This is a genomic window from Cupriavidus sp. 05L310, assembly GCF_056398185.1.
Window position 1 is genome coordinate 1 of the sequence record NZ_JBFTOX010000019.1, and the last position, 112,835, is coordinate 112,835.

The following is a 112,835-nucleotide window of genomic DNA, read 5'->3' on the forward strand; positions in this document are numbered from 1 at the left end:
GCGATGTGAGTTTGGCCCCCGGCCGCTCTTTTTGCCTGCCGACGAGGAGGGGGTCGCCCCATCCGGCGCGCCTTCTTTGCCTACTTTCTTGGCAAGACAAGAAAGTAGGTCGCCCCCCGCAGGGGGGTGAAACCGCCTTTGACTTTAAGGTTTTAAGCCTTTGAAGTTAAGCAGTTGCAATTGCAACCCCATCAAACAAAAAAAACAAAACACCCAAATCCCAAAAGGACCAAAAGGAGACACCCCATGCCCCAAATCGACATCCACAAACTAGCCGACGAAGCCCGCTTCAACCGCTTCCACGCCCAAATCCTCCTCTGGTGCGCCCTCATCATCATCTTCGACGGCTACGACCTCGCCGTCGTCGGCATCGCACTCCCCTCCATCATGAAAAGCATGGGCGTCGACGCCACCAGCGCCGGCTTCATGGTCAGCTCCGCGCTATTCGGCATGATGTTCGGCGCGATCTTCATGGGCACCATCGCCGACCGCATCGGACGGCGCCGCGCCATCGCCATCTGCATCCTGCTGTTCAGCGTCTTCACCGCCGCCGCGGGCTTCACCAGCGATCCCGTGACGTTCAGCGTCACGCGCTTCCTGGCGGGCCTGGGCATCGGCGGCGTCATGCCGAACGTGGTGGCGCAGATGACCGAATACTCGCCGCGCAAGATCCGCGGCACCATGGTCACGCTGATGTTCAGCGGCTACTCCGTAGGGGGCATGCTGGCCGCCCTGCTGGGCAAGGGCCTGATCGAGAGCTACGGCTGGCAGTCGGTGTTTATCGCCGCAGGCCTGCCGGCGCTGCTGATCCCGTTCATCCTGAAATCCCTGCCGGAATCGATGCCCTTCCTGGTCAGGAAGGGCCAGATCGACACGCTCAAGGCCATCGTTTCCCGGCTGGAACCAGGCTACCGGCCGCACGCCGGCGACCAGTTCGCCCTGCCCGCCGGCGACAAGGCCGGCGATGCGCCCATCGGCAAGCTGTTCCAGGACGGACGAGGCTTCAGCACCGTGATGTTCTGGGTGGCATTCTTCATGTGTCTCTTCATGGTCTACGCACTCAGCTCATGGCTGGCCAAGATGATGGCCAGCGCCGGCTACAGCCTGGGCTCGGCGCTGACCTTCGTGCTGGTGCTTAACTTCGGCGCCATGGTCGGCGCCATCGGCGGCGGCTGGCTGGCCGACCGTTTCAATATCAAGTACGTGCTGGTCGGCATGTACGCGCTGGCCGCCGTATCGATCACGCTGCTGGGCTACCCGGTACCCACCCCGCTGCTGTTCGTGCTGGTGGCGCTGGCCGGGGCCTCGACCATCGGCACGCAGATCGTGACCTATGCCTATGCCGGGCAGTTCTATCCGATGGCGGCGCGCGCCACCGGTATTGGCTGGGCATCGGGCATCGGCCGCAGCGGGGCGATCCTGGCGCCGATCGTGATCGGTGCGCTGGTGGGCATGTCGCTGCCGCTGCAACAGAATTTCATGGCAATCGCCATTCCGGGGGTGATCGCCATGATTGCGGTCCTGCTGATCGATCATCGCCGCTCGGCCTCGGCGCAACACGCATCCGCCCTGGCAGAGCAGGCACAAGCGCCCGGCCAGGCTGGCGGGCAGCGCATGGGTCCCGGAGTACAGCACTCCGGCTGAAGGCCGCGCATCCAATGTGCGGCGGCAGACATTCGGCGCCCGATTCCAGGTGCAGATTTAGCCCTGTACGTGAGTGGCCCCCAAGCGGCGCCGTACCTTCGCCTCGCCATGCTCTTTCCCGAGCTGGCGAGGCGCCTTTCGCCGGATGCGGCAAGCGGTGCTTGTCATGCCGACATGTCATTTCGCCAGCCGCGCCCCCGGCCATGCCCGCACGAGCAACGCCCCGATGGCCGCCGCCGTCGACAACGCCGTGACGGCCATCCATCCCCACCGCGCCAGCATCAGGCTGCCCAGCGCGGCACCGGCCGCCATGCCCACGAACATGCCGACGAACAGCACCGCATTCAACCGGCTGCGCGCGCCGGGCTCGATGCCATAGACGATGGTCTGGTGCGCGACCAGCGCGACCTGCACGCCGAGGTCGAAGCCCAGCGCGCTGGCCGCGATCAGCCACAGCCGTGCGTGCGGCGCCAGCAACGGCGAGAACAGCATCCCCGCGAACGAAACCGCGGCCAGCGCGGCGCCCAGGCGCGTGACCAGCTCGGGGCCCTTGCGGTCGGCCAGGCGGCCGGCCAGCGGTGCGGCGAGCGCGCCGGCTGCGCCGGCCAGGCCGAACGCGCCAGCAGCCGCGCTGCCCAGATGAAACGGCGCGCCATGCAGCATGACGGCCAGCGTCGACCAGAACGCGCTGAAACCGATTGACAGCAGCCCCTGCGCCAGGGTCGCCCGGCGCAGCGCGCCATGCTTGCGCCACAGGCTGGCCAGCGAGCCCAGCAGCGCGCTGTACGCGAGATGCGTGGTGGGCTTGAAGCGCGGCAGTGCGCGCCATGCCACCGCGCCGATCAGCGCGATGCTGGCCGCCGCGATCACGAACATGATCCGCCAGCCGAAGTGCTCCGCCACGAAACCACTGAGCACGCGCGAGAGCAGGATGCCGAGCAGCAGCCCCGTCATCACCGTGCCGACGACCTTGCCCCGGTGCGACTCCGGCGCCAGCGTGGCGGCCGCCGGCACGATGTCCTGCGCCATCGTGGCGGCCAGCCCGATCGCCAGGCTGGTGGCCAGCAGCAGTCCGATGCCTGTGGCGGCGCCGCTGGCCAGCAGCGCGGCGCTGAGCACGGCGGCCTTGGCCAGGACGATGCGCCGGCGGTCATAGCGGTCGCCCAGCGGCGCCAGCAGCAGGATGCCCAGGGCATAGCCCAGTTGCGTGAGCGTGGGGACCAGCCCCACCGCCCAGTCGGACGCACCGATATCCGGACCCAGCACGCCCAGCATGGGCTGGCTGTAATAGAGCGATGCCACGGCCAGGCCGGCGCCGGCGGCAAGCAGCAGGACCAACCGGGCGGGCAAGCCGGTGGCGGCACCCGTCTCGGCCGCCAGGACCGCCGGAGCCCTGGCCGGGTGTGTGGCGACATTTGCATCTGTAACGCGAATGGATGACATAGCGGAAACCCTCGGATCGAAAACGAGACTGGAGTTTGCCGGCCCCTGGTTCAGCGCGGTAGTACTACACTCTGCACAATTGCTATGCGTCCGACGTATGACCAACTTGAAACCGCCCTCGCCCGCCACGCCAGCGCCCGCCTCGACCGACCGCATCGAACTGATGCAGACCTTTGTGCGGATCGTCGAAGCCGGCAGCCTGTCGGCGGCCGCCGCGCAGATGGGCACCACCCAGCCCACGGTGAGCCGCCGCCTGCAGAACCTGGAGCGCTCGCTGGGCCTGCGCCTGCTGCAACGCTCCACGCATGCGATGAAACTCACCGAGGACGGCGAACGCTGCTTCGGGCGCGCCAAGGAACTGGTGGCGGGCTGGGAAGCGTTCGAGGCGGACTTGCGGGGCGCCGGCGACGAACCGGCGGGCACGCTGCGGGTGGTGGTGCCACACGCGTTCGGCCAGCAGCAGCTGGTGGGGCCGCTGGCGGCATTCCTGCGCCGCCACCCGCGGGTGACGGTCGAATGGCTGCTGCACGACCGGACACCGGACTTCATCGCCGAAGGCATCGATTGCGCCATCCACGTGGGCGAGGTCAGCGACCCGTCAGTAGTGGCGATCCGGCTTTCCGAAGTGCCCCGCATCGTCGTGGCGGCGCCATCGGTACTGGAAGCCAGGGTGATGCCCTCGCATCCGAATGAGCTTGCCGGCTTGCCCTGGCTGTCGCTGCGCACCTTCTACCGCAACGAGGTGTCGCTCACCCATGCGGCCACGGGCGAGACCCAGCGGTTGGCCTTCCACCCGCGCGTCGGCACCGACAGCCTGTATGCGCTGCGCAGCGCCGCGGTCATGGGGCTGGGGGTTTGCGTGGCGTCGGCGTGGCTGATGGCGGACGACATCGCGCAGGGACGCCTGCTCCACCTGGTACCGCAGTGGCAAGCTTCCTCGCTGCCCATGCAACTGGTCTATCCCTACGCGAGCTTCTATCCCGCCAAGCTGCGCCGCTTCGTGGAAACGATGCGGCAGACCGTACCGGCGACGATGGCGAGCAGCGCGGTGCTGGCGCCCTGAGCGGAGCCGCCGCGCCCCGGAACAAGCCCTCCCCGCGCGCGGTCGAACTGATCAAGCCGTGAGGAAAGCGGGAGGTCGCAATGTCCAGGTCCCTTTGTTTCGCCGCCGCCGCTTTGGCCGCATTGTCCGGCGCCGGCGCCCTGGCGACGCCTCCGGGCGGCAGTCTCTCTGTCAGCTTCATTGATCCGCAGAGCTACACCGACGCCGCCTACTCCCACCCGTATGCAAGCGAGAAGGATCTCGCCGCGGTGGAAAGCGATATCACGCGGCATCTGACCCGGCTGGCCGAGCGCAAGCTCGCCCCGGGCGACTCGCTCAAGATCGAAGTGCTGGACATCGACCTGGCCGGGCGCTTCGAACCGTTTCGCTTCAACGGGCAGGAAATCCGCGTGGTGCGGGATATCACCTGGCCGCGGATGACGCTGCGCTACACCCTGAGCCATGACGACCGCATACTGGCAAGCGGCGAGGAACGGCTGGCCGACATGAACTTCATGATGTCGGTAAATACGTACTCGAGCAGCGACCCGCTGCGCTATGAGAAGCCCATGCTGGATGACTGGTTCGACAGGCGGATCGTCAGGCACTAGCCCCCTCTCGCGCGGCGCCTGGCGCACATGCCTGCGTGCAGGCGCCCTATGCAGTTGATCAAGCGATGGCGAGCACGATGCCAGCGGCACCGCGCCCGGCTTCAGTGATTACTTGCGCACGCAATCGGCACCAGAACCATCCCTGGTTGTCGAATAATAGTTGATCGCCACCCCGGGATCCTTTCGGCAGTTCATGAACTCGATCGTCATGAATCTCGCCCAGCGCCGGCTCTTGTCATTAGCATCGGGATGTACAGGGTTGTTGAAACGGCAGTACTGAATATTACCGTCCCTTGGGTAGAGCTGAGAAATATTGGAAATCTTCCCCGAGATAATATCCTCGCACGCAGGGAAACCTGACGAATCCCAGCCGGAAGGCCCCCAAACCGACGGCGCAACGGAGTACGGCGTGAGAGGACACATAATATCGATAGCGTAGCTGCTGTAACCCAGCACCAGCGACTTCTCCGCACGGCGATCGCCGACCTGATCCATCGGGAAATGGCAATAGCGCGACCAATCGCCACCGGGCAACGCAGGAGGGAGATCAACATCATTGAAAAAATCGAGCGTATATTCTTCCACCTTTTTCTTGATCAACCCGTTGCGATAGGAGTAAATCATATTCAAATCGCAAAGCGGCTCGTGCATTGTTTTTCCTTCGGGGTCGACGGGCTGCTCGACGGGCTTTCCGTCAAAGCCTATGCAAGTGCCAATCTTACCCCTCTGTTCGCCGTAGGTCGGATTCAAGGAGTTGCCCAACATCTCGGACAACGGATAATTCATGTCCTTGCGCCGCTCGTTCGGCCACTTGGGCAGACTATTCAGGTAGGCCGCCGACGTTTCCACCAGATAAGCCTTGTCCAGCGAATCCCATATCCCAGCGGAGTATTTCGCCACCAGGGAATTATAGATATTATATTGCTGCCCCATGACGGGCTGATTGAAACTCGGATCAGGAGAACCATTATAAAGATTGCGCGGATCCGGATATTTCAAAGTCGCCTGCCGCATCGAACTATAGAAAATACTCAGCCGATCATTTGGCAGCCCCTTGATCGCCACATCATCACCTGAGATCTCGACAGAATTGGTAAATATGCCATCGAGATTTGCCAGCGCCTTGTTCAAACCTGTCTTGGTGCAATCAGACGGAAATGAAGCCCCAAATCGCCTCACATATTCAATTATGAAGTATTGACTGGGGAACGGCTTATTTCCATGTGCGCAGTCGAAAGACGTCACATAGACAAGCGAGTTATAGGACGAATTGATTTTTGAACTATTATCGAATATCTGACTGGCACTTTGCTGTGCGATATTCTTGAGGTAGATCGCCTCGAACTTCTTTATGTAGGAAGTCAGATCCTGCAACGTCGCGGAGATATTATCCAGCTTGCTATTGATCTGATCCAGCCGCGAGATGATTTCCGGACCCAGCTGCGCAATCGGGTCTTCAGGCTTGTTGAACAGATCGAACGCCTCGAAGAGGCTGGTCATGCCAGCGACTGCCGCCTTGGCGTATTTTCCCTCCGCCAGGCTAAGAGCTATCTCGCCCCCGTTCTTGACCCCAAACGCGGCAATTGACGGCCACGTGGTGGAATCCGTCTCGGCCGATGCCAGTGCGCGCTGGTTGCCTGTGGAGACACTGGCAGCCGGGGATTTCATGTAAGGAGAATTTCCGGAATCGATTGCCTGCAGCAATTCAGAAAAGACTCCTTCATGTTTCCGAACATCGGAAATGGCCGATCCCTTGCCTACGAAATACTGGCCGAGGCCAAGGTAGAAATCATAGATACTGCCCTCGGACTTGGTCAGCGCAGTTAGCTTGCCGCGGATCTCTTCTTCGTCAAGCGGGCTGAGCTGGTTCAGTTTTCGCCCCACGTAGAACCCGGTGGTTTCCGTGCTGATGATCGGGTTCGTGCTGATCGCACAGTGACTGTCGGGCTCGATCCTGAATGCAGTGGCCCCCAGGAACCTACCGCTTTCGTCACTCGCAATCAGCGTGTAGTAACCGCGAGAGACCTGGCTTACCGGGATATCCCCGGCGCAGAACCCGTCTTCTTGCACACATGCAAGAAGACCCGCTCCGGAAAAGACATCTGTAGTGTCCGATTCCTGTAGCACATCCACTTTCACCGTAGATGTCAGCGGCACGGCCGAAGACGAGAACTTCAAGCGGGTGGCCATGTTTCCGGTGCAGGCTTGCGAAGCGGTCAGTCCCGGACTTGCCTCGCCGGGGGCGTCACCACCACCACCACCACCACAGCCGGCCAGCATCGAAATGCCAAAGATGAGTGCAACTCGTTTCAACACAAACCCTCCCGTCAATGTCAAGAAAATGAATTAATTTCAGTGATAAGCACTCAGGAAACCGCCCAATGAAGCAATCAAGTTAATCACTGGATTGGGCGTGGACGACTTCTGGAGCCATGGCTTCCGTGACAGACAGGCGCCGTCTATCTCATCGGCGCCAACGTGGCCTTGATCCCGTTGACGGTCTTGTCGGAAGGCATGCCCGGGCCACTGGAATTGCAGGCCATCGGGGTTGCTATCGCGGTGGAGGCAATGAGCTGGCTGACGCAGGCGGATAGGAACCGAGTGCCTATATCAGCACCGATCCTATCCAAATGAATCACCGAAAAACTGACAAATGCTGACATGACCCTGCCATGTCAGGCTCGTCGGGCGCTGCTTGCGCACGGCATGTGACATTGGTTAAAGGGGTGGAACAGCCCCTTCAGGCAGGAACAGGACGGGATTGCGCCGATGTAAGCGACTGGATGCCTGCGAGACCTGACTCGCGACATTGCCGATAGGACGCCTGGGACTCAGAACCGAGTTTTTCAGGCCGTGCTCAGGGCGAGGCGAGTTTGGGTCCCCGCCGCTCTTTCTGGATCGGTGACGAGGCGTCTTTCGCCCCGTCCCGATCGCCTTCCCTGGCTACTTTCGCAGCTGCGAGAGAAGAATGGGGCGCACCGCCCACAAGGGTGGTGAAACCGCCTTTGGCTTTAGGATTTTGATTTTGAAGTTCAAGCCGTTGCGGTTACCTCCTGCCTCAAACCCCATCCGGAATCCTCTCAAGGTCCTTCATCCACACAACAGACTCCGAATCACTAGGCGCCCGCCAGTCCCCCCGCGGCGACAGCGACCCACCCGACCCCACCTTCGGCCCATTCGGCACGCAAGACCGCTTGAACTGGCTCGTCCGGAAAAACCGGTCAAGAAAGATCCCGAGGTTCCGCTTGATATCCGCCACCTTGTACTCATTACGCGCCACATGCAGCCCCTCGGGCCAGCTTCCCTTATCGCGATCGCCCCAGGCGCTCATGGCAAGAAACGCAATCTTGGTCGGCGTAAATCCAAACCGCAACGTGTAGTACAGATTGAAATCCTGCAGCTCATACGGACCGATGAAATTCTCGGTCTTCTGCTGTGGCGCATCGGCCGAGTCGCCCGGCACCAGTTCGGGACTGATCTCCGTCCCAAGCACATCGAGCAATACGTCAGACCCCGCGTCGCCAATCTGTCCCGTCTCCGCTACCCAGCGGACCAGATGCGAGATCAGCGTCTTCGGCACGCTGCCGTTCACGTTGTAATGCGACATATGGTCGCCAACGCCATAAGTACACCAGCCAAGCGCAAGCTCGCTGAGGTCGCCCGTGCCGATCACGATAGCGTGGCTGGAATTGGCAAAGCGGAACAGGTGGTTAGTACGCTCGCCCGCCTGCACGTTCTCGAACGTCACGTCGTACACGGGCTTGCCGGACGCATACGGGTGCCCGAGATCCTTGAGCATTTCGGTGCAGCTCGGCCGGATATCGATCTCCTTCGACACGCAGCCCACCACCTCCATCAGCTTGCGCGCCTGGAGCAGCGTGCGGTCGCTGGTGGCGAAGCCGGGCATGGTGATGCCGAGGATATTGGTGCGAGGCAGCTTCAACCGGTCCATGGCCTTCGCGCACACGAGCAGCGCATGCGTTGAGTCCAGCCCGCCGGAGACACCGATCACCACCTTGGAGATGCCGCTGGCCGACAAGCGCTGGACCAGCGCCTGCACCTGGATGTTGTAGACCTCGCTGCATCGCTCGTCCCGGCGCCGGGCGTCGGATGGCACGTAGGGGAACCGCTCCACCGTCCGGCGCAGCGGCAAGGCCTTGTCCAGCACCGTATCGACGGCAAACGGAATCACCCTGAACTTCGCGACCTCCGCGCCATGGCGCCGCACCGAGTGGCCGAAGGTGGTCTGGTGCATCCGCTCGCGCGACAGGCGCTCCAGGTCGACGTCGGCAAAGGTCAGGTGCGAGCTGTCCGCGAAGCGTTCGGACTCGGCCAGCAGTTCGCCGTTCTCGTAGATCAGCGCCTGCCCGTCCCACGCCAGGTCGGTGGACGACTCGCCCTTGCCGGCCGAACTGTAGACATAGGCCGCGAGACAACGCGCCGATTGCTGGCTGACCAGTTGATGCCGGTAGCCGGACTTGCCGACCACGATATTGGATGCCGACAGGTTCACCAGCACGGTGGCGCCCGCCAGCGCCGCGAACGACGACGGGGGAATCGGCACCCAGACGTCTTCGCAGATCTCCACGTGGAAGCGGAAAAACGGAATGTCCCGCGCTTCGAACAGCAGGCCGGCGCCAAACGGCACCTTGTTTCCGTCCAGCAGCACTTCGCTCACCGCCGCGCTGTCCGCCGCGCTGAATTGCCGTGCCTCGTAGAACTCCCAGTAATTCGGCAGGTAGGACTTCGGGACGACACCGAGCACCTGCCCGCCGGCGACCACCGCCGCGCAGTTGAACAACTGATGCTCGACCCGCAGGGGCAGCCCGACCACCAGCGTGGTGGCAATGGTCCTGGAGGCAGCCACGATCTCTGCCAGGGCAGCCTCGCACGCATCGAGCAAGGCCCGCTGGTGAAACAGGTCGTCGCAGGTATAGGCGGACAAGCCGAGCTCCGGGAAGGCCACCAGCGCCGCGCCCTGGCTGGCGGCTTCCCTGGCCAGCGCAATCGTCCCGGCTGCATTGAAGGCGGGATCGGCCACGCGGCAGACAGGCACGCCCACCGCCACGCGGGCGAAACCGTGGGAATAGATATTCAGGAACTTGTTCGTCATGTCACTCATGTCAGTCATCCTTGCGCTGCGCGTCGCAGCGTCCCGGCGCCTGCCAGGCGCCGGAGCGGGTTGTGCGGTACATGACGCAATTCTACGATGCGCGTCCTGCCGGCGCTGAAGTCTGCCGGCGCGCAACGGCACAGGCACGGCCGGGACGGGCTGCGCCCGGCGCCGGACTTCGCGGCGTTTTCAACGAGCGGGAAGGAACGACCGGTGCCGGCAGGCAAGCGCTACTCGCCGCGGGCGATCTGCCGCCCCACCGTTGCCAGCAGCATCTCCAGGTGGCTCATCTCGATCGGCTTCACCATATGGGCGTGGAAGCCGGCGACATGCGTATCCTCATGGTCGGCCGGTTGCCCGAACCCGGTCATCGCGACGAAGACCGTGCCGCGCAGTTCCGGCTGGGCCCGCAGCATCTTCAGCAATTCGAAGCCGTCCATGACGGGCATGGCGATGTCGATCAGCGCGAGGTGCGGCGAAAAACCGGTAGCGATCGCGTGGGCCATTTCCCCCTCGTAGGCGACCGACACTTCATGGCCCAGCATCTGCAGCAACATGGCGAGACTGTCGGCCGAATCCCGGTTGTCATCCACCACCAACACGCGCAATGCGCCGGTCCGCGGGGACGTATCGGCAGTGGTGTCCGCGGGCTGATGCTTGATACAGGGCATCTGGATGGTAAATGTGCTGCCCTTGCCCAGCCCCGCGCTGGAGGCCCGGATGGTTCCGCCATGCAATTCCACCAGCGAGCGGCACAGCGACAGGCCAATGCCAAGCCCGGCATTCTGGACTTCGCTGATGGGGCTGTGTTGCACGAACAGGCTGAAGATATCTTCCAGCGCGTCCTGCTGGATGCCGCAACCCTGGTCGGATACCCGCAGTTCAAGCAGGCGGCCGGTCACCTCGCCGCTGATGGCGATGCGGCTGCCCGCCGGCGAGAACTTCGCGGCGTTGTGCAGCAGGTTCTGCAGGACCTGCACAAGCCGGGTGAGATCGGCCCGGAACGCCACGGGCTCATCAGGCAGGCTGACGTCGACGTGCTGCCCGCGCAAGTCCAGCACGGGCCGGGCGGATTCGATGCCACGCGCCACCACGTCGCGCAGGTCGACATTGCTCAGCCGCAGTCCCACTTTGCCCGAGGCAATGCGTCCCACATCCAGCAAGTCGTCGACGAGCCGCGTCAGATGGCTGATCTGCCGGTCGATCATGTCCCGGCAGCGCGCGGCATGGGGACTGAGGCTGGTGTCCAGCCGCATCAGGTTGATGGCATTGCGTACCGGTGCCAGCGGGTTGCGCAGTTCATGCGACAGCGTCGCGAGGAACTCAATCATGCGGCGGCTCGACGCTTCGATTTCTTCCAGCCGCCGTCTTTCGCTCATGTCCCGGACCACCTTGGCAAAGCCGCTGACGGCCTGGCTCTCATCGTAGATCGGTGTGATCGTCACGTTGGCCCAGAACAGCGTGCCGTCCTTGCGCACCCGCCAGCCCTCGTCTTCGAAGCGCCCTTCCGCCCGGGCGCACCGCAACTCGTAGTCCGGCCAGCCGCTGGCAACGGCCTGGGGCGTGTAGAACACCGAGAAATGCTTGCCAATGACTTCCGCCGCCGCATAACCCTTCATCCGCTGCGCGCCCGGGCTCCAGCTCGAAATATGGCCGGTCCCGGTCAGGGTGAAGATGGCGTAGTCCTGGATGGCGTCCACCAGCGCGCGGTAGCTCGTCTCGCTCGACTCCTCGACTTGCGGGGTGGGCGAAGCTGACGAGGAGGGAGCATTCAGGCTGCTGGGCTCTGTCATGGCGGATTCGTGAAGCTTTGCAGGGCGGATGCCCTGGCGGCGCAAGCTTGCCGGTGCCGCCCTGCTGCAATGAGCGGCGGCGTGGCCGGGATGCGCGGGATGCAAAATTGTGACACGGTTTGGGCAGCGCAGCCAGATTAGGCGAGATGCCGGCCGGCCCCACCCCGGTACTGTATATTCATACAGTTCGCCGCAGCAGCATGTTCATCCCGTGATTTCCCCTACCAAGTGCGTCATCCCCTACACCGGGAGTTGCCTCCTTTCCGAGCCCGCCCGCCGCGCCTCCGACACAGGAGCGAGGCCGATGACGTACACCGTCGCCGTGCGTGCCTTGTGTGAATTCACCGCCAAGCAAGGCGATCTCGACGTGCGCTTCACGCCTTCGCCTACCGCCGCCGACGGCATGGCCGCCCATGCCCTGGTGCAGTCGCGGCGCGGCGCCGCGTACCAGTCCGAGATCAGCCTGCAGGGCGAGTTCAGGAACCTGCGGGTGCGCGGGCGCGCCGATGGCTACGATCCCGACCGGAACCTGCTGGAAGAAATCAAGACGGTGCGCGGCGATTGGACCGCGCTGCCCGAGAACCATCGGCAATTGCACCTGGCCCAGGCGAAGATCTATGCCTGGCTGCTATGCGAAAAGCTCGGACTCGCCGGCATGCAGGTGGGCGTGGTCTATTTCGACGTGGCGAGCCGGCAGGAGTCGGGCTTCAGCGAGCACTTCGGGGCCGGGCAACTCCTGGCTTTCTTCGAAGAGAAGTGCGAGCGCTTCGTCAACTGGGCCTTGCAGGAGAGCGCGCATCGCGCGGCGCGCGACCAGGCGCTGCAAGGCATGGCCTTTCCCCATGCCTCGTTCCGGCGCGGGCAGCGTGACCTGGCCGAAGCCGTCTATCGCGCCGCACGCTCGGGCCGCTGCCTGCTGGCGCAGGCCCCTACCGGCACCGGCAAGACAGCAGGCACCTTGTTCTCCATGCTCAAGGCGGTACCCCAGGGCCAGATCGACAAGGTGTTCTACCTGACCGCCAAGACCACCGGCCGCCAGATGGCGCTGGACGCCGCGCGGGGACTGCGCGACGGTAACGCCGGCCTGCGCCTGCGGGTGCTGGAGCTGACCGCGCGCGACAAGGCCTGCGAGCAGCCGGACCGCGCCTGCCACGGCGAATCGTGCCCGCTCGCGCGCGGGTTCTACGACCGCCTGCCGGCAGCACGGCAGGACGCCGCCGGGCAGGCCCTGCTCGATCGCGCAGCCTTGCGGCAGATCGCGCTCAGCCACGATATCTGCCCGTACTACCTGGGCCAGGAAATGGCGCGCTGGGCGGATCTCGTGATCGGCGACTACAACTACTACTTCGACCGCGCCGCCATGCTGCATGGCATGACCACCGCCAACGACTGGCGCGTCGGCGTGCTGGTCGACGAGGCGCACAACCTGCTGGAGCGGGCGCGCAAGATGTACTCGGCGGAGCTGGATCCCGCGGTGCTGCCCGAACTGCGGCGCGGCGCGCCAAGGCCGCTCGCCAGCGCGCTGCGCCGGCTCTCCGGCCAGTGGAACCTGCTGGCGAAGGCGCAGGAGAGCGCCTATGCCGCGCACCCGGAAATTCCCGGCCCGTTTATCGCGGCGCTGGAGCGCACGGCATCGGCCATCCTGGACCAGCTCACCGAAGCGCCGGAAAGCGTGGGCCCGGCGCTGCAGCGCTTCTATTTCGATGCCCTGCACTTCTGCCGCCTGGCCGAGTCGCTCGACGCGCATTCGGTCTTCGATATCAGCAAGGAGGCTGGCGCCGCCGAATCCGCGACGCGCCCCGCCCGGAGCAAGACAGGCAAGGGCCGCCTTGCCGTGCGCAACCTCATCCCCGCGGCCTTCCTGGCGCCCCGGTTCGCGGCGGCCCATGCCACCACGCTGTTCTCCGCCACGCTGACCCCCGCGCGCTTTGTCAGCGACACGCTGGGCCTGCCACGCAACACGGTCTGGCTGGAAGTGCAGTCGCCCTTCCGCGCCGACCAGCTGGCGGTGCGTATCGCCGGCAATATTTCCACGCGCTACCGCGACCGCGAGCGCTCCGTGCGCCCCATCGTGGACCTGCTGGGCGCGCAGTACAGGGCGCGTCCGGGCAACTACCTCGCATTCTTCAGCAGCCACGATTACCTGCGGCAAGTGGCGGACGCCTTTGAGCAGCGCTGCCCGGATATTGCCGTGCGCCGGCAGTCGCGCGCCATGACCGAGGCCGAGCAGGCCGAGTTCCTGGCGGCCTTTGCGCCCGGAACCTGCGCCATCGGTTTCGCGGTGCTTGGCGGCTCCTTCGCGGAGGGCATCGACCTGCCGGGGGACCGGCTCATCGGCGCCTTTATCGCCACGCTCGGCTTGCCGCAGGTCAACCCGGTCAATGAACTGACCATGCGCAGGATGCAGTCGGCATTCGGCTGCGGCTACGAGTACGGCTACCTCTATCCCGGCTTGCAAAAAGTCGTGCAGGCGGCCGGGCGCGTGATCCGCACCGAGGCGGACCGCGGCGTGGTGCACCTGATCGACGACCGCTTCGCGCGGCCGGAGGTGCGCGCCCTGTTGCCGGCCTGGTGGGAAGTCGCCATCGAAACCGGCGCAACGCCGGGGAGTGCCTAGCCTTGCGTAAGCCGGCACGCAGCCGTTACGGCGGCGAAACCAGGTGCCGCACCCGCGGCGGCGCCGGGCCGCGATGCAAGGCATGGACGCGGGCCTGGATCGCCTTGTCGTTGGCGCTGAAGCGCTCGTGCTGGCGCAGGTGCTCCAGCCACGACTCGATCACAAACGTTTCCACGTAGCGGCCGGGCGCTTCCATGTCCTCGAACAGGCCCCACGACAGCGCCCCGCCGCGCCGGCGCACGCGCCGCATTTCGCGGGCAGCGGCGCGAAACGCGGCGGCATCCGCCGGGTCGGTGCGGTACTCGACGGTGATCATCACCGGCCCGCAATCGTCGGCGGTCTCTTCGGAAAGCGGCACGCTGGCATCGTGCGGCGACGGCGTGAGATCCAGGTCCGGCGAATCGGCCAGACGCCAGCGCAAGGCCGCCACGGCGGCCAGCAGCATGCCCGAGCCGGCCACCTGCAGCGCCAGGTCCGTCCCCTTGAGCGAGGCTACCTGCCCCCACACCGCGCTGCCGGCCGCCATGGCGCCGAAGAACACCACCAGGTAGACCGCCAGCGCCCGTGCCTTCACCCAGCCCGCCGAACCGCGCTGCGCGCCGCCATTGAGCACGGACAGCACGACGATCCAGGCCAGGCCCGCGAACAGCAGCACGGCGGCGATCAAGGCGAAGCTCCTGAAGACCGACATGGCGAACAAGACCAGCGCGAAAATCACGCTGGCGCCAAGCACCAGCCGATCGGGCGAGAGCAGTTGGCGCAGGCGCGGCAGCACCAGGGCGCCGCCGATCGCCCCCGCCCCCACGCAAGCCAGCAGCAGCCCGTAGCCGCCCGGCCCCACCGCCAGCCCTTTGCGCGCCACCAGCGGCAACAGCGCCCAGCCGGCACTGCCGAACACAAAGAAGGCCACCGCGCGGACCAGCACCACCTGCAGCACCGGCGCCGCCTGCACGTAGCGCAGGCCCGCCCGCACGGCCGGGAGGAAATGCTCGGGCGGCAAGCGCCGCGTGAGCGGCGCCGGTTGCCACCGGTAGATCACCCACAGCACCCCCAGCACCGACACCGCGTTGATCAGGAATACCGCCGGCGGCCCGAACAGCGTCAGCACGACGCCGCCCAGCGCGGGCCCGATCGCCCTGCTGATGTTCACCCCCAGCGAGTTGAGCGCCACCGCCGACTGCAGCGCCGGCTTGGGCACCAGGTCCGGCACAATGGCCTGGAACGGCGGCGCGCTCATCGCCGCGCCAATGCCCAACAGGAAAGTGGCGGCCAGCAACACTGCGGGCGTTACCAGCCCAGCCAGCGCCAGCAGGCCGAGCGCCGCCGCCACCACCAGCATCCAGGCTTGCGCGAACAGCAGGTATTTGCGCCGGTCCACGATATCGGCCAGCACGCCGGACGGCAGGGCGAACAGGAACATCGGCAGCGTCGTGGCGGCCTGCACGAGCGCCACCATCAGTGGCGACGGGCTGACCGACGTCATCATCCAGCCGGCGCCGACATCATGCATCCAGGTACCGATATTGGACGCCAGCGTGGCCAGCCAGATGGCCCGGAACACCTTGTTGCGCAAGGGACTCCACGGCCCGGCGGCAGGCGCGGCTACCGCGGAGCCCGCATGGGAAAGCTCCTGATTCATCTCAGCTCCAGGTCCACGAAAGCGACACCCATGGATTGTAGGATGCGGTATGCGTGGCATGGGTCCCCGCGGGCATGCCGCTTTTCGAGCGCCGGAAATCACTGCCCGCGCGATGGCGCCTGAGCATCGGCTGACAGGCGTTGTCAGCCAGGCGGGCCCAGGTGCGCCGCGGGCTGCGGCCACGGGCGAACATCCGCTGCCTGGCGCGCCTCGCTCGCCGGAGCGAAGTCGGCCGGATCGAGCATGGCGGCAAGCACTTTGCCAAAAGCACTGAGGAGCACGTCGGAGGTCAGGCCGGAGGGGCCGGCCAGTGCCGGGCAGATAATCCAGGTGCTGTCGTCGCGCGTGAACACGCGCAGGGATTTCACCAGGTCGGCGGGCTGCAACTGCCGCTCTTGCACCGCCGCGCCGTCCAGCGCGAATGCACTGACAAAATCCTCGGTGTGCCGATGGCCCAGGCACACCACCACCTTTGGCCGCCAGCGCGCGCACATCTCGGCCAGGAAGCGGAAGCGTCCGCCGTACCGGCACAGGTCCAGGTAACGCTCCTTGGGCACCAGTTCGGGCTGGCCGCGGAACACCCTGGACCAGGGGGTCAGTCCATCGAGCTGCACGGGCAAGGGAAACAGGTTGAGCTTGAACTCGGCGCCGCAGGACGAATGCAGGCAGTGCTCGTAATACCGCTTCCAGTCGGCATCGGCATCGCGAAGGCCCAGCACCTCTGCGCGGGCGGCGGCCATGATGCGGGCAATGCGCTGGTGACTAAGCCATTTGCCCATGCTGCCCCGATGCGCTTCACGAAACGCGCGGTCCCACGACAACGGCGCCATGCGGGGCTCGAGCGGCGCTTTCAGGTGCTCGGACCAGGGATTCGGACTCCTGTCGCAGAACCAGACCGAACCCCGCGGATTCCCGCCCTCCATGCCGACATACGAAGCAAAATAAGTGTCCAGTTCCTGCCTTGCGAACACCGCGGTGTTTTCCATGCTGCCCCCCTGATTGCCTGGTGGGCCCCCCTTCCGCACTTGCCGCAACGTGCCGCTCAGCCAGGTAATGGCCGCGCGTGCCGTCGCGATCGTCATCCGGACGCCAGGCGCCGGCCAGGGCCGGCGCTATGTCATTCCGGTCGTCTCATCTGCTTTGCGCCTCGTCGAAATCGTCCTGAATAGCCTCTCGCCGCGGCCTGCTCCCTATTCGTCAGCCGTGTCGGCCCGGCCGCCGTTGCCGGACCTGAGCAACTCGGCGATCGTGGTCGCCGCGGCCGGTGCGAACTGCGTTACGCATGCGCGCGTCAGCGCCAGTGTGTAGGAAAACGCCATGGCGCGGTCCTCGAATGTGCGGTTGAGCATGAAGTGCGCGGCGGGCACCAGGCCGTCGGCCAGCTTTGACAGGCGGACGAGCGATCCCCAGCTTCCGTCCTCCACTTGCAGGATATCCACTTCAATGGCGTATCCCGCCTCGATATAGGTTCTGGCCGGTCCTGCCAGCCGGCGTTCCGGTTTGTCGGGCACCATCTCTCGCTCCTCCACGATACAGATCATTCCAACACCATCACGCGCACGCCGTGCGCGTCACCACCAGCCCCTGGCGGCGGGCTCCCCCCCGGCCGCCACGGGCTGCAATGCACGGGTCAGCCTCGCCTTCGGGTCGGCGCGCCGGCCACGCGGTTGACGGCAGGCGGCGGCGCGGTGGACTGGCGCACCACCAGGCCGCTGGGGAAACACAGGCGAATCGGCGCCAGGCCGGGTTGCGCCAGCCGCAGCATGACCCGGCGCACCATGGCCTCCGCCATGTCGCCAAAAGGCATGGCCACCGATGTGAGCGCGGGATTGGTGTACGAGCACATGCCGATATCGTCCATGCCAATCACTGAAACGTCGGCCGGCACCGACAAACCGGCCTGGTGCAAGCCCGACATCAGCCCGATCGCCATCATGTCGTTGACCGCGATCAGCCCGGTCGGGCGCGCCGTGGTGCGCGCCAGCCGCGCGGCCAGGACCTGGCCCAGTTCGGCCAGTTCGGCATCGCCATAGTGCGCGGCGGGCGGGCACTCTATCACCTCTGCCGTTTCCGCGATCCCGGCCTCTGTTGCCGCGGCCTCGAAGCCGGCAATCTTGCTCGCGCGGCTGACGGTGCGCCCGGCGGGCATGACGAATGCGATGTGCCGGTGGCCAAGGGCGATCAGGTGCGAGGCGGCCAGGTGGCCTGCCTGGAAGTTGTCGGGCGCGATATGGTCGATGCGCGCAGGCATGTTGGGATCGGCGCCGCCGTCGTAGCTCACCATCGCCAGCCCCTGGCGGGTCGCCGGCTCGAAATGCTGCTCGTCGGTCAGCGACGAGACGATGATCACGCCGTGCACGCCAAACGAGAGCAGGTCGTCGAGCATGCGCGACTCCTGCTCCCGGTCGCGGTTGGTGTTGCCCAGCAGCACGCGATAGCCGGTCTGGCGCTGCGCTTCGGCCTCGATCTTCAGCGCGAGCTGGCCGTACATCGGATTGGCGGTGGAAGGCACCAGCAGGCCCAGCATGGGCGTCTGCCCGGTCTTGAGCTGGCGCGCAACCTGGCTGGGGCGGAAGCCGAGCGTGCGGATCGCCTCCTGCACCCGCTCGAAGGTGGCGGGATTGAGCCGTTCGGTGCGTCCGTTGAGCACGTTGGAAACGGAGCTCACGGACACGTTTGCCAGTCTGGCGACGTCTTGTATGGTTGCCATTATCGGGTTCTCATGCCAGCTTCATCAGGCGGGGTAGCCATAGCGTGAGCGATGGCATCAGGACCAACAGCAGCAAAATCAGCAACAGCAGCGCCAGGTACTTCAGCATCGGCCCGGCGACCTGCTCCATGCGCGTGCCGGTCATCGCGCAGGTGGCGAACAGCCCCAGGCCCAGTGGCGGCATGAACAGGCCGAACCCCATGGCGATCACCATCACAGTGCCGAAGTGTAGCGGATGCACGCCGGCCTGCCCGGCAATGGGCGCCAGCAGCGGACCAAAAAGGATGAGCGCCGGCGCGCCCTCCAGGATGGTGCCAAACACGATCGTCAGCAGCACCGACACCAGCAGGAAGGCGGTACTGCCGTATTGCACCGCCAGCCCGGTCATGGCGTGCTGGAGCAGGCCGGGAAGTTGCTGGATCGACAGCGCGAATGCCAGGCTCGATGCCGTCGCGATCACGAACAGGATGCTGCCGGTCATGGCCGCGGCCCGCGCGAACAGGCGCACCACGGCGCGCACATCGAGCTCGCGGAACACCAGCACCCCCACCAGCAACGCGTAGACCACCGCAAAGGCGGACACCTCGGTCGAAGTAGCCATGCCCGATGTCACGCCCTTGCCGATCATCGCGATCATCAGCAGGGTGGCCAGCGCGCCGCCGGCCAGCTTGCGCCTGGACTTGCGCACCGGAAAGGCCAGGGCGGGATCGATGCGGCTGCCGCGGGCCACGGCGAGGACGATCAGGCCGAGCGTCATCACCGCGGCCGGGACCACGCCGGCCAGGAACAGGCCACCAATGGAGATGTTTGCGACAAAACCCATCAGGATCAGGTTGATGCACGGGGCGATGGTCTCCGCCATCACGGCGGAACTGGCGAGCACCGCCGCGGTTTCGTTGGCATCCTGCCGCGTGCGGCGCACCGCCGGCACCACAATGCCGCCCACCGCGGCAATGTCCGCCAGCTTGGAGCCGGACACCCCGGAGAAGACCGCCGTCGCCACGATGGCGATCAGGTTCATGGCACCGCGCACGCGGCCGAAGGCCAGCACCAGCAACTCGACCAGCCGCGCCGACATGCCGTTGACCTCCATCAGCAGGCCCGCCAGCACGAAGAAGGGGATCGCCAGCAGCACGAAATGATCCATGCCGGATAGCACCTGCTGCGAATAGACGATCAGCGGCAGCGACGGCTCTGCCAGGAAATACAGCAGCGCGGCCAGCCCCAGCACGAAGGCAATCGGCATGCCCAGCAGCATGCCGCCGGCAAAACCCACGGCCAGCAGCAGCCACGGCGGAACCTGCCAGCCGCTGCCGGCCACCGTGCCGGACAGCGTGTTCCACGCCCACACTGCGGCGCACAGCAACGTCGCCAGCAACAAGGCCAGCCACCTGGCACGCCCCCCCCTCAGTGCATTGGCGAGCGCGATCGCGCTCAGGTACAGGCTGCCCAGGCAAGCCGGCAAGACATGGAGCCACTGCGGCAGGCCCAGCGGCGTGCTGACGTTGCGCGCGTCGAGCAGCAGCAGCACCGATGAAGCGAACAGCATGACCGACACCGCCGCGATCATCCACGCGCACAGCCGCGTGGCAAGAGAATGCCACCTGCCCGGCAGCCGGTTGCGAAAGACCTCGAAGCCGGGATGCCGGCCGCGCGCCAGCACCGTGCCGGCGCCGAAGAACACAAGTACCGCCATCAACAGCCGCGCCGCATCCTCGGCCCACTCCAGCGGCGCGTGCAGCAGGTAGCGGCAGATTACCGATGCGCACACCAGCAATACGTCGGCGGCCAGCGCTGCCGCGCAGAGGTATTCGGCCAGCCTGGACAGGCGGCCCGGCACGCTGCCGGCTCGCCCATCGGGGGCGCGTGCGGCGACGCCCGCGGCATCGTCCAGCGGGTTCGCGCTCATACCGCCGCGCCTTGCGCGCAAAGACAAGATGGCACGCCCATGCTGCTCAGGCGCGCGCGGCTTCGATCGCCGCCAGCAGCGGCCGGGTAGCCGGATAGCTGGCGGTGAATCCCGGCCATAGCTGCGCCTGCATGCGGGAGCGGACCGACTCCCGCTCCGCGGCGCGCATGGGATGAAAGGCCAACCCGAGCTGGCGCAGCGCATCCATGGCCCGCTGGCCACGCTGCGGCGCCACCTCGCGCTGGTAGGCGCTGGCCTGCGCGGCCGCCTGCAACAGCGGCGCCTGCAGCTCGAGCGGCAGCTTTTCCCATGCCCGCTTGCCCAGCACGGCAACGCTGGCACTGAACAGGTGCTCGGTCAGCCAGCAATGCCCGACCACCTCATTGAGCTTGTTGGCCAGCACGCTGGCGGCGTCGTGCTCGAAGCCCGCCACCACGCCGGTCTGTACCGCCGTATAGACCTCGTTGAAGGGAATCGGCGTGGGAATGGCGCCCATCAGGCGAAAGGTGTCGACAAAGATCTGCGTGGGCAGCACGCGCAGCTTCACCTTCTGAAGCGCCGCCAGCGAGGTCACCGGATGGCGGGTATAGACGCTGCGCGCGTTGAAGAAGGCGCCCCATCCGATCACGCGGCAACCGGTACGCTCGCGCAGCATGGCATCGAACCGCGCGGCCACGCCGCCATCCAGCGCGCGCGCCAGGTGCGTCCAGCCGTCGAACAGATAGCCCAGGTCAAGCAGTGCCAGCTCAGGCAATGCGGTGGCCCAGATCGAACTGCCGGTGACCATCATGTCGATCGAGCCCAGGCGCACCTGCTGCACCACATCGGCCTCCTTGCCCAGCTGCCCGTTCGGAAAATAATCGACACGGATGCGCTCGCCCACCGCCGCGCGCAAGCATTCGCGGAAGCGCTCGAACCACAGGTACTGGGCCGAACTCTGGTCCACCGGCATGGCCGAGGAACAGCGCAGCACCACCGGCGCATCGGCGCCCATCGCAACGCGCGGCAGCGCGGAACCCGCGGCAAGCGCCAGCGAGGACTTCATGATCTTGCGGCGAAAAGCATTACACACGTCGTAAGACTCCATCATGAGCAGGGCCGGGCAACTTGGTATTAAGCGTTTCAGTAAAACGGTTTACTAAAACGATTCACGAGATCATAGGCGAGTGGGAGCCAAAAGCAAGCGCGGCGAACTGGCAGGGCAGCGGGCGGCGCACATCCGGGCGCCAGGCGCGGGGAGAGCATGCACGAACAAGAGAATTCAACAGCAAGACACGGAGTGATGCCGCCGGGATCCTCCTCTAAAGTTCGTTGCATCGACACGAACCACGAAAGGCCGCAGCATGAAAGCAAGCCAGGCAACGGCAGCCCGCAGCGCGAATACCATTGAAGAGGCCACCCCGCGCGTAGAGACCCTGGAGACCCTGGACTGGGACGCCATCGCGCAGAACCTGGACCACCACGGCTACGCCGTCATGGCAAACCTGCTCGCCCCCAACGCGTGCGATACGCTCGCGGCCCTTTACCCCCTCGACACGCCCTTCCGCTCCCGCGTGGTAATGAGCCGCCTCGGCTTCGGCCAAGGCGAATACAAGTATTTCAGCTACCCCCTGCCTGCCCTGATCGAAAGCCTGCGCGGCGCGCTATATCCCCACCTCGTCCCGATAGCCAACCGCTGGAACCAAGCCATGGCCATCGACACCCGCTACCCCGCCCGGCACGCCGATTTCCTGAAACGCTGCCACGCAGCCGGCCAGACACGCCCCACCCCGCTGATCCTCCAGTACGGCCCGGACGACTACAACTGCCTGCACCAGGACCTGTACGGCGAACACGTCTTCCCGATCCAGGCAGCCATCCTGCTCTCCGAGCCGGGCCAGGACTTTACCGGCGGCGAATTCGTGCTGACGGAACAGCGCCCGCGCATGCAGTCCCGCGCCGAGGTGGTGCCGCTGCGCAAGGGCGACGCGGTGGTGTTCGCGGTCAACCAGCGCCCGGTGCAAGGCACGCGCGGCAGCTACCGGGTCAAGCTGCGCCACGGCGTCAGCCGCCTGCGCTCGGGCCAGCGGCATACGGTGGGGATCATCTTCCATGATGCCCTGTAGGGGTAACGCGGAATCCACCCGCGGAATTTGACCGCAAGAGCCGGAGTGCGCAGCCCGCTCCACCGGCATACAGTGAACCCATGAAACGCCACCAGACACCCAGCACGAGGACCACCATGGAAATCCCGCTGACCTCCGCCGAACGCGACCCGCGCTGGGCACGCGTGCTCGCCCGCGACCCGGCTGCCGATGGCGATTTCGTCTATGCCGTGAAGACCACCGGCATCTACTGCCGGCCCGGCAGCCCGTCTCGCCTGCCGCGTCCGGAGAACGTGGAATTCTTCGACACGCCCGAGGCCGCCGAAGCGGCCGGCTACCGCCCGAGCCAGCGCGCGGCGGCAGATCAGGCGGCGGTTGCCGCGCAGCACGCCGCCCTCGTCGCCGGGGCCTGCCGGGCCATCGAACGCGCGGACAGTCCGCCCACGCTGGACACGCTCGCCGCGCAGTCCGGCCTGAGCCCCTATCACTTCCACCGTGTCTTCAGGGCGGTCACCGGCCTCACGCCGAAGGCCTACGCCGACGCGCACCGCGCGCGCAAGCTGCGCACGCAGCTCGGCCGCGGCGGCTCCGTCACCGAAGCCATCTACGACGCGGGCTTCAACTCCAACAGCCGCTTCTATGAGGCCTCGGACCAGATGCTTGGCATGACGGCAAGCCGGTACCGCGCGGGTGGCGCCAATACCGACATCCGCTTTGCCGTCGGAGAGTGCTCGCTCGGCTCGATCCTGGTCGCGCGCAGCGAGCGTGGCGTGTGCGCGATCCTGCTGGGCGACGACCCCGACGCGCTGGCGCGCGAGTTGCAGGACCAGTTTCCCAAGGCCAACCTGATTGGCGGCGATGCCGGCTTCGAGCAATGGATCGCGCGGGTGGTCGGCCTGATCGAAGCGCCGTCGCTGGGCCTGGACCTGCCGCTGGATGTCCGCGGCACCGCGTTCCAGGAGCGCGTGTGGCAAGCGCTGCGGGAAATTCCTGCCGGCACGACCGCCAGCTACGCCGAGATCGCCGCGCGCATCGGCGCACCCAAGGCCGTGCGCGCGGTGGCGCAGGCTTGCGGCGCCAACCATCTCGCCGTGGCGATTCCCTGCCATCGCGTGGTGCGCAGCGATGGCAACCTGTCCGGCTACCGCTGGGGCGTGGAGCGCAAGCGCGAGTTGCTCGAGCGGGAAGCGCAAGCGAAATTGTGAATAGCGCAGCCGCCTGCGGCGTACCCGCTAGCGAATCAGCGCGCCATGTCCGGCGGGCAGCCAGCCGTGCCCCCGGTACCAGGAGATGACATCGCGCACGGTTTCCTCGACCGGCCTGAATCCCAGGCCCAGCTCGCGCTCGCTCTTGGCGTGGCTGAAACGGGTCCGGTCCGCTTCACTCACCATCAGCCGCACGGTGGCCAGGCTGAGCAGGACCGGCTTGCCGCTCAGGCGCGCGTAGATCTCTTGTATGCCGGCGAGCGCATACAACAGAGGCAGCGGTAGCGCGCGCGCCGGCGTTGGCACACCGGCGACGCGGCCGATCAGCGGAATCAGCTCGCGCATCGTCATATGCCGGCCCGCCGCGAGATAGCGCTCGCCACGCCGGCCGCGCTGCGCGGCGGCGATCTGCGCCAGCGCGACGTCGCGGGCATCGACCACGGAGAAACTCCCTGGAACCAGTCCCGGCAGCTTGGCCAGCACCGTGTCGAGCGCCACCTGGCCAGCGGAAGTCGGGCCGATATCGCCCGGCCCCCACATCCAGCCGGGCAGCACGAAGGTGGCGTGCATGTCAGGGGTTGCCTTGAGAAAGTCCTGTACCGCGCGGTCCGCCAGGATCTTGCTGCGATAGTAGTCGTCCGCCTCGGCGGGATCGCGATCGTTGGTCTCATCGATCACCGCGCCCGGCGCGCCGTTCAGCACGGCAATGGACGAGGTCTGCACGAAGCGCCGGACACCAGCGGCATAGGCTTGCCCGATCAGGGCGGCCGTGCCATCGACATTGATGCGCCTGAGCGTTTCCCAGTGGCTGCCGCCCTTGTAGTTGTCGCGGAAGAAGGCCGCGGTATGGAACACCACGTCGCAGCCGCGCAGGGCCGGCACGAAAGCGGGAACGTTCTCCATGTCGCCAACCACAAGTTCGACGCCGGCCAGGCCGGCGAATTGCTGCTGTCCTTTTTCCGGCGAACGGACGAGCGCCTTGACGGCCACGCCGCGGCCAAGCAGCGCGCGCACGAGGTTGTTGCCCAGCAAACCGGTGGCCCCGGTAACGAAAGCGGTATTCAAATTCATGGCAGCCCCTGCATTTCGACGTTCATTGCGAATTCAGATATCAATTGATATCCGTTATCATAGCAGTTGAATTCCCAACATCAATGGCTATCGCTATCACCACCCGCCACGCCAATGAACCAACCCACCCCACGAAAGCGGCTAAGCCGCGAGCAAAGCCAGGCGCAAACCCGCGAACGCCTGCTCGATGCAGCACGGCGGCTATTCGTGCAGCGCGGCTTCGGCGGCACGTCGATCCGGGATATCGCGGAGGAAGCTGGCTATTCGCAGGGTGCGTTCTACTCGAACTTTCCTGACAAGGAGGCGCTGCTGCTCGATCTGCTGCGCGGCCATATGGAAGCCGAGGCGCGGCAGCTTGCCATGGTGTTCGATACCGCGGAACGCCCGGGCGGCGAGGTGCTCGCGGGCCTGGATGCCTGGGCCGCGACGCTCAACGCGGAGACGGACTGGGCCATGCTCTCGATCGAGCTGCAAATGCACGCCAATCGCAGCCCGGCGTTCGCCGGCGCATATCGCACCGTCTGGGAAACGCACCGTGCGGAACTCGGCCGCCTGATCGAACGGCTGTTCCGGCACCTTGGCCGCATACCGCCGGCTGCACCGGAAGAGCTGGCCGCCAGCTTCATGGCGCTTGCGCATGGGCTTGCGCTGCAACGGACCACGACGCATCCCGACCCCACGGGCCGCATGCTCATGGTCTTCCTGCGCGGCCTGCTGGCCAGTGCCGGGGCCGCGGGCGACGCGCCCACCGCGCGTCGCCGTTAGTGGGCGCCCCGCGCCTCAGTCGTCGAAATCCCACATCCGGTGCAGGTCCAGCCGCAGCCGGCTGTCCGCTTCCAGCGCGTCGACCATGGCCACCCGTTCGGCCAGCGTGGTGTCGGCCAGCGCGCGCCGGATGATCAGAAGTTCGCTCAAGCCGGTTTCGCCCGCCTTGTAGGCCCGCCCGGTGCGCGCGGCGGCGCTGCGCTGCAGCGCCAGCGCCTCGGACTGGGCCATGGCCGCGGCCCGCTTGCCTTCCAGCCCGCGATACTGCACCTCGAACTCCGCACCGATCCGGCGCTCCACCGACAGGCGGCGGCGGGCCGCTGCCTCCGCGTCGGCGGCGGCCGCCACCGCCGACGCGCGCCGGTGCGCCGAGCCCAGCGGCATGGCGATGCTCACACCGGCAATCCGCTCCGCGCCGCCGCGCTCGACCGTGAAGAACACGCCCACGGTCGGGTCGGGCTTGCGCTCCAGGTCGGTGCGCCGGGCCTGCCGCTGCGCCTGCATCTCCTCGGACTGAGCAAGGCGGAACTCGTGGCTGTCCTCCACATAGCGGATGCGCAGCGCGTCGGCGGAATCGTCCGGCAAGGCCTGCAGGCGCACCTCCGCAGGCAGGCCGCCGGGCACGCCAAGCCCCGGAAAGCGCGCCCGCAGCTCGGCTTGCGCCGCTGCCTCGGCCGCCCGCGCGCTAGCCAGCGCGGCAGCCGTGCGGGAGCGCTCGGCCAGCAAGAGTTCGTGATCCATGCGCGCCGCATCGCCTGCCTGTACGCGCCGCGCGGTCACGCTCGCCAACTCCGCGGCCAGGCTGTCGTTGCCCTGCGCCGCGACCCTTGCCTGCTGCGCGCGCAGCGCCGCGAACCACAGCGACAGGATCTGCCGCGAGACCTCATGGCGCGCATCCATCACGGCGAGCTGGCCGGACTGCACGGTCGCATCGGCCAGCGCGCCATCGGCATCGGCCTTGCCCCATAACCGCAGCGGGCGCTCCAGCGCCAGTTGCCCTTCGGCATACCGCTCGGACGGCTCCCGCACCTGCCGGCCCTGCCCGATGGCGCGCACCACGGCCTCGGCGGTGCCGGCACGGATGCCGTCCGCGCGGGCCAGCACCGCGTCGCGGTGCGCTTCGGCCATCTGCACGTCGGGGGACTGGCCGACCGCCTCGCGCACGGCGGCTTCCGGAGGCAAGATGCCGGCTTCGGCCGGCCGGATCGCCTGCGCCCACGCGGTACTCGTCATGCCGCCGGTTGCGGCCATCAGGGAGACGGCCGTTGCCACGGCGAATGCCGAAGCGGCGGCAATCCCGCGCATTGCGCCCTTCGTTGCGCCCTTCGCGCTCCTGGTTGCGCTCTTCATTGCCCCTCTCCTTGTTCCATGCGGCCCTGGTTTTCCTCACGCGAACGCGCCACGCCGTAGCGCTCGAACAAGAGCGGTAACAGCAGCAAGGTCAGCGCGGTGGCACTCACCAGCCCGCCCGAGACGACGATGGCCAGCGGACGCTGGATCTCCGAGCCCGGCCCGGTCGCCAGCAGCAGCGGGATCATGCCCAGCGCGGTGATGCAGGCGGTCATCAGCACCGGCCGCAAGCGGTCGCGCACGCCAGTGCGCACTGCCTCCGCCACTGGCCGCCCCTCCTCCAGCAAGGTGTTGAAATGCGAGACCAGCACCACACCGTTGAGCACGGCAATGCCAAGCAGCGCGATAAAGCCCACCGAGGCAGGCACCGAGAGGTATTCGCCCGCCACCCGCAGCGCGGCGATGCCGCCCACCAGCGCGAACGGGATATTGGCAATCACCAGCGCCGCCTGCCGGATCGAGCGGAAGGTCAGCATCAGCAGCAGGAAGATGGCGCCCAGCGCGAGCGGCACCACCAGCGCAAGACGCGCGGCGGCGCGCTGCTGGTTCTCGAACTGCCCGCCCCAAACCACGCGCAGCCCCTTGGGCAGCCCGGCCAGGCCAGCCACGGCGGCTTGCGCCTCCTGCACGAAGCCGGTCAGGTCGCGCCCTTCCACGCTGACCTGGATCACCGCGAAGCGTCCGCCGTCTTCATGGTTGATCCGCACCGGCCCTTCCACGCGCCGCACCTGCGCCAACGAGGTGAGCGGCCAGGGCGTGCCATCCGGTGCCGTCACCTGCAGGCTGGTGAACATCTCCGGCGTCTGCCGCAGGCTTTCGCCGCCCCGCAGGATCAGCGGCGTGCGCACGGTGCCCTCCGGCACGATGCCAATGCGCTCGCCTTCCACCTGCGCGCGCAGCAACGCCTGCAGCGCGTCGCCGGAAAGCCCCGCGCGACCGACGGCCGCGCGGTCCAGCGCGAGCGTGAGGTACTGCACGCCCTCGTTGCTGGGCGCGATGACTTCCGCCGCGCCGGCGATCTTGCGCACGCGCGCTGCGATGGCCTGCGCGGCCGTGTCGATGGCGCCGAGATCGTTGCCGAACACCTTGATCGCCACGTCGCCGCGCGTGCCGGTCAGCATTTCCGACACGCGCATCTCGATGGGTTGGGTGAAGCCGTACACCACGCCCGGGAAGCGTTCCATGACGTGGCGGATGGCGGTGGCGATATCTTCCTTGCTGCCGCGCCACTGGTCCTTTGGCTTTAGCACCAGGAAAGTGTCGGTCTCGTTCAGCCCCATCGGGTCCAGGCCAAGGTCGTCCGAGCCGGAGCGCGCCACGATCGAGCGGATCTCCGGCACCTCGGCCAGCAGCGCCTGCTGCACCCGCAGGTCCAGGTCCACCGAAGTGGCCAGCGAGACCGACGGCGCCTTTTGCAACTGCACGATCAGGTCGCCCTCGTCCATGGTGGGCATGAAGGTTTTGCCCACCGACAGGTAGAGCGCCACCGCCAGGGCCAGCGCCGCGCCCGCCGCGGCAAAGACGATGCGGCGATGCTGCGCGCTCCAGTCCTGCAGCCGGGCAAACCCGCTCGCCACCTTGCGCATCAGGTACGGCGCCTCGTCGGCATGCGCGCGCAGCAGCATCGATGCCAGCGCAGGCACCACGGTGAACGCGATCACCACCGACGACGCCAGCGCCAGCACGATGGTCAGCGCCACCGGCCCGAACAGCTTGCCCTCCAGGCCCTGCAGCGACAACAGCGGCAGGAATACGATGGCGATGATCGACACACCGGCCAGCATCGGCGGCGCCACGCTGGCAACGGCATGGCGGATCACCGCGCCACGCAGCGACGGATCGCTCTTGTGGCCGTGCGCCCGCGCCAGGGCGGACTCGATGTTCTCCACCACCACCACCGCCGCGTCCACCAGCATGCCAAGCGCAATCGCCAGGCCGCCGAGGCTCATCAGGTTGGCGCTCAGGCCCACGTAGCGCATCAGCAGGAAGGTTGCCAGCATCGACAGCGGCAGGGTGGCCGCCACCACCAGCGCCGCGCGCAGGCCGCCGAGAAACAGGTACAGCGTCACCACCACCAGCAGGCTGGCTTCAATCAGCGCGCGCACCACGGTATTGGCGGCACGGGTGACCAGTTCGCCGCGGTTGTAGAACACGTGCGTGGACATGCCCTTGGGCAGCTGGGGCGCCAGCTCGTCCAGCCTGGCCTGCACGGCGGTGACCAGCTGGCGGGCATCGGCGCCGCGCAAGCCCAGCACCAGCCCCTCGACCGCTTCGCCACGGCCGTCCTTGCTGACCGCGCCGTTGCGCGTGGCCACGCCGAGCCTGACGGTGGCCACATCGCCCACCGTCACCAGCGGCATGCCATTGCGCGCGCCGGGCGCATCGATGACGATCTGCCGCAAGTCTTCCACGCCACGCACGCCGCCTTCCACGCGCACCACCCAGTTCTCGTCGCCCTGCTCCACCCGGCCCGCGCCATCGTTGCGGTTGTTGGCGTCGAGCGCCTGGCGCAGTTGCTCCAGCGTGACCGCGCGGGCGCGCAGCCGCGCCGGGTCGGGGATGACTTCGTAGCTGCGCACCGCGCCGCCCAGCGCGTTGACGTCGGCCACGCCAGGCACCGTCCGCAAGGCCGGGCGGATCACCCAGTCGAGCACGCGGCGCCGCTCGGCGAGCGAGAAGCCATCGCCTTCCACTGTGAACATGAACATCTCGCCCAGCGGCGTGGTGATCGGCGCCAGCCCGCCGATGGCGTTGGGCGGCAAATCGCGCATCAGTCCGGACAGCCGCTCGGACACCTGCTGGCGGGCCCAGTAACTGTCCACGCCCTCCTCGAAATCGACCGTCACGTCGCTGATGCCGTACTTCGATACCGAGCGGACGATGGTCTTGTGCGGAATGCCAAGCAGTTCCTGCTCGACCGGCGTGGAGACGCGCTGCTCCACTTCCTCCGGCGTCATGCCGGGAATCTTCAGGATGACCTTGACCTGGGTGGGCGAGATGTCCGGGAAGGCATCGATGGGCAACTTCAGGTATGCCCACGCGCCGGCCACCGCCAGCACGCAGGCGGCAATCAGCACCAGCGCCCGCTGGCGCAGGGAGAATTCAATCAGGCCGGCGAGCATCACTGACCTCCCGCCAGCATGCCCTTGAGCGCGCCCACGCCGCCGACCGCAACCCGCGTGCCGGCCGGCAGCGCGGCCCGCACGGTCGCCGCGGCATCGTCCACGGCCTCGACCACCACGGTCTGGTAGCGCACTCCGGCCTTGGTCGCCACGAACACGCCGGGTGTGCCGCGCCAGTACGTCAGCGCGGCAGCCGGTACCCGCGCGCGGCCCGCGCCGGTGGCGTCGGGCGCGCTACGCAAGTGCACGATCACATTCACGCTTTCGCCGGCCTGCAGGCTGCCGCGTTGGTCCAGCGCCGCGCGCACGCGCACGGCGGCGGTGCCGTCGCTCGCCGGCACCACGCCGGCCACCTTGCCGGTGGCGCCGCGCTGGCGCACTTCCACGCGCTCGCCGCCGGTGGGGGCCGGCATGTCGCGGCCGACCAGCAGGTCAAGCTCCAGCGCGGTGGGATCGACGATGCGGAACAACGGCGCCGCGCCATCCACGCGCGTGCCGGGCACCGCATTCACCTCGGCGATCAGCCCGGCGCGGCCGGCCACCAGTTGGGGTTCGCCAGAGCCACTGGCGAACACGATGCCCGCGGCGCCCATCTCGGCCTCGCGGGCGCGCACCATTGCCGCCGCCTCTGCGGCGCGCGCCTGCGTGGCTTGCCAGCGGCTGCCGGGGATGATGCCGTCTTCATGCAAGCCGCGGTCCCGCGCCAGCGCGAGCCGCGCCAGGTTGGCCTGCGAGCGCGCTTCGGCCAGCGCACGCCCCGCCTCGAACAACTGCGGGCTGGCAAAGGTGGCAAGCGCCTGGCCGGCACGCACCGGCTGGCCGATCGCCACCAGCACGCGCGCGACCATGCCGGGATAAGGCGCGGCCACCACGTACTGCGCATCGGGCTTGAGCACCACGCGCCCGCTGGCGCCAATCTCAACCTGCGCGGCACTGGCGACCGGCTCGAACCGCACGCCGAGCGCGCGGGCCTGGGCATCGGACAAGGCCAGCGCCTGCGCGCGCGCCATGCCGACGGGAAACAGCGCTGACGCAAGCAATGCGCCAACGAACAACATGCGACGGGAAAACATGCCTGACTCCAAAGCAGGATGGAAGCGCCCGGCGCGCCTTGACCGGTCCCGGTCAGGCGCGCGAGCGTGCACCGCCGGCGTGGCCGGCGGGGGAATCAGGAGGCGAAGGGAGGAGCGTGCGCCGGAGGCGGCCTGCTATCGCCGCCACGCCATCGGGGCGGCGTGCGTTCGCGCCAGGGCAGGCGCCGGGGTGCCGGCAAGGGCAGCGCCGCAAACAGCAGGAACGCGAAGACCACGCCGACGAGCACATCGGCGGCCTGTACGTGGAGGGTAAAGGCAATGGGGCCGATGGCGGTCTGTACATCGACCTCCAGCGGCTCGACCGCGACCAGCGCGCTGCCATCGTGGGCAGCGGAAGCGTTGGGCGAAGCGGAAGGAGAATAGGAATTAACCGCACCTTGCAGCGCCGTGTGCACATGCAGGCCATGGAGTTTCGGGGTTCCGAGATGGCCGTGCAGAAGCGGGGTCAGGAGCTGCATTGCGAACAGCAACAGCAGCAGGACTCCCCGGAAGAAGGAGGGGCGGTCTGCGCGAAACATGGCGCGATTGTAACCGAGTTCGAGGCGGTGGCTAGTGCTCATGGCATCTGCGCTGGCCGAGGATCAGCGCTCGACACTGCCCGGCTTCTCGAAGCGCAAAGGCTGCGCATCGGGCGCTCGGCACCGCCCACCGCCAAGCCCGTTCACTTCACCGCGCCCACGGTAAAGCCCGCGACAAAGCGGTCGACGAACAGGTTGTAGAGCACCGCCACCGGCACGCTGACGACCAGGCAGGCGCCCATCAGGGAGCCCCAGAAATAGACGTCCCCGCGCACCAGGAAGGTCGGCACGCCAACGCTGACGGTGTACTGCGACGAACTGGTGATAAAGGTGAGGGCATAGACGAATTCCTGCATCACCAGCGTCAGCGTGAATATGACCACCGTCAGGATGCCGGCCGACGACAGCGGCACCACCACCTTCAGGAAGGCGCCGAAGCGGCTCAGCCCGTCCATCATCGCCGCCTCTTCGATATCGCGCGGCACCGCCTTGAAGAAACCCATCATCAGCCAGGTGCAGAACGGCACCGTGAAACTCGGGTACACCAGCACCAGCGACCACAGCGAATCCTGCAGTCCGAGCGCGCCGATGATGCGGGAGAAGGGAATGAACAGAATGGTGGGCGGGATCAGGTAAGTCAGGAAGATGGCGATCGCCAGTTGCCGTCCGCGGCTGCCTGCCAGCCGGGCCAGGCTGTAGCCGGCGGGCACCGCCAGCAGCAGGGTGATGGCCACCACCATCGCGCCCACCAGCAGCGTATTGGCGATCCAGCGCAGGTACTGGGTCTCCAGGAACAGCACGCGCAGGTTGTCCAGGGTGGGCGGCTGGTTGAACAGGAAGGGGTTGTTGGCGGTGTTGATCAGGTCGTGGACATCCTTGAAGGTGGTGATCAGCATCCAGTAGAAGGGAAAAGCACAGAACCCCGCGAAGACGGCAAGGATGGCGACATGGCCGAAGCGTGCGCCCCAGCGCGCGCCACGGTGCTGCCAGCGATTTGCATCGGCACGCATGTCAGGCTACCTCCGCGCGGTTGGCGACGGTCAGCAGCAGGGCCACCACCGCTACCAGCAGCGGGAACAGGAACAGCGAAATCGCCGCGCCCTCGGCCAGGTCGCCGCCCTGGATGCCGGTGAAAAATGCCAGGCTGGCCAGCACCTGCGTGGTGTCGTAAGGCCCGCCACGCGTCAGCACGAAGATGATGATCATGTCGGTGAGCGTAAACACGATGCCGAACAGAAGCGCCACCAGCATGATCGGCATCACCAGCGGGATATTGATGCGGAACAGGTGGCGCCAGAAACCGGCGCCGTCCATGGCGGCGGCGTCGTGGATATCCTGCGGGATGCCATGCAGGCCGGCCAGGATGATGACCGTGGCCAGCGGCAGCAGGCGCCAGACATCCACCAGGATCACCGACGCCATCGCCAGGTCCGGCTGGCCCAGCCAGACCGGCCAGGTATTCGGGCCGAGCAGGCCGAGCGCGCGCAGCGTCCAGTTGATGATGCTGTAGACCGGATCGAAGATCCACAGCCAGCCGATCGAACCCAGCGAGATCGGCGCCACCCACGGCAGCAGGATCAGCAGCCGCACCAGCCATTTGCCGCGAAAGTCGCGCAGCAGTGCCAACGCCAGGATCTTGGCCAGAATCACCACCAGCGCCTGGGACACCAGCGTGAACACAAGCGCATTGCCGAGCGAGCGCCAGAAGGTGGGGGTCTGCACGATGCGCCGGAAATTCTCCAGGCCAACGAAATGCATGGCGCGGCTGCCCACGGTGATGTCGGACAGGCTGTAGTAGATCGACAGCAGGAAGGGAAAGCCGAGCAGCAGCGCGATGTAGATGAGTGCCGGCGCCAGCATCAGGGCGCCGAGCCAGCGCTCGCCCTCCAGCACATGCCAGCCGCCGGCCTGTGGCGCAAGCGCGGCGGAAGACCGGGCGCTCATGCGGGCCTCCCTGACGGCGCCGCGCTCACGCTGGCGCCGGAACGCGGATCAAAGCGCCTCAGGTCGGCATGCCGCACCACGAACGGGTAGCGCGCACCGGTCTCCAGCGGGAAGGTGACCGTGCAGGGAATCCGCGAGATGACCTTGGCGGGCGGCAGCGGTGGCTCCAGCAAGCCGTACACCAGCCGGTCGGAACCGAGGTTTTCGATGCGGGTGACATGGAACGGAAAGGGTTCCAGCATTTCATCGTCGCCGTAGACACCGCGCGGCAGGAAGTGCTCCGGCCGGAAGCCCGTCACCACCGCATCCGTATCGACCAGGTTCATCGGCGGCGAGCCGATGAACGTGGCCACGAACGTATCGGCCGGGTGCTCGTACACTTGCTGCGGCGTGCCGATCTGGTGCACGCGGCCGTGGTCGAGGATGGCGACCCGGTCGCCCAGCGCCAGCGCCTCGATCTGGTCGTGCGTCACGTAGATCGTGGTGGCCGCCAGGCGCCGCTGCAACTGCTGCAATTCCTCGCGCGCGGAAGTCCTGAGCTTGGCGTCCAGATTGGAGAGCGGCTCGTCCAGCAGGAAGGCCACCGGATCGCGCACCACCGCGCGCGCCAGCGCCACCCGCTGGCGCTCGCCGCCGGAGAGCTGGCGCGGCTTGCGCGCCAGCAGGTGGCCGATGCCGAACAGCGCCGCGGCCCAGTTCACCTTGCGCGCGATCGCCTCGCGCGGCATGCGCTGCGCCTGCAGCGGGAAGGCGATGTTGCCGGCCACGCTCAGGTGCGGATAGAGCGCGTAGCTCTGGAACACCATTGCCATGTTGTGCGCGCGCGGCGGCAGCCCGGTGACGACACGGCCGCCCACCAGGATGTCGCCGGAGGTGGGCGCTTCCAACCCGGCGATCAGGCGCAGCAAGGTGGTCTTGCCCGAGCCAGACGGGCCCAGCAGCACCAGGAACTCGGCCTCGCGCACGGCAAGGCTGATGCCGTCGACGGCGTTGCCGCCGTCGAAGCGCTTGGTGAGCGAGCGGGTCTCCACCGTGGCCATGGCTCATCGGCCCACGCCCGTCCCGACACCGCCGGCCCGGCGGGGGCGGCGGCTCATACCAGCCCTTTTTCCCGCCACTTGGCGAAGATCCGCTTGCAGGTCGCATCCGCGGCGCGGATGGCATTCTCCGGCGTTTCGTCGCCAGTGGCGGCCTTGGCGAACATGGTGTTGAGCACCCATGTATTGAAGATCTCGTCGGTGGCCGCGTTGGCATAGCCAGGGAAGCCGACGTTGGTGGCCTGATTCCTCAGGCTGCCCAGTACTTTGTACTTGTCGCGCGGCCTGGCCTTGGGGTCGTCGGCGATCAGCTTCTGCAGGTCCGGCACCGTGCCCGGGAAGCACGGGAAGTTGTAGAACTCGCTACCAAGGAAGCCCTCGCGGAAGTGGTCGATATAGTCCACCAGGAACTTCCTGGCGCCCGCAATGTTCTCGGCGAACTTCCAGATCACGTAGCAATCCATCACATGCTCCAGGCCGATGCGCCGCACCGGCCCTTGCAAGGCCTGCGTGAGCCAGATGTCCGACGTGACCGGCAGGTTCTTGTTCTCGCCTTCGCGGGTGATGGAAATCGCGTTCAGGCAAAGCGAGATCTTGCCTGCGAGCATGGCTCGGTTATTGGACGACGGGTCCCACGCCAAGACCTCCGCCGTCATGGTTTCCTGGTACAGCGCCTTGACGAACTTGACTGCCTCCAGCGTATTCTTCGAGTTCAGCACCACGGTATGGCGCTCATCCTGCACCGAGCCGCCGAATGCATAGAGGATGGCCCGCATCGCCATCGCGGTGTCGAGTTCCGCGGACAAGCCAATGCCGACCGGAATATTGCGTTTCTGCTTGATCTTCCTGCCCGCTGCAAGGACATCCAGCCAGTTATCGGGCGCGGCCATGCCAACGTCGTCCCAAAGGTCCTTGCGATAGTTGATCGGGTCCGGCACGAAGCTGTCGGAAAAGCCGAAGTACTTCTTCGTCTTCGGGTTATACGTACTCTTGATCGCCAGCTCGACCGGCCTGCCATGCTTGCGCTGGCATTCCTCGTAGATCTCGCGGTGATCGATGACCTGCTCCTCGTACACCGGGGGCGGCGACAGGAACATGAACAGGTCGTGCCCTTTTTGCGCGGAAACCTCGGCCGCGGCCCGCGTGGCCAACGCGGGGATTCCCACGTGATCGACGATGACCTCGGTATCGTTGCGCTGGCCCCATTCCTTCACGTAGGTGTTGTCGAACCACTTGTCGTAGCCCGGTACGAAATGGTTCCACTGGAGGATCTTCAAGGTGTGTTTGGCCGCCCGCGCCCGACGTGGCAGCACAAAGGGGCCAAGGCCCGCAGCGAGCGCGGTTGCCCCGGCGGCCTGAATCAGGCGGCGCCGCCGCGCGTTGTGGCCGATAAGGGTGCCGGTGGATCCGTGCCGGCGCGAATAGACGATTCGCTCGATAGGTGCAATCCGCGTGTCTTCGTTCATGGCCGCCTCCGCAAGCAAGCCGTTAGCCGGCATGCGCGCCGATCGCGGTGGCATGCGCAACCTGACTTAAGAATAGGAGTTGGCGAACCCAAGGAAAAGAGACAAAGGCTTGATTTCATTGGGTTTAGTATCCAGATTCAAGGACTGGCCGGGTCTCTGCCGCATAGCAGCATCGGTAGCCCGCGCCGGCCGCCACTTGCGCAGCGCAGCACAAAACACGCGCATCGCAAACCGGTATTCCTCCGGCTTTCGCCATACCATGGAGGCTGGCGCCAGCCACGCCGCCCAACAACCTAGCCAGGGGCTTCCCATGCGCGACCGCTATCTTTCCCACCTCCGCGATACGCTGGACACCATCCGCGCCGACGGCTTTCACAAAGCCGAACGCGTCATTGCCAGTCCGCAGGCAGCCGACATCCGGCTCGCGGGCGGCGAGCATGTGCTGAACTTCTGCGCCAACAACTACCTGGGCCTGGCCGACGATCGCCGCCTGATCGACGCGGCGCGGCGCGGCCTGGAGCAGGATGGCTTCGGCATGGCGTCGGTGCGCTTCATCTGCGGCACGCAGTCGGTCCACAAAACGCTGGAGGCGGTGCTCGCCAAATTCCTTCACACCGGCGACAGCATCCTGTACTCCAGCTGCTTCGATGCCAACGGCGGGCTGTTCGAGACGCTGCTCGATGACCAGGATGCGGTGATCAGCGACGAACTGAACCATGCCAGCATCATCGACGGCGTGCGACTGTGCAAGGCAAAGCGCTACCGCTACCGCAACAACGATATGGGCGACCTGGAGGCGCGGCTGCGCGAGGCCCATGCCGCCGGCGCGCGCTTCAAGCTGATCGCCACCGACGGCGTGTTCTCGATGGACGGGATCATTGCCGATCTCAAATCCATCTGCGACCTGGCGGACCGCTACGGCGCGCTGGTGATGGTGGATGACTCGCACGCAGTAGGCTTTGTCGGCGAGCACGGGCGCGGCACGCCGGAGCTATGCGGCGTGGAGGGCCGCGTGGACATCATCACCGGTACGCTGGGCAAGGCGCTGGGCGGGGCCTCCGGCGGCTACGTGGCCGCGCACCGGGAAATCGTGGAATTGCTGAGGCAGCGCTCGCGCCCGTATCTCTTTTCCAACTCGCTGGCGCCGAGCATCTGCGCCGCCACGCTGAAGGTGCTGGACCTGCTGGCCAGCGAGGAAGGCGCCGCGCTGCGCGCCCGCGTGCGCGAGAACGGCGAGCATTTTCGCCGCGAGATGACGGCGCTGGGCTTTACGCTGGTGCCTGGCGAGCATCCCATCATCCCGGTGATGCTGGGCGATGCCGCGCTGGCCTCCGGCATGGCGGACGCGTTGCTGGCGGAGCATGTGTATGTGGTCGGGTTCTCCTTCCCGGTGGTGCCCAAGGGCCGGGCGCGGATCCGCACGCAGATGAGTGCCGCGCACACGGCGGAGCAGATCGAGCGGGCCGTTGCCGCGTTTGCAAAGGTCGGCCGCAAGTTCGGCGCCATCGCCTAAGCTTCGTGCAGGAGGCTCCCCATGAAAGCCCTCGCCAAACTTGAACGCGCGCCCGGCCTGACCATGACCGAGGTGCCCGAGCCGGAAGTCGGCCACAACGATGTGATGATCCGCATCCGCCAGACCGCCATCTGCGGCACCGACATCCACATCTGGAAATGGGACGAGTGGGCGCAGAACACCATCCCCGTGCCGATGCAGGTCGGGCATGAGTACGTCGGCGAGATCGTCGCCATCGGGCAGGAGGTACGCGGGCTGGAAATCGGCGACCGCGTGTCCGGCGAAGGGCACATCACCTGCGGCTTTTGCCGCAACTGCCGCGCCGGGCGCCGCCACCTGTGCCGCAATTCGGTGGGCGTGGGCGTGAACCGGCCCGGCGCGTTCGCCGAGTACCTGGTGATTCCGGCCTTTAACGCCTTCCGCATTCCCGACGACATCCCGGACGAGATCGCCGCCATCTTCGATCCTTTCGGCAACGCCACTCATACCGCGCTGTCTTTCAACCTGGTGGGCGAGGACGTGCTGATCACCGGCGCCGGCCCCATCGGCATCATGGCCGCCGCCATCGCGCGCCATGTGGGCGCGCGCAATGTGGTGATCACTGACGTCAACGACTACCGTCTCGCGCTGGCGCGCAGGATGGGCGCCAACCGCGTCGTCAACGTGCAGCACGAGAATCTGAAAGACGTGGCCGCCGAGCTGCATATGACGGAAGGCTTCGATGTGGGCATGGAGATGTCCGGCGTGCCGACCGCCTTCGCCACCATGCTCGAGCACATGAACCACGGCGGCAAGATCGCCATGCTCGGCATTCCGCCGTCGAAGATGGCGATCGACTGGAACCAGGTGATTTTCAAGGGGCTGGAGATCAAGGGGATTTACGGCCGCGAGATGTTCGAGACCTGGTACAAGATGGTCGCCATGCTGCAAAGCGGCCTCGACCTGACGCCCATGATCACCCATCGCTACAGCGTCGGCGACTTCGAAGCCGGTTTTGCCGCCATGCTGTCGGGCAATAGCGGCAAGGTGGTGCTGGACTGGACGGGATCGAGTCAGACGGCCACCGTTCCCGCCTAGAAGAGCGAGAGCGAATGCGCATGCCGGCCCTGTCGGCACCCCCGCTCAAGCGCCGCTAGCGATACACCAGCACTGGGATATTGCTGTGCGTCAGCACCTTGTTGGTCTCGCTGCCGATCAGCACGCCCTGCACGCCGCGGCGCCCGTGCGAGGCCATCACGATCAGGTCGCAGCCCTTGTCCTGGGCAGCCTGGATGATCGCCTGATACGGGTGGTCCTGCATCACGCCAAGGGTCTCGCAAGACACGCCCGCCGCCTCGGCTTCGGCGGCCAGGGTCTTCAAATAGTCCGCCACGTTGCTGGTGGCCTCCCGCTCGAACCGCGCACGGGTATTGGCCAGCATCTCCACCTGGTACGTATAGACATGGAAATCCGGGATCACACGGATCAGAGTGACCCGAGCTCGCGCCTCGCGGGCAAACACCAGCGCCTTCCTGAAAGCGGATTCGGACAGTGGCGAGCCGTCGACGGGTAGCAGCAGATGCTGGAACATGGCTTCCTCCTTGCACGCGAGGGGCGGAGGCCACCGGGTAGATTCCTCCTCGCCCATCGCTCGGGGTTGAGGATTACCTCACTCCAAGTATAGGTGTCGCGGTGCCGCGCACACACCGCCCTCTTCATCCAGCCGCGATTTGCCGGTAAGATCCAGCACCGGTTCCGCGCCAGTGCGCGGCACCAAGCGTTTACCCGAGGCCGGGCAGCCACACAATGGCAGCCCGGCCTTGTCAAGACGGCAGCCGCCCGGCCACCGTCGCCACTGCACCGCCTTGCCACCCAATGCGGCGCACCAGGAAAGCGAAGCTACCCCTTTGCATTCCCAATCTTCATGGAGAAGACGCTTTGACTGAACGCACCACCCCAGAGGCCGCCGGCCGCCTGTTCGGCACCGGCGAAGGCCCGACCCACGAGCGCGTCACGCTCGCCACCGACCCCGAATCCGGCCTGCAGGCCATCATCGCCATCTACAGCACCAGCCTTGGCCCCGCTTTCGGCGGCTGCCGCTACTGGACTTATCCCGCCGAGAGCGATGCCCTGACCGACGCCCTGCGCCTGTCGCAAGGCATGGCCTACAAGAACGCGCTCGCCGACCTGCCCTTCGGCGGCGGCAAGGCCGTCATCCTGCGCACCCCGGCGCAGCATGACCGCGCTCAGCTCTTCCGCGCCTTCGGCCGGCTGGTCGAATCGCTGGACGGCAGCTACATCACTGCCGAGGACGTCGGCACCACGGTGGAAGACATGGTCGCCGCCCGCACGCAGACCCGCTACATCAGCGGCATGCCGCGCGAAGGCACTTTCGGCGGCAACCCCTCGCCCAAGACCGCCTATGGCGTGTTCGTCGGCATCGAAGCCGCCGTGCGCTATGTGCTCGACCGCAACACCCTGCAAGGCGTGACCGTTGCCGTGCAAGGGCTTGGCTCGGTCGGCTGGGACCTGTGCCGCCGGCTGCATGAAGCCGGCGCCAGACTGATCGTGGCCGACATCAACGGCGCCAGGGCGGAGCAAGCGCGCGAGCAGTTTGGCGCGCATGCCGTGCCGACAACCGCCATCACCAGCGTCGCCGCCGATGTTTTCGCGCCCTGCGCGCTCGGTGCCGTGATCACCCCGGCGGTTGCCGAGCAGTGCCAGTTCAAGATCATCGCAGGCGGCGCCAACAACCAGTTGGCCTCGCTGGATGAAGGCGACACCCTGCAGCGCCGCGGCATCTTCTATGCGCCCGATTTCCTGATCAATGCCGGCGGCATCATCAGTTGCGCCCGCGAGTATCTCGGCGGCGCCGATGAAGCCGCGGTGCTGGCCGAGGTGGCCCATATCCGCGAGCGCGTGTTCGAGCTGGCACAGCGCGTGGAGAAGACCGGCCTGGCGCCCGCGCGCGAGGCGGTCAGCTGGGCGCAGGAGAAGCTCGCACGGGGCGTACGCTAGCCTCGCCGTTGCGAGAGTCCGCGCCGGCAGCGGGAGCCGGCGCGGCATCACGGGTCCGGCTCGCGCCGATCGCATGATCAGGCGCGAGGAAAGCTCTCTCTATTTACAAATCGATCGGCTATTCGACCGGCTAATCAATCGTCACCACGATAGCCACCCGCCGATTCTCCGCGCGGCCGGCCGCCGTGCGGTTGTCCGCCACCGGCTTGCTCTTGCCCAGCCCTCGTACCTCGATCTTCTCAGGCAGGAATCCCGCCGTGGCGAACACATTGGCCACCGCCTCCGCACGCCGCACCGACAGTTGCTGGTTATAGTCGGCCGAGCCTGAATCGTCCGTATGGCCATCCAGCCTGACCTGATCGATGCCCGCGCCCGTCAGCGCCAGCCCTATCCGTTGCACGGTCGCTTGCTGGTCGCCGCTGATGACATCCTCGTTCAAGCCGAAGAGAACCTTCTCCGACAAGCCCAGTTCCCAGCCGTTTTCGGTCAGTTTGAAACCCTGCTGCTGCAGCGCGTCGACTTGCGTGGCGGTGAGTGTGGAGACAGGCACGGTCTGGCAGGCGCCCAGGGCAAGCGTCATGGCGATCAGGGCGGCAGCCATGCCCCAGCCTCCGATGCCTCGCAAGTTCGATAACACGATGGATACTCCTGTTTCCGCATCGGCTTCCGCTTCCGCTTCGGTTTTCTTCTTCTATGCCTGTTCGGCTTGCACCGTGACCAGGCGCGGTTCCGCGCTTTGCCAGCGCCCCCCCGATCTGCGCTTGGCCTGATACATGGCTTCGTCCGCGGTCCGCAGCAAGGCGGCGGCCGTTTGCGCGTGCACGGGAAACACGGACAGGCCGATGCTCAGCGACGCGTCGATGCGGGTTCCGCTCGACAGTTGAACCGGATCCCGCATGCGAATCAGGATATGCTCCGCGACCTGGATGATGTCGGCCGGCTTGCGCAGCGCCGTCACCAGCACGGCGAACTCGTCCCCGCCCAGCCGCGCGACCACGTCGCCCTCGCGCACGCAGGAGCGGATGCGCTGCGCAATGTCGAACAGCACTTCGTCCCCCGCGGCGTGGCCGAAGCTGTCATTGATCTCCTTGAACGCGTCGCTATCCAGGTAGAGCACGCCCGCATGCGTCTTCGTGGCGGTGGCAAGGCGCACGGTGCGCTGCAATGCGTCTTCGAATGCCGCCCGGTTGAGCAGGCCGGTCAGGCTATCGTGGCTGGCGCGGTGTGCCAGCGAGCGGTTCTCGTGCTGGAGCTGGTTCTGCCAGGTCTCAAGCTCGTCGAGCAGGCCGTTGAAGTCCTCGCCGAGCGCGTTGAGTTCGGCAATATGGGCCGGGGGCGTACGCCGGTCGAAGGCACGCTCCGAACGCACCGCGTGGGCTACGTGCATCAGGTTGCGCACCGGCTCGATGATGTGGACCAGCATGCGGCTCGACAGATAGTGCGCGCTGACCGCGGTGAGCAGCAGGCAAGCCAGCAAGCCGAGCAGGCCGCTCAGCACGAAGCGCAGCAGGTTGGCGGGATCGCCGGTCAGCCGAACGGTGCCAACCGGCTGCGTTTCATGCAGGATCACCTGTTCCACCGGGCCCAGCGCCATCAGGCGGCTCGCCAGGCGCTGCAGGCCGGAGAACCGCGCGCCTTCCGGGCGCTGCCATTCGGCCAGCAGCCGGTTGTCCCTGTCATAGACGCTGGCCTCGGCCACCTCCGCCGCGGCGATCGCCACCAGTGCCTCGCTAGCGGCCGCCTGGTCGCGGAACACCACCGGCGCCTCCAGCGTATAGGCGACGGAGCGGGCCACCAGGTGCAGGTTGTGGTCGGCATACACGCGCAGCGCCGCCAGTCCGAGCGCGGTCAGCGAGATGCCGGCGGTGCAGACCGCGATCAGCGCCACGCCGAAGTGGATGCGGCGCAGCGTGTTGTACAGCGTCGGGCGCGATACCGCTGCGTCGGGCCGGGATGGCATGGTCATGACGGCGGCCCCCGGCGGCGGCCGAGCTGCAGCACGCCCGGATGGATGTGAATCCCGCTACGGGCAACGGAATCCAGGTTGACGCGGAAGGTAACGCGGCCATCGGCGACGTTGAGGCAGAACATGCTGCCGACCTCGCACTCGAAGTCTTCCTCCGTGATGACGAGGACGGGGCGCCCGCTCAGCTCCGTTGCCACCTTCTTGCGCCTGACATCCGTCATGACGCCCAGATAGACGGAATCGCAGCCCGTGGTCATCCCGGCATCCAGGAGTTCGATGCGCCTGGCTTGCACGGAGCGCCCGGTCGCCAGGATCCCGCCTTCCGAGAGTTTGGCGGCGTAGCGGGCGGATCCGTCTATGCAAAGGCGCAAGACGTCTCGCTCCGAGGGCCAGCGGGCATAGCCGAGCAGGCTGAATACCACCCGTGCCACCGCCTCGGAACGTTGCGGGGCCGTGTCCGCAGCGGTCCCCTGCGACTGCACGCACAGGATGGCGGCAAGCAGGGCCAGCAGGAAACGAGAGGGAGAGAAGCGCCTCCGGCCGGTACAGGGACTGGCCGGGGCGGTAGCCATTTCAAGAGGCAAGAGTTCGGGCCTACCAGGTTGTACTTGTTGGGCACATCGAATCACACTGCAGGCGATACGATCTGACTTGGCCAGCGTCGATACTCAGGGATTCCTGCCCGATGCGGATGCAATCACGGGACAACCTTGCCAGCCCAAACCCTATAACGGCGTTCCCGGATTGATATTTACCTTTATTTTGGCTGTCGAGCGGATGCCGCTCCCTTTGGCCAGGAGCCACGGGAAACGAGACGGGATTGTTTGCGGCACGACAGCAACTGGCAGGCGGAAGCAGGCCCGGGACCAAGCCCCGGCGTTCGATATCCGAATGCCTGTCAATGAAAGCGCTGCCGAGACAACAATTCAGCGTAGCCGTATTCCTGACCTGCACAGGGCCTTGTGAAACATGAACCGGGACAGCCGACCGTTACCATCCATGAACGGGTGAATGAAGACGAATCCGAACGAGGCGATGCTGGCCGCAATGATAGGGTCGACCTGGCACGGGGCATCGTTGACGAAATCCGAGCGTAGCCCAATATTTTATTCAATTGTGCCCAATACACTACCCACGCCGGACTCGGACCCGCTCAGTACGCAAAGTTTTTTTCGGCGCCCCAGGATTTTCTTTAGTCTGCGTTCTGGCGGCACCGCCGTCGAGGCCGCACGTCCTTTGACGCCAGCCAAAAACCACTTTCAAACCAAAGCCGCACCCGCAACCCTCCCCAACATCCCCATCGGCCCAACCCGCTCCACAATTCGCATCTGCGCCCCATCTCGCACAAAAAACGACCCCGCGAACCCCAGCGTATTCACCGAAATTCCCTCCACGCACTCCGCCGACCTGGGCACGAGCAGCATCCCCAACCGCGTGACCAGCAAGTTATACGGCCCCGACGGCTGTAATTCACCGTTGACATCAATCGCCCGCACGCCGACGGCATCGAGCAGCGCCCGGTAACGCGCGAGCGCGATGTCCGCCAGCCCGGGCACGCGCGCGGAGGACAAAGCCAGCGGCGCGAACGCATGCGCAAAAGCCAGCCCAGGCACGATGCCGACCGGGCCATCGATCCGCGCCGAAGCCAGCAAGGGCGCGATTGGCAGCGCCGGGCCATCCGGGCCGAGCGGCAGCGGCACCATCTGCAAGTGCTTGTGGCGCTGGCTTGCGCCGGCAGCCGCTCCCCCGTTGTAGAAACCCACCGCATCGAACTCGGCCATGCATACCAGCAGCGCCTCGAAATCCGCCAGAGCAAGCAGCGCGTCCTGCAATTCGAAACGGCGGGTGACAATGAGCAGGTGATGATCGATGACGTTGAACTTGTTCAGCAGCGCCACGTGGGTGTCCGAGATATCGGCGACGAACAGGTCCGGATCGTAAGGAAGGAACGGGTTGACCGCCGCGCTGGCGTCGCGTTGCCGGGCCTTGTCCTGATCCTTGCGCGCGAGGCTGGAGACCTCCCGCACCAGGAAGCGTACGCCACCATCCTCGATGACCGCCTGGATGGTCTCGATCGGACGCAGCGCCCCGCAACGCAGGGCGTGCGCCGTCTGGCGCAGGATGGCCGGCCACAGCGTGCCGGGCTGGAAAGATCGATCAGGCATGATCTGGACGACAGGATGCAGTGACTATAGTCATAGCCGGCCTCGCCGGCCAATCCCATCCCGCAGCCGCGCAATGCGCCGGAAGTGACGCCCATGGCGCGCGGCGGGCATCTTGCCTCAGCGAAAATCAGGGATGACTGACAATGGCGCGACGCCGGGCGCCAGGCCCGGTGCGCTAGCTTGCCCGCTCCTCGATTGCGTCGACGCGGCCCGGATAGAAAGCCAGGTGATCCCCGATCGCCGCAACGGCGGGATATGGCGCCTCATAGGTCCACACCGCATTGACCGACCGCTCGCCGCCCGAGGGGATACTGTAGTAGGCGCAGTCGCCTTTGTACGGGCAGTAGGTGGCGTGGCCGGTGCGGGCAAGCCGCGACATGTCGACGTCCTTGCGCGGGATGTATTGCACTGCGGGATACGATGCCTCTTGCAGCGTCAGGGCTTCGCGCGTGTCGGCGATCACGACGCCGCCGATGGACACCACGACGCGCGACGGGTTGGCCTCGATCGTGATCGGATGATCGGGTCCAGGGATCTTGATCGGCTTGCTGGTCATGGCCAGGCCTCTTCCGGGGAATCGCCAGACCGCCAATACTACGCCCGAAGCAGCAACGCCGCCGGGCGTCAATGTGCGCCATGCACCGCCCGGCGCAGCGCCGCCCGCGCCAGCAAGCGCGTGGAATCCAGCGTAGGCAGCGGCGAATTGGCGTCATTCACGATCAGCGGGATTTCCGTGCAGCCAAGCACCACGGCGTCGCATCCCTGCCCCTTCATCCGCTCGATGACTTGCTGGAAGTAAGCGAGCGCTTCCGGCGTGGCGATGCCGCCAACCAGTTCATCCATGATGATGCGGTTGATCTCGTCGCGCTCGGCGTGGTCCGGCCGCACGAACCCGAGGCCACGCGCGCCGAGCTTCTCGGGGTACACCTCGCTGTCGACAAGCCAGCGCGTGCCGGTCACGCCAAGGCGGGTGAAGCCGCGCTGCACCGCGCTGTCGGCGACTGCCTCGGCAATATGCAGCCACGGCAGCGGCGAACGCGGCAGCAAGTAAGGCAACGCCTGGTGGATGGTGTTGTCGGGGCAAATCAGGAAATCGGCACCCATGCCGGCAAGCTTTCCGGCGGAGGTAAGCATCAACTCACCTACCGCTTCCCAGTCGCCGCGATCGAGGCACCTGACATACTCGGCGAGCGAAGGCGTGTGCATCGATATCTCGGGATGCGCATGCGCCCCCAGCAGGCGGCTGCCTTCCATGCAGATGGTGCGATAGCAAAGCGCCGCGCCTTCGGCGGAGCAGGCAACGATGCCAATGTGGCCAGGCATTGGGGGATCCCGTCAGGAGAAAGGGGGGAGTTTATCGCGCCCGCTTCCTGCCTTGCCCGGTGGCTATCTCCCCGGGGGCCTCAATACGGCATCGCAGATCGCGACGATATGCCGGTGATCGGTCCCGCAACATCCGCCCAGCACCGACATCTTCGTCAGATGCCGGCACAGCCCCAGATATCGCTCCCCAAGGTCAACCGGATCGCCGGCATCCAGCGTTTGCGCTTCATCGAGTTCCGCGTGACTCTTGGCTGAGGCATTGGCACGCACGCCGCCGATACGCGCGGTCCAGGGCTCTCCGGTGGAGACGGCTGCCTCGAAATGGCTCGGGTGCGCGCAGTTGATCATGTAGTAGAGCGGACCGCCCGCCGTCTCGCGGTCGACCCGTTCGATCGCCGCGCCCAGGGTGTCGCCCGATGGCAGCTTGCCGTCGGTTTCGACGGTAAAGGAAACCGCGACAGGCGCACCGGCGGCGCTTGCGGCACGCACGATGCCGATCGCCTCGTCCGGATAGGTCATGGTCACGGCAGTGACCATGTCAGCGCCCGCCTCGCGCAGCGCCTCGATCTGCGGGGCATGGTAATGGCGGGCCTCGTCCTCGCTCATCCGGATGCCGGGCTGGTAGCCATCCCCGCGCGGGCCAACCACGCCGTTGATGACGATCGTTGTATCCGGCGTGGCAAAGGCCGCGCCGAGGCCCGCCGCCCAGGCGACCGACCGGCGATTCACATCGGCTACGGCCTGCGGCGAAAAACCAAGCTTCCCGCCCCAGTCCGCGTTGGCCCGCCAGGTCGGCGTATCGAGGACGAATCCGACCCCGCGCTCCACGGCGGTGCGCAGATACGGCACGAAGTAGCGCTCCAGCCGCTGCAGCCCCTCGTCGCTGAGCACGAGCGGAAACGCGGCAAAGCATGGCAATTCGATGCCTTCCAGGAAAACCAGCGTGGTCTCGAGCCCGCCATCGGCCAGGAAGACCGGGCCGCCGGGCCTTGGCAGGTTTTGGGGAGCGAGTGGCATGACAACACCTCCGGCAGTGGGACGCCAGGACTCGGCGCGCACGCACCGTCCCGGCCCCGGCACACCGCCGGAGAGCGCCAATACGCACATGCCGCCGGCTTCACCCGCGGCCCAGCAGCAGGACTGGCCAATCCACCGGTGTTGCCGATGCCTCGAAGTATAGAAGCGCCTGGATGCGCCGCCAGCCTGCCGTGGCGCCCTTAGCCCGCCGTGCGTGCCTTGACGCGCCCCGCCGCATCCTTAGCGCGGACGCGGGCGGTTTCCACATCGGCGTCATACGCCAGTGCCACGCCCATGCGGCGCTTGGCAAAGCTCTCCGGCTTGCCGAACAGGCGCAGTTCGGTCTGCGGCACGCGCAGCGCCTCGTCCACGCCGTCGAACACCACGCCTTGCGCATCCACGCCGCCATAGATCACCGCGCTGGCGCCCGGGCTCTTGAGCGCGGTGCTGACCGGCAGGCCGAGAATGGCGCGCGCATGCAGCTCGAACTCGTTCTGCCACTGGGTGATCATGGTCACCATGCCGGTGTCGTGCGGACGCGGGCTGACTTCGCTGAACCAGACCTGCTCGCCCTTGACAAACAGCTCCACGCCGAACAGGCCCTGCCCGCCCAGGTTGGCGGTAACGGCCTGCGCGATCTGCTGCGACTTCCGCAGCGCGGCGGGATGCATGGGATGCGGCTGCCAGCTTTCCACGTAGTCGCCGCTCACCTGCACATGGCCGATCGGTTCGCAGAACTGCGTCTCGACCTGGCCGCCGGTGCCGATCGCGCGCACCGTCAGCAGCGTGATTTCATAGTCGAAATCGATAAAGCCTTCCACGATCACGCGGCCGTGGCTGACCCGGCCGCCGGCCATGGCGTAGTCCCATGCGGCCTTGACATCGGCGGCGCCGTCGATCTTGCTCTGGCCCTTGCCGGAACTGCTCATCACTGGCTTGACCACGCACGGGTAGCCGATGCCGCCGTCGATGGCGGCCTGCAGTTCTTCCAGCGAATCGCAGAACTTGTACGGGCTCGTGGGCACGCCCAGCGTTTCGGCGGCCAGGCGGCGGATGCCTTCGCGGTCCATGGTCAGGCGCGCCGCGCGCGCCGTGGGAATGACGCGCACCACCCCGCTGGCTTCCAGCGTCTCCAGCATCTGCGTGGCGATCGCTTCGATCTCCGGCACCACCAGGTCCGGCTTCTCGGCTTCGATCAGCGCCTTGAGCTGCTCCGGGTCGCTCATGGCGATGGTGCGCGCATGGTGGGCGACCTGCTGTCCGGGTGCGTTTTCATAGCGGTCCACCGCGATCGTTTCAACGCCGAGCCGCTGCAGCGCGATCAGGACTTCCTTGCCAAGCTCGCCGGAGCCCAGCAGCATGACTTTGGTCGCGGAAGGCGAGAGAGGGGTGCCGATAGTGGTCATGTGAGATCAGGGCCTGAAGATCAAGTAAAAACAGGGATTGTACGTGCAGAGAAAGGGCGCGCCCAGGCCGGGCGGCAAGCGGGCCGGGGAGGCCGGGCCGGGCTGGCGAGGCCTGCGCCACAACGTTGCGGCTTTCGCGTTACATCCGCGAGGGGAAGCGCAAAGCATCGTGTGGCATCACGCAGATCGCCGCGGCGCGCGGGACGCGCGCACAAGGCCCTCACATGGCAGGCCCTCAGCGAAGCAGCTTGCGCACATCCTGTTGCCAGGACGGTTCGCCGCATCCGGACGGGTTTTCGGGACCCATCAGCGTGAAATAGCCCCTGCCCTTCATGCACGCTTCATAGGCCCGCACCTTGGCGCACTGCCCCGTGCCGGCCTGTTGCGAGGCGGCCTTGCATTGCGCGATCGAGCGGTCCATCGGACCGAAGTCGAGGGAATCCGGATTCGCCGGGGATACGGTATCGGGGCCGCCTGCCGAGAACTCGACCGGGCCGGTGCAGCCAGCCAGCAGCGCCACGGCTGCGGATAATGCGACAGCGGGAACAGACCAACGGGATTTCATCGCCCGGGCTCCAATGCATGATGGAAGTGGATGATACGCCGATCCCTGCCGTCGTACGCCCCGCACCTCCTTGCCCATTTGCGCGGAGCCAATACACTGGGTCAATCGGCCTCCGTCCCGGATGGCTGCCAACCAGGAATCAACATGAAGATTGACCTCTCGGGCAAGATCGCCCTCGTTTCAGGATCCACCGCCGGCATCGGCTTCGCCGCGGCAAAAGGGCTCGCCGGCGCGGGCGCCCGCGTGATCGTCAACGGCCGCAGCGAGGCCACGGTGGGCAAGGCCCTGGAAACGCTGCGCGGCGCCGTGCCCGGCGCCGATGTGGCGGGCTTCGTCGGTGACCTTGCCGACCCCGAAGCCTGCATCCGGCTGGTGGCGCAATACCCGCGGGTCGATATCCTGGTGAACAACCTGGGCATCTTCAAGCCGCAGGACTTCTTCGAGACGCCCGACAGCGAGTGGACCCGCTTCTTCGAAACCAACGTCATGTCCGGCGTGCGGCTGTCGCGCGCCTATGCGCCGTCGATGGCCGGGCGCAAATGGGGGCGGATCGTGTTCGTCTCGTCGGAATCTGCGCTGAATATCCCCGCCGACATGATCCACTACGGTTTCTCCAAGACCGCGCAACTCGCCGTTTCGCGCGGGCTGGCCAAACGGCTCGCCGGCACCGGCGTGACGGTCAACGCCGTGCTGCCTGGCCCCACGCTGTCCGAAGGCGTCACCGATATGCTCAAGGACGCGATCGCAAGCACGGGGCAATCCGCCGAGGAGGTGGCGGCGGATTTTGTGAAGACGCACCGCTCGTCTTCCATCATCCAGCGCGCCGCCACCGTCGAGGAAGTCGCCAACATGATCGTGTATGCCTGCTCGCCCCAGGCATCGGCTACCACTGGCGCCGCGCTGCGCGTGGATGGCGGGGTGGTCGATACGATCGCCTGACCCGCAGCCGGACCGGCGCGCGGTGGCATGGCAGGCGGCGGCACCGTCTTGCGCTTTGCATCGATTCCCTATAGGCTAAAACTACGATTCAATTCATCTTAGTTAAGTCATGTCCCATATCAGCACAGGTGTCGAATACGGACTGCATTGCCTGCTGTTCCTCGTGGACCCGCCGCCGGGCACCAAAGGCGCCAGCGTGCGGGACCTCGCCGACCTGCAAGGCGTGCCTGTCGAATACCTCGCCAAGCTGTTCACCAAGCTTGCCAAGGCCGGCCTGGTGGTGGCAACCGAGGGCATTCGCGGCGGCTTTTCGCTGGCGCGGCCGGCAGGGAAGATCACCGTCCAGGATGTCGTGGAAGCCATCGACGGAGACAAGGCACTGTTCGATTGCCGCGAGATCCGCTCGCGCTGCGCGCTGTTCGAGGATGCGCCGCCCGCCTGGGCCACGCGCGGCGTCTGTTCCATCCATGCGGTGATGCAGGCGGCGGAAAAGGCCATGCGGCAAGAGCTGTCAAAACATACCCTCGCCGACCTGGCCGAACGGACCCTCGCCAAGGCAAACGCCAGCTTCGGGCCGCATGTGGTGCAGTGGCTGACGGACCGCGCCACGCATCGTCGCGGCGACCGCGACACGGATACCAGGGACTAGGCCAAGGCGATTCGGCCGACGCCAGCAGGTAAAGGCCGGACCGTCAGCGCAATTGACGGTCCGGCCTTTACCTTTGCCCTTGCTATCCTGCCATCAGGACATCCGGCAACGCCGCGCGAGCGAACGTTGCCGGGCTTCCGATCACGCCACCACGATGCGGTTCGGATCGGCCGCGGCCAGTGCTTCCGCGCGATCGGCGCTGGGCGGATAGATCCACTCCGAGTTGATCTGGCTCTTCAGCTTCTTGGCATCGGCACCCACGAGCCTGACTTCGCGCTCCCAGCCCTCGGTATAAATCGCACCCCACGGACCCAGGTCCAGGCAGGTGACGTACTTCGGCTGGCTGTACGGGATCGGCGCAAGGCCGAGCAGATCCGCCGCCACATTGTGTCCTGCCGAACGGCCAAGGTTCATCGCGTGCTGGCACGACATCGCGGCGTAGTTGCCTTCATCGTCCGTCGCGGCATAGGCGACGTCGCCGGTGGCGAACACGGTGTCCACGCCCTTGACGCGCAGGCTGCTGTCCACGTGCAGGCGGCCGAACGCATCGCGCTGCGCGGGGATCTGCTGCGTCAGCGAACTCGCGCGCACGCCGGCAGTCCAGATCACCGTCCTGGCATCGATGCGTTGTCCGTCCGCGGTGGTCAGGCCATTCTCGTCGACGGATGCCACCGCGGAGCCAAGCCGCCAGCTGACGCCAAGTGCATCGAGTGCCTGCGTGATAACGGGGCGCGGCCCGGCACCGAGTTCGGCCGCCACTTCGTCGTTGCGATCGACCACGATGACGTTCACGTCGGCGTCCTCCCCCAGCACCTCGCGCAGGCGCGCCGGCATTTCCGCGGCTGTCTCGATGCCGGTGAAGCCGCCGCCAGCCACCACCACGGTATTGCGCGCAAGGGATGCGGGATGGTCGGCCAGACGCTTGATATGCGCCTCCAGCTTGGCCGCTTCATCAACCTGGTCGACGCTGAATGCGTGCTTGTCCAGGCCGGGGATTTGCGGGCGGAACAGGCGGCTGCCCGTAGCCAGCACAAGGCGGTCATACGCCACGGTGGAGCGGACCTGATCGACGCCGACCACCTCGACTTCGTGGCGGTCCGCGTGGATCCGCTCCACCGTGCCCTGGATGAACCTGACGCCAACCGCATCGAAGATCTCCTTGAGCGGCGCCCGCATCTGCGCGGCACCCACTTCATAGAGGCGCGGACGCACATGCAGCTCCGGCTGGGGGGCGATCAGCGCGATCTCTATGCCCGTCTCTCCCTGCTGGTCGATCAGGCGCGCCGCGCTCAGGGCGCTCCACATGCCGGCAAAGCCGGCGCCAACTACCAGGATACGTTTGGTCATCGTGCCACTCCGTTGAATTGATACGTGCTTTCACTCTGCTGGACCTCCTTGCGCCATGCGCGGGCTTTGGTCCGTGAAGGAAGGGGGAAAGGGCTGGGCTGCGCCACAAGCCCCTCCATAACTACGATTCCATGAGTCGTAGTTATGGAATTCAAGGGATTTTTTTGCACGGCGAAGCCTGTGCTGCGAAAATCTCGTGCGGCGTGAACGAAGGGACTCACCCGACCGCACACGGCAGACGGCGGAAACCGCGATACTTCGAACCTTGGTTTTTGGGCAAGAAAAGCCCGGCGTATCGGTATGAATGCCGGAGTTCGTCACTCAGGAAGAGGACGGCGAGACACGCCAGGCCCTCTCGCGAGGTGCCGGCGTGATGGCTCGGCGTGATGGCTTAGAGCTTCTTGCTCATGTAGAGCCGGAATGACCCGACAGGAAAATCCTGCAAGCGACCGAACTCCGCATAGCCGTGCCTGGCGTAGAACGGCGCGGCCTGCCATTCGAACGTATCCAGGCAGGCACTGTGCGCACCCAGTTCCCTGGCGCGCGCCTCGGCATCGATGAGCAGGCGCGAACCGAGCCCCGCGCCGCGCGCTTCCTCCGCGACCCAGAGGACGTTGATCGACAGCCACTGCATCATGACGTAGCTGTTCAGGCCGCCGACTACCTCACCCTGCCCGTTCCTGGCGACAAGCCAGACCGGCTGGCTTTCGTATTCGCCGATTGCCGCGTAGTTAAAGCGCCGCAAGCGCGCGCCAACATCCCGGGCTTCCTGTTCGGTGGCGGTACTGATCTGGACGATGGACATGAACGCGGCGGCTAACGGCTGTATTTTCCGATCACGCTCTGGCCGCCGAGCGCGTGGCCCTTTAGCGCCGACATCAGTTCCTCCCTGGTCAGCCCCGGCGGCAGCGCGGAGGGCGGAAGGTCCGTCGCAATGACGGTCAGGGTGTAATGGTGCGGCGCATCACCAATCGTGGGACAAGGCCCGCGATAGATCATCTCGCCCCTGACGTTCTTGCCTACGGTGGCGCCGTGTCCGTCGGCCTGCGCCTCGCCCTCCTTGAGCTGCCCGCGCTCGGCGGCAATGTTGTACGCAACCCAATGCGAAACGCCGAGTCCCATCGCGCCATCGGGATCCGAAAGCAGCACGGCAACCGACTTGGCGCCGGCGGGAAGATTCGACCATGACACCTGCGGCGTCACGCCCTTGCCACCGCAATCATTCGTATTGTTGCCATGCAGCACAGGGATCGTGGCGCCATCCGCAAACGACGCCGAAGACACCAGCATGCCTGCCGCATGGGCAATGCCGGCACAGGTATAAAACAGTGCGCCGGCCAGCGCCGCGAATCGTGTTCTAAGCAGTTTCATTTTTTGTCTCCGTCAATGAAATGAGTGGAATGTATGCGCAAGGCGCCGGCTAATCTGCGCGTATACCCTCTGGCATTCGCGATTGCCAGCACGGTGATTCCGGATTTACCATGGACTTGATCGTGCTCCAGGCAGTTAATGCGTCCGGACGGCGTCCGGTGATGTCATTAGATATAACGTTAAAAATATAACGATTAAAGGAGACATCCATGCAAGATTATCAAAGCCTCGTTTTTTTGTGCGCTATTGGCCTTGTATGCCTCTATGTATTGCTCGGTACACTCGCCCAATCCCGTGCGATCAAATTCGGTGCGCCGGCGATCGTCTCGGTCCTGATGCTGGCGTTCTCCGTCTCGCCTTGGCACGTGGTGGGGTAAGTCCACCCACGCGATGGGGCAGGTGCCGCGGCGGCCATCCGCGTCGAGCCGCCGCGCGGAAGGCCATGCTGCGCGAACGGTCCGTTCAGTGCATTCTTGCGGGATTCGATGCCTTGCAGGCTGCGTCCGGCGCAGCCATTGCCTAGCCCGCCCTGGCGGCTCCGTCGACACGCGTGCGGGGCTCGCACCCGACTACCCGATCATTGCCCGATTGCCCGATTGCCCGGGGGCCCTCCCTTCCCAGTGACCGGATCCATCATCCGGTACACATTGTGCGATGCGGCGGCGCACAATCTTCGCGGCCGGACGTATTCGGCACAGCTTGGCTACCCCAGCCAATGCAACCCGCCCCTGTGCTGAACCATGGCGCCACTGGCAGCCACTGGCAAACGGGTTCAGCCAGGCTGGGAACTTTGGCCATTGCCGGGCGCACCGGCGTGGCCCAGAATTTCTCCAGACCCTGTCCGGACGGACGGCTGCCATTCACAAAAGAACACCAGGAGACCACCATGCGCGACTACGCCGAGGCCATCGCCGGCTTTTCCTATGAGGCATCGATCTCGGAGCGCCTCAGCGGCAAGCTCGATGCCCTCAACGCCTGCGTTGAATGCTGCGACCGCCATGCCCTGCCCGGACGCATCGCGCTGTTCTGGGAAAGCCGCGACGGCACCAGCGAGACCTACACCTTCACCCAGCTGCAAAAACTCTCCGCCCGGTTCGCCAGTTTCCTGAAGGCGCAGGGCATCGGGCCGGGCGACAGGGTGGCGGGCTTGCTGCCGCGCACGCCGGAGTTGCTTGTCACCATCCTGGGTACATGGCGCGCAGGCGCGGTCTACCAGCCACTGTTCACTGCCTTCGGGCCGAAAGCCATTGAACACCGGCTGCAGGCCTCGGGCGCCCGCCTCGTCGTCACCGATGGCGCCAATCGCGGCAAGCTGGCGGACGTGGCGAACTGCCCGGAAGTCCTCACCGTTGGTGGCGCCAAGGGCCGCGGCCTTGTGCACGGCGACTTCAGCTTCTGGGCGGAACTCGATCGCCAGCCCGCGGACTTTGAACCCGTCTTGCGCAGCGGCAGCGATCCGTTCCTGATGATGTTCACCTCCGGCACCACCGGCCCCGCCAAGCCCTTGCTGGTACCGCTCAAGGCCGTCGCCGCGTTCGCGGGCTATATGCGCGATGCGGTAGACCTGCGCCCCGAGGATGCCTTCTGGAATCTCGCCGATCCGGGCTGGGCCTATGGCTTGTATTACGCGGTGACCGGACCGCTGGCGCTGGGGCATCCCACCACCTTCTACGACGGCCCGTTCAGCATCGAGAGCACCTGCCGCATGATCGAAAAATACGGCATCACCAACCTGGCCGGCTCACCTACCGCCTATCGCCTGCTGATCGCGGCGGGGCAGGCCGTGGCCGGTCCCCTGCGCGGCAAGCTGCGCGCGGTCAGCAGCGCGGGCGAGCCGCTCAACCCGGAGGTGATCCGCTGGTTCGCCGGCGAGCTTGGCGTCACCATCCACGATCACTACGGCCAGACCGAGCTGGGCATGGTGCTGTGCAATCACCACGCGCTGCGCCACCCGGTGCATCTGGGCGCCGCCGGCTTTGCCAGCCCCGGCCATCGCGTGGTAGTGGTGGACGATGAAGCGCGCGAGCTGCCGGCTGGCCAGCCAGGCACGCTGGCGCTGGACCTGGAGCAGTCGCCGATGTGCTGGTTCGCCGGCTATCACGAAACACCGACCGGCGCATTCGTCGGCAAGTACTACCTGACCGGCGACACTGCCGAGCTGAACCCGGATGGCAGCATCAGCTTTATCGGCCGCGCCGACGATGTCATCACCACCTCCGGCTACCGGGTCGGTCCGTTCGACGTGGAGAGCGCGCTGATCGAGCATCCGGCCGTGGTCGAGACTGCGGTGATTGGCAAGCCCGATCCCGATCGCACCGAACTGATCAAGGCTTTCGTCGTGCTCGACCCGCAATACCGGCCAAGCCCGGAACTGGCCGAAGAACTGCGCCTGCATGTGCGCAACCGCCTTGCCGCGCACGCCTATCCCCGCGAGATCGAGTTCGTGGCCGAACTGCCGAAAACGCCCAGTGGCAAGGTCCAGCGCTTCATCCTGCGCAACCAGGAAGTGGCGCGGCAGCGCGAGGCGCAAGGACAGGCGTAGCGCCGCCGGCGGCAGTAACGTATGGGAGGGCGCTGCCTGGCAGCGCCCTACTTTCTTCATCACCGCTCCCCCCTCGCTTTCCTTCCCCTCCTGAACGCCTCCATGTGTGGCCGGAACCGCTTCCGGCAAGCCGCAAACACGTCCAATTCCATCGAACGAAGTCATCGACTCCTTCGCATGGATTATTGAACTACGCGGTCCATAATGCTTTCACGCACCACACACACCGATAGACGTTCCCAGGAGAACACCATGAATCGCTTTGAAGGCAAAACCGTACTGGTCACCGGCGGCAACAGTGGCATAGGCCTGGCGACCGCGCAAGCGTTCGCCGCGGAAGGGGCGCGCGTCATTGTTACCGGCCGCGATGCCGCCACGCTGGAAGCCGCCAGGCCCACGCTGGGCGCCAACGCCCTGGCCATCCAGAACGAAGCCGGCACCGTTGCCGCGGCCCGCGCGCTCGCGCAACGTCTTACCGACGAGGGCATCCGGCTCGACGCCATGTTCATCAACGCGGGCATCGCCAGGTTCGCGCCCTTGCCCGAGGTCGAGGAAGCCATGTGGGACCAGACCTTCAATACCAATGTGAAGGGTCCCTTCTTCCAGATCCAGGCGTTGACGCCCCTGTTCAACGAAGGCGCTTCCATCGTGCTCAACGGCTCGATCAACGCACATATCGGCATGCCGGCGTCGTCGGCTTATGCAGCCAGCAAGGCGGGCATCATCTCGCTGGCCAAGACCCTCTCCGCCGAACTGCTGCCGCGCGGCGTACGCGTCAACGTGATCAGCCCGGGTCCGGTCAGCACGCCGATCTACGGCAAGCTCGGCCTGGATGCCGACACGCTGGCCAACACCGCGGCCCAGATCAAGAGCCAGATTCCGCTCGGCCGCTTCGGCGACCCGAAAGAAATCGCGGCGACCGTGCTGCACCTCTCATCGGCCGAGTCGGCGTTCATCGTCGGCACCGAGATCGTGATCGACGGTGGCATGAGCCAACTGTAAGGCGGGAGCCAGCCGACCGTACCTAGCGCACAAGGAGTCTTTCCATGAGTGAAACCATTGCCTTTATCGTCCATCTGCCGGGCAAGCCGGAGCATCGCGACGAACTCGAATCCGGCCTGCTTGACGTCCTGGAGCACATGGCCAAGGAGCCGGATTTCATCAACACTTTCCTGCATCGCTCGGCCGACGATCCGGATACGCTCATCCTGTATGAGACCTGGGCCTGCAGCCGCGAGTATTTTCAAACGCATCACCTCGCGCGCCCTTACCGCAGTGCCTATGAGGCAGCGCTCCCGCGCCTGCTCAAGCGGACGCGCACGCTGGAGTTTCTCAAGCCCGTGCGCGCCTTCGAAAAGCCCGCCGCGTAAGGGCATGGAGATATCCGTTGGCTTCGGGGCGCCGGGCGCGGCGGGAACAGGGAGAAGGCTAGCCGGAAGTGGATGACTCCGTCTCCCCGCCGGCACACGCGCCACGGCGACGGCGCTGGCCGCCGCGCTCAAGCAGACGGGTCATTGCCCCGGTGGCCCAGCGCGCGCCCTGCCGCAGCCTGTAGCCCGCCAGTCCCCAATGCGTATGGACGATATGGAGGCTGACCGTAGCGCCGGTGACACAAGTGCCGCAGGACTGCTTGCCATGCTGGCCGGTGCCGAAGTTGAAATCGAAGTGGTTATCGAACGCCCACTTCACGCAGTAGTCGATCAGCAGGGCGCCGGGCGGCAGCCTTGAATACGCGGCGTCGTAGGTATTCATGACCAGATCGACGCTGTTGCTCCGGATCCCAAGCAGACTGATTGCCAACGGCACGCCGTTCAGGGTCAGGACAAAAAAGCAAAAGGGCTGCGATTGCCTGCCGCCTTGCGTCATCAGCCGGATCAGGAATCTCCAGCTGTCGTCCGACAACAGCCGCGCGCTCTCTATATCGCCGTGCTCAGCCCACTGCCGCTTGTGGAGCCGCAGCCAGCCGACAAGGGACTCTGCCCGGTTGTCGCTGTGATCGAGGATCGCGACCGCGACATCACCCTGGCCCGCGATCCGGCGCCTCAGGTAATCCGGCAGCTTTTGCGTGCGCCCGAAGCGCGGGCGGCAATATGCGGGCCACTCGGCCCGCTCGCGCGGTAGAACCGCCGGGGTCGTCCCGTCCAGCCGGCAGGCAACGCGGCCACTGCTGCTTGCGCACCGGTCAAGCAGGGAGCCGCTACGGATGCGAGGCAGGTAGACCAGATCGGGTCTGGCCAAGGCAAGCATGGCTCGCCAAGTGGACGCAACCACGTCGGCCACATCCGGGCCCGGCTCCACAAGCATGTCATGGGGCGGATTGCAGTCTGGCCCCAGAGGCTGTATGAACCGCCACCACAGCTTGCGGTACATGACCAGGGGCCAGAGCGCCACGAGCCGGCCCTGCCGGCGCCCGACCACGCATTGCAGTTTGCGGCCATCGACGGTGGCGTCCAGGCTGCCGTGACAGTAGGCAAACGTCTGGAAATGCTCGCCCTTTGCCTTGTGCCACAGCGCATTCCATTCCGGCTCCAGCGCGCGAAATGCCTGGACGTCACTGATCACCTCATGCGTCACGGCGTCGGTCGTCATTTTGATTCCGTGCGACAAGAGAATAGACAGCCGCATCTTAGCGGCCGTGCCTTGCCATCGAACGTGCGCTCACCAACACAGCGCCACCGCCGTGGGCGGCGCAGGTGCGGCCTGTTGAGCCGGCCTCCTGGTCCGGGCCGAGGTCGTGATGTCATCCTGACAAGACAATGATGCCTGGCAGAGTCAAGGGTACTGTGCAGCCAAAAGCACCCCCACGAAGCGGGGGCATCCGAAAGTCGACCTTGCTGCACAGCAACAGCATGGATCCTGCTTTTGTCCGGGTATCTCCCTAGGGGCTATCCAAATAGAGGGCTCTAGAATTTGCCCTTGGATGGTGCACTGCGCAAATCAGTGATACCGCCACCCTTCCTAATCAGATATTCGACCCGGTCCGCCCGACATCACATCCCGTGCATGCCGGCCTGGCAGCCGGGCGATTCACAGGAGAATACGCATGTTCGCTTTTTCGTCCGACCAGTTCGCCGAAGCCCAGAAAGCCCATTTCGCCAACCTGTTCGCGCTGACGAATACGGCTTTCGACGGTTTCCAGAAACTGGCCGAGCTGAACCTGCAGGCAGCGAAATCGTCCCTTGCCGAAAGCCAGGGCAACATCGAGGCTGCCTTGTCCGGCGGCGACCTGAAGGACGTATTCAACGCACAGGGCAGGTTCGCGCAGCCGGCGGCAGATAAGGCACTGGCGTATGCGCGCCATGTGTACGAAATTACCTCGGGCACGCAGGCCGAACTCGCCAAGGCAGTGGAAGCGCAGTACGAACAGCACACCCGCAGCGTGCAGACCTTTGTCGACACGTTCGTGAAGAACGCGCCGGCGGGCTCGGAAGCGCTCACCGCCCTGCTGCAGCAGACGGTTGCCGCCGCCAACAACACTTACGAATCGGTGCAGAAGGCCACGAAGCAAGCCGCTGAAACGGTCAAGTCCAACTTCGAAGCATCGACCGCCGTGGCGTCCGGCGCGGCCCAGCAGGCCTCGCGCCGCACGGCCAAGCAGTAAGCATCCATGCGGCGCAGTGCGGGAGACCGCGCTGCGCCGCGGTCGGCATGGCACCGATCCCGGCAGCATGCCTGGAACCGGTGTCCCGCCCTGAGCCTGAGCGCATGTGCCGGCGCTCGCCTGGTGTCGATCAGCGCGCCCGCCGTAGCTTGCCGATCGCGCAAGCGTCTTCGAAGACCGGTAGTCAGTGCAGATGCCCGCCGAACAGCCCGAGCAGGCCGATCACGATCAGGTAGATCGCCACGATGTAGTTCAGCAACCGCGGCATGACCAGGATAAGAATGCCCGCGATCAGCGAAATCAACGGGCTGGCGTTCGTGATGGCGATCATGGGGATCCCCTCCACAACGATATACGCAAAGGCGTGAAACAGCGGCGCGGCTCGCCAGTGCAGGACCGCGAGCGATCCGCACTGGCAAGGCCGTCCGCAACGGGCTTATGGCTTGCGCTTACTTGCCCTTGCCTTTCATCAGGTTCTTCGCCTCTTCGATATTCTGCTCCGCGCGCTTGGTGATCACGGCCAGCGCCTCGGCTTGCGATTTCTGCGCCATCTCCGCCAGTTCGCGCATGTTATTGAACGCCGTCTGCAGACCCTGCTGCACGAATTCACCCTGCTTGGCCATCGCCTCGGCCGGATTGCCGCCGGCGGTCATTTTCTGGGCCGCGGCCTGGATCTCCTGCATGGTCTTGCTCAGTATCTCCGTCTGCTTCTGCACCAGTGCCTGCATGCCTTCGTAGGCGACCTTGTTGGCCTCCGTGATGGCGTCGATATCCTTGCGCCGCGCTTCGATCACCGAAGTCATGTCGACCCCCGGTAGCTTGTACTGCTCAAGCAACTTGCTGAAATCGGTGAACGGATTTGACGTTGTAGCCATGGTGCATCTCCTCGCTGGGGGGTAGGTGAAGCAGGAAACCGGCCGCGCCAGCCGATGGGTTTTCTATCCCAACGCCGCGCGGTAGCTCAAGTGTAGCGCGTGCCGCACGGCACTTGGAGATCATTGCGGCACCGACGCCTGCCGGGCGCCCGGCAATGCACTTGGGAACGCCGTTGCGTCCGGCACGAATCGCCCGCCACCGTTCGAATTCGGCGAACACCGCCTTCAAGACAATGAACTGGCTCCGCAGAGGTGCCGCCGATACACTCGCCCGCACTATCACTACCTGTCCCGGGGAGAGGCCATGCATCATCAGGCCGTGGCTGGCACCAAGGTGGAACGCCCCGGCCAGCTGAAGCTCGTCAAGGACATTCATTTCAACAGACCGCAGCAGGACGGACGAAGCCATGAGCCAAGCAGATACCAAACACTACGCCGGCGTGGAGATCAACGCCCTAGGCATCGCGAGCCTCACCATCCGTGAGGCGGGCTCGCTCAACATCCTGAGCACGCCGGTGATCGCCGCGCTGACCCAGGCGGTGAACGAGCTGGCCAGCCGCGACGAGATCCGCGTACTGATCGTGCAAGGCGCCGGAGAAAAAGGCTTTATCGGCGGCGCCGATATCAAGGAAATGGCGGCTCTCACCCGCGAAAGCGGCGAACGCTTTATCAGCGGCCTGCGCGGGCTTTGCGACGCGCTGCGCCACTTCCCCGTTCCGGTGATAGCGCGCATGCCGGGCTGGTGCCTCGGCGGCGGCCTGGAACTGGCACTGGCCTGCGATATCCGCATCGCCGCGGACAATGCGCGCGTCGGCATGCCAGAGGTCAAGGTGGGCATCCCCTCCGTCATCCACGCCGCGCTGATGCCCCGGCTGATCGGCAACGCACGCGCCGCATGGATGTTGCTGACCGGCGAAATCTCCGATGCCCGCGAAGCGCTGGCGTGGGGCCTGGTGAGCAAGGTCGTGCCGCTGGCGGAACTGGACGCCGAGATCGAACGCATTGCTACGCTGCTGGCCGGTTTCGGGCCTGCCGTGGTACGGCAGCAGAAGCGGCTGCTGCGCGAGTGGGAAGAGTCGTCCCTGGACGTGTCCATCAATAACAGCGTGGCGGAGTTTGGCAGCGCGTTCGAAACCGGGGAACCGCAGCGCTATATGAATGCGTTCTTGCAACGCGAGCGGTAGCGCGCCGCCAGAAGCCGGGACGGGGTGAAGACTGTCCACCAGCATGAACAGTCTGTCCCGGCAGCTCCCTTTTCCACAATGTCCTTATGAGGCTACATTGACGCCGCTGCGATGACCGAGCCCTTGGGCCATCGCAAATCATAAGGAAATTCAAGCAATGAAATCTCGTGCATGGCTGGCGCTGTTGCCGCTTATCCCCGGTGCTGCGCTGGCGCAAGGCAGCATCACGCTCTACGGCGTGGTCGATGCCGGTATCGAATACCTGAGCCACGTGCCCACCGCCGGCGGCGGCAGTGCCTCCACGGTGCGGATGTCCACCGGCAATCTCTCCACCTCCCGCTTTGGCCTGCGCGGCACGGAAGATCTCGGCAGCGGCCTGAAAGGTGTGTTCGTGCTGGAAAACGGATTCGACCTGGACACGGGCAAGGTCAACCAGGGCGGCCGCCTGTTCGGCCGCCAGGCGTTCGTCGGCCTGCAGAACCCGTACGGCACGCTGACCCTCGGCCGCCATCAGACCCTGCTGTTCGACTTCTCGTCGGCGTTCGACCCGATGGTCATCTCGACGCGCTATTCATTGCTGATGCACGACAAATGGATGTCCGGCCGCGCCGACAACTCCGTCAAGTTCACGGGCACCACGGGCGGCATCTATTACGGCCTGCTCTACAGCACGGGCTATGACAGTACCGCCGGCGGAGAAATCCCCGGCGCCTCCAAAGCCGGCCGTGAATGGAGCGCAAGCCTTGGCTACGCCAATGGCCCGTTCTCGACGCGCATGGCCTACGACGAAGTACGCGGCAGCACCGCAGCCCTACAGGACAATCGCGAGCGCCGCGCGGCGGTGGGGGCAGCGTTCGCCTTCTCGCAACTCAAGGTCCTGGCAGGCTACCGCTATTACAGCGGCGACTTCACCACCAGTTCGCTGCGCACCAACCTCTACTGGGCGGGCGTGCAGTACCAGGCAACGCCGGCACTGTCGCTGACAGGCGCTGCGTACTATACGGACGTGCGCAACTCGTCGGCCGATCCCTACAGCTTTGTGCTGTCCGGCACCTACGCGCTCTCCAAGCGCACCGACCTCTACACGATCCTCGCTTATGCGAAGAACCGCGATGGCTCTGCGATGGGATTGTCCGGCTTCGGGCCGTCGCTCAACCCCAGCGCCACGACCCTCGTCAACGCCACCGAACAGGTGGGTACCGGGCAAAGCCAGCTCGGTGCGATCGTTGGCGTGCGGCATCGCTTCTGAGAATCCGCGCGCGGGCTGCGGACAGCCCGGCGCGAATCTCCCATATCGACATTGGCCCGCTTTGGCGGGCGTTTTTTAGTCTTTATCGATTGAAGCCGTCTGGCCTCCGGCCTTGCGACCCGCGCCCAACGTCTTACTTCTCCGGCATGGCCGATGAGTGATGGCTTGTAATCAGCCATTGCGCCCCATCCCAGTGATACGTATAGGTATAGCGGGCCTTAACGACGGCGCCGGTTCGGGAGAAAGTGAACGTGTAAAGCCCGGAATCGACAGCGGAATTGCACCCCAGTTCAATGCTGCGGAAGTCGATCTTTCCGGAGGGGCCGTCCTGTAGGAAGTAATTGAAATAGTCCTCTCTCTCCGCGACCGTCAAGCGAGGCTTGTTGGATACCGTCGGAAGAAGAATTGAGCGTTCCGCATAGTTGGCGACCACCTTGTGGGGATCCCCTGTTTGCAGCGACCTGTTCCACCGATCGAACAACGCCGCAATCTCCTGCTCTGACGTGACCTTGCAGCTTTCCGTTCGCGATGCCTGCGCGTTGCCCGGGATACCCTGGTTCGTGGCGCATCCGGCGAGCGCAAGCGCCAGGACAGCAATGCTGGATAGTTTCATGGCAGCGTTCTCCCGAGTTGCAACCTGCAGTCGTTGCGTTGGAAGCCCGTCGTGGCGCAGGCGCCAGGCGGCAAGGTCGCGGCTGCAGCCGCGAACTCGATTCGCCTCGTGATTTCCCCGCCCTGTTAAGGCTCTGGCAGATTCTGGTGCAGTTTTCCCAGGCGAGACATCATCCAGAAGTAGGAGAGCGGCGGCGGGAACTGATAGAGCACTTGCCGGCGCGTTTGTCGAACGTGTCAGGCATTGAGCATCTCGCTGGGAAACGCCGACGCGCCTGTTCGCCAGCCGCCGCACCAATCACATGCGACGTCGAAGGAAGTGCACTACCGCACGCGTTGCCAACCGCGCGCTTGCCGCCCCACGCAACCATCGACTATGTTGAACCTCAAGGCCGACGTGGCCACTGCCATGAGGAGCGATGATGAACAGGGTCACAGGACACCTGGCCGTGCTCGTTGTCTTGGGCCTGTCCGCCTTCGATGGCGCGCAGGCATCCGACATCAACTGTAAGTCAGCGCCGGGCGCGGGATCGGTCCGCTGCGAAGACCCACACGGCAACGGGACAAGATGTACGCAGGTGACCGACAACCGCCCGCGTAACAGGCACCTGGTCTGCGATGACCCGCAGCTCTCGATGCGCTACGAGCGCATCTACGCCGAGCAGCAGAGGCTGCTGCGGACCGGCGTCACGAACGATGCCGACGTCGGCGCCTGGCGCATCGAAAGGGATGCCTGCGGCTCCGTGCGCTGTCTTGATAACCTGTTCCACCAATGGTGGCGGTGGCGGGATGCTGCCCGCATCAAGCCGGCATCGCGATCCGTCCCGCCAGGGACAACCGTTGCGGCGCCCGTCCCGCCAAAGCAAGAGCCAGCACCTGCCGCGGAAGATCGGGCGACGCCGGCTCAGTTGATTGCCATGCAAGAGAGCCCGCAACCGATCGGGCCAACACCGCCGACGGCTGCCTCCTTTCAGGCCTCGCCGACCTCGATCGCATCCGGGCAAGCTATGCCCAAGCCAGCAGGCACCGTCGGATTGCCGGGCCTGCTGACAGGCTTCGCCGCCTTCGGCATTGGCGCGGCCTGCCTGTGGAAACGCAAGCGCGATCGGCGCGCCTCGCCACAACATGAACAGCCTTGGACCCTCTCAACGTCCATGGCGATCGTCTATGGCTTGCTCATCGTGAATGCGCTGCTTCTGGCGTTCACGCTGGGGTTGAGTTAGACACCTCCCCGCTATCGGGGACGCCGCCCTCGCGCGTTCCGGGGTGTGACCAGGGAAACCGGGGCCAGGCGCTCAATGAACCTGTGTGTAGCCCTGCCGCACATGTCCAGCAACAATGCGGGCAGACCCGCCTTGCGGGGTCCATCGACGTCATGGACTTCGAACATCTCCCCAAACCACATTCCAACCAGAACGAAGTAAGGCGGCCGCATCAGACGGAAGGTTCGGTCGCTCATCGAGCTGGGCCCGAACGCGGCTGGAGCCGGTGTCAGAACACGCCAAGCGCTAGACCCGCCGCCAATCCGGCACCTAGTTCGGCACAGCGCGCAAGGTCTTCCGCGCCGATCTCCTTGCGCGCCAGAATGCGTTCCGGCGTCTGTGCATGGGTACAGATGATCAGGCCTGGCGCCACACACTTGAGGCGCCAGCCAGTGGCGATGCGTTCGACCTGACGCAGTGCGTTCTGCCCGTCGCTGCCGGCACAGATCATGGCCACGTACGGTCGGCCATTCACACGGTCAAGTGCCGCGTAGTAGCAGCGATCGAAAAAGTCTTTCATCATCCCGGACATCGCAGCCAGGTTCTCCGGCGTCGCGAACAGATAGCCATCGGCTGCCAGCACATCGTCCGGACCGGTCTCGGCCGCACGCTGCAGCTTGACTGCGACGCCAGACTGCATGCGCGCCGCATCGGCTGCCGTCTCGGCCATCTGCTGTGTTCCCCCGGTCATTGTGTGATAGATGATCAGCAGCGTCTTCATTCGCTCCCACTCGCCGTCCGTCGATACCGCACCGACTGTATCACGCCCCCGTCACAAAACCACGCCCCGAAAACCATCCGCCACGGACGAGCCATCATGCTACTCGAGCACGAAGCTCCGCACCTGCACCGCCTCCGAATCTAGCCCGATCTGGACATTGAAATCGCCTGGCTCGACGGCATACTCGAGTTTCGCGTTGAAGAACTTCAGTTTCTCTTCGTCTATGCTGAAATGCACCACGCGCTCTTCACCGGCCTTGAGCATGAGCTTGCGGAAGTCCTTCAACTCCTTCACCGGCCGTACCACGGAGGCGGCGACATCCTGGAGATACAGCTGGACAACGGTTTCCCCGTCGCGCTGCCCGGTGTTCTTCACGGTCACGCTGGCGTCGATCCGGCCATTGCGCGCCATGGTCCGGCTAGACAGCGTGAAGTCCGACACGCTGAATTCCGTATAACTCAGCCCGTAGCCGAACGGGTACAGCGGGCCGGCCGGCTCCTCGAAGTATTGAGAGGTGTAGTTCCGTGGCTTGCCTTGTACGAATGGGCGTCCGATGCGCGGATGGTTGTAATAGGTCGGAATCTGCCCGATCGAGCGCGGGAAGGAAATGGGCAGCTTGCCCGACGGGTTGTAATCGCCGAACAGCACGTCGGCGATAGCATGGCCGCCTTCGGTGCCGGCATACCAGGTCTCGAGCAATGCATCGGCGTTCTCCTTCTCCCAGTTGAGCGCCAGGGGGCGGCCGTTCATCAGTACCACCACCAGCGGCTTGCCGGTCGTCCTGAGCGCCTTGAGCAGGGTCTCCTGGCTTCCCGGCAGTGAAAGGCTTGTGCGGCTCGACGCCTCGTGCGACATGCCGCGCGACTCGCCCACGGCCACCACGATCACATCGGCGCTGCGCGCTGCCTTTACGGCCTCGGCAATCATGTCGCCCGGCGGACGCTTGTCTTGCACAATCTCGGGCTTGTCCCAATTCATCAAGTTCAGATACCCGACCACGCCGGCATCGTCGGTCACGTTCGCGCCGCGGGCATAGACCACGCGGCCCTTGTCGCCGACTGCGTCGCGCATGCCATGCAGCAACGTGACCGACTGCCGGGATTTGCCGACCGCGGACCAGCTTCCCATGATGTCGATGGGCGCATCGGCCAGCGGCCCGATGACCGCGATCGTTCCGGTCTTCTTCAGGGGCAGCGTCCGGCCGCGGTTCTCGAGCAGGACCAAAGACTTGCGCGCGGCGGCGCGTGCCGCCGCCCGGTGCAGGCGGCTCTCCGCGTCGACGTCAGGCGGGTCCTGCGCTGCGACACCGATGCGCCGGTAGGGGTCCTGGAAGAGCCCCAGGTCGTACTTGGCGCCCAGCACCTCCCGCACTGCGTCGTCGACGTCACGCACGGACACTTCGCCCGATTTCACGAGCCCGGCCAAGTGCGCCAGGTAAGCCGAGTCGTGCATGCTCATATCGACGCCGGCCTGGATGGAGAGCCTGGCGGCCTCGCGCCCGTCCTTTGCCACGCCATGCAGCGTCAGCTCGTCGATTGCCCCATGGTCGCTCACCGTGATGCCCTTGAACCCCCAAGTCTTGCGCAGCAAGTCCCTCAGCAGCCACTTGTTGGACGTGGCCGGCACGCCGTTGATTGAATTCAGCGCAATCATGACCCCGCCGGCGCCAGCATCGACGCCCGCCCGGTACGGCGGCAGATAATCCTGGAGCATGCGGGTCGGGCTCATGTCGACCGTGTTGTAGTCACGCCCGCCTTCCACGGCTCCGTATAGCGCGAAGTGCTTGACAACGGCCATCACGCTGTCGGCATTGGCCAGCGATGTTCCCTGCAACCCCCTGACGCTGGCTTGGGCGCATAGCGAGACAAGATAGGGATCCTCGCCAAATCCTTCGGACGTGCGCCCCCAGCGCGGATCTCGGGAGATGTCGAGCATCGGCGCGAAGGTCATGTCAAGGCCATCCGCGCTGGCTTCAATCGCCGAGACACGTGCACTCTGCGCCACTGTCTCCATGTCCCAGCTCGATGCGAGACCCGGGCTGATCGGGAATACGGTGCGGTGCCCGTGTACCACGTCGTACGCGAAGAAGATGGGAATCTTCAGGCGGCTGTGCGTCACTGCCGCGTCCTGCATAGGCCGGTTGTCCTGTCGCCTCACCGAATTGAACGTGCCGCCTACCCGGCCCGCCGCGATCTCCTTGAGCAACTGGGGCTGCGGCATGTCATCGCCGATGCTGATGAGGCGCAGCTGGCCGACCTTCTCGTCGAGCGTCATCCGTCTCATGAGATCGGCGATGAATGCGTTCTTGTCGTCGGGGGAAGCCGACGCGGGACCGGCAAGAACCGGCAAACAGACCAGGCTGGCCGACAGGACCAGCGAAGAGAGCATTCTCATCAGATAGTTGTCCAAGTGTCCAAGGATCCAGGCGGTGCGACAGGGTAGCCGCCCCGCGATGGTGCACACCTCCCGTTCTACAGGTATGCGAAGCGAAATACGTTATCTTTCTGCATTGCGTCCGCAGTTTACCGCCACTGCACCAGCGGCTTTGGCCGCACTTGCGGGACAGCAGCATTCCTTAACGTGCATTTTCTGGAGAGACTAGTGGTTCCTGCCGCCATCGCCGCGTCGTTACGTACCAAGACGCAAACCGCCTTGCCAGCGCTTATGGCCGCCTGGGCGCTGCTGTGCGGCACCCAGGCATGCGCGTTCTCCCTGGACGACGTGACCCCCCGCGCCAGGACCCTGGCCGACATGCCATATGCCGCACCGGTCAGCAACCTGCCACCCGTATTCAGCCAGATGCAGTTTGCCGACTACATCAAGATCCAGCCCCGAAGCGACACGATGGAGTGGAAGGACGCAGGCACGCCGTTCCGCCTGGGCTTCTACCACCAGGGCATGCAGTTCAGCAGCCCGGTTCGCATCAACGAGATCGCCGGTGACGCAGTCCACGAGATCAAATACAACCCGGAGCGGTTCAATTTCGGCGACCTGAAGTTCGACAAGTCCGCGACCGGCAAGCTTGGCTATGCCGGCTTTCGGGTGCTCTACCCGATCAACCGCGCCGACAAGCTCGACGAGATCATGAGTGTGCTGGGCGCCAGCTATTTCCGGGTCGTCGGCAAGAACCAGGTGTATGGACTGTCCAGTCGTGGCCTGGCCATCGATACCGGGTTGCCCGTAGCCGAGGAGTTTCCAGCCTTCCGCGAGTTCTGGATCGCTCGGCCCGATCCGCAGGACAAGCATCTCGTGTTCTACGCCCTGCTTGACTCGCAACGCGCCACCGGCGCTTACCGCTTCGATCTCTACCCCGGTGAGGACACGATCCTCAAGGTGCAGGCGCGCATCTTTCTGCGTGGGGCCCCGGCCAAGCTCGGCGTTGCGCCGTTGACCAGCATGTTCCTGTTCGGGCCGAACCAGCAACGCGATCCGAACAACTTCCGGCCGGCCCTGCATGACTCCAACGGCCTCGCCATCCACACGGGAAATGGCGAATGGCTGTGGCGGCCGCTGAACAACCCGCGCAACCTCGCCATCAGCACCTTCCAGGTCACGAATCCAAGGGGCTTCGGGCTGCTCCAGCGCGGGCGCGAGTTCTCTGTTTATGAAGACCTGAAGGACCGCTATGACCTGCGCCCGAGCGCCTGGATCGAACCGCAGGGCGACTGGGGAAAGGGCAAGGTCGAGCTCGTGGAAATCCCCTCGCCGGACGAGACCAACGACAACATCGTCGCCTTCTGGACGCCGGACCAGTTGCCGCCCAAGGGCCAGCCGCTGCGGGCGGATTACACGATGCACTGGACCATGAATGAGCGCGCCCTGCTCAACAAGGATCTGGCCTGGGTCAAGCAGACGCTGCGCTCCGCAGGAGAAATCATGCAGGCCAACCTGATCCGCCGCCTCGATGGCAGCACCGGCCTTGTAGTCGATTTCGAAGGCCCCGTGCTCGCTGACCTTCCAGCCAGTACGCAAGTCAGCGCACAGGTCAGCGTGAGCGAGAACGCCGAACTGCTCGCCAACGTGCTGGAGCCCAATCCTGTCACCAAAGGCTGGCGGCTGAATCTGCGGATCAAAGTCAAGGATCCGCGGAAAGTGGTGGAAATGCGCGCCGCGCTGGTGTCCGGCGACAAGACGCTAAGCGAGACGTGGAGCTACCAGCTGCCGCCACATTCGGTCGGAGGACAATAAGCGGAATCGCCGCCGCGCATGAGTGCCTGCGACGAGCCGCATGCTTTGTCCACGCCGCGGTCTTCGCCATTCCGCCGAGCGCGCGCCCGACACCGGGTCAGGAGCCGGCGGCAGGCGCCGCCACCTTGCGTCCGGCCATATGGTGGAGATACGCAAGCAAGTCCTTCAGATCCGCATCGGACAGCGTTTTCTTGTCGATCGCCGACATGCGCGCGTTAGGCCACCAGCGCAGCGACTGCGGGTCACGAATCAGCCTGGCCAGCTTGTCGTCGCCCAGATACTCGACCGGGCTGTACGGCACATTCAGATCGGGGCCAAGGTGCGCATCGCCGACGCGGTTGAGGGAGTGGCACGAAAAGCAGACGCGCTGGAATGTCGCAAAGCCGCGCGCGACCGGTCCGCCGGCCGGCAGGCTGGCGGCGGGCCGGATTGCCGCAAAACGCTCGGCAGGCGAAGCGGTAATGTCGATGCGCACGATGCTGTACGTCCAGAGACTCTCATTGATCACGGAGGTGGCGCGGCCCGCCGGCACTGTCCAGATCAGGCGGAACGGCCCGATGTCCTGGCCCTTGAGCGTCGGCCATGGCGAGTCAGGATTTTCCACCGCCAGCCAGGCGCGCGGCTCGTCAACGCTATCGGCCAGCAGCAGGCGCATCGGCAGGTGGGAAATATAGCCATCGCTGGCTGCGGTCGTCGCGCTTGCATCGGCCGTCACCGGCATGCCGCGCAGCAGCGCCGCCAGGGGGATAGCCTTGAACGTCAGCCGGTGCTTCAGGTTGTCGTCGTCCACCGTTACGTCGGTCAGGCGGCGGTCATTCAGCAGCGCCTCCCGCGTCCAGTTGCGCTGTTGCGTACCGGCGGCAATGGTCAGCGTCGCCGTGTCCGCGGCGCACGCCGGGCCTGCCAGGAACGCCATTGCGCATCCAAGCGCGCCAACGGCCATTGCGATCCAGGCTTTCATGCGTTCTCTCCAGAGCGAGCGAAATTTGCACGGCATTCCTGCCGTCGACAGCGCCGGGAGCAGGATGAACAGCGGCGCGAAATGCGCACGCGCGCCCGCCGTTCGAGCGCACAGTGTATGCGAAAGAAACCGGCTTCAGATATTCCACCGCTGCGCAATCTCCGACAGCCGCTGCCGCAACGCATCGAACTCGCCGGATAGTCTCAGCGTCAACGATACATAGCCGGCCCATTGCGCGGGTATGGCTTCCGTCATGCGTTCGAGTGGCGAATCGCCGCGCGGCTCCAGGCGCGCGACGACACCGTGCGTCAGGGCGCGCGCCATGCCGATCAGCATGGCGCTGATGCGGCGCGTTTCTTCGCCGAGGCAGTCCTGGATGACAGCCCTGGATTCGTCGTCGAAGCACGGACGGGTGGCGGCCAGCACTTCCAGCAGACTGATGCTGACCCGCATGCCGTGCTGGATTGCCTCGAGCTGTTCCATCGACACGTTGATCTCCTTGGCCACGGATGGCATCAGGGATCGCAGCTGCACCAGCAGGCCGCCTTGCAGGACCATGGCGCGCTGCAGTTCGGCCTTGTCGAGGGCTGCATCCGTGGCGATGGCTGTGTGCATCCTCGCGCAGCTGCGCAGTGCCTCGGCCAGCTTGTAGCGCCACGAGTACGTGGCGTGCAGGGGCAAGGCGAAGGAAAACAGCAGCGCGATTGCGATGCCGATCAACACATTGGCCGCGCGCCACAACCCGTCGGCGACGGCGTTCTCGCCGTGGCCCGCGACGATGAAGATGGTAATAGCGGAGAGCAGCGCGATATAGCCGCCCTTGCCGATTGCCTGGTACGCACAGATGGCACAGGCGATCACGATCAGCACGTAGCTGAGCAGGGGCGCGTGGAAATACGATTGCTGCAGGATGATCAACAGCCCCGCCCCCGCCCCGATCAGCGTGCCGAGCGCGCGCTCGGCGGCCTTCTTGCGGATGTTGCCATGGTGCTGCAAGCCGCCGATGACGACCAGCAGCGTAATGGATGCCCACTCGCCGTGAGGCAGGTGGATCCCCGTGGTCAGCGCGATGGACGTCAGCAGCCCGAGCGCCACCCTGGCAGCGTGAATCTGCCGGGCGTAGCGATAGCGGCGGGCCGGATCCAGCAGCGGGCGCAGCACGCGCCGCAGCACAGGAGGAAGGTGCGTGGATAGCGGGCTGGTCATTTGGGCGCGGCGGCGGGACTTGCGATGCCTTCATCCACGCGCTGCAATAGATGCGGGAAGAAGGGATTGGACGACATGCCGATCGGCGCATCCAGGCTGACGATCAGCGCCGCCCGTTCGCCGCGCGCGGCCATCGCGCCGAGCTGGACCCCGTAGTAATCGCCCGCGTCGGGCTGCGCGCCGTAGAGGCCGTCGCCCGGCGGGAACGGCAGCGCCACATGGGAGGGCGAACGGACGTCGGGCGGATCGCGCAAGCCAAGCGGCAGTGTTTGCACCGTGGCGCTGCCGCCCGGTGTGACCTGCCCGACCACGTCCAGCGTGCTCGTTCGAGGCATCGCGATACAAGTCATTACCTGCGCGGCTGAAGCGGCCGGGTTCTCTGCGTTGCCTTCCCGGAGCCGGGCGATGTCACCAGGGTTCATTGCGCTTTCTCCAGTCGAAAAAAGCACTTGATTCTATCCCTACCGGTTTGGGAAGAAACGGAAATCGGCTGCGCGCGTCCGGTCGCTCCGTCAGCGCCTGACATCCGGCGCCCGTCCGCGACCAACCGCACCAGCCGCGCGGGTGGCAGCGCAGGTGCCCGGCGCATGTCATGGATGGCGCCCATACGCAAACTCGTTCATTTCTTATTAAGAAACAGTTACCTTCATTTTTTCATAACTGTTTACATATCGTTGTCACACTACCGACGCAAACTCTCGGTGCCGCATTGGTGGATGGTCCCCGGCTCGCATCGCGACCATGACCTCCCCGGCAGCAGGGACCCTTATTCGCCCAGACAAGAAAACCGAGATTGATAGTGAAAAAAACGCTCCTCGCACTGACCGCCGCAGCCGCGGCATGCTCCGCCTCCGGTATCGCCTCCGCCCAGACTGCCTCCAGCGTGACGCTCTACGGCATTGCCGATGCCGGCATCAGCTACCAAAGCCATGTGCAGGGCCCCAACGGGGGCGGCGCACTGTATGGGGTGACATCCGGCGGCCTTTCCGGTTCGCGCTGGGGTATTCGCGGCGTGGAAGATCTCGGCAACAACCTGAAGGGCATCTTTGTACTGGAAAGCGGCTTCGACATCGACACGGGCAAGTCCGGCCAGGGCAACCGCCTGTTCGGCCGCCAGGCTTATGTCGGCCTGCAGAACGACCTTGGCGCCATCACGCTGGGCCGCCAGCAAAATGCCTTGTATGACCTGTTCGGTGCCTATGACCCGATGGCGGTCGGCAGCAGCTACTCGCTCAACTCGGTCGATACCCAGGGCTTCAACGGCCGCGCAGACAACGCCGTCAAGTACACCGGCAAGTTCGGCGGCCTGATCGCAACTGGCTTCTACAGCTTCGGCCGCGATAGCAACGTCGCCAACGGCGGCGAAGTACCGGGCAGCTTCCAGGTCGGCAAGAATTTCGGCGGTGGCGTGGCGTACGCCACCGGCCCGGTCTCGGTGGGTGTCGCCTATGACCAGTACCAGGGCAGCACCGTTGCCACGTCCGGCGCCGCGGCCAAGCGCGCCGCCATCGGCGGGTCTTATGCCTTCGGCGATGCGAAGGTGTTCGCCGGCTACCGCTGGCTGCGCGACGAACTCACCAGTGCGACCTCGGTGCGCCAGGACAACCTGTACTGGCTTGGCGCGCTGTACAAGATCACGCCCGCCTTCAGCCTGACCGGTGCGGCTTACTATACTGATGCCCGCAAGGACAGCAACGATTCGTGGATGTTCGTGCTGAATGCGGACTATGCCTTGTCCAAGCGCACCGACGCCTACCTGCTGCTCGGCTACGTGAACAACAAGGGGCAGGCCACCTACGGCGTCACCAACGCGATGAATACGCTGGCGGGCCAGAATCAGACCGGCGTCATGGCCGGCGTGCGCCACCGCTTCTGACCTCCATCGCGGCACAAGCTGGCGGGCTTGCGGGCCACGCCAGCGAACGATCATATCGACCTTGGCTTGTTCACTGAGTCGGAGGACGTTAGGCCGGCAGCGATGCCGGCCATTTTTTGGCGCCTTCGGGGTTGGGCGTCAGCCTCCGGTGAAGAGCTTGCTCGGCGCGATGTACACGCGGATACCGCCGGCCTGTGCCACATTCGGGAAAATGGTCTTCATATCGACCGACGTTCCCCCGATCGCCTCCAGGAAGGTCCAGCCGACGGTCGTGTTGCCGGCGCGGAAGGCCACCGATTCCCCGGATGCCACGTTCACGTAGTTCATGCCCGGCGTCAGCGTCACGGTGCGGGTCGTCGTGCTCACGTCCGCGGGGCTGCCGAACAGGGCGGCGATCCGGTCGGCCTTTGCAACCGGTAGTGGCGCTTGCGTGGGCGCCGTGGCACCCCAGGCTGACGAGATGCCGAGGATGGAGAGTGCCAGCGCGGCGGCAAGCGTTTGCTTCTTGGTCATTATGTTTTCCTTGTGCCTGCCCTTGTTTGTTGGGGAGGTAGGAAAAGTGTAGCTACGCCGCAATCATTCTAAAAATGATATATACAACACAAATCAAGTCGCTTTTTTCATGAGTGATGGTGATGCCAGCGACGATTCCGCACGGCCGGGCGGTCCGGCCCATGCGCAAGGGAAGCGCACGCCGGCGCATTGCGCAGGGCCGGTTCCCAGGCAGTTGGCGCGCGAATCCGCGCCAACTGCCTGGGAATCCGGATCCGCGCTCAGACCAGGTTGAGACGTACGTCGATATTGCCGCGCGTGGCATTCGAGTACGGGCAGACGATGTGTGCGTTGTCCACCAGCGACTGCGCGACGGCACGGTCCAGCCCCGGCAGCGCGATGTTCAGGTCCACCTCGATGCCAAAGCCCGTGGGAATGGCACCGATGCCAACCTGCCCGGTGATGGCGGTATCGGCAGGCAGCGCCACCTTGTCGCGGGCCGCGACGAACTTCAGCGCGCCGAGGAAACAGGCCGAATAGCCGGCGGCGAACAGTTGTTCCGGGTTGGTGCCCGCGCCGCCCGCGCCGCCAAGTTCGCGCGGCGTGGCCAGCTTGACGTCCAGCACGTTGTCAGACGATACCGCGCGGCCGTCACGGCCTCCGGTTGCGGTGGCGGTAGCGCGGTAGAGGACTTTTTCGATCGACATGATGGCACTCCTGATAAGTGATAAAGCCGGCTCGTCGAGCCTGCGGTTCGAGAAAGCCCGGGAGCCTTCCATATTAAATAGCTAACTATTAAATAGTACGCTATATAAATTACAATAAAAACGGGCCGCCCTCCTGCCTGGCCCGCCTGGCGCCAGTGGCTCGCATCGCCCTGGCACCGCGATCCTGATCAGCCGCCTGCTTCGGCGAACCGTTCGCGCAACTTGTCCAGTTCCGCCTTCACCGCCACGACCTGCTCCACGCTGCACGCCGAAGCGCACAGCACCGCGCGGGGCACGGCCTCGGCCGGCTCCTTGAGCGCACGACCTTCGGCGGTCAGCGAGACGATGACCTGGCGCTCATCCGCGGCGGCGCGCTCGCGCCGCACCAGTTGCTGGGCTTCCATCCGCTTGAGCAACGGCGTCAGCGTGGCCGAATCCAGGTGCAGCCGCGCGCCGATTTCCGAAACGGTCAGGCCATCGGCCTCCCACAGCACCAACATCACCAGGTATTGCGGATAGGTCAGGCCCAGCGGCGCCAGCAGCTTGCGGTACAGCTTGTTCAGCGCAAGCGACGTGGCGTACACGGAAAAGCAGAACTGTTGGTCCAGCAGCTGCGCCGACGCGGCATTGAGCGTGGCGTCAGGTGCAGCTTGCTTGGTCCGGGAGGTGCGTTTCGTGTCCATGGGCTGAAATTTATATCGCACACGATTAAATTGCAAGCTATTTTTCTGGGTGTCGATAGGGGCTGCCGCTGCCATTCCCTTGAGATTTCCATATCCTTACACCAAAGTAAGGAATCAGGTTCCGCAGGAGAGTTCACAATGACGTCAGCAACAATCACTTCGAAAGGGCAGGTCACCATCCCTGTCGACGTGCGCAATGCGTTAGGCGTAGGTTCAGGTGACCGGATCGAATTCATCATGAATGAGCAATCCGGTCGTTATGAGGTCGTTCCAGCCATTCAATCGGTAACGGCGCTGAAAGGCATCATTGGCAGTCCGAAACGGCCGGTCTCGGTGGAGGATATGAACGCTGCCATCGCCGGGCAAGGCGCCTCGGCGCGATGATTGGCCTCGATACCAATGTACTTGTTCGTTACCTTGCGCAAGACGATGCCGTGCAGTCACCCAAAGCCAATGCCCTGATCGAGTCGCTATCAACCGAGCGGCAAGGCTACGTGACGCAAGTGGTACTGGTCGAGGTCGTCTGGGTGTTGAGCAAATGCTATGACGCGCAACGCGAAGATATCGTTCGGATTATCGAGACGCTGCTGCGGACGAAAGAACTCGCCGTTGAAGCGTCAGAGACAGTTTGGAAAGCCCTAAGGGTGTTTGCCTCCTCGGCAGCCGACTTCGCGGACTGCTTGATAGAACGCGCCTGCCACGACGCGCAATGTGAATACACGGCCACGTTTGACGTGAAAACGGCCAGGTCAGCCGGATTGAAGCTCATCAGGTAGAGAAAGGGTCCGTCGGCGTGCCCTGGTGAAAGAACATCTGCCAGCCCTTGTCGGTAAGCTTCCAGATCGAAGTGCGAAGGGTATGCCGTTCCAGCCGGCCGTCCGGCCGCCGGCACGCCGACCGGTAGTTCAGCATGGCCACGTCTGGCGCGAGCTGCCGCAGCGAGAAGTCCTGCGCCCATATCGTGCCGGATGCGGCCTCGGGGGGCAGTTCGCTGAGCGTCTCGGCCTTGGTGTGAATGCCCCCGGACCGGCCAATCTCCAGGAAACTGTCATGCAGCAGCACGTCCAGCCGATCCCTGTCGCCGCCGGCGGCAGGCTGGTGTAGTTCGGTTTCAAGCTGCTGCAGCACTGGCAGCAGTGCCTTATCTTCATTCATACCAGGGCACTCCTCTCGTTAGCGTCTTGCTTCCCGGATCACGGCGCATCCTCATCCAGGCCAATCGCCGTCGTATCGATCCGCTCGACCTTCCCCTTCTGGCGCACTTCCGTACGCAGCACGAACGCCTCGGTCGGACAGTACCAGTCGGTGACGTTCATGATCGTCGGCTCGGTCTGGATGAGGTCGTCTCCCATCATCAATGGCCCCAGCGAGGATCGCTTCTCATAGGTGATGGGCATGCATTCGCGGCGTCCCATCGCGGTCTCGATGGATTGCGCGCGGCCGACCCGGCGCTCGCCGATGGAGACCGAGGCCGAGGGGGCCCGAATGGTGGTGACCATCTCGTCCGTTGCCAGGCTATGTATCTCCAGGTCCAGGCTGGAACTGAGGGTCTCGCCAGGCAGCACGACGCCCTCCCTGATGGCCAGGCCCGCATAGCTCAGCACGCCCTTGCCCTGGAACGAGGCCTGCCCGAACAGGCGCGTATAGCGCGCCTGCGCATTGATGGTGGCGCGCTGGCTGCTCACCGTGGCCACCGCGCCGGGCGTAGCGCCCCGGTCAAAGCTCATCCTGTGCACCTGGTCCATGACCACCGGCGGGCCCATCATGGCCGCCAGCGCCGACTTGGAATGGATCGACAGCCATGCGCTGCAGCCCTTCTCCGTGATCGAAGGATGCCGGATGGTCATGGTGATCGACATCGGCATGTCGCCACTGGCCTCCATCTGCGCGCGCGCCCCCGACTGGAACCAGGGCGCGTCGCAGATGGTGCCGGGGATGCCCTCGGGCGCTGCGCTGCCGGTTTGCCCTTGCTGAGCCATCCCTTCATCGGGAAGCCCGCATAACAGCAGTGGAAATAACACCGCGCCCAGTCTTCGGAAGGCGCGCGTCGGCCCGTAAGGGTGAGCGGTCATGTCTTGTCCCAAGCCAGAAACCTCGCGCTGGCGATCCCCCTGGATAGAGGGATTTCGGCCCGGCCGGGCCACCAGCATGCCCCGAAGGTAGCACTTGGCATCGCGGCCCACAACCGGGACAGACACCGGAACGGAAGCATCCATGCACGGCAAGAAAGTGCTTACTTCTGCCCGCCAGCGGATTGCGGCCGGGCCGGCGCCGCCACGCCCTGGCGGTCACCGAACAAGGGGTAAGGCACCCCGCGCGCAGGATCGTCGGTGGTCTGGTCTATCACGATCTCCACATCCGCCACCTCGCGCAGCGCCGCCATGAACGGCTGATGCGCGAAGCCACGTCCCACGCAGCCCTGCACCAGCAGCCAGCGCCCCCGCACTGTGAGCCACAGCGTGGAATCCTGCCAGCCCGGCATGGCGAGCGACAGCGACTGCAGGCGGCGGCGCGTGCTTTCCACGATCTCCTTCTCGTACTGGTAGGAATTGGCGAGGCGGCAGCGGCCTTCCACATAGCAGTGGTTGCCATCTTCGATCCGGTGATGGGCATCGCGCCGCCATTGCGCCTCGTCCACGCGGGGCCCGAGCGGCTCCGGGCAACCGGCGATGCGCGAAGAGATCTGGAAGAAGGGATCGCGGCCACGGTTTTCCTTGTCGTTATCGCCGCCGCGCGCGGGCCAGGCCAGCATGGCGGCGCCGGCGAGCGCAATCATGGCGATCCGCACGGAAACAAACGAACGATGGACGGGCACGGCGGACTCCGCGGTAACGGCTGCGTCTGCATAGCATAGGACCAGCCGCGGCCAGGTGAAAGTGCGGCCAGACGCGGGCGCTTCGGCCCGGTTTCCCTGCTTTTTGCGCCAGGGGAGCCTGGGCTTTCGCAGCGTGCCGCGCGAAAGCGCGTGAGCGCATCCACGTACAATCTCCGCATTCAAAAGAATAATTCAAGGAGACAGTCATGGCAGTCATCGGACCCGATGTGCGCTTGCATCCCACCGCCTACGTGCACGAATCGGCCTACCTCTATGGCAAGATCACCATCCACGAGGGCGCATCAATCTGGATCCATGTCGCCGCGCGCGCCGAGAGCAGGGAAATCGTGATCGGCGCCTACACCAATATCCAGGACTTCGCGATGCTGCATATCGGCGACCGCTCGCCAACCATCATCGGCAGCCATTGCTCCATCACGCATCACTGCACGATCCACGGATGCACGATCGGCGACAACTGCCTGATCGGCATCAACGCCACCATCATGGATGGCTGCGTAATCGGCGATAACTGCATCGTCGCCGGACATGCTTTCCTCAAGGAGGGCACCGTGATTCCGCCCAATTCCATCGTGATGGGCAGCCCCGGCAAGGTCACGCGCACGCAGAACAACTATGTGCGCAACCGGCTCAATGCGTTTTTGTATTACAAGAATGCGCTGGCCTATGCGCGGCAGGATTATCGGGCATGGGAAGGACCGGAGTTCACGGCGGAGATGATGGCGGAAATGGAGAGGCTGCAGGCAGCGCTGGAAGCTACTGGATCGTGACCGGCCGCATCGCGGGCAAGATCGGGCGGCCGGTGCTGCCGGCCAGGGGATGAAGCGGCTAGAGCAGCCCGATATCCACCGCGCGGGTATCGGGAAACACATGCGCCAGGCGCGCATCGTCCAGCCCGTAGAGGCGCCTGAACAGGCCGCCCAGCATGGCGCGGTATTCGTTGAGCACGGGCCAGTCGCGATTCTGGTTCAGCGTGCGCTGCTCTACCGCCACCTGCTCGCCGGCTATGCGCCCGCCGCGCACCGCGCCGCCGGCCACCCAGTACACGGTGCCGTGGCCATGGTCGGTGCCGCGCGTGCCGTTCTCGCGGAAGGTGCGGCCGAACTCGGAGACCACCACCACCGTGGTCTTGCTCCACACCGGGCCGATCTCATCGGCAAAGCCGGCGACGCCGCGCCCCAGGTTGTCCAGCAGGTTGGCCAGTTGCCCCTGCGCACCGCCCTGGTTCACATGCGTATCCCAGCCGCCCACGTCGATAAAGCCCAGGTTGAAGCGCTCGCGCATCAGGCTGGCCATGCGCCGCGCTTCCAGTTCGAAACCCTTGGCGCTGAGCGCGCGCCGGTTGGCCGCCTGCATTTCCTGCATGCGGCTGGCCATGTCGGGCTCGGGCTGCGCGGGCAGGTTCGCGGCCATCATGCTGTTGCGGCGTTGCATGGCCTCGGCCTCCTGCGCCACGGTCTGCCGCAGCTCGAAGCCCTCGTTGATCAGCGACTCGAAACGCGTGCCGCGGTACATCTGCGCCAGCACGCGTGTCTGGCGTTCGTCGAAGGGCGTGCGCCCGGTGCCTTTGAGCGAGACATTGGGCACACTGAGCGCACCGCTGAGCACCATCGGCAGGCCGTCGGTAAAGGCTACCGGCGCGGCGCGTCCGCCCATGGACTCGGCGAGCCGGTTGAGAAAGCCGGTGCCGCGCAGCGAGGGATCGGCGCGGCCGTTGCCCTTTCCGTTCGCAGCCAGCGGCAAACCCGCCTCGATACTGTCCTGCGTCTCGAAGTGGCTGCGCGAGGAGTCCGCCGTGCCGGCAAAGGGCACAAAGGCAAGCTGCTGCTTCTGCCACAAGGGCAGCAGGCTGTCCTTGAGCGCGGGATGCAGCGCCCACGTGTCGATGCCCCGGTCCGCGCCGCCATCGAAGGCCGCCGCCAGCGACAGCGCGGCGCGCGGATCGGCCGGGGCGCCCTGCGCAGCCGGCCTGGCGATGGCGATATTCGGACGCGACGCGTAGTAGAAATCACTGCCTGCCGGCACCAGCACATTGGTGGCATCGTAGCCGCCGCGCAGGAACACCAGCAGGAAACGCGCATCGGCCTGCTGCGGCAGCGCGTAGGCGCGCGAGGCAATGCCGGGTGCCAGCGCAGCCAGTCCCGCCAGCCCGGCGCCCTTTAGCCATTCACGTCGTTGCATGGGTCGCTCCTTGATCCAGGGCAGGGCCTCTCATTCCTGCATCCACTCGGGCGAGGAAAGCAGGATGGTGTTCCACTCCGCCTGCGAAGCTGCCTGCGTCATCGCGGTGCGCGTGGCGGGCCCGAGGGTGGGTTCGATGCTGTCGAAAAACACGCGGTTGCCGAGTTGCGGAAACCCGGTGCGCTCGGCCGGCTTGCCATCATCCTTGGAGAAAAGGCCAACCTGCCCGGAACCGATCGCGCGGGCAATCTCGAAGCGCTTGACCATCTGCCCCGAGCTGGCCCACGCGCTTTCCGCGGCGGGGAAACCGTCCGGCGTGATGCGGCCATAAAGCGGCTCGCCCAGCTGGTTGAGCCAGGCGATGGCCGGGCGCAGGTTGGCCACCATGCGGCCGTCGTAGGCCAGCCGCAGCGACGAGGCCACGAACTGCATCGGATCCTTGAACTTGCGGTTGCCCGAGGCCAGCGTTGCGTTCAGCTCCGGCGACAGGAACAGCGTGCGCAGCACCGCCGCGATATCGCCGTCGCTCTGCACGAACGTGGCCGCCATGCGGTTGACCAGCGATGGCGGCGGCGCATCACCAACGAAATGCGCGGCGAGCTTGTAGGAGATAAAACGCGCCGTGGCGGGCTCGCGGCTGAGAATGTCCACGGCTTGCTCCACCTCGTGGAACCCGGTCGGCTCGATACGATGGCCGAGCAGCGTCTTGGGCCCGGAATCATGCCGGCCCGGATTGAACTCGAATACGCCATCGGCGCGGTAGAGCGCCTGCTTTTGCGGCGGCAGCTTCGGCGGCTGGCCGCTGGCATTGATGCCCAGTCCGGTCAGCACGCGGGCCAGTTCCTGCACGTCCTGCTGCGAATAGCGCGAACCGCTTGCGCCGCCGGACACGCCCAGCGTATGCAATTCCATCAGCTCGCGCGCGTAGTTCTCGTTGATGCGGTCGACCGCGCTCTGCGCGTTGTCCAGGTACTCCAGCATGGCCGGCGCGGTCACCGTGGCCATCAGCAGGTCGCGGAACTTGCCCAGCGCACGCGGGCGTATTGCCTTGTCTTCGTAGTCGGCCAGCACCCAGCGTATCGAGCCTTTGCCGGAGTACACGCTGAAGTGATTCATCCAGAACCATGTCATCTGCTCGCGCAACTGCGCTGTGGAGTAAAGCGCGCGCAACAGATGGCGCCGGCTGGTATCGAGCAGCACCTCGTTGCCGCCGCGGTTCAGCGCATCGCGCGCCTTTTGCTTTTCGTCATCGTCCGTGAGCGTATTGATGCGCTGCTGCTCGGCGCGCACGCTGCGCAGCCTTTGCTCGCCGCTTTGCTGTGCAATGCTCAGCGCGCCGATGGTGGCGGCGAGTTCGCCGGCATCGGTGGCGGGCGCCTTGAGCTGTTCATCGAGATAACGTTCGCGGCCCAGCTTGCGCAGCCGTTCGATGCTGGCCTGGTTGGCGCCGAAGGTGACGGTGTTGAGCCAGTGCAGGTCGGCCGGTTTCAGGGTCGCCGCGGCGCTGCCGCTGTCCGGCGCGCCGCCGCCCTGCGCGCACGCGCCCAGCAGGCCGGCGGCAGCAGCCAGCAGCAACACCGGCATCACACGTGAAAAGCTGAAGGTCATGGATAGCCTGCCTGATCTCGAACACCTGTAGGTGACACCGCTCTTACGCGAGCGGGCGGGTTTTGGTTGACGTGATCAGCCCGATTTCCATACTGGATCCGCAAGCAAAATGAAAGTTCCTGCCGGATTACCACGCAAACGGGGGGATTGCTATTCAAGCGGCCGGGGCATCGCGCGCAAGGTCAGGGCCCAGAACACCAGCGCAGCGGCGCTGATGGCGGCGCCCAGCACACACACGCCGGACCATCCGGCGCGCGCATAGACGTGGGTCGAGGCGATCGAGCCGGCGCCGCTGCCTAGCGCATAGAACAACATGTAACAGCCCACCAGCCGGCTGTGCGCTTCCGGCTGTACGCGAAACACCAGGCTCTGGTTGGTGACATGGATGGCCTGCCCGGCAAGGTCCAGCACAATGACGCCGGCCACCAGCAGCCACAGCGATTGCTGCGCGAAACCCAGCGGCAGCCAGCAGGCCAGTAGCAACACCAGCGCAGCGCCGGTCGTCGCCTGGCCCAGCCCGCGATCCGCAAGGTGGCCGGCACGCGCCGCCGCCAGCGCGCCCGCCGCCCCCACCAGCCCGAAGGCGCCGATGGCCGTATGCGACATCGAATACGGCGGCGCGCTCAGCGGAAACACCAGCGCGGTCCAGAACACGCTGAAGGCGGCGAACATCAGCATGGCGAGTACCCCGCGGATCTGCAGCGTGCGCTCGTGCGCCAGCAGCGTGAACATCGAGCCCAGCAGGCGCGCATAACTCATGCGCAACGGCGCGCCGTGCCGATGCGGCAGGCGGCGCGCCAGCACGGCGATCATCAGCAGCGCCAGCACGCCCGAGACCACATACACGGCACGCCAGCCGGCCAGGTCACCCAGCGCGCCCGCCAGGGCCCGCGCCAGCAGCAACCCGACCACCACGCCGCCCTGCGCCGCGCCTACCACGCGGCCGCGTTCGGCGGGCGCGGCCAGCGTGGCGGCGAACGCGATCAGGCCTTGCGTCATGGCCGTGCCCAGCAAGCCCACGGCGAGCATGCCGGCCAGCAAGGCAACGCGCGAGGAAGCCAGGGCCACCAGGGCCAACGCCATCGCCAGCAACAACAATTGCAGCAGTATCAGGCGGCGCCGGTCGACCAGGTCACCCACGGGCACCAGCAACAGCAGCGCCAGCGCGCAGCCCGCCTGCGTGGCTGTGACCACGATGCCTGCCGCGCCGGTGCCGAAGCCGAATTCATGCGCCATGGCATCGAGCAAGGGCTGCGCGTAGTAGACGTTGGCCACGCTGAGGCCGCCAGCCAGCGCGAACAGCCAGACCAGCGAAGAAGGCATCGAAGGCGCTGCCGCACGCAATGCGGCTGCGCTTCCTGGGTTAAAAGTCATGACGGGCTCCATCTGGTTTTGTAAAAAAACCAAGTGAAGTCTAACCTTCATGGTTTCTTAAAGCAACCAGATTGGGTTTCGCTAAAACCTTTCCCGGAATGGGGCCAATTGGTGATGTTTTCGCCCCTCCGGCAAAGTCCCGACACATATCGTATAGTCACGATATTAATTTTGTGAGAAGCAGATATTTGTTTCGCCAGTCTGCGAAACAACGATCCCTTCCGTGACAGCAGTGAACCCTGAAGCCACCCCCGACGCGAGTTCCGACTCAAACCCGATCGACATCGACGCCATCCACAAAGCGCTGGCAAACCCGGTGCGGCGCAATATCCTGGCCTGGCTGAAATCGCCGCAGGAGAACTTCGCCATACAGGACTACCCGCTTGAGCTGGGCGTCTGCGCGGGCCTGATCGACGCGCGCACGGGCTTGTCGCAGTCCACCGTGTCGGCGCATCTCGCCACGCTGCAGCGCGCCGACCTGGTGACGTCCAAGCGGGTTGGCCAATGGATTTTTTTCAAGCGCAACGAAGTGACCATCCAGGCTTTTCTGGATCACATGCATAGCGATCTGTGAAACCTGGCGGCGCGCAAGCGCCCGAAGCCGCACCAAGTCCGTGGTGCGTCATCCTCCTCCACCCTTTTCGGTACCAAGACCAATAGCCATGCCTACACTCTTTGATCCGATCCGTATCGGCGACCTCGATCTTCCCAACCGCGTCATCATGGCGCCCCTGACGCGTTCGCGCGCGGTGGGCGGCGGCCGCGTGCCCAATGCCCTGATGGCCGAGTACTACGTGCAGCGCGCTTCGGCGGGCCTGATCCTCAGCGAAGCCACTTCCGTCACCCCGCAAGGCGTGGGCTACGCCGACACCCCGGGCATCTGGTCCGACGAACAAGTGGCCGGCTGGAAGGTAGTGACCGATGCCGTGCACGCCGCCGGCGGCCGCATCTTCCTGCAGCTATGGCACGTGGGCCGCATTTCCGACCCCGTCTTCCTCGACGGCGAGCTGCCGGTGGCGCCCAGCGCCATCGCGGCCGCGGGCAATGTCAGCCTGGTGCGCCCCAAGCGCCCGTATGTCACGCCGCGCGCGCTGGAAACCGATGAGATCCCGGGCATCGTCGCGGCCTACCGCCACGGCGCGCAAAATGCCAAGGCCGCCGGCTTCGACGGCGTGGAAGTGCACGGCGCCAACGGCTACCTGCTCGACCAGTTCCTGCAGGACAGCACCAACAAGCGCACCGACGCTTACGGCGGCCCGATCGAGAACCGCGCCCGCCTGCTGCTGGAAGTGACCGACGCCTGCATCGACGTATGGGGCGCATCGCGCGTGGGCGTGCACCTGGCGCCGCGCGCCGATGCCCACGACATGGGCGACTCGGACCTGGGCGCCACCTTCGGCTATGTGGCCCGCGAACTCGGCAAGCGCGGCATCGCCTTTATCTGCTCGCGTGAAGCGCTCGGCGACAACCGCCTCGGCCCCGCGCTGAAGAAGGCCTTCGGCGGCGTCTATATCGCCAACGAACAGATGACCAAGGAAACGGCCGAGCATGTGCTGCAAGCCGGCGAAGCCGATGCCGTGGCCTTTGGCCAGTTGTTCATCGCCAACCCCGACCTTCCGCGCCGCCTGCAGATCGACGCGCCGCTGAACGCGCCGCAGCCAGCGACCTACTACCATCCGGGCGCCGAAGGCTATATCGACTACCCCGCGCTCGCCTGACCTGGCATGACAGCCCGCGCTGGCTCGCGTGCGACAGCGCGCGTGGCTGGCTGAAGGGTCGATCGGCTGAAAGGCTGAAAGGTTGAAACGCCCCGCCTCGCGCGGGGCGTTTCCCATGCCCGCGACGGTTTGTGCGCATCGCCACCATGCCATAATCCGCAGCCATGGCATCTACCGACCCGTCCGACCCACCGCTGCCGCGCATCCATCGCGCAGAGTACGCGCGGCGCATGAACCGCGTGCTCGACTATATCGACCAGCATCTGGACACGGCGCTCGACCTGGCGCAACTGGCGGATGTGGCGAATTTTTCCCGATTCCATTTTCATCGCGTGTTCGCGGCATGGATGGGTGAGACGCTGGGCGACTACGCGCGCCGGCGCCGGCTCGAATCCGCGGCATTTCACTTGTCCTGCAAACCGGAGGCCTCGGTGCTGGAAATCGCACTGGCCACGGGATTCGGGTCAGGCGAGGCATTTGCGCGCGCCTTCAAGCTCAGGTTTGGCTGCACGCCGTCGGCCTGGCGCGCTGGCGCGGCGCAACACCGGGCCGAGCAAATGGCGGCGGCACGCGAGCGCCATGCCAACCGCCATGGCAATCCGGATAGCAATCCGGATCAGGTCCTGCGCAATGCCAGTCAGGTGGACGGCCGTGCATTCACCGACCATGGCGGCTCCCACCAAGCACATGGAGAGCGCAATATGGAAGTCCGCATCATCGATCTACCCGAGGTACGTGTCGCCTACCAGCGCCACATCGGTCCCTACGGCCCGGCGATCGGCACGTTCTGGCGCGAAGCCGTCGCGCCATGGATGCATGCCAACGGCCTGGGTGAGCAGACGTGTTATGGCATCGGCCACGACGCCCCGGGCATTACGCCGCCGGACAAGTGCCGCTACGACGCCTGCGTGGCGGTACCGGAAGCGTTCCAGCCCGGCGGCCAGGCCAGCATTGCCGTCCTGCCGGGCGGACGCTACGCCGTGGCGCCATTCAGCGGCGCCCCTGCCACCATCGGCGAGGCGTGGATGTGGCTGACCCGGGAATGGCTGCCGTCGAGCGGCCTGCAATGCGACGAGCGCCCGTGCTTCGAGCGGTTCTCGGCAGTGTCCGCGCTGGACCGGCGCACGGGGGTGCTGACCTGCGAGCTGTGCATTCCTGTGCGTGCGCTGTAGCACGCCACGGGCATACGCAAGGTGGAAGGCGTGACGCGTGCTGAAGTCGCCGATTGCCTCAGCATCTACATGGTCCGGGAGCACATCGTCCGGGCCATGGCGCATTGCCGTCGCAGGATGGCGAGAGACGCCGTCGCATAGCTGCGCCGGAGCACCCCCGCTGCATCGCGCTTTTAGCCCGCTGCCTGCAGTTGCGGCAGCAGTTCGTCCGTCGTCAGGATCACGTGGGCATACGTCGGGCCGTTGATCTCGTGGGCGGCATGCATGGCTTCCGGGGAAAACGCCGCGGTCGCGTCCTTTACCAGCGTGATGTGGTAGCCAAGCTCGGCGCCGAATTTCGCGGTGGTCTCGATGCAGGTGTTCGCCAGCATGCCGATCACGATCAGATGCTCCATGCCACGCCGCCGGAGCTGATGGTCAAGGTCGGTGTTGGCAAAGCCGCTGGAGCCGAAATGTTCGGTGGCCATGACGTCTTGCGGTTGCGGCATGAAATCGGGATGCCATTCGCCACCCCAGGACCCTGCCGCGAAAGGCTGCACGCGATGCGCGCCGGCCATGTAGGGCGACAGGTGCTTCCATCCGGCAAAATCATCCGGCGTGGCGCGGTGATGCGGCACGTAGAAGACCGTGATGCCCGCCGCCCGCACGGCGGCTAGCACCCGGCGCATATTCCCGACCGTGCCGGTGGCATCGGCCACGGCCCGGGCGGGTCGGTTGAGCTTGCCTTCGTCCGACAGGAAGTCGTTGTACGGGTCGACCAGGAGCAGCGCGGTGATCGCCTTGGGGTAGGCATTTTTTCTCATCCTTCTTCTCCTGAACGCCGGACACTGTCCCAGAGTAGGGAACCCTTCGCAGCGCGTCAATCGGAAGTCCGGAGGATTCCGTTTCCTGGTCCCGCGCGACTCAGTCTGCCTGCGCCCCGGAACGCTTCACCACCGCGCCCCACTTGCGAATCTCGCTGTCGAGGAACTTGCCGGTTTCCTCCGGGCTCATCGGCATCGGTTCCGAGCCGCGGTCCGTGATGAACTTCGCCAGCTCCGGCGATTGCAAGGCCTTCACCGTTTCCGCGTTGAGCTGGCTCACCAGCGCGGGCGGCAGGCCCTTGGGCGCCATCAGGATGGCCCAGCCCAGCGCCTCGAAACCGGCAACGCCTTCCTCGCGCACCGTGGGCACATTGGGCAGCTGCGGCGTGCGCCTGGCCACCGTCACCGCCAGCGGCACGGCCTTCTTTGACTGGATCAGGGGCAGCGCCGCCGTCACCGAATCCACCATCAGCGGGATCTGGTTGCCAAGGAAGTCAGCCTGCGCCGGGCCGCTGCCTTTGTAGGGAATGTGCACCATGAAGATGCCGGCCTGGGCCTTGAGCATCTCGGCGGAGAGATGCTGGGTACCGCCCACGCCGGCGCTGGCGTAGCTGTACTTGCCGGGTGCGGCCTTGGCCCTGGCGATCAGGTCGCGCAGCGAGACGATGCCCGAAGCCGGCGTGGCAAGGAACACCAGCGGCACCGAGAACACCCCCGAGATCGGCTGGAAATCCTGGCGCGGGTTGTAATTCAGCTTCTTGTACAGGGTCTGGTTGATCGCCATGGCACTGCCGGCCATGACCAGCGTGTAGCCATCGGGCGCGGCGTGCGCGGCCAGCTCCATGCCGAGGTTGCTGCCGGCACCGGCGCGGTTGTCCACGACGATCGGCTGGCCAAGCTGCTTGCCCAGGCGCTCGGCCAGCGCGCGCGCGAAGATGTCGGTGGCCTGTCCCGGCGGGAAAGGCACGATCAGCTTGATGGGCCGCTCGGGGTAGGCGGCATGGGCAAGCGTGCCGGCCAGCGTCAGTGCGGCGGCAGCGATCAGGGAAATGGGCTTCTTCAAGGGGCTCTCCTGTTTTTTCGTTTTATGTGTTGTGCATGCGCTGCAACGGATTCTACGGGATGCCGCGTCGGCGGCCGCGCGCGCAAGCTCCGCCAGCGCATTTCCATATGCCGATTGCGGCGTTGGCAAGCCTGACCCGCAGCCGTATGATGTTGCGGCACCATCCCCATACGCCGGAGCGCCGCATGAACGCCGTCACCGAACCGCAGCTGGCCTGGCTTGACACCAGCCAGTCCCTTCCCGCCCTGCACTTCCCCGCTGTCCAGACCGAGGTCTCGCCCGATGAATGGGCTGTGCGCGTGGAGCTGGCGGCGGCCTACCGGCTGGCGGCGCAGTTCCGCTGGACCGATCACATCTACACCCATTTCTCCGCGCGCGTGCCCGGTCCGCACGAACATTTCCTGATTAATGCCTATGGCCTGACGTTCGACGAGATCACTGCGTCCAACCTCGTCAAGGTCGATATCGACGGCCGGATCCTGCGCGACGACACCGGCCTTGGCATCAACCCCGCCGGCTACGTGATCCACAGCGCCATCCACGGCGCGCGCCACGACGTAGGATGCGTGCTGCATACCCACACCGCCGCCGGCATCGGCGTCTCGGCCCAGCGCGACGGGCTGCTGATGATCTCGCAGCACGCCATGCGCTTCTTCGGCCGGGTGGCGTATCACGATTACGAGGGCATCGCCATCGATCTGGACGAACGCTCGCGGCTGGTGGCGGATCTGGGCGACAAGGACATCTTCATCCTGCGCAACCACGGCCTGCTGACTTGCGCGCCTACCATCGCGCAAGCCTTCCAGGAACTGCACATGCTGGAGCGTGCCTGCGTCGCGCAGCTTGCCGCGCAGTCCGGTGGCGCGCCGCTGGTGATCGCGCCGGATGCGGTGGCCCGCAAGGTAGCGGACGTGGTGGTGAACAATGCTGGCGGACCGGTCACGCGCAAACACTGGGCCGCCCTGCTACGGCAGCTCGACCGCAGCGACCCGTCTTACCGTCAATAAGCGCAAACGCACGCCAGAGGCCTCATGCCCGCGACGTCCGCCGTTACCCTGGCCGGCCTCGGGCTGGCGGCCCTATTGCTACTGCTGCGCGCCAGCCGCGACCCGCGCGTGCTGGCGGCGCTGCGCAGCGATCCGGCGCCGTGCCCGCCGCTGGCGAACTGAGCCGTAGCGCCCGGCGAAGCGGGCTGCGCATGCCGGCAGCCACCGCGGTAGTCCACGCCGGCTGGTCCCGGCCGCAGCAGGGAAAGGGAGGCGATCCTATAATCCACCTGCATGCAAGCCCGTCCAGGCCTCCCGTTTCCCCGTGCCTGCCATGCGGCACAACAGGACCATCCACATGATCGATCTGTACTACTGGACCACCCCCAACGGCCACAAGATCACGATGTTCCTCGAAGAGGCTGGCCTGCCCTATCGCGTGGTCCCGGTGAATATCAGCCGCGGCGAACAGTTCGAGCCCGCCTTCCTGAAGATCTCCCCGAACAACCGCATCCCGGCCATCGTCGACCAGGCGCCCGATGATGGCGGCGAGCCGGTCTCCACTTTCGAGTCGGGCGCGATCCTGCTGTACCTGGCCGACAAGACCGGGCGCTTCATCCCGGCGGACCTGCGTGGCCGCAACATGGCGCTGCAATGGCTGTTCTGGCAGATGGGCGGGCTCGGGCCGATGGCAGGCCAGAACCATCACTTCGTGCAATACGCGCCCGAGCCACTGCCCTACGCCATCGAGCGCTACGTGAAGGAAACGGCGCGGCTGTATGGTGTGCTGAACAAGCACCTGGCAGACGGTCATGCATACATCTGCGGTGCCGAATATTCGATAGCGGATATCGCCTGCTACCCGTGGGTGGTGCCGCACGAACGGCAGCGCCAGAACCTCGATGACTTCCCGCATCTGGCAAACTGGTTTGCGCGCATACGGGCGCGCCCCGCCACCGAACGCGCCTACGCGCTGGCGAAGACGATCAATACCGCACCGGTAGTCGATGAAGCGTCGAAGCGCGTGTTGTTCGGGCAGGATGCCTCGACCGTACGCTGACGGGTGAACGCGCTGGCCGGATCAGCGCTTGTGGTCGAAACGCCGTGCCAGCCGTTCGCCGCCGAACTGCACCAGCGTCACCAGCGCCACCAGGATAACGATCACGTTGAACATCACCGCGGTCTCGTAGCGCTCGTAGCCATAGCGGATGGCAAGGTCGCCAAGGCCGCCGGCGCCCACCGCGCCGGCCATGGCGGAAGAACCGATCATGGCGATCACGCTGACCGTGGCGCCGCCGACAATACCCGGCAGCGCCTCGGGCAGCAGCACGTGCCGCACGATATGCCAGCGCCGGCAGCCCATGGCGCGCGCGGCCTCGATCAAGCCCGGATCGATCTCGTTCAGGCTCACCTGCGCGATGCGCGCGAAGAAGGGAATCAGGTGCACGCTCAGCGGCACCACCGCCGCCCAGGTGCCCATGGTGGTGCCGACGATCAGCCGCGTCACCGGCAGCATCGCCACCAGCAGGATGATGAAGGGGATCGAGCGGAAGGTATTGACCAGCGCGGACAGCGCGCGGTACAGCCGCGGCCGGGGCCGCAGGCCGCCCGGCGCGCTCAGCGTCAGCACGATCGCCAGCGCCATGCCCGCCACGAAGACCACCAGGCACGAACTGCTCACCATCAGCAGGGTCTCGCCCAGTGCGCGTATGTACTTGTCAACCATGGGCAGCATAGCCGCGTACCTCGGAATGGCCGGCGCGCGCACCCGCGTACGCCGCATTGGAATTCGAATTCGCACCGGCCGGGGCCGGCATCTCCAGCCGCAGCGGCCGCAGCAAAGCCAGCGTGGCGTCGGCTTGCGGCTCGGCAAATACCTGCCACACGTTGCCGAGTTCGACCACGCGGCCGTGGTCGAGCACCAGCACGCGGTCGCAAGCCTGGCGGATCACCGCCATATCGTGCGTAATCAGCACCACGGTCAGGCCCAGCTGGCGATTGATGTCGCGCAGCAGCGCCAGGATGGACTCCGTGGTTTCGGGATCCAGCGCCGAGGTGGCTTCATCGCACAGCAGGATCTCGGGCCGGTGCACCAGCGCGCGCGCAATGCCCACGCGCTGCTTCTGCCCGCCCGAGAGTGTGGCCGGATAGACCTGCGCCTTGCCGGCCAGCCCCACCAGTTCCAGCAGCGCCATCACGCGCGGCGCAATCTCCGCGCGCGGCACGCCCGCCACGCGCAAGGGCAAGGCAACGTTCTCGAACACGGTCTTGGCCGAGAGCAGATTGAAATGCTGGAAGATCATGCCGATGCGCCGCCGCAACGCCACCAGGCCGTTTTCATCGAGTCCGCCCACGTCCACGTTATCCACGCGAACCTGCCCGGTGCCCGGGCGCTCCAGCATATTGATGGTGCGCAGCAGCGTGGACTTGCCCGCGCCGCTGCGGCCGATGATGCCGAATATCTCGCCGCGCGCCACGGTGAAGGAAACATCCTCCAGTGCCGGGGCCTGCGCGCCCGCATAGCGCTTGCCGAGATGCGCGAAGACGATATGCGGCGGACTGGATTGCAGCGATAGCACCTGTGACACGATCAGGATCCTCCTGGGAATTGCAGGAACAACAACAATCGGGAATCGGAAATCGCAAATCCGAAGCTCAGAACGCCGGAATCACCGAGCCCTGGAACTTGGTCAGGATGAACTTGCGCACCTCGTCCGAGTGGTACGCCTTGATCAGCGGCGCCACCCACGGCGCGGCCTTGTCGCGCTCGCGTACCGCGATGACGTTCACGTAGGGGTTGTGCTCCTTCTTCTCCACGGCAATGCCGTCGCGCGTGGCGATCAGGCCGGCCTGGTAGGCAAAGGTGTTGACCACCGCCGCGGCGTCAACGTCGGGCAACGAGCGCGCCAGCACCACCGAGGCGCTTTCCACCAGGTCCAGCTTCTTCGGGTTGGCGGTCACGTCGGCCAGCGCGGCAGTGCCGGTGTAGGGGTCGAAACCATCGCGCAGCTTGATCAGGCCGTGATCGCGCAGGATCACCAGCGCGCGGGTCTGGTTGCTCGGGTCGTTGGGAATGCCAAGGCGCGCGCCCTGCGGCAGCGATTCCAGCGACTTGTACTTGCGCGAGTAGAAGGCGATCGGCGAGATCAGCGTATCCGCCACCGCCACGATCTTGTAGCCGCGCTGCTTCACCTGGTCGCGCAGGAAGGGGATGTGCTGGAAGGCATTGGCGTCGAGGTCGCCGTTGTTCAGCGCTTCGTTGGGGCTGGCGGTGCCGGTGATCACGATCGGCTGCACATTGAGGCCCTGCTTCTTGGCCACCTGTGTGACCACCTCCCAGATCTCCTCGTCCACGCCGCCGCGCACGCCTACCTTGATGGTCTTGTCGGCAGCCAGCGCCGGGGCGGCGCCAATGGCTAGCGCCGCCGTGGCGGTCAGGAGTGTTGAAAGCAATGCGCGCAGGTTCATAAGCCGTTCACCTTGAGTTTGGACTGGCAATGGTTGAGTTGGCGAGATGCCAGGTGAGCCAGTCTAGGCAAGCGGCGGCATGATGGTCCAAGAATAAAACCGCAGTAGCAAATCCGGAAAATGCGGCCGCCGGGGCGCAAGCCGCTTGTCCGTCCGCCACCCTACTTCAGATACTTCCAGGCACCGCTCTGGATCTGCACCAGCGCGGCCGCCCGCTTGTCGTAGCCAACATGGTCGGACCTGGACATCGTCGTCACGCCCTGGGTTGTCACGACGCCGCTGGTGCTCTCCAGCGCATCGCGCAGCGCAGCGCGAAACGCTTCGCTGCCTGGCCTGGCCTTGCCGAGGGCAACGGGAATCGCCGAGCGCAGGACCAGGCCCGCGTCCCAGACATTGGCCGAGAAGATCGAGGCCGAGTTCTGCCCGTTAGCGGCCTCGTATCGCTTGATGAAATCCTGCGCGACGGGACGCATCGGGCTGTCCGGCTCAAGCTGGTCGGCTACCGGCACCGGCCCGACGGCAAAGATCGCACCCTCCGCATCCTTTCCCGCCACGCGCAGGAAGTCCCGGTTGGCGATGCCATAGGTCTGGTAGACCTTGCCCTTGTAGCCACGCTCGGCGAGCGTCTTCTGCGGCAAGGCGCCGGGCGTTCCGGACGCGGCGACCAGAACGGCATCCGGCTTCGCGGCGATGATCTTCAGTGTCTGGGCTACCACGCTGGTGTCGGTGCGCACGTAGCGCTCCGTCGCCACGAGCCTGATGCCGGCCTTGTCCGCCAGCGGCTGGAGCGCCGACAGCCACGCGTCTCCGTAAGCATCCGAGAAGCCCATGAACGCCAGCGTCTTCGCACCGGTCTGGCGCATGTGGTCAAGCGTGGCGCCGACCATCAGGCTTTCGTTCTGGATTGCCTTGAATGCCCAGCGCCGCTTCTCGTCTTGCGGCTCGACGATCCTCGCGCTTGCGGCCAGGCTCATCAGCGGCACCCTGGTCTCGGCGGCAACGTCCACCAGCGGGATGGTCGATGGCGTGACCGAGGAACCCATCACCACATCCACCTTGTGTTCATCCACCAGACGCCGGAAGTTGCGAACGCTGGCGCTCGGATCCGAGGCGTCATCGAGCACAATGAAGTTCAGCTTCTGCCCCGCCACGTCCTTGGGCAGAAGGTCGATGGCGCTCTTCGCCGGAATGCCCAGCGACGCCGCAGGACCGGTCAGCGACAAGGTGACGCCGATGTTGATATCGGCATGGGCGGTGGCTGCGGCCAGGCCGGACATGGCAAGCACGACAGTCATCAGTGCGCGGGTGGGATGGAACATCGCTTTGTCTCCTTGGTGTATCGCGGCCATCTCGGTGGCGCGCGTGGTGAGGGTATGGTGGCGGCGAGGCGTTCCGGGCAGGCTCAGATATCCAGTTCAAGCTCGGGTGTCAGTGCCCTGGAAACGCAAATCATGATGGCCGTGTTCGCCTCGCGCTCCGCATCGCCCAGCACATGGTCGCGGTGGTCCGCCATGCCGGACAAGAGCGGTACTTCGCAGCTGCGGCACAGGCCCTCGCGACAGGCGAATGGCAGCGGCACGCCATTCTGTTCCAGGGTTTCGAGAATGGTGGAGCCGGCGGGAACGATGAAGCGGCCGCCGTGCCGGTGCAGGATCACCGTGAATGCCTGCTCCGCGCTTGCGCTGGCTTGCCGTGGCTCGGCACTGAACCGTTCGAAGTGCGTGGCGGCCCGTGGCACGCCCGCCGCTTCCGCCGCTTCCGCCGTGGCGGCCACCGCGTCCATCAGCGGCGATGGTCCGCAGCAGTACACATGACTGCCGTCGGCCAGCGCGCCGAGAAATGCGGACAGGTCCGCCAGTTCGCCCCGGCTCTCGTCATCGACATGAAGCTGCACCCGTTCGCCATATCGCGACAACACATCCAGGTAAGCCGCACGCTGGCGCGAACGCATGCAATAGAGCAGCTTCCATGGCCTGCCGTTGGCTTCGCACCAGCGAATCATGCTGAGAACCGGCGTGATGCCAATGCCGCCGGCAATAAAGACATGCGCCGTGGCAGCCGCGTCGATGCCAAACAGCGAACGCGGCATGCTCACGGTGACCGGGTCGCCCTCCCTTAGCCCGGCATGAACATATTGCGAGCCTCCGCGCGAAGACGGCGCGAGCCCGACGCCAAGGCAGTAGCGGTGGGTCTCGGCCGGGTCGTTGCAGAGCGAATACTGCCTGACGATATTGCCTGGCAGGTGAACATCGATATGCGCGCCCGCGGTGAAGGCGGGCAAGGCACCGCCGCAAGGACGCCGCAACTCGATGCCGCGAACGCCCTCCGCCTCCGAGGTCAGCCTGGATACGATCAGTTCGAGCATGCCGTGCTACCTCACCCCGGACATCGCCGTCTTCTCAACGGGTGCCGGGGATTCTGCCGCTTCCTCTTCGATCTTGCGGTCCACGGCCCAACGGAACTGCGACAGCGCCGCGTCGATGGAGAACGGCATCATCTTGAAGTTCGGCTCGAGCGCGAGGCTTCGCTGTTGCGCCGAGATGATCTCGCGGTCCTCGTCGAACGCCGTTACCACGCTTTGGTGGATCGACGCGGTGACCTCCGGCTTGTCGATGGCAAAGTTGTGCGGATGGGCGAAGAAGTAGTGCGTGGAGTTCTCGGTCTCCGGGGTGATCGCCTGGCAACCCCGGAACTCCGCGGCATCGACGCGCACGCCCTCCGGCGCGCCCGTGCCGGTGGGAGACATGCCGGAGTCCATCAGCAGGATGGCCGGGATCGTGAAGTTGTAGATATTCCAGCGGTCGACTTTCCCGGGCCATTCCTTGACGGCTTTGGCGAATGCGGGCGCCTCGGTATTGATGGCCCAGCGCGTAATCCGCACGCCGCCATCGATACGCTCCACCTTGGGCTTGACGGCTGCATAGTCCTCGCTCCCGCCCAGGGTGGTCGGGTGAACGAACGGCAGGTGCGAGAAATCCAGCAGGTTGTCGCAGATCAGCAGGTAGTTCACGTCATAGTGGATATAGCCGTCCTGGCTGCGCCAGTCCGGGTGGTCCAGCCACTGCGTATCCGGGATCAGCGACGGATCGGCCTTGTCCGGATCCCCCATCCAGATCCAGATCCAGCGGTGCTGCTCGGCGATGGGAAACTTGCGCACCTTGGCCTGCGGCGGAATGCGCTCCTGCGCGGGCGCCTCGATGCAGTGGCCTGCGCTGTCGAACTTCAGGCCGTGATACATGCAGCGGATGCAGTCGCCTTCCCTGCGCCCGACCGACAGCGGCGCGCCGCGATGGCAGCAGCGGTCCTCCAGCGCGACGATGCTGCCGTCTTCCTTGCGGTACATCACCACCGGTACACCGATGATGGTGCGGGAGAACATGCCTTCGGCGGGGATCTCATTGTCCCAGCCGGCCACATACCAGGTGTTCTTGATAAACATGCTGCGTTCCTTCGGAAAGTCTCGTTGCGCCCGGCGTGGAAATCCGGGGCGCGCGTCGCCATGCACGCATTGCCTTCCGGCGATGCGCGGGCGGGGAATTGAAGCTGCCAGACCGGGCTAAGGTGCCGTGGCCTGGACCAGGAGGGAAATCAGGATGGGGGCGATGCCCCGTGCAGGCGGGGTTGCGGGTGGAAATGCGCGAACAGGTGGGGCGTCATGTCTGTCTCCGTATGCCGGGACCCATCTGCGGGGTCCTTGACTGCAGAATAGGTTTGGAGCAAACATGCGTCAACGTCATCTACCTAATAGCGGGAATGTAGGCCATGCATACAGACGAGCTCGACCTTAACCTGTTGTCGGTATTCGACGCGATGCTGCGGGAACGCAGCGTGACCAAGGCGGCGCAGGAACTGGGCCTGACGCAAAGCGCGATGAGCCACGCCCTGAACCGCTTGCGCGCGTTCTTCGACGACCAGTTGTTCGTCAAGACGCCCGAGGGCATGATGCCCACGCACAAGGCGGAGGAACTGACCGAAGCCATCGTCGGCGTGATGGCGACGGTGAGACAGCAAGTCCTGTCCCAGGCGCGCTTCGACCCGCTGGCGGCGCGGCGCACGTTCAATCTGTGCATGACCGATATGGGCGAACTGGTTTTCCTGCCGCCGCTGATCAGCAGGCTGCGCCGCGAAGCACCGCACTGCACGCTGCGCACGCTGCAAGTGCCGCTGCAGCAGATCGAAGGCCTGCTCGGTTCCGGGGAAGCCGACCTGGCGCTTGGCTCCATCCGCGCCGCGCCGGAGGGCCTGTTCCAGCAGCGCCTGTTCATGCATTCCTTCGTGACGATCGTAAGCGCGCGCAACCGCGAGATCGGCGAAGCCCTGACGCTGGAGCAATTTCAGCGCATGCCGCAGATTGTGGTCACGCTGTCAGGGCGAGCCAGCGCGGCCTACGACAGCGCCTTCGACGATCACGGCATCAAGCGGAACATCTACCTGTCCACGCCCCACTTCCTGGTTGTGCCGCTACTGATCGAACAGCATCCGGATCTGATTGCCACCGTGCCCCTGGAACTCGCCAACGTCTTTGCAAGATACGGCACGGTGCGCGTCATGCAGCCGCCGGTGGCGCTGCCGAAATTTGCCATCAAGCAGCATTGGCACCCGCGTTTCCACCATGACCCGGCAATCATCTGGCTGCGCGAGCTGGTGAAGCGGACCTTTGAACACTATCCCAAGGTGTTCGTCGGGGAGGATGAACCGGCGGCATCGCCACCGCCGGTGAAGCGGTCGCGGCGCGTGGCAAAGGGACAATGAGAACGCGCCTGAGCGCGCAGGCGCCTAGCCGTCCGCCTCAGCCGGCTCCATCGCGCCGAACCGCCACGACAGCCGCCGCGCCGCTTGCAACAGGGTCCTGGCCGTGGCGCCATCTATACCGCTGTCGAAGCTGCCCGACGTGCCAATCAGGGCGATGACGAGCGCAACGCTGCCGGTGTGGTCGAACACGGCCGCCGCAAGTGTGTCGATGCCGGGCACGGGCCGGCTCAGCGCGTTGTCGATCCGCTGCGCGCGAATTTGCGCCAGCCGGGCCGCGTACGCTAGCGCAAGCGCTTCGCCCGCGCCGCCATCCGCTTCGACGACTTCCGATTTCCGCACACCGGCCAGCCGAAGCTCGTCCTGACCCATCAGGCCAATCAGCGCGTGCTCCGGCAAGTGCGCCGCGAACAGCCGGCCGATCGCCGTATTGACCAGCGAGAGCACAGTACCCACCCGCAGGCTGACGTGCTGCGGCCGCGCGGCTTCTTCCAGGCGGACTACCGTCGGCCCCAGCGGGCCGAGCACTGCCATTGCCACGCTCAGGCTGGTCGCGCCCGCCAGTTCGATCACTTCCGGCTCGGCTTCGCGGGTTGGCGAGAGCCGCTGCAAGGCGATCAGCCCGAGTTCGAGGCCCAGCGGGCCGGACAGGAAATTGCCCGCCGCATCGCGCGCCAGCAGGCCGATCTTCTGCAGGCTGACCAGATGCGGGAACGCCTTGGCGGGCGGCATGCCGGCCGCGCGCGCGAGATCGCGCAACGGCAAGGGCCGCCCTGCCGCCACCAACGCGGCGAGCAACTGGCCGGTGTTGTCCAGCGACTGGATACCGCGCTGCGGTTTGGCGGCTTCGCCCTGGCTGTCGTCGGTTGGCGTGGGTGCTGGGGTCATTCGGGAGTACCGGCGATGGCGTCACGGATGGCTGCCGCAGTGCCGAGCAGGGCAAGTGCCACGGGGCCGCGCCAGTCCACATCGATGGCGCCGGTCGAGCCGACCACGGTCAGCGCCAGGCGCAAGCGGCCGCTGGTGTCGAGCACCGGCACGCTGAGACTGCTGACCGCCGGGCTCGGCGCATCGATGCTGCGCTCGATGCCACGCTCGCGGATGGCGGCAAGGGTAGCGCCGAAGGCGGCGTCGGGCGTGCCGCCAGGCTGCTGCTGTTGCCAGATTGCCTGCCATTGCCCAGGCGGGAGAAACGCGCAGAACACGCGGCCGGTCGCGGTTGCCGACAGCGACATGACCGAGCCCACGTGCAGGTTCACGTGCAAGGGCGAACCGGCGTGCGCATAGCGGACGATGGTTGGGCCCTGCGGCCCGCTGGCGCAGATCGCCACGCTGAATCCGCACGACGCGGCGAGCGCGGCCACGCGCGGCACCGCTGCCCGGTAGGCGGGATCATGGTCGAGAAACAGCATCCCGAGTTGCAGCGCCAGCGGGCCGGGCTCGTAGCGCCCGGACAAGTGATCGCGCTTGATCAATCCAAGCCGCACCAGGCTGACGAGGTAAGTGTGTGCTTGCGCGGGCGCGATCTGCACGGCAGCCGCGAGGTCGGCCAGGGTCATCGGGGCACGGACATCGGCCAGCGCCCGCAGGAAACGGCCGCCGACCTCGACGCTCTGTATGCCGCGCTGCGCTTTCTCCGCGCCACCGGCATCCGACGTGTTGTCCGCTGATCTTGCCATTCGCCTCTCGCTTGAAAACCCAGATAGTAATCGACCAGACGCCCCGCCTCCCGCATCACCGAGGGTTTCCCCTTGGTTTTCTGTGCCGCATTCGGCTCTCGCATTTTATTAGTCAAAAACAACTATATTTGTTATTGACTAATTTCACTGAGATTCCTAAGATGGCCTTACCCCGATACCGGTGCAGCTACAGAGTGAAAAACGGGGCGAGACAGTCCCCCGCTATGCAGTGATCCGCCCCGGCGCCTGCTGTCTCGTCTTTTCCCCACGCAGCAGAAAAGAAAGAGGCAAGCATGAGCAAGGCATTCGCATCCCAGGCCGACCTGGAAGCCAAGAAAGTCACCTTCACCCAACTCTCCGAGAACGCCTACGCGTACACGGCCGAGGGAGACCCCAACTCCGGCGTGATCATCGGCGACGACGGCGTGCTGATCGTCGACACCACCGCCACGCCCGCCATGGCGCAGGACCTGATCGCCAGGATCCGCTCGGTCACCGACAAGCCCATCAAGTACGTCGTGCTCTCGCACTACCACGCGGTGCGCGTGCTTGGCGCGTCGGCCTATTTCGCCGAGGGCGCGCAGCAGGTCATCGCCAGCCGCGGCACTTACGAAATGATCGTCGAGCGCGGCGAAGCGGATATGAAGTCCGAGATCGAGCGCTTCCCGCGCCTGTTCGCCGGCGTCGAGACCGTGCCGGGCCTGACCTGGCCGACGCTGGTGTTCGAGAGGGAAATCACGCTGTACCTCGGCAAGCTCGAAGTCCGCATCGCGCATCTGGGCTCCGGCCATACCAAGGGCGACACGGTGGTCTGGCTGCCTTCGCAAAAGGTGCTGTTCTCCGGCGACCTGGTGGAATACGACGCCGCGTGCTACTGCGGCGATGCACAGCTTGAGCAATGGCCGGCCACGCTGGATGCCTTGCATGCACTGGGCGCCGAGAAACTGGTTCCCGGCCGTGGCCCTGCCCTCACCAACACGGAGGAGGTCAGGAAGGGCATCGAGTACACCAAGGACTTCGTCACCACGCTGTTCCAGGCTGGCAAGGAGGCCGTGGTGGACCGCCTCGACCTGAAGAGCGCGATGGCCCATACGCGCAAATCGATGGACCCGAAGTTCGGCCATGTCTTCATCTACGAGCACTGCCTGCCGTTCGACGTGTCGCGCGCCTTCGACGAAGCCAGCGGCATCAAGCACCCGCGCATCTGGACCGCGCAGCGCGACAAGGAAATGTGGGCCGCGCTGCAGGATTGAAGACCAGCCGCCGCAAAGATGGAACGGCCGAGTAGAGTGGATGGAGACACAGGCATGAGCAACGACTACCAGAACCTGTCATTTGATTACCAGCCGTGCCCCGAGCAACGGCAGGAGCAGGCAGGCAATCCTCACCCCGTCATCGTCGTCGGCGCCGGCCCCATCGGGCTGGCCACCGCGATCGACCTCGCCCAGCATGGCGTGCCGGTCGTGCTGGTGGACGATGACTGCACCCTGTCGAACGGGTCGCGCGCAATCTGCTTCGCCAAGCGCACGCTGGACGTCTTCGACCGGCTCGGCTGCGGCGAGCGCATGGTGGAAAAGGGCGTTTGCTGGAACGTCGGCAAGGTCTTCGTGCGCGACGAGCAGGTCTACACCTTCGACCTGCTGCCGGAAGCCGGCCACCAACGGCCGGCCTTCATCAACCTGCAGCAATACTACGTCGAGGGCTTCCTGCTCGACCGCGCGCGCCAGTTGCCCAACCTTGAGATCCGCTGGAAGCACAAGGTGGTGGGCATCGAGCAGCGCCATGCCGGCACGCCGGATGCAGCCGTGGTGCTGACCGTCGATACGCCGGACGGCCCCTATGCGCTCACCGGCCGCTACGTGGTGGCGGCCGATGGCTCGCGCAGCCCGCTGCGCAACCTGCTCGGCCTGGACAGCAAGGGCCGCACCTTCAAGGATCGCTTCCTGATCGCCGACGTGAAAATGGAAGCCGAATTCCCCACCGAGCGCTGGTTCTGGTTCGATCCGCCCTTCCATCCGAACCAGTCCGTACTGCTGCACCGCCAGCCCGACAACGTCTGGCGCATCGACTTCCAGCTCGGCTGGGATGCCGATCCGGTCCTGGAGAAAACGCCGGAGCGCGTGATTCCGCGCGTGCAGGCACTGCTCGGGCCCGATGCAAAGTTCGAGCTGGAATGGGTCAGCGTCTACACCTTCTCCTGCCTGCGCATGGACAGCTTCCGCCACGGCAACGTGCTGTTTGCCGGCGACTCCGCGCATGGCGTCTCGCCGTTCGGCGCGCGCGGCGCCAACAGCGGCGTGCAGGATGCGGAGAACCTCGCCTGGAAGCTGGCCTTCGTGCTCCAGGGCCAGGCGCCGGACAGCCTGCTCGATACGTATGCGAGCGAGCGCGAGTACGCCGCCGACGAGAACATCCGCAACTCGACGCGCTCCACCGATTTCATCACGCCGAAGAGCGCCGTCAGCAAAGTGTTCCGCGATGCCGTGCTGAACCTGTCGAAGCAGCATGCGTTCGCGCGGCAGCTGGTCAATAGCGGACGGCTCTCCCTGCCGTCGGTATTGCACGACTCGCCGCTCAACACGCCCGACACCGGCGAATTTGCCGGCGGCATGGTGCCGGGCGCGGCCTGCGTGGATGCGCCCGTATCCGGGGAACAAGGCCCGGGCTGGTTGCTGCCGCAACTCGGCGGGCAGTTCACCGCGCTGGTATTCGGCGCGCCCGATGCCGGCGACCTGCGGGCCTTGCAAAGCCTGCGCCAGGGCACGCTGCCGCTCAAGCTGGTCGTGGTCGACGCGGGTGAAGCCTGCACCGGGCAGCCGGGCGTGACGGTACTGCGCGACACCGAGGGCCTGGCGGCACAGCGCTACGACGCGCGGCCCGGCACGCTGTACCTGATCCGCCCGGACCAGCATGTCTGCGCGCGCTGGCGGCAGGCCGACATCGCCGGCGTCGGGCAGGCGTTGGCCCGCGCAACCGGCAACGCGCCGTGCATGCAGGCGGCGGTAAAGGCGCAAGCCCCTGCCTCCGTCGCGGCGTAGGCATTCCGGCGACATCCCGAATCGGAGACAGAGCGATGGCACTCAATACACACCCCAACCTGACGCGCCCCGACGACTTCTACGAAGCCCTGATCGACATGCACCGCGATCTCGACGACGGCCAGAGCCAGGCGGTCAATGCGCAGTTGATCCTGTTGCTCGCGAATCATATCGGCGACCACGGCACGCTGCTCTCGGCCATGCAACTGGCGCGGGCAGGCGCTGTGCAGGACCGCAGCGCGCAAGCCTGACCGCGGCGGGCGCATCCTGCGCCCGCCGCTCCCAACTCGTTGCCCAGGCGCGCAAGACGCCGGCATCCAGGGCGTATCGACGCCCGCGTTCCCGGAGACAATCCATGACTTATCCCTCTGCAGGGGCCATCGCGCCCCAGGCTACTGCCGTGCGCGACGAAGACGCGCTCTATCGAAAGATCTGGCTGCGCATCATCCCCTTCCTGTTTGTCTGTTACGTCATCTCCTTCCTGGACCGCATCAATATCGGCTTTGCCCAGTTGCAGATGAAGCAGGACCTGGGCTTCAGCGATGCGATGTACGGGCTGGGCGCCGCCGTCTTCTACGTTGGCTACGTCCTGTGCGAAGTGCCCAGCAATATGCTGCTGGCCCGCTTCGGCGCGCGCCGCACCTTCACCCGCATCATGCTGCTGTGGGGAGCCGCCTCGGTCGGCATGATGATGGTGTCCACCCCAACGCATTTCTATACGCTGCGCTTCCTGCTCGGCGTATTCGAGGCGGGTTTCTTCCCTGGCATCGTCCTGTATCTCACCTACTGGTTCCCGGCGCGGCGGCGCGCGGCGGTGATGGCCATCTTCTTTGCCGGGGTTGCCGTGGCGGGCGTGCTGGGCGGGCTGATCTCGGGCTGGATCATGCGCGACATGGCAGGCGTGCTCGGCCTCTACGGCTGGAAGTGGATGTTCGCCATCGAAGGCGCGCCCGCCATCATCCTCGGGCTCATCGCCGCGGTCTGCCTGGTCGATGGCCCGCAACAGGCTAGCTGGCTCACCGACAAGGAAAAAGCCTTCCTCGCCGCGCACAACGGCCCGTCCGGGAGCGCCGCGCATGCGCACTCCTTCAGCGCGCTGATGCAGGCGCTGCGCAATCCGCGCATCTACCTGTTCGCGTTCATCTACTTTTCGCTGACATGCGGCTCGCTCACCCTGAGCTTCTGGATGCCCCTGATGATCCGGGATTTCGGCATTACCGATGTGATGTCCATCAGCCTGTACTCCGTCATCCCGAACGCGATCGGCGCCGTCGGCCTGATCCTGATCGCCCGCAACTCCGACCGGCGCGGCGAGCGGCATCGCCATTTCCTGGCCTGCACGTCGGGTGGCGCGCTGGCACTGGCGCTGCTGACCCTGCATCTGCCCAGCTTCGCGGCAATGCTCGCCTTGCTGTCGGTCGCGGCCGTGCTGATCTTTGCCGCGCTGCCGATCTTCTGGTCGTTGCCGCCCAGCCACCTGCCTGCGCATACGGCGGCCACCGGAATTGCCTTTATCAGCAGCATCGGCATTACGAGCGGTATCGTCAGCCCCTGGGTCATCGGGCAGATCAAGACGCACACCGGCAGCATGGACAATGCGTTGTACCTGCTGGCAGGCTTGCTGGTGGCCAGCGGCGTCGCCATGTGGGCCGGTGTGCCCAGGGGCGAGCCGCGGCACTGATCGCCGGCTGGCGCGGGACAAAAACCAACGCAGGCGTAGCGCCCGGCCGGTCGCCGGGCCTGCCGGGCAGGCCCGGCGACCCATTTTTCAAGCCCTACCTAAATTTGCCAGTTAACATGTCGTTATGAGCGGCGAACTGGCGCTTTCTCTACCATGCACCCGTGCGGGTGCAAATCAGGCGAAATCCAGGCAAATCAAAGTCAACGTCTAGAAAGAGAAAGGGCCTCAATGCTTGCCGGCAGCCACAACAGTTCGCTCGTACTGATCTCGCTGCTTGTCGCGATCCTGGCCTCATACACCGCTCTTGACATGGCAGGGCGCATTGCCACGGCTCAGGGCCGCGCGGCATATTGGTGGCTGGCCGGCGGCGCATGCGCGATGGGAATCGGCATCTGGTCGATGCACTTTATCGCCATGCTGGCATTCCACCTGCCGATCCCGCTCGGATACGACCTGCCGATCACCGGGGTCTCGCTGCTGATCGCCATCGCGTCGTCGGCGCTTGCGCTCTGGCTCGTGGGCCGGGAAACCTTGCCGTGGCGGCGCCTGGCCGGTGGCGCCTTGCTCATCGGCGCGGGCATCGCCGGCATGCACTACACGGGCATGGCCGCGCTGCAGATGTCGCCGGGCATCCGCTACATCCCGTCCTTGTTCATCCTGTCCATCGTGGTCGCGATCCTGGCCTCCGGCGCGGCACTGTGGATCGCATTCAACCTGCGGCGCGAGTCGATCTGGGTGCGGCCCCTGCGCGCGGGTGCGGCGGTGATCATGGGCTTTGCCATCGTCGGGATGCATTACACCGGCATGGCGGCGGCGGAGTTCCCGCTCGGCAGCGTTTGCGGCGCGGCGCGCGACGGGATGGATTCGGGATGGCTGGCAGTGGTGATCATCATCGTCACGCTGGCGGTGCTTGCCATCGCCCTGATCACCTCGGTGCTCGACGTGCGCATGGAGGCCCGCACCGCAATGCTGGCGCTATCGCTGGCTGAGGCCAACCAGGAACTGACCTACCTGGCGCTGCACGACAACCTGACAAAACTGCCCAACCGGGTGCTGCTGGAAGACCGGCTCGACCGGGCGATCCAGGAAGCCGAGCAGAAGACCACCCGCTTCGCCCTGATGTTCATGGACCTGGACGGCTTCAAGGCGGTGAACGACGCCTATGGCCATCCCGTTGGCGACCAGTTGCTGGTCGAAGTTGCGCGGCGCATCGGGGCCGCCGTGGGCGCGCAGGACACCATTGCCAGGCTGGGCGGCGACGAGTTCGTGCTGCTGGCCAGCGTCGGCGAGCCGGCGGACGCGGCAACCCTCGCCGAAAAGGTGTTGACGGTCATTCGCGAACCCTTCCAGGTTGCCGGCCGCGAGTTGCGCGTCTCCACCAGCATCGGCATTGCCATGTACCCCGGCGACGGCACCCTACAGCACGACTTGCTGACCAACGCCGACGCGGCGATGTATCACGCGAAAGCGCTGGGCCGCAATACCATCTGCTTTTTCGAAGCGTCGATGAACGCCAACGTGCACGAGCAGCTGCAACTGGTGCAGGACCTGCGCCTGGCACTGGAGCGTAGGGAGCTGATCCTGCAATACCAGCCCAAGCTCACCGCGCCCAGCGGGCCGGTGGTCGGCGTGGAAGCGCTGGTGCGCTGGGCGCATCCCACCCGCGGCCTGATTGCTCCGGACCAGTTCATTCCCCAGGCCGAAAAGACCGGCCTGATCGTGCCGATGGGGAACTGGGTCCTGGACGAAGCCTGCCGGCAGATGCGGGAGTGGCGCGATGCGGGCCATCCGCATTGGAGCGTGGCAGTCAACCTGTCGGCCCTGCAGTTCCGGCATGCCAGCCTGATCAAGACAGTGCGGGATACCCTGGCGCGGCACGGGCTGGAGCCAGGCTGTCTGACGCTCGAAGTCACCGAATCGACAGCGATGCGCGACGCCGATGCCAGCCTGCAGATCCTGAAGCAGCTTCACGACATGGGCGTGCGCATCTCGATCGACGACTTCGGCACCGGTTATTCCAGCCTGCTTTACCTCAAGCGGCTCCCGGCCAGCGAGCTGAAGATCGATCGCGGCTTTATCCGGGATCTCGCCCGCGATACGGAAGATGCGGCGATCGTCTCGGCCATCGTGGCGCTTGGCCGCACGCTGAACCTGGACATCGTCGCGGAAGGGGTGGAGACGGCCAAGCAGCAGGAATTCCTGACGCGGCTGGGCTGCGATTCGCTACAGGGCTTCCTGCTGGGACGGCCGATGTCGGCGGAGACGCTGATCGCATCGCTCGCCGGCGACGATAAGCTGGCGGACGCCGCGTAGCCGCCAAAGCGCATAACCACATAGAGGCCAGCAGCAAGCCTCAGGCCGCGTTGTGGCTCGTCAGGTACTTGACCAGGCCATCGATGCCGCTGCGCGCCACGATGTCGGCGAACTGCTGCCGGTAGATCTCGATCAGCCAGGCACCGCTCATATTGATGTCGTAGATGGCCCAGCCCGCGGGGCCGCGCTGCAGGCGGTAATCGATCTGCACCTCGTCCCCTTTGTTGATCATGCTGGTCTCCACCACCACGTCATTGCCGCTGGTACGTGGCGGCTTATAGCGGAACTTCAGCGCCTGATCACGCACTTGCGACAGGGACAAGGCGTAGCTGCGTACGAGCAACGTCTCGAACTGCTCGTAAAGTTGCTTTTGCTGCTCAGGCGAGGCGTTACGCCAAGCGTTTCCCACGGCAAGCCGCGTGGTGCGCCGGAAATCGGTATAAGGCAGGAACTGCTTGCGCACCACGGCCGTGATCTTGTCGAGATCGCCGCTGCGGGTGTCGGGATTGGCCTGGATGGTGCCCAGCACGCCTTCGACGGCGGCGCGGACCATGCGGTCCGGCGAGGAGCGGTCGACGCCGGCGGCGGCGGGCGCCGCGTCGGGGCCGGCCGCCGAGGCGCTCCCCGGCACGGCTGCGCCGAGGACAAGCACAGCCAGGACTGCAACGGCTGTGCCACCGGAACTGGCAAGGGCAAGGCGGAAATGGCGATGCATCGCAATGCTCCTCCGCAAGGATTGGCTGGATGCGGCTGCGCCGCATCCATTACCCCATGCTAGTGCTTTGCCCGCAAAAACAAAATGGCGATCACAAATGACGATGACGCCGGGGGCGCGATTACTGCGTCAGGTCCTTAAAGCCCTGCAGCAAGCGATCGATGTCATCCAGCTGGATATTCCCCATCGTGGAAATACGGAACAGCTCCGCCGAGAGCCCGCCCTGCCCCGCGTAAATGACAAAACCGCGTTCCTTCAGGCCATCATGCAACTGCGCGTACGTCAGGCCGGCCGGCAAACGGTAGGCACGCAGCACCACGGAGGACTGCTCCGACGCCCACAGGGCCGGCATGCCCAGGGCCTCCAGCCCGGCGCGCGCGCGTTCCGCCAGCGCCGCATAGCGCGCGTGGCGGGCGCGCCAGCCGCCCTCGTCCGCCAGTTCGCGCAAGGCTTCCACCAGTGCGTAATAGGCATGCACGGAGGGCGTGAACGGCGTATTGCGCTGGTCCTGCAGCCGCGCCAGCCGCCCCAGATCCAGGTAGTAAGTCCGGCTGGCGGCTTGCTCCAGCGCGTTGCGCCGCACAATGACGAAAGACGCGCCGGGCACGCCATGCAGGCATTTGTTGGCCGTGGCCGCCACCGCCGCAATGCTGCCGCCAAAATCGATCGCTTCGGCGCCGAAGCTGCTCACGCCATCGACCAGCAGCCTCACATCGCGCGCGCTGCACAGTGCGTCGAGCGCCTGGAGATCGTTCAGGCGTCCGGTGGTGGTTTCATGGTGGATCACCGCCACGTGGGTGATGGCGCGGTCCGCGTCGAGCGCGGCGGCAATGCGGCCAAGGTCGGGAGCCTGCATCCAGTCGTGCGCGACCACCTCGTGGGCGATGCGGTATTGCGTGGCGATCTGCGTAATGCGCTCGCCGTACACGCCGTTCTGCACGATCAGCAGCTTGCCCTGCTCGGGCACCAGCGCGGCGATCATGCTTTCCACCGCCGCCGTGCCGGAACCCGTCATCAGCACCGCGGCCCATTCGGCCGGATCCAGTTCATAGATATCGAGCAGCCGCGCGCGCGCCTCGTCCTGCAGGTCGAAGAACTCGCTTTCGCGATGGCACAGGTCCGGCTGCAACAGGCTCTGGCGCACACGCGCCGACAAGGTCACGGGGCCCGGGTTGAGTAGCAGCATTACTTCTCTCCTTGGTCGGCGCCTTGATCGGCGCCAATATGGCGCGCGAGGCGCGTCTTCACATCGACAGGGGTAATGGTCGGGCGCGGCAGGCCGTCCGGCGTGCCGGCGCGGATCGAAAGCGCCACGAAACGCGGCCCGGCAGCGGGCTCTTGCACCGCGGCAGAGAGTGCCTGGTCGAGCGTGCCGAGCCGATCGCCTTCTACCGCCGAGGCATAGCCGCAAGCGGCCGCCACGCCGGCGAACGAGACGTTGGGCGACACGGTCGCCTGTCCGCCCGTGGAGTCATGGGCGCCGTTGTCGAGCAGCACGTGCGTGAGGTTAGACGGGCCATAGGCGCCGAGCGTGGCGAACACACCCATGCGCATCAGCGCCGCGCCGTCGCCGTCGACGGCCACCACGTTCAGGTCCGGACGCACGAGGGCAAGGCCCAGTGCGAACGGCGTCAGGCAACCCATCGAGCCCACCATGTACAACTGGTTGGCGCGGTCATCCAGCGCGTAGAGTTCGCGTCCGCAGAAGCCGGTCGATGCCAGCACCACGTTCTTGCCGGGGGGCGTATGCGCGATCACGCGCTGCAGGGCTTCGCGGCGCGTGGGCAAGCCGTCCTGCGAAGCGCCCGGCGCTGGCGAAACCGGCGTGCATCTGGGGCGCGGCGCGGGCCGCTCCTGCTGCTTCAACTCATAGGGCGCGACACTGCCCTTCTGCATCACCAGCGCGTACGGACGGCCCGTGGCGTCCATATGCGCCACCGCGCGGTCCAGCGCCGGGCCCACCTCGGCCGCATCGGTCGGGAAGGTTTCCCATGGGATCTCCATGGTGTCGAGCATGGCCGGCGTGACCGGCCCCATCAGCGCGTGCTGCGGCTCATCGGCAACGCCGGGTTGCCCGCGCCAGGTGACGATCAGCAACTGCGGCAGGCGAAAGGTCCAGGTGAGCGAGGTCAGCGGGCTCACCGCGTTGCCCAGGCCGGAGTTCTGCATCATGGTGATGCCGCGCCGCCCACCCTGCGCGCCCAGCGTCACGCCGGCGATCAGTGCCACCGCATCGCCTTCGTTCGCCGCCGATACGTAATGCAGCGACGGATCCTGCAGCACGTAGTTGATAAACGGCGTCAGGTACGAGCACGGCACTCCGGCATACCAGTCGAAGCCGCGCGCGCGCGCGGCTTCGACAAACTGTGCCGCTTCGATCATCGGGCTTCCTCTGCATCCGTGCCGCCAACCGCGAACGGCGTCTGCGTGTGCGCGAAATCGCCGGCGCGGCGGAAGTCGTCGAGATCGTTTACGCCGCGCCAGTGGCCATGCACGTACTTCACTTCGATTTCTTCGCCGGCCGCGACCAGCGCGTTGAGCAGCGCGGGCATGTCCAGCGTGTTGAAATCGTCGCGCGTGCGCAACTCGGCGATCAGCTTTTGCAGACGCTCGCGCCCCTCGCCACGCACGTTCAGCAGACCGATCCAGCGGCCGTGCGGCGCCTGCGCCTGCCCGGCGGCCGGCTCCTGGCCCTTGCTGGACACGTGGCGCAGCAGGACCTTCTGGCCGAACAGGTCGCGGTCGTCCGCCGCGGAGCAATACGCGAAGTCGCGCACGCTCTGGTTCGACTCGGTGGTCAGCGAGGAGTCGACGACGACGCTGAACGGCGCATCGCTCTCCAGCAGGTCGCGCAGGATATAGCTGCGGAACAGCAGGTCGCCGTAGGCGATCACGGTGTCGGTATGCAAGCCATCGGCCGCGCACGCCAGCGAGGCCAGTTCGCCGGTCTGCGCGTACTGCTCGTTGAGCACCAGCTTGATGCCCGCCGTGTCGATGGCCTTGGCCTGGTAGCCGCCGACCACGGTGATATCGTTGATCGACTGCTTCTTGAAGGCATCCACCAGCCAGCGCAGCAGCGGCTTGCCGGCCACCGGCAGCATCACCTTCGGCCGGTCCTCCGTGAGAGGCTCAAGCCCGGTGCCGCGGCTGGCCGCCAGCACCACCGCCGCGCCAGGCGCTTGCGAGCCGGACAGGTACATCTTCTCGGCGGCCGAGTATTCGTCGGCATCCTGCAGGCGGAAGATCTCGTTGACGGAGGCGATGCGGTCTTCGACGTTGACCAGCGTTTCGCTGTCGTGGATTTCCTTGGCCACGGCCTGCATCGACGAGGCCGCCACGCGGATCAGGTGGTTGGCCCAGATCACCACGCTGATGCCGGCCTTGCGGAAGACGTCGGTCGGCGTGCTGTAATACTTGGTCGGCACGATCACCAGCGGGCCACGGCCAGCCCACTCGCGCGCGAACGCCAGGATCTCGTCGGGGCGCGACAGCTTGCTGTGGATCAGGATGGCGTCGGCGCCCGCCTGGCGATAGGCTTCGGCGCGGCGCAGGGCTTCGTCCATGCCCCAGCCGGCGATCAGGGCTTCCACGCGGGCAACGATGGAGAAGTTGTCGTCCGACTGCGAATCCTTGCCGGCCTTGATCTTGCCGCAGAACTCGTCGATTTCGGCGAGCGGCTGGCGCTCTCCATCGATAAAGCTGTTGGTCTTGGGGAACTGCTTGTCCTCGATGCAGACGCCGGCAATGCCGCGCTGCTCGAGTTTGCGCACCAGGCGGCGCACGTTGTTGAAGTTGCCGTAGCCGGTGTCGCCGTCCAGCAGGATCGGCAGGTCGCTGGCATCGGCCATGAATTCCAGCGTATCGACGACCTGGGTCCAGCTGGCCTCGTTGTTGTCGCGTACGCCGTACTGGGCCGAGATGGCCAGGCCGGAACCCCAGATGGCCTTGAAACCGGCTTCGCGCACGATCCGGGCGGACAGCCCGTTGTGCGCTTCCATCATGAATTCCAGCTCGTTGCCAACGATCATCTGGCGCAGGCGTGCAGTGCGCGTGGCAGTCGAGAAAATCGGGTCAATCGCGTTCACTGTGCTACTCCCACAATCGGCTGAAGTTCAGGCAGGACTTCGTCGCGCGCACGCGCGACGTCGTTCGGGAAATCGATCTCGATCCACGGAGCGCCGCTCACATCGGCGATATCGAACACATGGCCGCCTTCGAGCAGCAGGTCGCGCACCGCTTCTTCGTGCGGCATGTTCGAGCGGCCGCTGTCGACATAGCCCTGGACGATCTGCGCCAGGCGGCGCGCGGTCTGCTCCTGGAAGCGGAAGAACCCGACCGATTCGCCAATGGTGTCGTACTCCAGGCCAACCGCGAGCTGCTTGCGCAGCTCCACCGGAATGCCGTTCTTCACGCACAGCTTGACCGGCTCGTCGCCGGCTTCGAAATCGCGGTCGATCAGCAGGCGGTTGGTGGTGTCGCCGGCCACCAGGGCGCTGAGGATGCGCTCGTCGTACAGCACGTCGGCATCCATCAGCAGGACGTCGCCGCCACGCGTAAGCGCATCGGCCACCGTATGCACGGTCAGCACGCTGCCCAGGTCGTAGCGGGAGTTCAGCACGATTTCCGGGTAGGGGTCGCGCCCGAGCCGGTCGAGCTCGGCTTCCACGTGTCCCGGCTGGAAACCCAGCGCCAGCACGATCTCGTCCACACCCGCCGCATCCAGCATGCGCAGATGCCGCTCCAGCAGGGTGACACCGTCAAAGCGCAGCAGGCACTTCGGGAACTGCTCCCCGGGCTGTTGCTGTAGTCGCAGGCCAAGGCCCGCGGCAAGGATGATTGCTCGCATTCGTTCTCCGCACCCATGCAAATTGCATCAATCAATCGGCAGCGCGTGGCCGGCCCGCTGAATCACTGAAACCGCCTGGTGCCTGGCCTGGCTTGCGCACGCGCCGCGGCGCCGCCAGGTCCTTCACCGTCTATTTCAGGGACTCGGCAGGCATGGCCGCACGCCGCCGCTGGAATTTCCGTTCGCTCAAATGTAAATACAGCAGGCCCGGCGCGCCGAGCCCGATCTCGCGGGCGCGCTTGGCCAGCGACAGCGCCAGCGCCGCCTCGGGCGGCAGGCCGACGATGGGGGCCAGCAGCAGGTAGCCGCCTTCCTGCGCCCCCAGCGAGCCGGGAATGGCAAACGCCGCGCCGCGAATGGCCTGCCCGACGCTCTCCAGCAGCAGGGCGTCGAGCCAGCTGACCGGATGCCCCAGGAAATGCAGCGCCAGCCAGACTTCGCCGGTGCCGACCAGCCAGCCGGCCAGGCTCAGCGCGAAGGTGCCCGCCACCTTGCGGCGGTCGCGGTACATGCCATGCACGGCCGCGTCCACGGCATCGGCACGCATCGTCAACCCGGACCAGTCGCGCTTGCCAAACAGCTTCGACAGCACGCGCAGGACCCGGCCGAACAAACCCCGCTTCTGGATGACGTAGAACGCCACGATGCACAGCGCCAGCACAGCCGTGACAATCAGGGTCGGCGTGCGCAGGTCCGAGAGCGCATCCTGCCCGCCGCGCCCGCCGTGTCCACCGTACAAGGTGAACAGCGCCAGGCCGATAAACGCGAACACCATCTGCGCGAGAGCCTGCATGGTGGTACTGACCGTAATGGCGGCGGCGGCGTCGCGCATGCGCGTGCCGCGCTGCGCCAGGTAGCGCACCATCAGCACCGGCCCGCCGATCTGCCCGGCGGGCAGCAGGCTGTTCACGGACTCGCCCGCCCAACGCGCCAGCAGTGCGTTGCACATGGTGCCGCGCCCGGCCCGGCGGTCGAACAAGACGAAGATGGCGCCGGCGTCCAGCGCCAGCG

104 protein-coding genes and 1 pseudogene (1 of these 105 running past the window's edge) are annotated in these 112,835 nt (G+C 65.7%); 37 read left to right on the plus strand and 68 right to left on the minus strand.

Going from position 1 to position 112,835, the window contains the following annotated elements:
• The first annotated feature begins 246 nt into the window (after window positions 1-246).
• Complete coding sequence (locus AC1DS6_RS15575; protein WP_477102675.1) at window positions 247-1,644, plus strand: MFS transporter; 1,398 nt, start codon at window positions 247-249, stop codon at window positions 1,642-1,644.
• Window positions 1,645-1,821: 177 nt separating this feature from the next.
• Here the strand turns inward: AC1DS6_RS15575 and AC1DS6_RS15580 are convergent, their stop codons facing one another.
• Entirely contained in the window at window positions 1,822-3,087 is a 1,266-nt protein-coding gene (locus AC1DS6_RS15580) for an MFS transporter (RefSeq protein ID WP_477102676.1), read from the minus strand.
• 97 nt (window positions 3,088-3,184) lie between these two features.
• Between AC1DS6_RS15580 and AC1DS6_RS15585 the strand changes: the two genes are divergently transcribed.
• On the plus strand, window positions 3,185-4,150 hold the full coding sequence (locus AC1DS6_RS15585; RefSeq protein WP_441635400.1) for a LysR family transcriptional regulator: 966 nt from the start codon (window positions 3,185-3,187) through the stop codon (window positions 4,148-4,150).
• An 80-nt stretch (window positions 4,151-4,230) separates the two neighbouring features.
• On the plus strand, window positions 4,231-4,740 hold the full coding sequence (locus AC1DS6_RS15590) for a DUF3016 domain-containing protein (protein WP_441635397.1): 510 nt from the start codon (window positions 4,231-4,233) through the stop codon (window positions 4,738-4,740).
• Between the two features lie 108 nt (window positions 4,741-4,848).
• On the opposite strand, the gene AC1DS6_RS15595 is transcribed toward AC1DS6_RS15590, so the two are convergent.
• The 3 genes from AC1DS6_RS15595 to AC1DS6_RS15605 form a co-directional block, all read right to left on the minus strand.
• Entirely contained in the window at window positions 4,849-7,056 is a 2,208-nt protein-coding gene (locus AC1DS6_RS15595; protein WP_477102677.1) for a hypothetical protein, read from the minus strand.
• 742 nt (window positions 7,057-7,798) lie between these two features.
• Window positions 7,799-9,853: an NAD(+) synthase gene (locus AC1DS6_RS15600; protein WP_477102717.1), complete on the minus strand. Its 2,055-nt coding sequence runs from the start codon at window positions 9,851-9,853 to the stop codon at window positions 7,799-7,801.
• Window positions 9,854-10,083: 230 nt separating this feature from the next.
• Complete coding sequence (locus AC1DS6_RS15605) at window positions 10,084-11,646, minus strand: hybrid sensor histidine kinase/response regulator (RefSeq protein ID WP_441635393.1); 1,563 nt, start codon at window positions 11,644-11,646, stop codon at window positions 10,084-10,086.
• A 304-nt stretch (window positions 11,647-11,950) separates the two neighbouring features.
• On the opposite strand from AC1DS6_RS15605, the gene AC1DS6_RS15610 reads away from it, so the two are divergent.
• Complete coding sequence (locus tag AC1DS6_RS15610) at window positions 11,951-14,263, plus strand: helicase C-terminal domain-containing protein (RefSeq protein ID WP_441635391.1); 2,313 nt, start codon at window positions 11,951-11,953, stop codon at window positions 14,261-14,263.
• 25 nt (window positions 14,264-14,288) lie between these two features.
• On the opposite strand, the gene AC1DS6_RS15615 is transcribed toward AC1DS6_RS15610, so the two are convergent.
• The 6 genes from AC1DS6_RS15615 to AC1DS6_RS15640 all read right to left on the minus strand — a co-directional run bounded on the left by AC1DS6_RS15615 (window position 14,289) and on the right by AC1DS6_RS15640 (window position 21,608).
• Entirely contained in the window at window positions 14,289-15,902 is a 1,614-nt protein-coding gene (locus tag AC1DS6_RS15615; RefSeq protein ID WP_477102678.1) for an MFS transporter, read from the minus strand.
• Window positions 15,903-16,045: 143 nt separating this feature from the next.
• A complete protein-coding gene (locus AC1DS6_RS15620) occupies window positions 16,046-16,888 on the minus strand; it encodes a transcriptional regulator (protein WP_477102679.1) in 843 nt (280 codons plus the stop codon).
• 204 nt (window positions 16,889-17,092) lie between these two features.
• Window positions 17,093-17,416, minus strand: coding sequence for a hypothetical protein (locus AC1DS6_RS15625; RefSeq protein ID WP_477102680.1), 324 nt, complete (start codon window positions 17,414-17,416; stop codon window positions 17,093-17,095).
• A gap of 116 nt (window positions 17,417-17,532) precedes the next feature.
• Window positions 17,533-18,612 carry a LacI family DNA-binding transcriptional regulator gene (locus AC1DS6_RS15630; protein WP_441635383.1) on the minus strand — a complete coding sequence of 360 codons (1,080 nt, stop codon included), beginning with the start codon at window positions 18,610-18,612 and terminating at the stop codon, window positions 17,533-17,535.
• A gap of 10 nt (window positions 18,613-18,622) precedes the next feature.
• Window positions 18,623-20,521: a TRAP transporter large permease gene (locus AC1DS6_RS15635; RefSeq protein WP_441635381.1), complete on the minus strand. Its 1,899-nt coding sequence runs from the start codon at window positions 20,519-20,521 to the stop codon at window positions 18,623-18,625.
• 46 nt (window positions 20,522-20,567) lie between these two features.
• Window positions 20,568-21,608 carry a TRAP transporter substrate-binding protein gene (locus AC1DS6_RS15640; RefSeq protein ID WP_441635404.1) on the minus strand — a complete coding sequence of 347 codons (1,041 nt, stop codon included), beginning with the start codon at window positions 21,606-21,608 and terminating at the stop codon, window positions 20,568-20,570.
• 256 nt (window positions 21,609-21,864) lie between these two features.
• Here AC1DS6_RS15640 and AC1DS6_RS15645 point away from each other — a divergent pair, with 256 nt between their 5' ends.
• Window positions 21,865-22,626 (plus strand): 2OG-Fe(II) oxygenase, encoded by a 762-nt coding sequence (locus tag AC1DS6_RS15645; protein ID WP_477102681.1) that lies wholly within the window; start codon window positions 21,865-21,867, stop codon window positions 22,624-22,626.
• A gap of 116 nt (window positions 22,627-22,742) precedes the next feature.
• Window positions 22,743-23,810, plus strand: a complete 1,068-nt coding sequence (gene ada / locus AC1DS6_RS15650) for a bifunctional DNA-binding transcriptional regulator/O6-methylguanine-DNA methyltransferase Ada (protein ID WP_441635377.1) — start codon at window positions 22,743-22,745, stop codon at window positions 23,808-23,810.
• Between the two features lie 27 nt (window positions 23,811-23,837).
• On the opposite strand, the gene AC1DS6_RS15655 is transcribed toward ada, so the two are convergent.
• Window positions 23,838-24,881, minus strand: a complete 1,044-nt coding sequence (locus AC1DS6_RS15655) for an SDR family oxidoreductase (protein ID WP_477102682.1) — start codon at window positions 24,879-24,881, stop codon at window positions 23,838-23,840.
• A gap of 114 nt (window positions 24,882-24,995) precedes the next feature.
• On the opposite strand from AC1DS6_RS15655, the gene AC1DS6_RS15660 reads away from it, so the two are divergent.
• Entirely contained in the window at window positions 24,996-25,646 is a 651-nt protein-coding gene (locus tag AC1DS6_RS15660) for a TetR/AcrR family transcriptional regulator (protein WP_441635373.1), read from the plus strand.
• Between the two features lie 15 nt (window positions 25,647-25,661).
• Here the strand turns inward: AC1DS6_RS15660 and AC1DS6_RS15665 are convergent, their stop codons facing one another.
• The 8 genes from AC1DS6_RS15665 to AC1DS6_RS15700 form a co-directional block, all read right to left on the minus strand.
• Window positions 25,662-26,879, minus strand: a complete 1,218-nt coding sequence (locus AC1DS6_RS15665) for a TolC family protein (RefSeq protein WP_477102718.1) — start codon at window positions 26,877-26,879, stop codon at window positions 25,662-25,664.
• 113 nt (window positions 26,880-26,992) lie between these two features.
• On the minus strand, window positions 26,993-30,118 hold the full coding sequence (locus AC1DS6_RS15670; protein WP_441637524.1) for an efflux RND transporter permease subunit: 3,126 nt from the start codon (window positions 30,116-30,118) through the stop codon (window positions 26,993-26,995).
• Entirely contained in the window at window positions 30,118-31,191 is a 1,074-nt protein-coding gene (locus AC1DS6_RS15675; protein ID WP_477102683.1) for an efflux RND transporter periplasmic adaptor subunit, read from the minus strand. The genes AC1DS6_RS15670 and AC1DS6_RS15675 overlap by 1 nt, the downstream gene beginning before the upstream one ends.
• Window positions 31,192-31,286: 95 nt before the next feature.
• The gene (locus AC1DS6_RS15680; protein ID WP_441627546.1) at window positions 31,287-31,772 is read right to left on the minus strand and encodes a hypothetical protein; all 486 of its coding nucleotides are present in this window, start codon (window positions 31,770-31,772) and stop codon (window positions 31,287-31,289) included.
• A 101-nt stretch (window positions 31,773-31,873) separates the two neighbouring features.
• Window positions 31,874-32,740 (minus strand): carbohydrate ABC transporter permease, encoded by an 867-nt coding sequence (locus AC1DS6_RS15685; RefSeq protein WP_441627548.1) that lies wholly within the window; start codon window positions 32,738-32,740, stop codon window positions 31,874-31,876.
• 1 nt (window position 32,741) lies between these two features.
• Entirely contained in the window at window positions 32,742-33,674 is a 933-nt protein-coding gene (locus AC1DS6_RS15690) for a carbohydrate ABC transporter permease (protein ID WP_441627550.1), read from the minus strand.
• Window positions 33,671-34,714, minus strand: coding sequence for an ABC transporter ATP-binding protein (locus AC1DS6_RS15695; RefSeq protein WP_477102684.1), 1,044 nt, complete (start codon window positions 34,712-34,714; stop codon window positions 33,671-33,673). The genes AC1DS6_RS15690 and AC1DS6_RS15695 overlap by 4 nt, the downstream gene beginning before the upstream one ends.
• 53 nt (window positions 34,715-34,767) lie before the next feature.
• On the minus strand, window positions 34,768-36,177 hold the full coding sequence (locus tag AC1DS6_RS15700) for an ABC transporter substrate-binding protein (protein ID WP_477102685.1): 1,410 nt from the start codon (window positions 36,175-36,177) through the stop codon (window positions 34,768-34,770).
• A 310-nt stretch (window positions 36,178-36,487) separates the two neighbouring features.
• Here AC1DS6_RS15700 and AC1DS6_RS15705 point away from each other — a divergent pair, with 310 nt between their 5' ends.
• On the plus strand, window positions 36,488-37,690 hold the full coding sequence (locus AC1DS6_RS15705; protein ID WP_441627556.1) for a glycine C-acetyltransferase: 1,203 nt from the start codon (window positions 36,488-36,490) through the stop codon (window positions 37,688-37,690).
• A 21-nt stretch (window positions 37,691-37,711) separates the two neighbouring features.
• A complete protein-coding gene (gene tdh / locus AC1DS6_RS15710) occupies window positions 37,712-38,767 on the plus strand; it encodes an L-threonine 3-dehydrogenase (protein WP_441627558.1) in 1,056 nt (351 codons plus the stop codon).
• A gap of 55 nt (window positions 38,768-38,822) precedes the next feature.
• On the opposite strand, the gene AC1DS6_RS15715 is transcribed toward tdh, so the two are convergent.
• Entirely contained in the window at window positions 38,823-39,260 is a 438-nt protein-coding gene (locus tag AC1DS6_RS15715) for a universal stress protein (RefSeq protein WP_441627560.1), read from the minus strand.
• A gap of 284 nt (window positions 39,261-39,544) precedes the next feature.
• Here AC1DS6_RS15715 and AC1DS6_RS15720 point away from each other — a divergent pair, with 284 nt between their 5' ends.
• Window positions 39,545-40,687: a Leu/Phe/Val dehydrogenase gene (locus tag AC1DS6_RS15720; protein WP_441627562.1), complete on the plus strand. Its 1,143-nt coding sequence runs from the start codon at window positions 39,545-39,547 to the stop codon at window positions 40,685-40,687.
• A 130-nt stretch (window positions 40,688-40,817) separates the two neighbouring features.
• On the opposite strand, the gene yfiB is transcribed toward AC1DS6_RS15720, so the two are convergent.
• From yfiB to AC1DS6_RS15770, 10 genes and pseudogenes are all read right to left on the minus strand, one after another.
• On the minus strand, window positions 40,818-41,288 hold the full coding sequence (yfiB, locus tag AC1DS6_RS15725; RefSeq protein ID WP_441627564.1) for an outer membrane lipoprotein YfiB: 471 nt from the start codon (window positions 41,286-41,288) through the stop codon (window positions 40,818-40,820).
• Between the two features lie 90 nt (window positions 41,289-41,378).
• Window positions 41,379-42,653 (minus strand): diguanylate cyclase DgcN/YfiN, encoded by a 1,275-nt coding sequence (gene dgcN / locus AC1DS6_RS15730; RefSeq protein ID WP_441627566.1) that lies wholly within the window; start codon window positions 42,651-42,653, stop codon window positions 41,379-41,381.
• The gene (yfiR, locus tag AC1DS6_RS15735) at window positions 42,650-43,225 is read right to left on the minus strand and encodes a regulatory sequestration protein YfiR (RefSeq protein WP_276291033.1); all 576 of its coding nucleotides are present in this window, start codon (window positions 43,223-43,225) and stop codon (window positions 42,650-42,652) included. Before yfiR ends, dgcN begins: the two co-directional genes overlap by 4 nt.
• 369 nt (window positions 43,226-43,594) lie before the next feature.
• Window positions 43,595-43,717 (minus strand): annotated as a pseudogene (locus AC1DS6_RS15740) (Fic family protein); the annotation flags it as partial.
• A gap of 195 nt (window positions 43,718-43,912) precedes the next feature.
• Entirely contained in the window at window positions 43,913-44,818 is a 906-nt protein-coding gene (locus tag AC1DS6_RS15745) for an ATP adenylyltransferase family protein (protein WP_477102686.1), read from the minus strand.
• Window positions 44,819-44,993: 175 nt separating this feature from the next.
• The gene (locus AC1DS6_RS15750) at window positions 44,994-45,374 is read right to left on the minus strand and encodes a DUF427 domain-containing protein (RefSeq protein ID WP_441627572.1); all 381 of its coding nucleotides are present in this window, start codon (window positions 45,372-45,374) and stop codon (window positions 44,994-44,996) included.
• A gap of 68 nt (window positions 45,375-45,442) precedes the next feature.
• On the minus strand, window positions 45,443-46,141 hold the full coding sequence (locus AC1DS6_RS15755; RefSeq protein WP_477102687.1) for an aspartate/glutamate racemase family protein: 699 nt from the start codon (window positions 46,139-46,141) through the stop codon (window positions 45,443-45,445).
• Between the two features lie 63 nt (window positions 46,142-46,204).
• The gene (locus AC1DS6_RS15760) at window positions 46,205-47,158 is read right to left on the minus strand and encodes a homocysteine S-methyltransferase family protein (RefSeq protein ID WP_477102688.1); all 954 of its coding nucleotides are present in this window, start codon (window positions 47,156-47,158) and stop codon (window positions 46,205-46,207) included.
• A 200-nt stretch (window positions 47,159-47,358) separates the two neighbouring features.
• A complete protein-coding gene (gene purT, locus AC1DS6_RS15765) occupies window positions 47,359-48,564 on the minus strand; it encodes a formate-dependent phosphoribosylglycinamide formyltransferase (protein WP_477102689.1) in 1,206 nt (401 codons plus the stop codon).
• Between the two features lie 235 nt (window positions 48,565-48,799).
• A complete protein-coding gene (locus AC1DS6_RS15770; RefSeq protein WP_428178585.1) occupies window positions 48,800-49,129 on the minus strand; it encodes a hypothetical protein in 330 nt (109 codons plus the stop codon).
• A 144-nt stretch (window positions 49,130-49,273) separates the two neighbouring features.
• On the opposite strand from AC1DS6_RS15770, the gene AC1DS6_RS15775 reads away from it, so the two are divergent.
• Both AC1DS6_RS15775 and AC1DS6_RS15780 read left to right on the plus strand, forming a co-directional pair.
• Complete coding sequence (locus AC1DS6_RS15775; RefSeq protein WP_441627582.1) at window positions 49,274-50,068, plus strand: SDR family NAD(P)-dependent oxidoreductase; 795 nt, start codon at window positions 49,274-49,276, stop codon at window positions 50,066-50,068.
• A gap of 109 nt (window positions 50,069-50,177) precedes the next feature.
• A complete protein-coding gene (locus AC1DS6_RS15780) occupies window positions 50,178-50,717 on the plus strand; it encodes an RrF2 family transcriptional regulator (protein ID WP_441627584.1) in 540 nt (179 codons plus the stop codon).
• Window positions 50,718-50,858: 141 nt separating this feature from the next.
• On the opposite strand, the gene AC1DS6_RS15785 is transcribed toward AC1DS6_RS15780, so the two are convergent.
• From AC1DS6_RS15785 to AC1DS6_RS15795, 3 genes are all read right to left on the minus strand, one after another.
• A complete protein-coding gene (locus AC1DS6_RS15785; protein ID WP_477102690.1) occupies window positions 50,859-52,064 on the minus strand; it encodes an NAD(P)/FAD-dependent oxidoreductase in 1,206 nt (401 codons plus the stop codon).
• Between the two features lie 391 nt (window positions 52,065-52,455).
• Window positions 52,456-52,869: a GNAT family N-acetyltransferase gene (locus AC1DS6_RS15790; protein WP_477102691.1), complete on the minus strand. Its 414-nt coding sequence runs from the start codon at window positions 52,867-52,869 to the stop codon at window positions 52,456-52,458.
• Window positions 52,870-52,880: 11 nt separating this feature from the next.
• A complete protein-coding gene (locus tag AC1DS6_RS15795) occupies window positions 52,881-53,435 on the minus strand; it encodes a YbhB/YbcL family Raf kinase inhibitor-like protein (RefSeq protein ID WP_441627591.1) in 555 nt (184 codons plus the stop codon).
• A gap of 209 nt (window positions 53,436-53,644) precedes the next feature.
• Between AC1DS6_RS15795 and AC1DS6_RS15800 the strand changes: the two genes are divergently transcribed.
• The 4 genes from AC1DS6_RS15800 (at window position 53,645) to AC1DS6_RS15815 (ending at window position 57,347) form a co-directional block, all read left to right on the plus strand.
• The gene (locus tag AC1DS6_RS15800; protein WP_441627593.1) at window positions 53,645-53,812 is read left to right on the plus strand and encodes a hypothetical protein; all 168 of its coding nucleotides are present in this window, start codon (window positions 53,645-53,647) and stop codon (window positions 53,810-53,812) included.
• Window positions 53,813-54,321: 509 nt separating this feature from the next.
• Window positions 54,322-55,977: an AMP-binding protein gene (locus AC1DS6_RS15805; protein ID WP_441627595.1), complete on the plus strand. Its 1,656-nt coding sequence runs from the start codon at window positions 54,322-54,324 to the stop codon at window positions 55,975-55,977.
• A 252-nt stretch (window positions 55,978-56,229) separates the two neighbouring features.
• The gene (locus AC1DS6_RS15810) at window positions 56,230-56,979 is read left to right on the plus strand and encodes an SDR family oxidoreductase (RefSeq protein WP_441627597.1); all 750 of its coding nucleotides are present in this window, start codon (window positions 56,230-56,232) and stop codon (window positions 56,977-56,979) included.
• 44 nt (window positions 56,980-57,023) lie between these two features.
• Entirely contained in the window at window positions 57,024-57,347 is a 324-nt protein-coding gene (locus tag AC1DS6_RS15815; protein ID WP_441627599.1) for a putative quinol monooxygenase, read from the plus strand.
• Window positions 57,348-57,405: 58 nt separating this feature from the next.
• Here the strand turns inward: AC1DS6_RS15815 and AC1DS6_RS15820 are convergent, their stop codons facing one another.
• On the minus strand, window positions 57,406-58,566 hold the full coding sequence (locus AC1DS6_RS15820; protein WP_477102692.1) for a GNAT family N-acetyltransferase: 1,161 nt from the start codon (window positions 58,564-58,566) through the stop codon (window positions 57,406-57,408).
• A 454-nt stretch (window positions 58,567-59,020) separates the two neighbouring features.
• On the opposite strand from AC1DS6_RS15820, the gene phaP reads away from it, so the two are divergent.
• Entirely contained in the window at window positions 59,021-59,578 is a 558-nt protein-coding gene (phaP, locus tag AC1DS6_RS15825) for a TIGR01841 family phasin (RefSeq protein ID WP_441627603.1), read from the plus strand.
• Window positions 59,579-59,762: 184 nt separating this feature from the next.
• On the opposite strand, the gene AC1DS6_RS15830 is transcribed toward phaP, so the two are convergent.
• The 3 genes from AC1DS6_RS15830 to AC1DS6_RS15840 form a co-directional block, all read right to left on the minus strand.
• Window positions 59,763-59,909: a DUF3096 domain-containing protein gene (locus tag AC1DS6_RS15830; protein ID WP_082094789.1), complete on the minus strand. Its 147-nt coding sequence runs from the start codon at window positions 59,907-59,909 to the stop codon at window positions 59,763-59,765.
• 118 nt (window positions 59,910-60,027) lie between these two features.
• On the minus strand, window positions 60,028-60,453 hold the full coding sequence (locus AC1DS6_RS15835) for a phasin family protein (RefSeq protein WP_045236975.1): 426 nt from the start codon (window positions 60,451-60,453) through the stop codon (window positions 60,028-60,030).
• Window positions 60,407-60,829, minus strand: coding sequence for a hypothetical protein (locus AC1DS6_RS15840; RefSeq protein ID WP_477102693.1), 423 nt, complete (start codon window positions 60,827-60,829; stop codon window positions 60,407-60,409). The genes AC1DS6_RS15835 and AC1DS6_RS15840 overlap by 47 nt, the downstream gene beginning before the upstream one ends.
• Window positions 60,830-60,860: 31 nt before the next feature.
• Between AC1DS6_RS15840 and AC1DS6_RS15845 the strand changes: the two genes are divergently transcribed.
• Both AC1DS6_RS15845 and AC1DS6_RS15850 read left to right on the plus strand, forming a co-directional pair.
• Window positions 60,861-61,637, plus strand: a complete 777-nt coding sequence (locus AC1DS6_RS15845; protein ID WP_441627606.1) for an enoyl-CoA hydratase — start codon at window positions 60,861-60,863, stop codon at window positions 61,635-61,637.
• Between the two features lie 157 nt (window positions 61,638-61,794).
• Window positions 61,795-62,886 carry a porin gene (locus tag AC1DS6_RS15850; protein ID WP_441627608.1) on the plus strand — a complete coding sequence of 364 codons (1,092 nt, stop codon included), beginning with the start codon at window positions 61,795-61,797 and terminating at the stop codon, window positions 62,884-62,886.
• 133 nt (window positions 62,887-63,019) lie between these two features.
• On the opposite strand, the gene AC1DS6_RS15855 is transcribed toward AC1DS6_RS15850, so the two are convergent.
• A complete protein-coding gene (locus AC1DS6_RS15855; RefSeq protein ID WP_441627610.1) occupies window positions 63,020-63,499 on the minus strand; it encodes a DUF4440 domain-containing protein in 480 nt (159 codons plus the stop codon).
• A gap of 421 nt (window positions 63,500-63,920) precedes the next feature.
• Between AC1DS6_RS15855 and AC1DS6_RS15860 the strand changes: the two genes are divergently transcribed.
• Complete coding sequence (locus tag AC1DS6_RS15860) at window positions 63,921-64,721, plus strand: GntR family transcriptional regulator (protein ID WP_441627612.1); 801 nt, start codon at window positions 63,921-63,923, stop codon at window positions 64,719-64,721.
• 268 nt (window positions 64,722-64,989) lie between these two features.
• Here the strand turns inward: AC1DS6_RS15860 and AC1DS6_RS15865 are convergent, their stop codons facing one another.
• Window positions 64,990-65,481 (minus strand): flavodoxin family protein, encoded by a 492-nt coding sequence (locus AC1DS6_RS15865; RefSeq protein ID WP_441627614.1) that lies wholly within the window; start codon window positions 65,479-65,481, stop codon window positions 64,990-64,992.
• Window positions 65,482-65,580: 99 nt separating this feature from the next.
• A complete protein-coding gene (bglX, locus tag AC1DS6_RS15870; RefSeq protein WP_477102719.1) occupies window positions 65,581-67,869 on the minus strand; it encodes a beta-glucosidase BglX in 2,289 nt (762 codons plus the stop codon).
• 276 nt (window positions 67,870-68,145) lie between these two features.
• On the opposite strand from bglX, the gene AC1DS6_RS15875 reads away from it, so the two are divergent.
• On the plus strand, window positions 68,146-69,669 hold the full coding sequence (locus AC1DS6_RS15875; protein ID WP_477102720.1) for a glucan biosynthesis protein G: 1,524 nt from the start codon (window positions 68,146-68,148) through the stop codon (window positions 69,667-69,669).
• Window positions 69,670-69,766: 97 nt separating this feature from the next.
• On the opposite strand, the gene AC1DS6_RS15880 is transcribed toward AC1DS6_RS15875, so the two are convergent.
• The 3 genes from AC1DS6_RS15880 to AC1DS6_RS15890 all read right to left on the minus strand — a co-directional run bounded on the left by AC1DS6_RS15880 (window position 69,767) and on the right by AC1DS6_RS15890 (window position 72,258).
• Window positions 69,767-70,630, minus strand: coding sequence for a c-type cytochrome (locus AC1DS6_RS15880; RefSeq protein ID WP_477102694.1), 864 nt, complete (start codon window positions 70,628-70,630; stop codon window positions 69,767-69,769).
• Window positions 70,631-70,765: 135 nt separating this feature from the next.
• Window positions 70,766-71,836, minus strand: coding sequence for an FUSC family protein (locus tag AC1DS6_RS15885; protein WP_441627620.1), 1,071 nt, complete (start codon window positions 71,834-71,836; stop codon window positions 70,766-70,768).
• Complete coding sequence (locus AC1DS6_RS15890; protein WP_441627622.1) at window positions 71,833-72,258, minus strand: hypothetical protein; 426 nt, start codon at window positions 72,256-72,258, stop codon at window positions 71,833-71,835. The genes AC1DS6_RS15885 and AC1DS6_RS15890 overlap by 4 nt, the downstream gene beginning before the upstream one ends.
• Window positions 72,259-72,635: 377 nt before the next feature.
• Here AC1DS6_RS15890 and AC1DS6_RS15895 point away from each other — a divergent pair, with 377 nt between their 5' ends.
• Entirely contained in the window at window positions 72,636-73,712 is a 1,077-nt protein-coding gene (locus tag AC1DS6_RS15895; RefSeq protein ID WP_477102695.1) for a porin, read from the plus strand.
• A 138-nt stretch (window positions 73,713-73,850) separates the two neighbouring features.
• On the opposite strand, the gene AC1DS6_RS15900 is transcribed toward AC1DS6_RS15895, so the two are convergent.
• The 3 genes from AC1DS6_RS15900 to AC1DS6_RS15910 form a co-directional block, all read right to left on the minus strand.
• Window positions 73,851-74,225 carry a CzcE family metal-binding protein gene (locus tag AC1DS6_RS15900; RefSeq protein WP_477102696.1) on the minus strand — a complete coding sequence of 125 codons (375 nt, stop codon included), beginning with the start codon at window positions 74,223-74,225 and terminating at the stop codon, window positions 73,851-73,853.
• A gap of 260 nt (window positions 74,226-74,485) precedes the next feature.
• Window positions 74,486-74,911, minus strand: a complete 426-nt coding sequence (locus tag AC1DS6_RS15905) for an organic hydroperoxide resistance protein (protein WP_477102697.1) — start codon at window positions 74,909-74,911, stop codon at window positions 74,486-74,488.
• A gap of 188 nt (window positions 74,912-75,099) precedes the next feature.
• Window positions 75,100-75,594: a MarR family winged helix-turn-helix transcriptional regulator gene (locus AC1DS6_RS15910; RefSeq protein ID WP_477102698.1), complete on the minus strand. Its 495-nt coding sequence runs from the start codon at window positions 75,592-75,594 to the stop codon at window positions 75,100-75,102.
• 138 nt (window positions 75,595-75,732) lie between these two features.
• On the opposite strand from AC1DS6_RS15910, the gene AC1DS6_RS15915 reads away from it, so the two are divergent.
• Complete coding sequence (locus AC1DS6_RS15915) at window positions 75,733-75,978, plus strand: AbrB/MazE/SpoVT family DNA-binding domain-containing protein (protein ID WP_276291057.1); 246 nt, start codon at window positions 75,733-75,735, stop codon at window positions 75,976-75,978.
• A complete protein-coding gene (locus tag AC1DS6_RS15920) occupies window positions 75,975-76,370 on the plus strand; it encodes a PIN domain-containing protein (RefSeq protein ID WP_477102699.1) in 396 nt (131 codons plus the stop codon). Before AC1DS6_RS15915 ends, AC1DS6_RS15920 begins: the two co-directional genes overlap by 4 nt.
• On the opposite strand, the gene AC1DS6_RS15925 is transcribed toward AC1DS6_RS15920, so the two are convergent.
• The 3 genes from AC1DS6_RS15925 to AC1DS6_RS15935 form a co-directional block, all read right to left on the minus strand.
• Window positions 76,363-76,749 carry a nuclear transport factor 2 family protein gene (locus tag AC1DS6_RS15925; RefSeq protein WP_441627635.1) on the minus strand — a complete coding sequence of 129 codons (387 nt, stop codon included), beginning with the start codon at window positions 76,747-76,749 and terminating at the stop codon, window positions 76,363-76,365. The genes AC1DS6_RS15920 and AC1DS6_RS15925 overlap by 8 nt on opposite strands.
• A 38-nt stretch (window positions 76,750-76,787) precedes the next feature.
• Entirely contained in the window at window positions 76,788-77,666 is an 879-nt protein-coding gene (locus tag AC1DS6_RS15930; RefSeq protein WP_477102700.1) for a hypothetical protein, read from the minus strand.
• 161 nt (window positions 77,667-77,827) lie between these two features.
• Window positions 77,828-78,346, minus strand: a complete 519-nt coding sequence (locus AC1DS6_RS15935) for a BON domain-containing protein (protein ID WP_441627719.1) — start codon at window positions 78,344-78,346, stop codon at window positions 77,828-77,830.
• A gap of 269 nt (window positions 78,347-78,615) precedes the next feature.
• Between AC1DS6_RS15935 and AC1DS6_RS15940 the strand changes: the two genes are divergently transcribed.
• Window positions 78,616-79,200, plus strand: coding sequence for a gamma carbonic anhydrase family protein (locus tag AC1DS6_RS15940; protein WP_441627637.1), 585 nt, complete (start codon window positions 78,616-78,618; stop codon window positions 79,198-79,200).
• A 58-nt stretch (window positions 79,201-79,258) separates the two neighbouring features.
• Here the strand turns inward: AC1DS6_RS15940 and AC1DS6_RS15945 are convergent, their stop codons facing one another.
• The 3 genes from AC1DS6_RS15945 to AC1DS6_RS15955 form a co-directional block, all read right to left on the minus strand.
• Window positions 79,259-80,611, minus strand: coding sequence for a DUF1501 domain-containing protein (locus tag AC1DS6_RS15945; protein WP_441627639.1), 1,353 nt, complete (start codon window positions 80,609-80,611; stop codon window positions 79,259-79,261).
• Window positions 80,612-80,641: 30 nt separating this feature from the next.
• Window positions 80,642-82,219, minus strand: coding sequence for a DUF1800 domain-containing protein (locus tag AC1DS6_RS15950; RefSeq protein ID WP_477102701.1), 1,578 nt, complete (start codon window positions 82,217-82,219; stop codon window positions 80,642-80,644).
• Between the two features lie 150 nt (window positions 82,220-82,369).
• Window positions 82,370-83,593: an MFS transporter gene (locus AC1DS6_RS15955; RefSeq protein WP_477102702.1), complete on the minus strand. Its 1,224-nt coding sequence runs from the start codon at window positions 83,591-83,593 to the stop codon at window positions 82,370-82,372.
• A gap of 277 nt (window positions 83,594-83,870) precedes the next feature.
• Between AC1DS6_RS15955 and AC1DS6_RS15960 the strand changes: the two genes are divergently transcribed.
• The 3 genes from AC1DS6_RS15960 to AC1DS6_RS15970 all read left to right on the plus strand — a co-directional run bounded on the left by AC1DS6_RS15960 (window position 83,871) and on the right by AC1DS6_RS15970 (window position 86,483).
• The gene (locus AC1DS6_RS15960) at window positions 83,871-84,167 is read left to right on the plus strand and encodes an ArsR/SmtB family transcription factor (protein ID WP_276291090.1); all 297 of its coding nucleotides are present in this window, start codon (window positions 83,871-83,873) and stop codon (window positions 84,165-84,167) included.
• An 88-nt stretch (window positions 84,168-84,255) separates the two neighbouring features.
• Entirely contained in the window at window positions 84,256-85,311 is a 1,056-nt protein-coding gene (locus tag AC1DS6_RS15965; protein ID WP_276291065.1) for an alkene reductase, read from the plus strand.
• Between the two features lie 164 nt (window positions 85,312-85,475).
• Window positions 85,476-86,483: an AraC family transcriptional regulator gene (locus tag AC1DS6_RS15970; RefSeq protein WP_477102703.1), complete on the plus strand. Its 1,008-nt coding sequence runs from the start codon at window positions 85,476-85,478 to the stop codon at window positions 86,481-86,483.
• Window positions 86,484-86,656: 173 nt separating this feature from the next.
• Here the strand turns inward: AC1DS6_RS15970 and AC1DS6_RS15975 are convergent, their stop codons facing one another.
• Both AC1DS6_RS15975 and AC1DS6_RS15980 read right to left on the minus strand, forming a co-directional pair.
• Window positions 86,657-87,286 carry a cysteine hydrolase family protein gene (locus tag AC1DS6_RS15975; protein ID WP_441627649.1) on the minus strand — a complete coding sequence of 210 codons (630 nt, stop codon included), beginning with the start codon at window positions 87,284-87,286 and terminating at the stop codon, window positions 86,657-86,659.
• 100 nt (window positions 87,287-87,386) lie between these two features.
• Window positions 87,387-88,349: a tripartite tricarboxylate transporter substrate binding protein gene (locus tag AC1DS6_RS15980; protein WP_477102704.1), complete on the minus strand. Its 963-nt coding sequence runs from the start codon at window positions 88,347-88,349 to the stop codon at window positions 87,387-87,389.
• 185 nt (window positions 88,350-88,534) lie between these two features.
• On the opposite strand from AC1DS6_RS15980, the gene AC1DS6_RS15985 reads away from it, so the two are divergent.
• The 3 genes from AC1DS6_RS15985 to AC1DS6_RS15995 all read left to right on the plus strand — a co-directional run bounded on the left by AC1DS6_RS15985 (window position 88,535) and on the right by AC1DS6_RS15995 (window position 90,395).
• Window positions 88,535-89,356 (plus strand): class II aldolase/adducin family protein, encoded by an 822-nt coding sequence (locus tag AC1DS6_RS15985; RefSeq protein ID WP_441627653.1) that lies wholly within the window; start codon window positions 88,535-88,537, stop codon window positions 89,354-89,356.
• Window positions 89,357-89,380: 24 nt separating this feature from the next.
• Window positions 89,381-89,518, plus strand: a complete 138-nt coding sequence (locus tag AC1DS6_RS15990; RefSeq protein WP_156177034.1) for a hypothetical protein — start codon at window positions 89,381-89,383, stop codon at window positions 89,516-89,518.
• A gap of 175 nt (window positions 89,519-89,693) precedes the next feature.
• Entirely contained in the window at window positions 89,694-90,395 is a 702-nt protein-coding gene (locus tag AC1DS6_RS15995; protein ID WP_477102705.1) for a glutathione binding-like protein, read from the plus strand.
• Window positions 90,396-90,416: 21 nt separating this feature from the next.
• Here the strand turns inward: AC1DS6_RS15995 and AC1DS6_RS16000 are convergent, their stop codons facing one another.
• The 6 genes from AC1DS6_RS16000 to AC1DS6_RS16025 all read right to left on the minus strand — a co-directional run bounded on the left by AC1DS6_RS16000 (window position 90,417) and on the right by AC1DS6_RS16025 (window position 96,242).
• Window positions 90,417-91,061 (minus strand): methionine ABC transporter permease, encoded by a 645-nt coding sequence (locus AC1DS6_RS16000; RefSeq protein ID WP_441627722.1) that lies wholly within the window; start codon window positions 91,059-91,061, stop codon window positions 90,417-90,419.
• The gene (locus tag AC1DS6_RS16005) at window positions 91,054-91,929 is read right to left on the minus strand and encodes a methionine ABC transporter ATP-binding protein (RefSeq protein ID WP_441627724.1); all 876 of its coding nucleotides are present in this window, start codon (window positions 91,927-91,929) and stop codon (window positions 91,054-91,056) included. Before AC1DS6_RS16005 ends, AC1DS6_RS16000 begins: the two co-directional genes overlap by 8 nt.
• 61 nt (window positions 91,930-91,990) lie before the next feature.
• Window positions 91,991-92,803, minus strand: a complete 813-nt coding sequence (locus AC1DS6_RS16010) for a MetQ/NlpA family ABC transporter substrate-binding protein (RefSeq protein WP_441627659.1) — start codon at window positions 92,801-92,803, stop codon at window positions 91,991-91,993.
• Window positions 92,804-92,964: 161 nt separating this feature from the next.
• On the minus strand, window positions 92,965-94,122 hold the full coding sequence (locus tag AC1DS6_RS16015; protein ID WP_477102706.1) for an ABC transporter substrate-binding protein: 1,158 nt from the start codon (window positions 94,120-94,122) through the stop codon (window positions 92,965-92,967).
• An 83-nt stretch (window positions 94,123-94,205) separates the two neighbouring features.
• The gene (locus tag AC1DS6_RS16020) at window positions 94,206-95,168 is read right to left on the minus strand and encodes a PDR/VanB family oxidoreductase (protein ID WP_477102707.1); all 963 of its coding nucleotides are present in this window, start codon (window positions 95,166-95,168) and stop codon (window positions 94,206-94,208) included.
• Window positions 95,169-95,174: 6 nt separating this feature from the next.
• Window positions 95,175-96,242 carry an aromatic ring-hydroxylating dioxygenase subunit alpha gene (locus AC1DS6_RS16025; RefSeq protein ID WP_477102708.1) on the minus strand — a complete coding sequence of 356 codons (1,068 nt, stop codon included), beginning with the start codon at window positions 96,240-96,242 and terminating at the stop codon, window positions 95,175-95,177.
• A 323-nt stretch (window positions 96,243-96,565) separates the two neighbouring features.
• On the opposite strand from AC1DS6_RS16025, the gene AC1DS6_RS16030 reads away from it, so the two are divergent.
• Window positions 96,566-97,555, plus strand: coding sequence for a LysR family transcriptional regulator (locus AC1DS6_RS16030; RefSeq protein WP_441627667.1), 990 nt, complete (start codon window positions 96,566-96,568; stop codon window positions 97,553-97,555).
• Window positions 97,556-97,579: 24 nt separating this feature from the next.
• On the opposite strand, the gene AC1DS6_RS16035 is transcribed toward AC1DS6_RS16030, so the two are convergent.
• Both AC1DS6_RS16035 and AC1DS6_RS16040 read right to left on the minus strand, forming a co-directional pair.
• Window positions 97,580-98,440, minus strand: a complete 861-nt coding sequence (locus AC1DS6_RS16035) for an IclR family transcriptional regulator (RefSeq protein WP_441627669.1) — start codon at window positions 98,438-98,440, stop codon at window positions 97,580-97,582.
• A complete protein-coding gene (locus tag AC1DS6_RS16040; protein ID WP_441627671.1) occupies window positions 98,437-99,231 on the minus strand; it encodes an IclR family transcriptional regulator in 795 nt (264 codons plus the stop codon). The genes AC1DS6_RS16035 and AC1DS6_RS16040 overlap by 4 nt, the downstream gene beginning before the upstream one ends.
• Window positions 99,232-99,524: 293 nt before the next feature.
• On the opposite strand from AC1DS6_RS16040, the gene AC1DS6_RS16045 reads away from it, so the two are divergent.
• The 5 genes from AC1DS6_RS16045 (at window position 99,525) to AC1DS6_RS16065 (ending at window position 106,263) form a co-directional block, all read left to right on the plus strand.
• Complete coding sequence (locus tag AC1DS6_RS16045; protein ID WP_441627673.1) at window positions 99,525-100,484, plus strand: MBL fold metallo-hydrolase; 960 nt, start codon at window positions 99,525-99,527, stop codon at window positions 100,482-100,484.
• Window positions 100,485-100,538: 54 nt separating this feature from the next.
• A complete protein-coding gene (locus AC1DS6_RS16050) occupies window positions 100,539-102,269 on the plus strand; it encodes an FAD-dependent oxidoreductase (protein ID WP_477102709.1) in 1,731 nt (576 codons plus the stop codon).
• Between the two features lie 35 nt (window positions 102,270-102,304).
• Window positions 102,305-102,520 (plus strand): DUF2783 domain-containing protein, encoded by a 216-nt coding sequence (locus tag AC1DS6_RS16055; protein ID WP_441627677.1) that lies wholly within the window; start codon window positions 102,305-102,307, stop codon window positions 102,518-102,520.
• A gap of 104 nt (window positions 102,521-102,624) precedes the next feature.
• Window positions 102,625-103,950, plus strand: a complete 1,326-nt coding sequence (locus AC1DS6_RS16060; protein ID WP_441627679.1) for an MFS transporter — start codon at window positions 102,625-102,627, stop codon at window positions 103,948-103,950.
• 228 nt (window positions 103,951-104,178) lie between these two features.
• Window positions 104,179-106,263 (plus strand): putative bifunctional diguanylate cyclase/phosphodiesterase, encoded by a 2,085-nt coding sequence (locus AC1DS6_RS16065; RefSeq protein WP_441627681.1) that lies wholly within the window; start codon window positions 104,179-104,181, stop codon window positions 106,261-106,263.
• Between the two features lie 40 nt (window positions 106,264-106,303).
• On the opposite strand, the gene AC1DS6_RS16070 is transcribed toward AC1DS6_RS16065, so the two are convergent.
• The 6 genes from AC1DS6_RS16070 to AC1DS6_RS16095 all read right to left on the minus strand — a co-directional run.
• The gene (locus AC1DS6_RS16070; RefSeq protein WP_441627683.1) at window positions 106,304-106,978 is read right to left on the minus strand and encodes an MlaC/ttg2D family ABC transporter substrate-binding protein; all 675 of its coding nucleotides are present in this window, start codon (window positions 106,976-106,978) and stop codon (window positions 106,304-106,306) included.
• Between the two features lie 121 nt (window positions 106,979-107,099).
• Window positions 107,100-108,164 (minus strand): 2-aminoethylphosphonate aminotransferase, encoded by a 1,065-nt coding sequence (locus AC1DS6_RS16075; RefSeq protein WP_477102710.1) that lies wholly within the window; start codon window positions 108,162-108,164, stop codon window positions 107,100-107,102.
• Window positions 108,164-109,360: a phosphonopyruvate decarboxylase gene (aepY, locus tag AC1DS6_RS16080; protein WP_477102711.1), complete on the minus strand. Its 1,197-nt coding sequence runs from the start codon at window positions 109,358-109,360 to the stop codon at window positions 108,164-108,166. The genes AC1DS6_RS16075 and aepY overlap by 1 nt, the downstream gene beginning before the upstream one ends.
• Window positions 109,357-111,063, minus strand: coding sequence for a phosphoenolpyruvate mutase (gene aepX, locus AC1DS6_RS16085; protein ID WP_441627689.1), 1,707 nt, complete (start codon window positions 111,061-111,063; stop codon window positions 109,357-109,359). The genes aepY and aepX overlap by 4 nt, the downstream gene beginning before the upstream one ends.
• Window positions 111,060-111,824 carry a phosphocholine cytidylyltransferase family protein gene (locus AC1DS6_RS16090; protein ID WP_441627691.1) on the minus strand — a complete coding sequence of 255 codons (765 nt, stop codon included), beginning with the start codon at window positions 111,822-111,824 and terminating at the stop codon, window positions 111,060-111,062. The genes aepX and AC1DS6_RS16090 overlap by 4 nt, the downstream gene beginning before the upstream one ends.
• A gap of 130 nt (window positions 111,825-111,954) precedes the next feature.
• A protein-coding gene (locus tag AC1DS6_RS16095; protein ID WP_441627693.1) for a flippase-like domain-containing protein crosses the window boundary here: on the minus strand, window positions 111,955-112,835 show its 3' portion. The gene runs 145 nt beyond the window's last position; only the last 881 of its 1,026 coding nucleotides appear in the window; its start codon lies beyond the right edge, outside the window — the gene reads right to left on this strand; it ends in the stop codon at window positions 111,955-111,957.

Coding starts and splice junctions, on each gene's coding strand:
- AC1DS6_RS15955 (WP_477102702.1), bottom strand. CDS start 83,593: ATGACTTTTAACCCAGGAAGCGCAGCCGCATTGCGTGCGGCAGCGCCT.
- AC1DS6_RS15760 (WP_477102688.1), bottom strand. CDS start 47,158: ATGCCACTCGCTCCCCAAAACCTGCCAAGGCCCGGCGGCCCGGTCTTC.
- AC1DS6_RS16090 (WP_441627691.1), bottom strand. CDS start 111,824: ATGCGAGCAATCATCCTTGCCGCGGGCCTTGGCCTGCGACTACAGCAA.
- AC1DS6_RS15875 (WP_477102720.1), top strand. CDS start 68,146: ATGGCCGCCTGGGCGCTGCTGTGCGGCACCCAGGCATGCGCGTTCTCC.
- AC1DS6_RS15665 (WP_477102718.1), bottom strand. CDS start 26,879: ATGACGAGTACCGCGTGGGCGCAGGCGATCCGGCCGGCCGAAGCCGGC.
- AC1DS6_RS15590 (WP_441635397.1), top strand. CDS start 4,231: ATGTCCAGGTCCCTTTGTTTCGCCGCCGCCGCTTTGGCCGCATTGTCC.
- AC1DS6_RS15985 (WP_441627653.1), top strand. CDS start 88,535: ATGAACGCCGTCACCGAACCGCAGCTGGCCTGGCTTGACACCAGCCAG.
- AC1DS6_RS15685 (WP_441627548.1), bottom strand. CDS start 32,740: ATGCGTGCCGATGCAAATCGCTGGCAGCACCGTGGCGCGCGCTGGGGC.
- dgcN (WP_441627566.1), bottom strand. CDS start 42,653: ATGACCATGCCATCCCGGCCCGACGCAGCGGTATCGCGCCCGACGCTG.
- AC1DS6_RS15940 (WP_441627637.1), top strand. CDS start 78,616: ATGGCAGTCATCGGACCCGATGTGCGCTTGCATCCCACCGCCTACGTG.
- AC1DS6_RS15675 (WP_477102683.1), bottom strand. CDS start 31,191: ATGTTTTCCCGTCGCATGTTGTTCGTTGGCGCATTGCTTGCGTCAGCG.
- tdh (WP_441627558.1), top strand. CDS start 37,712: ATGAAAGCCCTCGCCAAACTTGAACGCGCGCCCGGCCTGACCATGACC.
- AC1DS6_RS15690 (WP_441627550.1), bottom strand. CDS start 33,674: ATGAGCGCCCGGTCTTCCGCCGCGCTTGCGCCACAGGCCGGCGGCTGG.
- AC1DS6_RS15945 (WP_441627639.1), bottom strand. CDS start 80,611: ATGCAACGACGTGAATGGCTAAAGGGCGCCGGGCTGGCGGGACTGGCT.
- AC1DS6_RS15800 (WP_441627593.1), top strand. CDS start 53,645: ATGCAAGATTATCAAAGCCTCGTTTTTTTGTGCGCTATTGGCCTTGTA.
- AC1DS6_RS16020 (WP_477102707.1), bottom strand. CDS start 95,168: ATGCTCGAACTGATCGTATCCAGGCTGACCTCGGAGGCGGAGGGCGTT.
- AC1DS6_RS15990 (WP_156177034.1), top strand. CDS start 89,381: ATGCCCGCGACGTCCGCCGTTACCCTGGCCGGCCTCGGGCTGGCGGCC.
- AC1DS6_RS15680 (WP_441627546.1), bottom strand. CDS start 31,772: ATGAGCACTAGCCACCGCCTCGAACTCGGTTACAATCGCGCCATGTTT.
- AC1DS6_RS15600 (WP_477102717.1), bottom strand. CDS start 9,853: ATGACGAACAAGTTCCTGAATATCTATTCCCACGGTTTCGCCCGCGTG.
- AC1DS6_RS16075 (WP_477102710.1), bottom strand. CDS start 108,164: ATGCTGCTACTCAACCCGGGCCCCGTGACCTTGTCGGCGCGTGTGCGC.
- purT (WP_477102689.1), bottom strand. CDS start 48,564: ATGACCACTATCGGCACCCCTCTCTCGCCTTCCGCGACCAAAGTCATG.
- AC1DS6_RS16050 (WP_477102709.1), top strand. CDS start 100,539: ATGAGCAACGACTACCAGAACCTGTCATTTGATTACCAGCCGTGCCCC.
- AC1DS6_RS15790 (WP_477102691.1), bottom strand. CDS start 52,869: ATGTCCATCGTCCAGATCAGTACCGCCACCGAACAGGAAGCCCGGGAT.
- AC1DS6_RS15860 (WP_441627612.1), top strand. CDS start 63,921: ATGAACAGGGTCACAGGACACCTGGCCGTGCTCGTTGTCTTGGGCCTG.
- AC1DS6_RS15970 (WP_477102703.1), top strand. CDS start 85,476: ATGGCATCTACCGACCCGTCCGACCCACCGCTGCCGCGCATCCATCGC.
- yfiB (WP_441627564.1), bottom strand. CDS start 41,288: ATGGCTGCCGCCCTGATCGCCATGACGCTTGCCCTGGGCGCCTGCCAG.
- AC1DS6_RS15935 (WP_441627719.1), bottom strand. CDS start 78,346: ATGCTGGCCTGGCCCGCGCGCGGCGGCGATAACGACAAGGAAAACCGT.
- bglX (WP_477102719.1), bottom strand. CDS start 67,869: ATGCTCTCTTCGCTGGTCCTGTCGGCCAGCCTGGTCTGTTTGCCGGTT.
- AC1DS6_RS15910 (WP_477102698.1), bottom strand. CDS start 75,594: ATGGACACGAAACGCACCTCCCGGACCAAGCAAGCTGCACCTGACGCC.
- AC1DS6_RS16040 (WP_441627671.1), bottom strand. CDS start 99,231: ATGGCAAGATCAGCGGACAACACGTCGGATGCCGGTGGCGCGGAGAAA.
- AC1DS6_RS15620 (WP_477102679.1), bottom strand. CDS start 16,888: ATGGAAAACACCGCGGTGTTCGCAAGGCAGGAACTGGACACTTATTTT.
- AC1DS6_RS15715 (WP_441627560.1), bottom strand. CDS start 39,260: ATGTTCCAGCATCTGCTGCTACCCGTCGACGGCTCGCCACTGTCCGAA.
- AC1DS6_RS16035 (WP_441627669.1), bottom strand. CDS start 98,440: ATGACCCCAGCACCCACGCCAACCGACGACAGCCAGGGCGAAGCCGCC.
- AC1DS6_RS15920 (WP_477102699.1), top strand. CDS start 75,975: ATGATTGGCCTCGATACCAATGTACTTGTTCGTTACCTTGCGCAAGAC.
- AC1DS6_RS16070 (WP_441627683.1), bottom strand. CDS start 106,978: ATGCATCGCCATTTCCGCCTTGCCCTTGCCAGTTCCGGTGGCACAGCC.
- AC1DS6_RS15640 (WP_441635404.1), bottom strand. CDS start 21,608: ATGGAGTCTTACGACGTGTGTAATGCTTTTCGCCGCAAGATCATGAAG.
- AC1DS6_RS15750 (WP_441627572.1), bottom strand. CDS start 45,374: ATGACCAGCAAGCCGATCAAGATCCCTGGACCCGATCATCCGATCACG.
- AC1DS6_RS15655 (WP_477102682.1), bottom strand. CDS start 24,881: ATGAATTTGAATACCGCTTTCGTTACCGGGGCCACCGGTTTGCTGGGC.
- AC1DS6_RS15700 (WP_477102685.1), bottom strand. CDS start 36,177: ATGAACGAAGACACGCGGATTGCACCTATCGAGCGAATCGTCTATTCG.
- AC1DS6_RS15925 (WP_441627635.1), bottom strand. CDS start 76,749: ATGAATGAAGATAAGGCACTGCTGCCAGTGCTGCAGCAGCTTGAAACC.
- AC1DS6_RS15950 (WP_477102701.1), bottom strand. CDS start 82,219: ATGACCTTCAGCTTTTCACGTGTGATGCCGGTGTTGCTGCTGGCTGCT.
- AC1DS6_RS15840 (WP_477102693.1), bottom strand. CDS start 60,829: ATGAATGTCCTTGACGAGCTTCAGCTGGCCGGGGCGTTCCACCTTGGT.
- AC1DS6_RS15660 (WP_441635373.1), top strand. CDS start 24,996: ATGAACCAACCCACCCCACGAAAGCGGCTAAGCCGCGAGCAAAGCCAG.
- AC1DS6_RS15845 (WP_441627606.1), top strand. CDS start 60,861: ATGAGCCAAGCAGATACCAAACACTACGCCGGCGTGGAGATCAACGCC.
- yfiR (WP_276291033.1), bottom strand. CDS start 43,225: ATGGCTACCGCCCCGGCCAGTCCCTGTACCGGCCGGAGGCGCTTCTCT.
- AC1DS6_RS16030 (WP_441627667.1), top strand. CDS start 96,566: ATGCATACAGACGAGCTCGACCTTAACCTGTTGTCGGTATTCGACGCG.
- AC1DS6_RS15900 (WP_477102696.1), bottom strand. CDS start 74,225: ATGACCAAGAAGCAAACGCTTGCCGCCGCGCTGGCACTCTCCATCCTC.
- AC1DS6_RS15625 (WP_477102680.1), bottom strand. CDS start 17,416: ATGGTGCCCGACAAACCGGAACGCCGGCTGGCAGGACCGGCCAGAACC.
- AC1DS6_RS15995 (WP_477102705.1), top strand. CDS start 89,694: ATGATCGATCTGTACTACTGGACCACCCCCAACGGCCACAAGATCACG.
- AC1DS6_RS15780 (WP_441627584.1), top strand. CDS start 50,178: ATGTCCCATATCAGCACAGGTGTCGAATACGGACTGCATTGCCTGCTG.
- AC1DS6_RS15695 (WP_477102684.1), bottom strand. CDS start 34,714: ATGGCCACGGTGGAGACCCGCTCGCTCACCAAGCGCTTCGACGGCGGC.
- AC1DS6_RS15890 (WP_441627622.1), bottom strand. CDS start 72,258: ATGAACCCTGGTGACATCGCCCGGCTCCGGGAAGGCAACGCAGAGAAC.
- AC1DS6_RS16055 (WP_441627677.1), top strand. CDS start 102,305: ATGGCACTCAATACACACCCCAACCTGACGCGCCCCGACGACTTCTAC.
- AC1DS6_RS16010 (WP_441627659.1), bottom strand. CDS start 92,803: ATGAACCTGCGCGCATTGCTTTCAACACTCCTGACCGCCACGGCGGCG.
- AC1DS6_RS15630 (WP_441635383.1), bottom strand. CDS start 18,612: ATGGCAACCATACAAGACGTCGCCAGACTGGCAAACGTGTCCGTGAGC.
- AC1DS6_RS15815 (WP_441627599.1), top strand. CDS start 57,024: ATGAGTGAAACCATTGCCTTTATCGTCCATCTGCCGGGCAAGCCGGAG.
- AC1DS6_RS15585 (WP_441635400.1), top strand. CDS start 3,185: ATGACCAACTTGAAACCGCCCTCGCCCGCCACGCCAGCGCCCGCCTCG.
- AC1DS6_RS15965 (WP_276291065.1), top strand. CDS start 84,256: ATGCCTACACTCTTTGATCCGATCCGTATCGGCGACCTCGATCTTCCC.
- phaP (WP_441627603.1), top strand. CDS start 59,021: ATGTTCGCTTTTTCGTCCGACCAGTTCGCCGAAGCCCAGAAAGCCCAT.
- AC1DS6_RS15645 (WP_477102681.1), top strand. CDS start 21,865: ATGAAAGCAAGCCAGGCAACGGCAGCCCGCAGCGCGAATACCATTGAA.
- AC1DS6_RS15745 (WP_477102686.1), bottom strand. CDS start 44,818: ATGCCTGATCGATCTTTCCAGCCCGGCACGCTGTGGCCGGCCATCCTG.
- AC1DS6_RS15915 (WP_276291057.1), top strand. CDS start 75,733: ATGACGTCAGCAACAATCACTTCGAAAGGGCAGGTCACCATCCCTGTC.
- AC1DS6_RS15610 (WP_441635391.1), top strand. CDS start 11,951: ATGACGTACACCGTCGCCGTGCGTGCCTTGTGTGAATTCACCGCCAAG.
- AC1DS6_RS15795 (WP_441627591.1), bottom strand. CDS start 53,435: ATGAAACTGCTTAGAACACGATTCGCGGCGCTGGCCGGCGCACTGTTT.
- AC1DS6_RS15575 (WP_477102675.1), top strand. CDS start 247: ATGCCCCAAATCGACATCCACAAACTAGCCGACGAAGCCCGCTTCAAC.
- AC1DS6_RS16015 (WP_477102706.1), bottom strand. CDS start 94,122: ATGTTCCATCCCACCCGCGCACTGATGACTGTCGTGCTTGCCATGTCC.
- AC1DS6_RS15930 (WP_477102700.1), bottom strand. CDS start 77,666: ATGACCGCTCACCCTTACGGGCCGACGCGCGCCTTCCGAAGACTGGGC.
- AC1DS6_RS15785 (WP_477102690.1), bottom strand. CDS start 52,064: ATGACCAAACGTATCCTGGTAGTTGGCGCCGGCTTTGCCGGCATGTGG.
- AC1DS6_RS15670 (WP_441637524.1), bottom strand. CDS start 30,118: ATGCTCGCCGGCCTGATTGAATTCTCCCTGCGCCAGCGGGCGCTGGTG.
- AC1DS6_RS15830 (WP_082094789.1), bottom strand. CDS start 59,909: ATGATCGCCATCACGAACGCCAGCCCGTTGATTTCGCTGATCGCGGGC.
- AC1DS6_RS15580 (WP_477102676.1), bottom strand. CDS start 3,087: ATGTCATCCATTCGCGTTACAGATGCAAATGTCGCCACACACCCGGCC.
- AC1DS6_RS15635 (WP_441635381.1), bottom strand. CDS start 20,521: ATGAGCGCGAACCCGCTGGACGATGCCGCGGGCGTCGCCGCACGCGCC.
- AC1DS6_RS16060 (WP_441627679.1), top strand. CDS start 102,625: ATGACTTATCCCTCTGCAGGGGCCATCGCGCCCCAGGCTACTGCCGTG.
- AC1DS6_RS15775 (WP_441627582.1), top strand. CDS start 49,274: ATGAAGATTGACCTCTCGGGCAAGATCGCCCTCGTTTCAGGATCCACC.
- AC1DS6_RS15905 (WP_477102697.1), bottom strand. CDS start 74,911: ATGTCGATCGAAAAAGTCCTCTACCGCGCTACCGCCACCGCAACCGGA.
- AC1DS6_RS15865 (WP_441627614.1), bottom strand. CDS start 65,481: ATGAAGACGCTGCTGATCATCTATCACACAATGACCGGGGGAACACAG.
- AC1DS6_RS15880 (WP_477102694.1), bottom strand. CDS start 70,630: ATGAAAGCCTGGATCGCAATGGCCGTTGGCGCGCTTGGATGCGCAATG.
- aepY (WP_477102711.1), bottom strand. CDS start 109,360: ATGATCGAAGCGGCACAGTTTGTCGAAGCCGCGCGCGCGCGCGGCTTC.
- AC1DS6_RS15770 (WP_428178585.1), bottom strand. CDS start 49,129: ATGAAATCCCGTTGGTCTGTTCCCGCTGTCGCATTATCCGCAGCCGTG.
- AC1DS6_RS15810 (WP_441627597.1), top strand. CDS start 56,230: ATGAATCGCTTTGAAGGCAAAACCGTACTGGTCACCGGCGGCAACAGT.
- AC1DS6_RS15850 (WP_441627608.1), top strand. CDS start 61,795: ATGAAATCTCGTGCATGGCTGGCGCTGTTGCCGCTTATCCCCGGTGCT.
- AC1DS6_RS16065 (WP_441627681.1), top strand. CDS start 104,179: ATGCTTGCCGGCAGCCACAACAGTTCGCTCGTACTGATCTCGCTGCTT.
- AC1DS6_RS15720 (WP_441627562.1), top strand. CDS start 39,545: ATGCGGCGCACCAGGAAAGCGAAGCTACCCCTTTGCATTCCCAATCTT.
- AC1DS6_RS15820 (WP_477102692.1), bottom strand. CDS start 58,566: ATGACGACCGACGCCGTGACGCATGAGGTGATCAGTGACGTCCAGGCA.
- AC1DS6_RS15605 (WP_441635393.1), bottom strand. CDS start 11,646: ATGACAGAGCCCAGCAGCCTGAATGCTCCCTCCTCGTCAGCTTCGCCC.
- AC1DS6_RS15705 (WP_441627556.1), top strand. CDS start 36,488: ATGCGCGACCGCTATCTTTCCCACCTCCGCGATACGCTGGACACCATC.
- ada (WP_441635377.1), top strand. CDS start 22,743: ATGGAAATCCCGCTGACCTCCGCCGAACGCGACCCGCGCTGGGCACGC.
- AC1DS6_RS15885 (WP_441627620.1), bottom strand. CDS start 71,836: ATGACCAGCCCGCTATCCACGCACCTTCCTCCTGTGCTGCGGCGCGTG.
- AC1DS6_RS15805 (WP_441627595.1), top strand. CDS start 54,322: ATGCGCGACTACGCCGAGGCCATCGCCGGCTTTTCCTATGAGGCATCG.
- AC1DS6_RS15755 (WP_477102687.1), bottom strand. CDS start 46,141: ATGCCTGGCCACATTGGCATCGTTGCCTGCTCCGCCGAAGGCGCGGCG.
- AC1DS6_RS16000 (WP_441627722.1), bottom strand. CDS start 91,061: ATGGTTGACAAGTACATACGCGCACTGGGCGAGACCCTGCTGATGGTG.
- AC1DS6_RS15975 (WP_441627649.1), bottom strand. CDS start 87,286: ATGAGAAAAAATGCCTACCCCAAGGCGATCACCGCGCTGCTCCTGGTC.
- AC1DS6_RS15615 (WP_477102678.1), bottom strand. CDS start 15,902: ATGAATCAGGAGCTTTCCCATGCGGGCTCCGCGGTAGCCGCGCCTGCC.
- AC1DS6_RS16045 (WP_441627673.1), top strand. CDS start 99,525: ATGAGCAAGGCATTCGCATCCCAGGCCGACCTGGAAGCCAAGAAAGTC.
- AC1DS6_RS15835 (WP_045236975.1), bottom strand. CDS start 60,453: ATGGCTACAACGTCAAATCCGTTCACCGATTTCAGCAAGTTGCTTGAG.
- AC1DS6_RS15855 (WP_441627610.1), bottom strand. CDS start 63,499: ATGAAACTATCCAGCATTGCTGTCCTGGCGCTTGCGCTCGCCGGATGC.
- AC1DS6_RS16025 (WP_477102708.1), bottom strand. CDS start 96,242: ATGTTTATCAAGAACACCTGGTATGTGGCCGGCTGGGACAATGAGATC.